Raw genomic sequence first — 111,644 nt, 5'->3', positions numbered from 1 at the left:
TTCAGGGTGCCAACCCCCTGTTTTTTCTTGACTACTTTGCCACCGGCAAGCTTGACGTAGAAACCGCCCAGACCGTCATTGGAGGCGTGGCCGAGGGCTGCCGCCAGTCCGGATGCGCCCTGCTTGGCGGTGAAACCGCTGAAATGCCCGACATGTACGCGCCAGGCGAGTATGACCTTGCCGGTTTTTGCGTGGGCATTGTGGATAATGCCAAGCTCATTGACGGCTCCGGCATTCAGGTGGGCGACAAGATCATCGGCATCGCCTCCTCTGGCCTGCACTCCAACGGCTTTTCCCTGGCCCGCAAGGTGCTTGACCAGAGCGGCCTTTCCCTCACCGATCCCTTCCCCGGCGGGGATGGAGCCAGCGTTGGCGATGTGCTGCTGACGCCCACCACCATCTACGTGGAAGCGGTGCGCTCCCTGCTGCGCGATATGAACGTCAAGGGCATGGCCCACATCACCGGCGGCGGCTTTTACGACAACATTCCCCGCGTGCTGCCCGCACAGGTGGAAGCGCGCATTCATTTTGGCAGCTGGCAGATGGCCCCCGTCTTCAACTGGCTCAAGGAAGCGGGCAACCTCAGCTGGCCGGAAATTCTGCAAATATTCAACGGCGGCATCGGCTATGTGCTGGTGGTGCCCGCCGATCAGGCCGAGGAAGCGATCAACCGCATCCAGGCCTTCAAGCTGCGTGCATGGTGCATCGGCGAGATAGCCCGCCGCTCCAAGGATGACGATCAGGAACAGGTCATCATCAATTTCTAGAGCATGCCATTATTTATCTGCTCTAGCCCAGATTATAAAGGGCCGCCCGGCATCACCGGGCGGCCCTTTCGTTTCAAACTGCTTTTCTTTTTCGCATTGCGTTGACATAATCAGCCGTCAATGGCCGCAAGGATACCGCACGGCCCACTTCAGGAGGATATCATGAACAGCGCCATAAGTTGCCTTGGAAACGCCATCTGGTTTTTGTGCGGCGGTATTCTCATGGGCCTTGTGTGGTGGATATACGGGGTGCTCTGCTTTATTTCCATCGTGGGCATTCCCTGGGGCAGGGCATGCTTTGTCATGGGCAACTTCGCCTTTTTCCCCTTTGGCAAAATGCCCGTTGCGCGCGATGTGCTCACTGGCAGGCAGGATGTGGGCACCGGCCCGTGGGGCACGGTAGGCAACATCATCTGGCTTTTGCTGGCTGGCGTGTGGATTGCCCTGGGGCATCTGGTTTCCGCCGTCATGTGCGCGGTAACCATAATCGGCATTCCTTTTGCGTGGCAGCACGTCAAACTGGCGGCGCTGGCCCTCTGCCCCATCGGCAAGACCATTGTACCCGCACCCCTGGCCGATGCTGCCGAGCGCGCCGCCGCAGAGCGAGGCTTCCGCGACGGGCGTTACTAGGCTTCAAGTTGCCGCATCACTGCCTGACCAAAAGTCGCGGAGCTGGCGCAGCTTAGTCAGAGGATTCGCACGCGAACAGTTCTGCCAGTTGCTTTGCATAAAATTTATTCATGTACTCAATGTCGATCCTGGGCGAATCAGCTCCCCGCAGCAGATTGACTACCATTGAGGCCCCCATGATCTGCGCCAGTATCAGCTCTGCCCGCGTGGCGGCCTGTTCACCGGGCAGCACCTCCATGATCTGCTGACGGATGTTGTCGTACGTTTTTGCCATCACGTCCGAAACATTGGGATCCAGCGCAGAAAGGGCCGTGATGCGAAAATCTGTGGCCCATGCACTCTGCGCTCCGCCAGAGAGAATGCTGCCCATGGCCATACTGGTTTTTTCCATAGGCGGCACATCAGGCAGGGCCTCAATGCCTTCTGAATTCAGAATGGACGCCACTTCAAGAAAAAGATTCCTTTTTGAGCCAAAATAGCGGCTGATGAGTGCCGGGTTTACCCCTGCCGCCGCGCCGATTTCCCGTATCCCGACGTTGCCGTAGTTGGCTTTGGCAAAGAGCCGTCGCGCCGCCTGCAAAAGACGGTTTCTGGTTTCTGCGGCATTGCGTTTACGCTGCGGGCCCGTGGCTGGTTTACGTTCAGGAGCCATTGCTATCCCCTATGGTTGCTGCGACTTGACACAGTTGGTTTCATGAGGCTACTTTTGAGCAATCGATTGATTACAGATTTTCCATGAAAAGTGCAATGGCTTTGTTGCACGGAAGGGTTCATGAAAATACGGGGATTGTCGTATCTGGCGACATTAACCATTCTTCTTTTAACGGCTTTTTCTGCCATTGCGGAAGAAGGCAAAAACGACAGCAGCCGCTGGGGATTCAACCTCGGCATTAGCGGCACTGTTTCCACCTCGGAATACAAGGGCGTGGAAAGGCTGGGCACGGCCCTGCCCTTGCTGGGATATGAAGGCGAGTATCTGTATTTGCGGGGATTGAGCGGCGGCGTGCACCTGTTCAAGAACGAATACCATGAAGTCAACGTGCAGCTTTCGTATCTGCCGCAGCATTTTTATGCCTCATGGAGCGACAACTCGGGCATGAAAAAGCTTGATGACCGCTATGCATCGGCCATGGCCGGCATCAACTACCGCTTGCGCACCGAACTTGGCGTGCTGGCAGCCACCCTTTCCACCGATGCGCTGGGTGTGAACAAGGGCGTGATGGCCGATGCCTCCTATTCCTACCCCATCCGCTTTGCCAACATGTCGCTAATTCCCACAGCGGGTGTGCAGTGGACCGACGTGAACTACAACGACTATTATTACGGCGTGAGCAAAAGCGAGGCGCGGGCCAGCGGACTGAGCCACTACTCGCCGGAATCAGCCCTCTCACCATATGCCGAGCTGACGTTACGGGTCGGCCTTACAGAAAGCTGGAGCGCATTTGTGAGTGGTAAAAGCCAGTTTTTAGGACAGGAAATAACCGACAGCCCCATGGTTGAGCGCAACAACAAGTATTCGATGAGCGGGGGCTTTCTTTACGCGTTTTAGAGCATATTGACGTTGTTCCCGGCGGCTTTCCGCCGGGTTATCACCAAGGGCGCTTTCTGAACGGTCGGGAATTGCGGGCCTTTGCCGCGACCTGCACGGCTCTACCGTTCAGAAGCGCAACCGCCCTGGCAAAGATGCCCAGGGCCGAAAGGAACAAGCCTGCCCGCAGCAAAGGCGTTAAGACAGTCTGCCACTGTGGGCAGATTGGCATTGTAATACACGGCTATACCAGCCTCCTGCAAAGCCCGCAGGGGCCGCATGCCCATGCCGCCCGCAAGCAGAGCGCCAACACCAAGACGCAGCAAGGCCTGTACTGGCCCGGCGCAATCCCCGCCCTGATGCATGGGATTGGGCTGAATGTTGACCTCCCCAATCTTGCCGTCCTCCACCCTGGCAAGGGTATAGAACTGACATCGGCCAAAATGCGCGTTGGGCGCAGCATCCGGCCCGCCGGGGGCAATGCTCGGCACAGCTACCACCAGCCCGCCCGGCATGGCATCCTCGCTTTCCGCCCCCCCGGCAGTTGCATCCACAGCGCACACCCCGCCCTCAATGCGCAGGGCCTGCCCCTGCACAAGAGCCTGAGCCACGCTGCGGCGCGCGCGCCGCAAAAGCCTGCCAAAGGTATGCCGCGAAACACCCATGCGGGCTGCGGCGGCATCCATGTTCAGGTCTTCAAAATCAGCCAGCCGCAGGGCTTCCAGGCCATCCAGCGACAGCACAACCTCTTCAAGTTCGTGCAGGGGAATACCGTTGGGCTTGAAACATCTGTTTTTTGGCAGGGCGCTTACGCGCCTGCAATGGCAAGGTCTTGGCATAATTTCCCAGTAATATGGTTTTATTTGAGAATAAGCCAATGCCACGCCTCGCGCAAGTGGCGCAAGCCGTAGCCATGCACATCTGCCGCTCTGCGCATGGCCGAGCCAAAAACGGGAGGGGTAAACCCGGTTCAGGCCCGGCCATGCTTCCCGTGGGCCGGAGGCTGCTTGCGCGCAGGCAGCGCGCGCCCAAGGCGCCGTGCAAACCAAGGGTACGGACAATGGTTTGCGGGAACAGTAAAGCCTGCCGCGCATGCGGCTATTATTTTATCAGGCTTGAAGCTCCGTCAGCAGGCGCGTCACGCGGCGCGCATCTTCTGCTGCAGGAGAGGTTGGCAGCGAGGCAAGAATGCCCAGACCTTCCATGACGTCATGGAAAACATCTTCCGGCATATCGCTGACAACCGCCGTATGCACCAGTGCGTTCACACGCATGATGTCGATGACATCCTGCTTCGCCTGCTCCTGCGAGGCGGAATCCAGCACCACCAGCGCTGGGGCATGCCCCTGGACGCTTTTTTTGCAGGCTTCTGCATCGGCAACTGTCGTTACGGCGCAGCCCTGACGCTCAAGCTCCTCCACAAAGGCGGCAAAAACTGCGGGCCGCCCTGTCTGCAACAGAATGGAGCGTTTCATAACGGTTTAATGCCCGCCGCCGCAGGTATGCTCGGGGGTGAACTCCGTCAGTTTGCCCTGGCAAAATGCCTGCACGGCCATGCCCACGGTGGGCTGGTTGCCTGCAAAATACACGCTGATGCCCATCTGGTTGAAGCCCATGAGGGGGCGCATGCCCATGCCGCCAGCCAGAAGCGCATTGACGCCGTGGGAGGCCAGATACTGCACAGGAGCCATGCACCCGCCCTGCTGGTGCGGGATGGATTCAAGGGTGGACTGGGCAGCGACCTGACCGTTTTCCAGTTCCACGATGGTGTAAATGTCGCAATGTCCAAAATGCATACCCATGCCGGAATCCATGCCGCCGGGCATTTGAGAAGGAATTGCCAGAATAGTCTTGCTCATGATGCTTTCCTTTTACAGGTGTTTTATGTCGCCCTGCCGCCCCGGTTGCGATGCCAGAGAGCACACGCGCTCCCAGGCTGCTGCCAGAGTTTCGGCCAGGGGTTTGGTAAGGGGTGAAATTTCTTCGGTCAGGGCCTGCCGCCGCACCATGGCCTGCGTGACCAGCGGGCTGAAGGGCAACTCGCCCACCACATGGTGCCCGCCCTCATCGGCCACTGCGTGTATGCGGGCCACCTCATCCGCGTTCAGGTCGGCCTTGTTGGTGAGCACCGCCACGGGAATACGGAAATGCGCGCACAGCTCCGCCACACGGGCAAAGTCATGCCGCCCCGAAGGCGTTGGCTCAACAACCGCCACGGCCAAGGCCGCGCCGGAAAGGGAGCTGATCACAGGGCAGCCAACACCCGGCGATCCATCGCACAGCACAAGGTCTGCGCCCATTTGGGTTGCCTTGTCCCGGGCCTGACGCTTGAGCAGGGCCACAAGCCGTCCCGAATTTTCCTGCCCTGGGTCTAGCTGCGCATGCACAAAGGGGCCAAAACGGGTGTCGCTGACATACCACACGCCACAGCGCCGTTCGGGAAATTCCACAGCGTGCGCAGGGCAAAGCTTGTGGCACACGCCGCAGCCTTCACAGCCCAGTTCGTCTATGGAGTACACGCCATCTTTAAACCGCACCGCGTCAAAGCGGCACAGCTCGGCACAACGCCCGCAGGCTGTGCACAGGTCAGGATTGATGCGGGCCGTATTGCCGGAAATAAAAACTTCCTTCTGCTGCACCTGCGGATTCAGCAGAATGTGCATGTCCGGCACGTCCACATCCAGGTCGCAGAGTACTGCCTTTTGCCCCTGCGCATGGGCCAGTGCGGCAAATGCGGCGCAGACGGTGGTTTTTCCCGTACCGCCCTTGCCGCTGATAACAACTATCTCACGCATTGTTGGCCCCCTTGGCAAACTCCCGCAGTCTGGAGGCAAGTTCTGCAATGCGCTGCCGCCATTCCTGGCCCGTCGCGCCCTGCGCTTCCGTGGGGGGCAAGCCGTGGGCATAGGCGTGGGCGGCCTCGCGCTGGAAGGGCAGTTCTGCCAGTATGGGCAGTTTTGCACCCGCACACCATGCGCGCAGCTCATTCTCGCAATCGGCGTTGCCTTCCATGCCCACGCGGTTCATCACCACGGCAACGGGCCGCCCCAACTGCGCAAAAGCCGCGTGCGCCAGCTTGAAATCATAAAAGCCAAAAGGCGTTGGTTCCGCCACCAGCAACACGGCATCCGCGCCACGCGCCGCTGTCATGGCCGGGCAGCTTACGCCGGGGGGGGCGTCCATGAGCACGTCAGCCGGATGCCCCGCAAGCAGCTCTGCCAGCTTGCGTTCCTGCGCGCGCAGGAGCGGCGGAGTCATGGCCTCTCCCACGCGGGTACGGCCCATGAGGAAGGGCATTGTTTTACCGCCAGCGGATACAGAACCCAGCAACAAGGCGCCAAGCTCCCGCTGCGCCACGCGCAGCGCCTGTTCCGGGCACACCTCAAAACAGCCGCCGCAGCCGTGGCACATATCCTGAAAATACATGGGCTTTGCGCCCATCATGGCAATGGCCCCGTAGGAACACATGGGGCGGCATGCGCCGCAGCCCGTGCATTTTTCCTCCACCAGTTCCGGCACTTCAAGATATACCGGTTCCGGCTCAGCGAGGTTCGGGTGCAGCAAAAGGTGCAGATTGGGCGCTTCCACGTCCGCATCCACAAGCAGCAGATCGCGCTCCCACTGTCCGGCAAGGCAGGCGGTCACGGTGGTCTTTCCTGCGCCGCCCTTGCCGCTGGCAATCACAATACGCATAAGGGCCTACTTGTTGGGAGCCGTGGCCGGGCTGACCGAGCCATCGGCAAGGCAGCGCACGGCTTCGCCCACGCTGCGGTTGTCCATGTCCTGATACACGTCCAGCCCCGCCGCCTTGAGGGCCGTAAAAGCCTTGGGGCCCACATAGCCGCTCATGACGGCCTGCGCGCCAAGACCCGCAAGCCGCTCCGCAGTCTGAATGCCAGCGCCCTGCGCCGCCGCCTGCGATGCGCCGTTGTCCACATAATCTGCCTGCATGGTGTCCATATCCACGATCACAAACCCGCCAGCCCTGCCGAACCGCGGATCAACCTGCGATTCCAGCCCCGGCCCTTCGCTTGAAACGGCTACTTTCATGGCTACTCCCTTGCTCGTTATTTTTGCTCAAATGAGCATAATCCTGTACGCAAAAATGTCAACACCATAAAAAATCCGCCGCACCAACTTTTGCTGACACGGCGGACATGCCGCCACAAGGCGGCCCGGGGGGGAATGTAGAAACTACTTGAGTACGTAATGATCCAGAGGCTTTACCCTGTAGCTGTTGACCGGCATAAGGTCTGTGGTCACATAGCCCGGCGCGGCGTTGATAAGGTCTGGTATGCGGTTGACGATGGTGGCGCAGGTCAGTTCCACCGTGGCGGGGCGGGTAATGACCACCTGCGTATCCGGCTCGCCCATGAGCGTCCAGTCATTGCGGTCAACCTCGCCGGGGGCGTAAACCTTGCCCACGCATTCGCTCTCGATGACGATGCCCTCCGCCGTTTCCGTGGTCACCACGGCAGACATGCCCGTGGCGTGCCCGGCAGGGATGGTCATGCCCAGCGTTTCAGAGCGCAGCTCGGCGCTGTGGGTCTGGGGCACGCACTTCTGCACCTGGCTTTTGACCGTAAGGCCCAGACGCTCCGCCAGCCAGCCGTTGACGTTCCACATATAGGAGGGCAAAAACTCGCCGCGCTCGATCAACTGCTGGCGCTCGGCGGGCGAAATGGCATCCGCCGAGGCAATTTCCTTCTCAAAGGCGGTCAGGTCAAGCCCCGCGCCGTGAACCTTGGCAAGGGCGATGCCGTAGTCTTCCACATTGTAGCTAGAGCTGCCCTTGATCTTGCTGATGGTGTGCATGGCCCCGGCCAGGGTGGCAATCAGGTTGCCCCAGAACACGTCCTGATAGCCGGAACCGCAAACCGTGCAGCCCGTTTTTTTCGCCATTGCGTCCACCTCGCAGGTGATGGCGGGCGAAGAATTCATGGGAAAGATGGCTTCTTCATTGGTGGTGATGGCGTTGACGCCGTTTCTGGCGCAGACCATGAGGGCATCCACAATGTCGCGCATGAGGCTCATGGTAGTGATGATGCAGGCATCGGGCTTAAGTGCGGCCAGCACCTTGTCGGCCTCATCCGCGTGATGCACCACAACGCCCCGCTCCGGCCCGCCAATGATTGCACTGATATCCCGGCCGATCACTGCGGGGTTCACGTCAAAGGCAGCTACGATTTCCGCGCCTTTTTCGTACACGTATCGCATGGAATACTTGGACATTTTTCCGCAACCATACTGGGCAATCCGCAATTTGCTCATGAGTTTCCTCCTGGTTTGGAATGCGCGCAACCTGAAATACGCTTTCAGTTCTACCATACGCGCCGCTTGTGAAAAAACAAGCATGTCACGGATTGAAAAAACTAGCGCTTTGGCAGCCTCACGCCCAAAGCCACTGCAAGGCCTGCCACAATGGCGGCAGCCCCCGCCACATCGGCGGGCAGGGTGGGCACGCCCAGCAACAAAGCTGAAAGGGCCAGTCCGCTCAGGGGATTGAGCATGTTATACGCAGCCGCAGTGGATGCCCCTTGCGTACGGATGAGCAACAGCCACAGGGCCATGCCCAGCAGGCTCACCACAGCAAGCCAGCCCAGCGCCAGCAGGGCCGGAATGGAAACCGCAAGAGGCGTCACGCTGCTCTGTATGGCAGCTGGGGCAAAACAAAACATGGCGCAGACTGACATCCAGAAATTTACGGGCAGCAGCGGCATGTTGCTGTATCTGCCGCGAAAGAGCACCGCACCTAAGGAAAAAGCCACAGTTGCCCCGGCAGCCAGCAGCAGTCCCTGAACGGCCCCGCCCTCAAGCTTGCCCACGCCCACCATGAGCACAATGCCAGCCAGCGACAGGCCAAAGCCCAGCAGCTTTGCCGCGCTAAACGATTCCAGCCCGCGCGCAACGCCAAGCATAAGAGTGACAAAGGGCGAACAGGACACAATGACCACAACCCAGGGCGGCGAGACCAGTTGCAGGGCGGAGAAACTCAGCCCCAGATAGGCCACGTTGTTCAGCAAGCCGAGCACAAGTCCAGCCCGCAGCGCCCTGCCTGCCTGCGGCCCCCACAGGCTTTTGCCGCACAAGAGGCCAAGCACAAAAACGGTGCCCACAAAGCGGTAAAACAGGCTTACGAATGGCCCCATTTCCGTCACCACAATCTTGCCCGCCACAAAAGCTGAACTCCAGATAACGCTAAAGCACACGCCCGCAGCCACGTGCCGCCAGTTCAGACGCTTTTGGACCGTGCTTGCCGCGCTTCCGTTCCCCAATCCTGGCCCGTGCGCTTCCAGCGGCCTTTCCACACTTGCTGTTTTTCCCATTTTTCACCCCTACCCCTTGCAGCAATATAATTGCGTCCACAGTAGGCGGGGGCTTGATAATTTGTAAAATTTATTTTTATCATGAACAAATCATTTCATCTTATTTTAAGGTGGTCAGCAGCTATGGAACTCCCGGCAGACACGCGCAGTATTACCCTTGAGCATATGCGGGCTTTTATTGCCGTGGCCCATTGCCGCAGCTTTCAGAAAGCCGGGGAGCAGCTCTGCCGCAGCCAGTCGGCGGTGACTCAATCTGTCAAAAGGCTGGAGGCGCACCTCAACTGCACTTTGGTGGAGAGAGGCAACGGGCACACCTTTGGCCTTACCACGGCTGGGCAACGCCTGCTGCCGGAACTGGAGGATATTCTGCTGCGCTTTGACGCGGTGCTGCGCGCAGCCCGGCAACCTGAATTGCGGGGGCGCATAACGGTGGGGATTCCGCCAAGTTTCAGCACGGTGGAATTGCAGGCTGCCGTGGCCCGCCTGCTGGCCCTGAACCCTGACCTTCAGATCGGCGTCATCTCGGCCATGTCTGCGGATATTGACCGCATGCTGGCGGACGGAATTCTCGATGTGGCCCTGATCAACCAGTACCGCTTTGACAGCAGCCACGCGGCCGAGGGCATATTCGAGGTGTTGGCGCAGCAGCCCCTGCACTGGGCCAGCGGCGGGCACATTGAGCTTGCGCCGACCATGCCGGTGCCCCTGGCCACCTACAGCGAGGGCAGCCCCTGGCGCGCCGCCACGCTGGAAAGCCTCAACGCAGCCGGACGGCCCTACGATTTTGCCTATGTGAGCGCCTCGTACGAAAGCCTGTGCAGCTCGGTGCTAGCGGGTTTTGGCATAACCGCGCTGCCCGATTGGGATATGGACGGACGCTTTGTCATCCTTGACGGCACGTGCGCTCTGCCGCCCCTGCCGCAGGTGCGAACAGTGCTTAAAACAGCCACGTCCAGCCCGGTGCTGCGGCAGTTTTGCGACTTCATCATGCAATTGCCGTTTTTTAAAAACCTGCGCCCTCGGGCCTGAGCGCCGCACGCAAAAAGCCCCCGAATCCTGAGATCCGGGGGCCTGAATCAGCTATGAACTCCGCCGCAGAGCGGCATGTACAAGGGTTTGTTAACACTATGAGCAATTTTGTTCTCTGCCAAGGAAGGAAGCCTTTTTATGAAGGGAGTGTACTCGCTTTAGCCGTTGCGACGAAGGAAGCTACGGCTAAAGACAGCAGAGCTCCGGTACTCGACCGAAATAAAAAGGTTTCCTGACGCAGACAGAGGGCAAAAGAGCCATAGTGCACAGGCCCTAGCCTCTGTCTTCCAGCGCCGCCACGGAGGGCAACACCTTGCCTTCCAGCAGTTCCAGCGATGCGCCGCCGCCGGTGGAAATATAGCCCATCTTTTCGGACAGGCCGTACTTTTCCACCGCAGCCACGGAGTCACCGCCGCCCACCACCACAAAGGCTTTGGAATCAGCAAGATAGTGCGCCAGTTCCTTGGTGCCTTCGCCAAAGGGATCAGTTTCAAACGCGCCCACAGGGCCGTTCCACACTACCGTGGCAACCTTGGACAGCAGTTTTTTGTACTGTGCAATCGTGTCGCGGCCAACGTCCAGAATCATCTGGTCGGCGGGCACGTCGCCCACGGCGCGGGTGGTAGCCGCCTGACCGGGGGCCAGTTCCTCGGCGGTCACAACATCCACGGGCAGGGGCAGTTCTCTGTTAAGATTCTTGGCCTGCTCCATGATACGCTTGGCGTCCGTTACCAGATCTTCCTCGTACAGCGACTTGCCGACCATGTACCCGGCAGCCGCAAGGAAGGTATTGGCAATGCCGCCGCCCACGATAAGCACGTCCACTTTTTCCAGCAGATTTTCCAGCAGGGCCAGCTTGGTGGACACCTTGGAGCCGCCGATGATGGCAGCAAGCGGGCGGGCAGGATTGTTCAGCACCTTGGCAAAGGCATCCAGCTCCGCCTGAAGCAGCGGCCCGGCGCAGGCAACCTTGGCAACGCGCACCGCACCCTCGGTGGAGGCATGCGCGCGGTGGGCCGCCCCAAAGGCGTCCATCACATATACATCGCCCAGGGCGGCAAGCTGCGCGGCCAGAGCGGGGTCGTTCTTTTTCTCGCCCTTGAGAAAACGCACATTCTCAAGCAGGGTCACCGCACCGGGAGCCGCCTTGGCTTCTTCCAGCGTGGCGGCGAGGGCAACAGGTTTGCCCAGCAGCTCGGAAAGGCGGGCGGCCACGGGCTTGAGGGAGAACTGCTCTTCATACTGCCCTTCCGTGGGGCGGCCCAGATGCGAAAGCAGCACCACGCCCGCGCCTTTTTCAAGGGCCGTGGTAATGGTGGGCAACGAAGCGCGGATGCGCTTGTCGTTGGATACCTGTCCGTCCTTCATGGGCACGTTCAGGTCTTCGCGAATCACAACGGTTTTGCCGGTCAGGTCCAGATCCTGCATTTTCTTGATGGGCATATGCGTTCTCCCTGTAAGAGGATTTGCTTCGTTCTGTCGGCCAGTTACTTCCCAAGCTGCCGGAAAAGGCCTTCCGCCACTTCCAGCACATGCGCCACGGTAAAGCCCAGACGCTCAAAAACGATCTTGGCAGGGGCGGAAGCGCCAAAACGCTCCATACCGACCACCGCGCCGTCCAGGCCCACATACTTGCGCCAGTAATCCGCAGCGGCGGCTTCAATGGCAATGCGGGCGCGCACGCCGCGGGGCAGCACGCTTTCCTTGTAGGCCGCGTCCTGCGCGTCAAAAATCTCTGCGCAGGGCATGGAGACCACGCGGGCCTTGCGGCCGTCGGCGGTCAACTGGTCAGCGGCTTCAAGGGCAAGCGACACTTCTGAGCCTGTGGCGATAAGGATGATCTCGGGTGTGCCTTCGCAGTCACGCAGCACATAGCCGCCGCGCGCGATGGCTTCCACCTGGGCGGCATCGCGCTGGCAGAAAGGCAGATTCTGGCGCGAGAGCGAAAGCCCGGTGGGCGTATGGACGCTTTCAAGGGCGCTACGCCAGGCCACGGCTGTTTCCACCGTGTCGCAGGGACGCCACAGATTGAAATTGGGCATAAGGCGCAGCATGCCGAGCTGTTCCACAGGCTGATGCGTGGGGCCGTCTTCGCCCACGCCGATGGAGTCGTGCGTCAGCACCCACACGGCGCGGATGCCCATGATGGCAGCCAGCCGCAGGGCGTTCTTGGCCTGATCGGCAAAGGACATGAACGTGCCCGCGTAGGGGATGAACCCACCGTGCAGGGCAAAACCGTTCATGATGGCGCTCATGCCGAATTCGCGCACGCCGTAGGAAACATAGTTGCCCTTGTGGGTCTGCACGTCCATGTGCTCGGAAGAGCTGGTCAGCGTGCCCACGGAGCCGGTGAGGTCGGCGGAGCCGCCCACAAGTTCGGGCAGGCGGGGCACAAGGCATTCAAGGGTTTTCTTGGAGGCCACGCGCGTTGCCGTGGTTTCGGCCTTGCTCACGGCTTCTTCAATCATGCCGCGCGCAATGGAGGCCCAGTCTTCGGGCAGTTCACCACGCATACGGCGGGTAAATTCTGCGGCAAGTTCGGGATTGGCCTTGGCATAGGCGGCATAGGTATGCTCCCAGGCGGCCTCGGCAGCCTTGCCCTTTTCACGCGCGTCCCATGCGGAATACAGTTCCTGCGGCACGGTAAAGGGCTCTTCGGTCCAGCCCAGAGCCGCGCGGGTGGCTGCAATGCCATCGTCGCCAAGGGGCGAGCCGTGGCAGGATGCGGAATCGGCCTTGGGCGAACCAAAGCCAATGTGGGTGCGGCAGATGATCAGGCTGGGGCGGCTGTGGTCAGCCTTGGCCTCGGCAATGGCAGCGTCCAGAGCGGCGGCGTCATGCCCGTTGATGGGGCCGATAACCTGCCAGTGGTAGGCGCGGAAACGGCCCGCCACGTCTTCGTTGAACCAGCCGTCAATCTTGCCGTCAATGGAAATACCGTTGGAGTCGTAAAGGGCTATGAGCTTGCCCAGGCCCCAGGTGCCAGCCAGGGAGCAGGCCTCGTGCGAAACGCCTTCCATGAGGCAGCCGTCGCCGGTGAACACATAGGTGTGGTGATCCACAACGTTATGCTCGGGCGTGTTGTAACGGGCGGCCAGCATGCTCTCGGCCAGCGCCATGCCCACGGCGGAAGAAATACCCTGCCCCAGCGGGCCGGTGGTCATTTCAATGCCCAGATCAGGCTCGTATTCGGGGTGCCCTGCGGTTTTGGCTCCCCACTGGCGGAAGTTGCGCAGCTCCTCCATGGGCAGGTCATAGCCCGTGAGGTGCAGCAAGGCATAGAGCAGCATGGAGGCATGGCCGTTGGAAAGCACAAAGCGGTCGCGGTCAAACCAGCGGGGGTTGCTCGGATTGTGCTTGAAACCATGACGCCACAGGGCTTCGGCCATGTCGGCCATGCCCAGAGGTGCGCCGGGGTGACCGGAGCGGGCTTTTTCAATGGCGTCCATGGCAAGGGCGCGGATGGCATTGGCGCACTGTCTGCGGGTGGGCATGACTCTTTCCTCTATTTTTGCGTGATATGGTTGGCGGCGCGGCGTCTCAGGGCATCTTCCGCATGGCGGGGCGTTCTGCCCGCAAGCGGAGCCATAAAGGCGGCAAGCCGTTTGTCGTAAGGTTTGTGGCCAAAAAAGGCCGAGCCGGACACAAGCACTTCCGCCCCGGCGTCCACAAGCTCGGCCGTGTTTTCGGGGCATACGCCGCCGTCGATCTGGATGAGCGCCTCGGCCCCGCCGTTGGCGTCAAGCATCTGCCGGGCCGCGCGGATTTTGTCGAACGTGGCGGGGATGAATGCCTGGCCCGAAAAACCGGGGTTCACGCTCATGAGCAGCAGCATGTCCATATCCGCCGCCAGCCAGCGGGCCGCGTTCACATCCGTGCCGGGGTTGAGGGCAAGCCCCGCCTTGCAGCCCATGGCCCGGATGGCCGTGAGGGTGCGCTGCGGGTGTTTGTCGGCCTCGGCATGGATGACCAGCATGTCTGCCCCTGCCTTGTGGAAGTCGGCAATATAGCGGGCCGGATCATTCACCATGAGGTGCACGTCAAAAAAAAGCCCGCTGACAGACCGTAGAGCCTTTATCAGCGGGGGACCAAAGGTGATGTTGGGCACAAAAGCCCCGTCCATCACGTCCAGATGCAGCCAGGTGACTCCGGCAGCCTCAAGGGCGCCAAGCTCTTCGGCCAGACGGGCAAAATCGGCAGACAGCAATGAGGGCGATAAGATCATGATTATATCGGGGTGAGCGTGTTTGCGGGGGAGGGCCACCAACAGAAAGGGTCGCCTCCCCCGCGTCCCTTCCCTGAAATATTTAGTTGCGCCAGCAGGCCGCAGCCTATTTTTCGCTGAGCAGGCGGCGCAGCGAGATCAGCTCACGCTGGAGCATGCGCATAAAATCCGGGTCCGGCACCGCCGCCACGCGTTCGGGCAGGCTTTCGTCCACCACGGCGCTGCCCGCAAGTACGCGGCGCGCGCCTTCAATGGTCATGCCCTGCTCGTGCAGCAACTGCCGGATACGCCTCAAGAGGGCCACGTTTTCTTCCGTGTACAGGCGCTGCCCCTTACCGGTGCGCAGCGGCGCCAACTGGGGAAACTCAGTTTCCCAGAAGCGCAACACATGGGTTTTGAGGTCGAGCAGTTCTGCGACCTCACCTATGCGGTAGGTATTGTCGGGCGTGTGGTCCGACATGTCATACCCCTCCTGACACTCTCTGAAAATGTGCCGGAATTGCGCAGGCCCGAAAAAGCCGGGCCTGCGCGCACTGTGTTAAATTTTCACGCCCAGAGCGCTTACAAGCGACTGTGCCACCTTCTCCCGCTCCTTGTCCACTTCCGTATCCTTGAGAGTACGCTCCGCATGGCGGAACGTGAGCCGGAAGGTCAGGTTCCGCACGGGCTCCCCGCCCTGCTCCGTCTTGGGTTCAAAGCAGTCCACGAGGGCCACGTCGTCCAGCAGGGCCAGTTTGAGCCCCTGCACGTGAGCAGTGATGTCGGCCACCTTGAGGCTTGGCCCGGCGGTCACGGTAATGTCGCGCCGCACCGGCGGATACACCGGCAGGGGCGCAAAGCGCACAGTAGCGGCATCGTGCAGTTCACGCAGGATGTCGAGGTTCATTTCAGCCAGCCACACATCCTTGCGGGCGTGGTATTCGTCGGCCATGGCGGGCTTGACCCGGCCCATGAAGCCCACGGCGCGGCCATTCACAAAGACGTTCACGCAGGGCAGCAAGAAGGCATGCTCCTGAGCCAGTTCATAGCTGGGCGCTCCAAGATGCAGATAGTGCAGCAGGTTTTCCACCACGCCCTTGAGGTCGGCATAATCCATGTCGCCCTCAGCCTGGGGCCAGGCCGTATCGTAGCGCGCGCCATACAGCAGCACGCCCAGCATGCCCGTTTCGCGGGCGGTGGTTTCAGAAGCGGCGTCAGCTTCAAAAATATTGGCAAGTTCAAACAGTCGCAGGCCCTGAGCCCCCTGGGCGAGGTTGTTGCGCAGATCGTACATGAGGCCGGGGGCCAGGGCGGTGCGCAGGGCATCCTGCTCCGCCGAGAGCGGATTCATGATGGAAATGCGGCCCTCGCGCGGCATGCCAAGGTGATCCATATCCTTGTGGCCCACAAAGCTGTAGTTCACGGCTTCGTTGAGGCCGAGGCCAGCGCCCCAGTGCTTGAGGCGCGACCAGAATCCGTAGCGCGATTCCGGCTCGCCTGCGCGGTCGAGGTTGCGTGCTATGGGGGGCAGCACGGGGGCAATGGTATCCAGCCCGTGCACGCGGCCCACTTCTTCAATCAGATCGGCCTCGCGGGTGAGGTCGGGCCGCCAGGAGGGCTGGCTCACGCGCCACACGGGGCTGCTTTCGCCCTTGTCCACATTGCAGCCCATGCCGGTGAGCACCTTTTCGTCAAAATCCGCGCCAAGCTGCACGCCAAGCAGGGAATCGGCCCGCGCCGGGCGGAATTCAATGCTGGCCGCCTTGAAGGGACGGGGCTCGTTGATGGAAAGGCCGCGCTGCACGCGCCCGCCGCTGACGGCGGCCATCATGGCGCAGGCGCGGTCAAGCGCCCACACGGTGCGCTGCTGGTCGATGCCGCGCTCAAAGCGGTAGGACGCCTCGGACGAGAGGCCAAGGCGGCGCGATGTTTTGCGGATGGTGGCGGGCTTGAAGACCGCGCTTTCCAGAAACACATTGGTGCTGGCATCGGAGATTTCGCTGTTCAGGCCGCCCATAACGCCAGCAAGGGCCACGGCGCGCGCGCCGTCGCGGATGCAGAGGTCGGCTGCGGTAAGCGCGCGTTCCTGCCCGTCAAGGGTGGTGAAGGTGTCGCCTTCCTGCGCGCGGCGCACCACAATGCGGCCGCCTTCCAGCTTGTCCATGTCAAAAGAGTGCAGGGGCTGACCATATTCAAACAGAATGTAGTTGGTCACGTCCACGATATTGGAAATGGGGCGCACACCCACGGCATGCAGGCGGTGGCGCAGGCGCATGGGCGAAGGCCCGATCTTGACGCCTGTGATGACGCGGCCGGAATACAGCCAGCAGTGCTCGGGGTCGTCAATATCAATGGGCACCAGCACTTCCGCGCCGGAGTCCAGTTCCAGCGGCAGACCCGGGATGGAGAGCGGCAGGTTGCAGGCCAGCGCCGTTTCGCGCGCAAGGCCAAGAACCGAAAGGCAGTCGGCGCGGTTGGGCGTGATGGAGATATCCAGCACTTCGCGGTCAAGCTCAAGCTGCTCCACCAGAGGCTTGCCCACCACAAAGCTTTCGGGCAGCACCATGATGCCGGTATGGTCTTCGGTCAGGCCCAGTTCACGCTCGGAGCAGATCATGCCAAAAGAATGCGCGCCGCGCAGTTTGGCCTTTTTGATCATCATGCCGTCGGGCATCTTGGTACCCACCAGAGCCACAGGCACTTTCTGACCCGCAGCCACGTTGGGCGCGCCGCACACGATATCAAGCAGCTCGCCCTGCCCGGCGTCCACCTTGCAGACGTGCAAATGGTCGGATTCCGGATGGTTGTCGCACGAAACCACATGCCCCACCACAATGGAGCTTATGGCATCGTAGGGCCGCCTGATGTCTTCCAGCTCAAGGCCGAGCATGGTCAGGCGGTCGCCCAGCGCCTCAGCCGTTCCTTCATACGGAGTAAATTCACGCAGCCATGAAAGTGAGAGCAGCATAGTTCGTCCTGTTTCCGCGCCTTGGCGTGGTTATTTGAAACTCCAGGCAGGAGTCTGATTTTGCGGATCGGGCAGTGGGCGCTCGTAGCGCTCGCTCTGGCCCGCGCCCACGCCGTAGGCCCCGGGTCTGGGGCGTTTGGGAGCGGGTTTTTCTTCCGGCTGGCGGTCGTCAATGGTGTTGCCGTAAGCGTCCGTATACCCCATGCCGCCCTCTGCCGTGCGCCCTGCGTTCTTGCTGGGCAAGGATTCAATGCGCTTGGGTTCGCCCGGCGCATCCATGCCCGAATGGCGCGGGGTGTAGGCTGAGGCGGCCTGAGCTTCATCCGCCGCCAGCCAGCTCGGGCTACTGGGCAACAGGGAGGCCGCCGCCAAGAGGCCCAGCAATACAAGCCACATGGGCAGGGCCGTGAAGCGGCCTGCGCGCATGCGGGCATTGCTGCAATCTATGGGGCTCATGACGCTGGGCATAGTGTCCTACCGGGCAAACTGGCCAAGGAAGCGCACGTCGTTTTCAAAAAACATCCGCAGATCGCCGATGCCGTACTTGAGCATGGTCACGCGTTCCACGCCCATGCCAAAGGCAAAGCCGCTGACGTCCGCAGGATAGCCCACGGCTTCAAACACGGCAGGATCGACCATGCCGCAACCAAGAATTTCAACCCAGCCCGTGGTTTTGCACACGCGGCAGGGCGCATCGCCAATGTGGCCCTTGCCGCCGCACATGCAGCAGGAGATGTCCACTTCTGCCGAAGGCTCGGTAAAGGGGAAGAAGCTGGGGCGGAAGCGAACCTGGGTTTCCGCGCCAAAGACAGCGCGCACAAAGGCTGTGAGCGTGCCGCGCAGATGGGCCATGCTGATGCCCTCGCCCACCATGAGACCTTCGATCTGATGGAACATGGGGGTGTGGGTGAGGTCGCTGTCGCGCCGGTACACCTTGCCGGGGGCAATGACGGCCAGAGGAGGCTTGCGCGCCAGCATGGTGCGGGCCTGCACGGGCGAGGTGTGCGTGCGCATGAGCACCTTTTCGGTGACATACAGGGTATCCTGCATGTCGCGGGCGGGGTGTTCGGGCGGCATGTTCAGGGCTTCAAAATTGTAGTAGTCGATTTCCACTTCCGGGCCGGAAGCCACGTCAAAGCCCAGACCCTGAAAAATCTGGCAGATTTCTTCCGTCACCAGGGTGGTAGGATGCAGGCTGCCGCGCCAGGGCGCGCGACCGGGAACGGAAGGATCGAAACGGCGCAGGGCTTCGGCCTCGCGCCCGGCCTCAAGAGCGGCCTTGCGGGCTTCAAACAGGGCGTTGCAACGCTCTTTGACGCTGTTGGCGGTCTGGCCCACGGCGGGGCGCTCTGCCGGGGCCAGCGAGGGCAACTGGGCCATGATCTGGGCTATGCGGCCCTTGCGGCCCAGAACATCCACGCGCAAAGCCTCAAGGGCATCCAACGAAGAAGCCTGGCCCAGACCTTTTTCAAGTTCGGGAACCAGGCTTTCCAGTGCAGAAATCAGATCCATAGCGGATATCCCAATGCCGCGCGGCGCGGCTTTTTGTTAAGGGAGACGCAGAAAAACGGAAATGACGGCACCCGCTTGCGGCTTGACCTGACGGCCCTGCCCTGCGGAACATCCTGCCATTTCTGCGATCTGCGCATCCTCACGGCATGAATTCGCCCTGCCCGCCGGGCAATCCCCGGCGATACAAAAAAATCAAGGCGCGGACGGCGCTTGTGCACCGCCCGCGCCTTATACCATGCAAGGCCCCGCTCCCGCAAGCCGCGCTGCGCCCTATAAGGCACAGGCGTCGCTGCCAGGAGGTCTCCCTCCGGCGCGGGGAGCACCGCTCTTAATTCAGAGCGGCCTTGGCCAGATCGACGATCTTGGCGAAGTCGTCCTTGTGATACACGGCAAGGTCAGCCAGAACCTTGCGGTTCAGTTCAATGCCAGCCTGCTTGAGGCCGTGCATGAAGCGGCTGTAGGAAAGACCGCTCAGACGCGCGCCGGCGTTGATGCGGAGAATCCACAGAGTGCGGAAATCGCGTTTCCTCTGCTTGCGGCCCACATAGGAATACTGCATCGAGCGCTCCACAGCCTCGCGCGCAGTGCGGTACAGACGGCTGCGACCACCACGAAAACCCTTGGCTGCGGTCAAATATTTCTTATGACGACGATGACTTGCAAGACCTCTCTTCACACGCATATGCGTTGCCTCCTTCTCCCAACTAGGCGGAGGAATGCCCGTTGGGGAGCGTAAAAAAACTTCATGCTCTCAAATGAGAGACGCGGATTGAACGTCAGTCGCGGCTCCGCATGCGCCACCGATGCCGTAGCATCGCGCTGAATTACCTTTTCCCGTCAGAATCTGCCTTTTGCACTGCAGCTAACGCTGCAATTTGCGCAGAATTTTTACTTGCGGACAAGAAAGCCAAGCGGCGCGCCGAAGCGGAGCATAGCTGTCTATGTGACCGAGGCGCGCCCGCGTAGGCTGCCGCAGTCAGCAAGCAAAAAGACAAGCAAATTAGCCGTTGGGCAGCATCCGGCGCACAGCCTTCTCATTGGTCTGATCCACCAGGGTGGACTGACCCAGGCGCATTTTGCGGCTGGCGGCCTTCTTGGTCAGAATGTGGCGCAGGTTCTGGCGGCGACGCTTGAACTTGCCGCTGCCGGTCTGCGAAAAACGCTTGGCGGCGGAACGCCGGGTTTTGATCTTGGGCATGGCGTACTCCTTAAAAACGTATACACTCGGACGCCGTTTTACGGGCGCACCGAGGGAAGGGCATAATGCCCCAAAGCACCGAACCACGCAAGGGGAAATTCACATCCCCCGCACAGACGGCCTACGACTGCTTTTTGGGCACCAGCATCATCTGCAAGGTGCGGCCTTCGGCGCGGGCTTCCTGATCCACCTTGGCGATATCGGCAAGGTCTTGCACAACCCGTTCAAGAATGGCCATGCCGCGATCTTTATGCACAATTTCGCGGCCCCTGAAAAACACCGTAATCTTACAGCGGTCACCCTCTTCAAGAAAACGGCGAATGTGGCGGACCTTGGTTTCGTAATCATGGTCGTCGGTTTTGGGACGAACCTTGATTTCCTTAATCTGCACCACGGCCTGCCGCTTTTTGGCTTCCTGCTTCTTTTTCTGCTGTTCGTACTTGAACTTGCCGTAGTCCATTATGCGACAAACGGGCGGTTCAGAAGTGGAAGCCACTTCCACAAGATCCATGCCGGCTTCTTTGGCCCGGTCAATAGCATCGTTGCGTTGCAGAATTCCAAGCTGCTCGCCATCGGCGGCGATCACGCGCACTTCACGGGCGCGGATCATCTCGTTGCGACGCACGCCGTCCTGCGGCATGTCGCGACGGAATCTCATATTAGGCGAAGCTATAGCGCATCCCTCCTTGTTTGAAAGGCTCTTCGGCGTCCGTCCGGATCAGCGCGGCGATTTCCGCTACGGATTTGAGCCCCATATTGTCCCCATTGCGCAGGCGCACATTGGCGCCGCCCGCCTGCACTTCTTTTTCCCCCACCACCAGAATATACGGAACCTTGGCCAGCTGCGCCTCGCGCACCTTGAAACCCAGTTTCTCGTTACGGGTATCGGCGGTGGCGCGAATGCCCATCGCCTTGAGTTCTTCGCACATCTTGAGGGTGGCTTCGTCGCCCGCTTCCGTCACGGTAAGCAGACGGGCCTGCTCGGGCGCAAGCCATGTGGGCAGCGCACCGGCAAAGTTCTCAACGAGAATGCCGATGAACCGCTCAAGCGACCCCATGATAGCCCGGTGCACCATGACCGGGCGGTGCTTTTCGCCGTCCTGACCCACATAGGTGAGGTCAAAACGTTCCGGCAGGGTAAAATCAACCTGTATCGTTGAGCATTGCCATTCACGGCCAATGCAGTCAAGCAGTCGCACGTCAATTTTGGGGCCGTAAAACGCGCCGTCTCCCTCATTGATCTCGTAGGGCAGTCCGGCCTTTTCCACAGCCTTGGTGAGCGCGTTGGTGGCAAGCTCCCACGCTTCGTCCGTGCCGATGCTGCTCTCGGGCCGGGTGGAAACGGCAACCTTGTACTGGAAGCCGAAGAGATTCATGAGGTCGCGGATAAGATGGATGACCTCAAGAATTTCACCCTCAAGCTGCTCGGGCGCGCACAGAATATGCGCATCGTCCTGCGTGAACTGGCGCACGCGCAACAGCCCGTGCAGCACGCCGCTCTTTTCGTGGCGGTGCACCACGCCCAGTTCAAAATAACGCTGGGGCAGATCGCGGTAGCTGTGCAGCTCGTTGCCGTAAATGAGCATGTGCGAGATGCAGTTCATGGGCTTGACGCCGTAGGTGTCTTCCTCGATCTGCGTAAAATACATATTTTCGCGGTAGTGGTCGTAGTGGCCGGATTTCTGCCACGTTTCCACGCGCAGCAACTGCGGCCCCTGCACGATTTCGTACCCGCGCTTGAGATGCTCGCGCCGCCAGAAGTCTTCAAGAATGGTACGCACCATCATGCCTCTGGGCAACCAGAAGACCATGCCGGGAGCCACATCTTCCTTGAAGGTAAAGAGGCTCAACTCGCGGCCAAGCTTGCGGTGGTCGCGTCGCTTGGCTTCTTCAAGCTGCTTCAGGTAGGCGTCCAGAGCCTTCTGGTCGGCAAAGGCCGTGCCGTAAATGCGCGAAAGCATACGGTTTTTTTCATCACCGCGCCAATAGGCCCCGGCCACGCTCATGAGCTTTGCCGCCTTGGCAAAACCCGTGTGCGGCACGTGGGGGCCACGGCACAGATCCGTAAAATCACCGCAGGTATAGAGCGACACCGTGTCGGCATCAATGCTCTCAATCAGCTCAACCTTGTAGACTTCGCCCATATTGCGGAATACTTCAACAGCTTCCGCCTTGGGCAGCACCTTGCAGGTGAAAGGCTCGCGCGCATCGGCAATACGCTGCATTTCCGCTTCGATAGCGGGAAAATCTTCACTGGAGAAGGGCTTTTCTACGTCAAAGTCGTAGTAAAAGCCAGTGTCGATGGAAGGGCCAATAGTGACCTTGGCAGTGGGGAAGAGACGCTTGACCGCCGCCGCCATGACGTGGGCGGTAGAATGGCGGATCATCTGCAGCCCCTCGGGCGAGTCGGCGTACACGGGCGCAAGCTCGGCGCAGCCGGCAGGCAGGGGTGCGGAAAGATCCAGCAGAGCGCCGTTATCGGCGCGCGCGGCCACAGCCGCCTTGAACTTTTTGCCGCTCAAGGCTTTTTGCAGGACAGAAGCAACGGAGTCACCGGCTTCCACCATCTGCCCTTCCACACGGACTTCCATGAAAAGCTCCTTACAAAAATACCCGGAGGCACATAAAACAAAGTGGGGAGGTAAACCTCCCCACTGCGCCGAATCCGGTCTTCGGGTCGCATCAAGCGACCTGTGCTATGGGCGGGGCCAAGGCCTTCCGCCGTTTAGGGGAACTATCCCCGAAGAGTCATTTGGTAGGAACGAACAGACTTGAACTGTTGACCCCTTCCGTGTCAAGGAAGTGCTCTAGCCACCTGAGCTACGCTCCTACATGAGGCAAGCGGTTATATAGCTACTCCCCATGCCGCCGTCAACACTTTTTTGACACATTGCCGCAATTTATCTCTGAAACCCTGATAGATGCGCCATGTACCTGCGTGTGTGAGCCGGAAAAACCATTACAACCACGTGTGCCAAATATCATTACAAAAAACGCAGGACGCTGCAAGCATCTTAAATAGCGCCTGCCTCGCGCTGCGCCGCAAGCCATTCGCCGAATGTTTCCTGCGCGCGGGCGGAATACAGGGCTTTGCGGTCTTTTTTACGCGCCCTTTCGCCCAGTTCCGGCACAAGGCCGAAGTGCGCGTTGGAGGGCTGAAAATGCTTTACCGGCGTGCGCAGATGGTTGAGCAGCCCGCCCAGGGCGCTTTCCACCGGCGGATGCGGCAGTTCAAGGCCACGTGCGCGGGCATTGAGCAGCAGGGCCAGCCACAGGCCGCTGGCGGCCGATTCCACATAGCCCTCCACCCCTGTGATCTGCCCCGCCAGATACACGCCGGGCCGCGCCCGCAACGACAAATCCGGGGCCAGCACGTCTGGCGCGTTCACATAGGTATTGCGGTGCATGCTGCCAAAGCGCGCAAACTCCGCATTTTCCATGCCCGGCACCAGCCGGAACACACGCGCCTGCTCGCCCTGGGTCAGCTTGGTCTGGCAGCCCACAAGGTTGCAGGTTTCACTGTTGGCCTTTTCTGCCCGCAGCTGCAGAATGGCCCAGGGCCTGCGCCCTGTGCGCGGGTCCACAAACCCAACGGGTTTGAGGGGGCCAAAGGTCAGTGTGCGGGGGCCGCGCTCGGCAAGCGCCTCCACGGGCATGCAGCCTTCAAAATGCTTTTCCTGCTCAAACTCGTGGGCGGAGACCTTTTGCGCTTCCAGCAGGGCCGCATAAAAAACATCATATTCGTCGCGGCTCATGGGGCAGTTGAGATAGTCCCCCTCGCCGTCGGCTTCGCCGTTTTCCTGCCCATAGCGGGAGGCGCGGAACACCACGTCCATATTAAGGGAGTGCGTCCATACAATGGGCGCGATGGCGTCATAAAAATAGCAGTGCTTTGCACCCACGGCTTCTGCCAGCGAGGCGGAAAGCCCCTCGGAGGCCATGGGCCCGGCAGCCAGCACCACAGCCCTGCCCTCGCCCGTAAAGGGCGCGAGCACCGGGTCGTCCAACGATGCCACCTGGTGTTCCACAAGCGTGATATTGGCCTGCGCCGCCACGCGTTCGGTCATGGCACGGGCAAAAGCTTCGCGGTCAACGGCCAGAGCCTTGCCAGCGGGCACGCGGTGGGCATCGGCCAGTTCCATAAAATCACTGCCAAGGGCGCGCATTTCAGCCTTGAGCAGGCCCACGCCGGATGTGAGTTCATCTGACCGCAGAGAGTTGGAGCATACAAGCTCGGCCAGATGTTCGCTGATATGGGCAGCCGACCTGTGCCCCGGCTTTTGTTCAAACAGGGTTACGGAGTGACCGGCGCGGGCCAGATGCAGGGCGCATTCGCACCCGGCAAGGCCGCCGCCCACCACGGCTATGGACATAGTCTGCATATAGTCTCCTTGCCGCGCAGCTTGAAAGAAATCCCGCCTGATGGCAAGCCCGCCCGCTTCTTGCTCAACAAAAAGCGCCCCGACACGTCAGGGCGCTGAAGGCAAACAAATGCATTCCTGCGAGCATAGCCGCAACAGCCGGAATAATCCGGCCAGCCGCCGCCAGATTCAGTGGGGCTCAGTCAGCCTCAGTTCAAGGCCGCAAGAATTTTGTAAACCGCTTTTTCGGAAAGAAAATACCGTTCCGCCAGTTGCGCAACAGACCAGCCCGCCTTGCGCCGCGCAACTATCTCGCTGTTTCTGGCAACACGGAACGCACGGTTGGGGGCAGCTTCTCCCCAGTGTTTTCTGTTTTCTTCCTTGCGGGGAATGTACAGGTATTCCCCGTCAACATATTCCTGTATGGCCCGCAACAAATGTTGCGGCAGAACTTTAGTCGCTTTTTTATAGCCCATAATGCTTCCTCCCGATGAGATGTCAGGACGGAGCAAGGGCTATTGCCTAAACAATCAAGCTGTTATGCAATAGCCCCTGCTATGCATAACGGGCAGAATCCTGGTAAGTGTACATCCAATAATCCTGTTGAGTGTTAATAATAGAATTTCTGTATACACAGCAAAATGCCAAGTCAACAGGGTTGCGCCCCAATCCGGCTCTTGCCCCCAACGAAAAGCTACGCTAGTAACAACCGATGCACGACGACCACGCACAGCAGCACGCCGCCGAAAAGGCAAACGACCTCCACGAGGGCATGGCCCCCGTGGACATTGCGTTTGTGCGCCCCGGCGCGCGTGAACTCTATGCCCAGGGGCAGGACGATTTTCTTGCTCCCGCCACCAGCCAGTCGGCAGGCATGGATCTGCGGGCCTGCCTTGATACGCCCGAAGCGGTTATTCCCGCCGGGGGCAGGCTCAAGGTAAGCACGGGCATCAGTGTGCAGCCCCGCGCGGCTGGCATTGCCGGTTTTGTTTACTCGCGCAGCGGCCTTGGCGCGCGCGACGGCATCACCGTCGCCCAGGGCGTCGGCATCATCGACCCGGACTATACCGGGGAAATTCTGGTGTTCCTTCTGAACACCTCCGGCCAGGAGCGCCGCATCCAGAACGGCGAGCGCGTGGCCCAGCTCATCTTTCAGCCCTTTGTGCGACCGCGATGGCGTGAAGTAACGGAACTGTCTGCCACAGAGCGCGGTTCCGGCGGTTTCGGTCACACCGGGCGCTGATACTCTGCGCTGGCAACCGCCAGCGACTTTCATCCATTCCACCATTCATACGTTCACCGAGAAGGAGTTTGTCCATGTCACAAGCCTTTGCCGCCGTGAAAGCCGGGGAAGAGAGCCTGCTCTGCCGTTCCTACAGCCGTTACCCGCTGGCTATCGTGCGAGGCAAGGGCGCGCGACTCTGGGACGTGGACGGCAAGGAATATGTCGATCTGCTGGCGGGCATTGCCGTAACTGCCCTTGGGCACTGCAATGATGAAATCTGCGCCGCCCTTGAGGCCCAGTCGCACAAGCTCTGGCACGTGAGCAACCTGTTTTATCAGGAAGAACAGCTTGAACTGGCCCGGCTGCTGCTCTCAACGAGCCACCACAGCAAGGCCTTTTTCTGCAACTCCGGTGCAGAAGCCAACGAGGCCTGCATAAAGCTGGCGCGCCGCTACATGCGCAGCGTGAAAAAGCGTGATGCCTACGAAATCATCACCCTCGAGGGCTGCTTTCATGGCCGCACGCTCGGATCGCTGGCAGCAACGGGCCGCGAAAGCCTGAGCAATGGTTTTACCCCCCTGCCCGAGGGCTTCAAGCAGGTTCCGGCCAACGACCTCGCAGCGATGGAAGCCGCCATCACCCCCGCCACCGCCGCAGTGCTGGTTGAAGTGGTGCAAGGCGAAGGCGGCATTGTGCCCCTGCCCGCAGACTACCTGCACGGTGTTGAGGCCTTGTGCCGCAAACACGACATCCTCTTTATGTGCGATGAAGTGCAGGCGGGCCTGTGCCGTACCGGCAAGTTCTGGGCCTTCCAGACCTGCGGCCTCACGCCCGACATCATCAGCATGGCCAAATCCCTCGCCAACGGCCTGCCCATGGGCGCCATGCTGGCTACGGACGAAGTTGCGCAGGGCTTTGAGGCGGGCAGCCACGCCACCACCTTTGGCGGCGGCGCGCTTGTTTCCGCTGTGGCGGCCAAGACGGTTGAAATCATGCTGCGCGACAAGCTGGCAGACCGCGCCAGCACGTTGGGCGAGCACATGAAGGCCCAGCTGGCCGCGCTCCAAAAGCGCGTTCCCGGCAAGATCCGCGAAGTGCGTGGCATTGGCCTCATGCTGGGCATTGAGCTGACCGTCTCCGGCAAGGATGTGTGGGAAGAACTGCTGCGCCGGGGCTTCATATGCAACCTGAGCCACGGCATCACCCTGCGCCTCCTGCCGCCCCTGAACATTGAGCAGGCGGATCTGGATAGCTTTGTGACCACGCTCGAAGACATTTTGAAGGCTTTTTAAAAAATCGACCTGTCCGGGTCTTTACAGAAGCACGATTGTACACTACATAGGGCTTCCTGAAAATATTCTGCAAAAATTACGGCAACCCCGCTCTGCGGGGTTGCCGCTTGCTTTACACAAGGAGTACTCATGGACGTTTTTGATCAGGCTACCGAGCTGGAGCGCCTTGACCGCGAATCAGCCCTCTTGCGGGCCCGCGCCGCTGTGGATCGCGGCGGCCCGGAATGGATCAACGGCGTAGCCTGCTGCCGTGAATGCGGCGACCCCATCCCCGCCAAGCGCCTTGAAGCCCTGCCCGGTGTTGGCCTGTGCCGCGCCTGCCAGGAAGAACGCGAAGGCAGCCGCGACTAGCCCTCACAGGGTTGCCCTTGCGGCCTGCCGCTGGCGTACCTTGTGCTGTAGGGCTGCGGCCCCGACACCCCCGGCGATATCTGCATTGCAGCGCGCCCGCACACAGGCGAGCGCGTACTGATTGCGCTCGGCTTTTGATCCTGCCAGCGTGACGGCACCATTTGCGCGCAATTTTCTCCCCCTCTGCAAGCCCTTCCATCTCCGCAATCATTGCGACATTCCCCGGACCATTCTTGTTCTGACAAGAACTTGATGCTCACTGGCTGTATCAGGCAGACAAATAAATGCCCGAGGCACTGCATCCCCCTGAAACGAAAAACCCTGTCCCGGCAGATCGCGGGGACAGGGTTTTTGAATGATCTCGCTTGCAAGGCAGGCCGCCAGGCCAGCGCAGTGCGTGCCAAGTCCGGTCAGTTCCAGATAAAATGCAGCAGCCAGTAAGAAACAAACCCCACGCCTGCAGCAGCGGGCAAGGTGAGCACCCATGCCGTCACCAGATTTGCGGCCACATTCCAGCGCACGGCTGAAAGCCTTTTGGTAGACCCCACACCAAAAATGCAGGCGGATATGGTGTGCGTGGTGCTGACCGGGGCACCCATGAGGGATGCGCCGGTGATGACCAGGGCGGCGGAGCTTTCCGCGGCAAAGCCGTGCACCGGCTCCAGCTTGAAAATACGGTGCCCCATGGTCTTAACAATTTTCCAGCCGCCCACGGCGGTGCCAAGAGCCATGGCCCCTGCGCAGGAAAGCTTGACCCACAGGGGCACTTCCACTGTGTCGATCTTGCCAAAAATCATCAGGGCCAGGGTGACGATGCCCATGGTCTTCTGCGCATCGTTGAGGCCGTGGCTGGTAGCCATAAATGCGGCGGAGAGCAGTTGCAAACGCCGGAACGAGGCATTGACCTTGCGCCGGTGTATATGCCCGCAGATCCAATAGATGATCCACATGCAGCAAAAACCCACCGCGTAGCCAGCCAGAGGCGAGGCCACAAGGGGCACCAGCACCTTGTCCCAGATGCCCTTGCCGTTCAGCGCGCTAAAGCCTGCATCGGCCACGGCGGCGCCGATAAGCCCGCCAATCAGGGCATGGGAAGACGATGACGGAATACCGAAATACCAGGTTATGCAGTTCCAGGTGATGGCCCCCACGAGAGCGGCCAGCACAAGTACGTGGCTCCCCTCCACCACGTGCGGCAAAACAATGCCGCTGCCCAGTGTTTTTGCCACTTCAGTACCAAGCAGCGCCCCGCCCAGATTGAGCAAGGCCGCAGCGCCCACCGCAAAACGCGGCGTCACCACCTTGGTGGAAACCACGGTGGCAATGGCGTTGGCGCAGTCGTGCGCGCCATTGGTGAAGTCGAACACCAGGGCCACCAGCACAATGAGCGCCAGCAGCACGGGGATATCAAACATTTTTCAGCACCGCTTCTTCAATGGTTTCCGCCAGCGCATTGACCTGCTCAAGCAGGATGTTCATACGCTCATAGGCCTGACTCCACTTGAGCACCCGCATGAGGGCCTTGCTTGTCAGTTCCTGATGCTCGTCCATCAGTTCCGCCAGGCCCACGGCCAGCACCATGTCGCATTCGCTGCGCAGGCCGCGAAAAGCACGGGTCTTGTGGCAGTCGCGCCGATTGGCGAGGCCGGCAAGCATTTCATAGGTCAGATCAAGCATGGAGCTGATGGTGCGCGCCATCTGCAAGGCGGGAAAGCGGATCGAGGCAAATTCAAAAATATGCAGCCGCGTGCTCAGGCTGTGCAGGCAGTCCATGCACTCTTCCTGTTCCTGGTTGATGCGCAGGATGTCCTCGCGGTCAATGGGCGTGATAAACGTCTGGGAAAGCGCCCGGATGATCTTGCTGTGCAGCAGGTCGGCCTCTTCTTCCAGAAAGGCGATTTCCTTGTGCACGTGATCCATGTTGGAAACGTCTTCCAGCATGTTTACCAGCAGGGCGGACATGCGGCGCAGCAGATCATTCTGCTCGTTGAGCATGGCAAAAAACGGAGCGGATTTAGGCAGTAGAGCAGGAAACATCCTTTCTCCTTGAACTGGTTGCAAGCGCGGAGCGCCACGAATGGTAGCTGTTTGCGCAGGCTTTGCCCTGGCATGCAGCTTGCGGGGGCGAGCAGTGCATCACTTCGCCAGCCCGTTTGACCCATTCCGTTTATACCGGGCAGAACTTTGTGCCAAGAGAAAACAGGGCGTCAAATTAAACTTTTCAATGCGCAAAAAAGAACTCAAATCATGGCGGTATGTTATGAGGTCACTTTTTTGCGCATTCCCGCGTCTGACGCGACTTTCCGCGGGAAAGATTCTCGTTGGATTGAACGCACAATCTATAATCCAGGCGTGTTCTGCACGCAATGCTTTGCTGCGTGGAGGGGACGCCAACTCAACCTGCGTGGGAGTTTAATCAATAGATGTCAGCCATTCCAAAACTTGTCGGCCAACAGCTTTTGGCAAAAAAGACCAGGGCGGCGGCATGATGCAGTTTGCCCCCGGCAGCAGCAGGCCGCCGTGGTGCAGATAGAACGTGCCGTGGGATGTTTGAGCTTCAGCTTCGGGATCTTTGTCTGCGTAGAGGGGATCGTTCCACAGGGGGTGCCCCACAGCGGCGGCATGCGCTCGGATTTGGTGGCGTGCGCCACGTCGGATGCGGCACCCGACCAGCGTCAGCCCAACACGGTGAAATTGGGAGTCTTTTGTGAGGGCGAGTTGCGGCAGGTCGTCCCCATCAAAGTAATGGAGAGGCGTAAAATTTGTCCAGCGCGTGCAGCCGGCATCGCGATCAAGCACGCGGCTTTTGCTGCGCTTGTCCGTGCGCAGGGCAAAAGTCACGGTAAAATCTTCTTCCAGCCGCCCGGCCAAAAGCGCAATATAACGCTTTTCGCAGCGGCCAGCCGCCTCGGCCAGCCGAAAAGCCTTGGCCGCCTGCGGGGAAAGCGCCGCGCACACAATGCCAGAAGTGCCGTAATCAAGACGCTGCATCAACTGAGGGGACAAAGCCTCCGCACTCATACCCGCATCATCTTGGGGATCAGTCTCAGTGGAGCCCTGCCCTGCCATCAACTGCGGCAGCATGCTCTCCAGGCTGTGGCCCCTGCCGCCTGTCAAAGCGGCAGTGTGCAGGCCCACGGGCTTGTAAAAAAAACAGAACTCGCCCTGACGCTCCAAAAGACGCGGCAACGTGTCAACATTTGCATCTGCGGGGCATGCGCTAGTTACGGTTGCCCCAGCAGCGGCACTCTGAACCTGCTGATCTGCGCCCGGCGCATCAGCCAGTGAAACCACATCCCCTTTGCGCAAACGTTGGGCCGCCGTGCAGGAGCGCCCGTTGACGAGTACCTGACCACTTTCAATGCTGCGCTTGCGCCCTCGCAGGCCCATCTGCGGCAGCAGCAAGGTCAGGGCATAGTCCAGCCTCTGACCGACCATGTCTGCACCGGAGGCTTCAAACTGTTTTGCAGTCGCTTCCTGCGGCTCGGCGCAAGATGCGGAGGAAATTTCATTGCTCACAGGGTCACCGAACTGCCGGGAACAAGCTCCAGCAGGGCTTTGGCGGTTAATTCCGGCACATGGCGCTGCGGATCATTTTCGTACACCATATGTTTTTCTACCAGCCGTACACCCAGTTGGGCGAGGGCGTCACGCTCTCCAGCATCCAGCCCGCCCTCATAGCGACCATTGCGGGCATCAACCAGCACGGTCTGCAACAGGGCCTCGGTGGGGGCGTCGGGGGCGTCTTCGCGCAGATGCCGCAAAATCATGGCAGTCTGCCCCGCCACGGTCAGGCCGTGCAGTTCGGCGTCTGTTCCGGTATTGGGAATAAAAATTTTCGGGCACTGAACGGCAGCCACGGCACGCCCTACATTCTGGGGCAACAAGTTGGCAAGCACGCTGGTGTAAAAACTGCCCATGGGGTAGCAGATGGCCGCCGCCGACCGCAGATAGGCCACCGAGGCCGGGGCAAGGGGCGGACGGCAGGGGGTTTGCAACTTTTTTGCCTGCTCGGTTCCCCGGTCAGGCTCGTGCACGGTGAGGAACAACCGCCGCACAGCGCCGCTGAGATTTTTAAAGCGGTGCTGGCCCACTACAAGGGAACCGTCTTCCAGCTCCGCCGCCAGATGCAGGCTTTCGCTCACAATGGGCAGTACCACGCCGCGCGTTTGCAGCAAGCGGCTGAGAAAGGCCATGACCGGGCCAAACACCCGCTTGTGGTGCAGGTAGCCCCCGGCCAGAATCAGATTGCCCAGGCAGGCGCGGAAGGGGTCAAAATCTTCGGGCATGCGTTGCAGAAAAAAATTGAGATGCAGGCGCAAGCCATCTGCAAACAGCGGCGGCATTGCCGCCCAAGCGGGATGCGCCTCGTTGCTCATGGCGCGCAACTGTTGGCGCAGTTCGTGCGGATCGTTGCATTCCGCCGACTGTTCCGGCAGCCTGCTGGCGCAGAATTCCATTACCGAGGCGGGCACAACCGCGCTGTCGGCCAGAGCCAGCAGGCGGTTGCGGATGTCGCCCACGGCAGGCATGGCAAAGCTGCGGCGCAGTGCCGCAGAACTGCCGCCGGAATCAAAGGGCGTGACGAGATGAACGGAATTGTGGGTGTAGTGGATCAGTTCACGGCTCAGATCGCGCAGAGCCGTGCCGCCCGTAAAAAAAACCAGTCTGGGGCCAAGCGGAGGAAAGCAGAACAGCGAAGCACTTTCGCTCACACGGCGCTCCCCGCTGCCAGGGCATCGCTGTCCGGCGCAACCTCACAGGCGCTGCGACAGGAGGGAATGAGTCCCATTTCGCACATGCGCAAAAAAATCAGCCGCCCGATCCAGGCATCTGTGGCGGCGTAGGCAATCTGACGCGGCGTCAGTTCCATGAGGCTCCAGTTTGAACACTGCGAACCCTTGGAAATACGCCAGCCAAAAAAATTGGCCGCAAGGGTGCGCAACCCCTGGCTCGGCATTTTGTGCGCGCGTGCCACACCGCCAAGATCAACCAGCCCCGCTGGCTCAAAGTCATGCAGGCGGCCAAGATCACGCATATCGTCGCGGATGCCCACACCAGCCTTGACCTGATCGGGGTTTGCCAGAATCTCGACCACATGTGGCCCGAACGGCAAAAAAGCCAACTGCACCAGATACACGGCATTGGCCGTGGCAAGCTGGATCAAAGCCGGAAAATTGCGGCGTCCCTTGCGAAAGGAAGGCCGTGTTTCCGTATCAAATCCAAGCAGGTCTGCGGATCGCAGATCCGGCAGCGCGTTCTTCCAGTCCTCCAGGGTGCGAATAACCTGCACCGGCCCCTCGTAATGAAAAAGGGGCATGGCGTTGATTTCTTCGCAACTCAGCCTGCGGCGCAAAACGTCCATATCCATAGGTTACTTACCAATGCAGAATTGGGCAAATATGCTGTTAAGCACTTCAGCCGGGCTGGAAAGCCCGGTCACTTCCCCCAGATGAGCGGCGGCCATATCGAGTCTGACCGCGCAACAATCGTAAGGCTGCCCTGCAACAACATCAGCACGCAGCCCTTCAAGTTCTTTCAAAGCCTTTTCCAGCGCCATGGATTGCCTTGCGTTGGGCGCAAGGCCGTCTTCCGGCGCGGTATCCGAACCGCCCCCAAGCAGCACAGATCGCAACATGGTTGCAAGCTCTTCGACATATGTATCGGAAAGTGCGCTCACTGCGCAACAGGTTCGCGCACCAATCCAGCGGGGAGGGAACACTTTTGGCATGCAAATGTCACATTTGTTCCACACCACGAGCAGGGGCGTGTCGCCCACAGAGTCAAGAACCTCGCGGGCCGCAGGGTCCGGGCAGACCTCTGCCGCCGCACCTTCCTCGCCCAGCAGGCCGCCATCAAGCACAAGAACAACAAGATCAGCCTGAGAAACTTTTTCGCGGCTGCGCGTTACGCCAAGCTGCTCAACGGTTTCTTCAGCCTGTCGCAGGCCTGCAGTGTCTGTCAGGCGTACGGGCAGACCGTCAAGATTGCATGTTTCTTCCAGAAAATCACGTGTTGTGCCGGGGATATCGGTCACAAGCGCGCGCTCGCGCCCTAGCAGCGCATTGAGAAGGCTGGACTTGCCGGCATTCACCGCGCCAGCCAGCACAACTACAGCGCCTTGCTGCACGATCTGGGCCCGTCTGCTCCCGGCCAGCAACCGCCGCACAGCCAGCATGACCCTGTCGAGAACTTCGCAGAGAGCCGCTGGCTCCATGCCTTCAACTTCTTCGTCAGGAAAATCCACGGCAAGGCACATCTGGGCGCGCAGCATTTCCAGTTCTTCACGCAGTTCGGCAGTGCGCCGACCAAGAACGCCTTCAAGGCGGTTGAGCCCGTAGCGCAGTGCCTCGCGCGAGGGGGCGGCTATAAGCTCGGCGACGGCTTCGGCCTGGCTCAGATCCATACGCCCGTTGACAAAGGCGCGGCGCGAAAATTCGCCGCGTTCTGCCTGCCGCGCCCCGTGGCGCAGCGCGCTTTCAAGCACGGCCTGCACCAGAAAAGGGCCGCCATGGCTGTGAATTTCGGCTACATCTTCGCCCGTAAAGGTACGCGGCCCTGGCATGAAAACAGCCAGGGCATCATCGAGCGCCTCGCCGTTCCAGTCCAGCACGCGGCCCCGGTGCAAAAGCCAGGGATGGAAATTTTCCACCTGTGCTGAAAGGGGCAGGAACATGCGGGCAAGAACTTCCTTGGCCCGGGGGCCAGAAAGGCGCACGATGCCAATCCCTCCGGCACCGGGAGGGGTTGCAATGGCGGCGATGGTGTCGCCACGTTCTGTCTGCACTGCTGTATCCATATCCTGCCCTATGTTTGCGCGGCCTCGCCAACGCGCGTTGCCGGAGATCTGCGCCCAGTCGGGCTGTTTCTCCGGCAACGTTACAAGCACCTTCAAGACCCTGCTGGCCCCGCTTGCGGTATGAGCGCGCCAAACGCGCGTCTGCCAGTGAGGCTGAGGCTAGACGCGTTCTCCCTTTCTGCGCATGATGACCACGCGCTTCATGGGGCCATCGCCCGTGCTGCGGGTCTGCACGTCAACAGCCTCTTGCAGGCACACGTGCACAATACGCCGATGGTACGAAGAAAGCGGCCTTGTGGAGTAGGAGCGCCCGCTCTGGCGCACCTTGTCTGCAAGAGCCAGAGCCATTTCGCGCAGTTTTTCATCCTGACGGCGGCGGTATTCACCGGCGTCAAGCTGCACCCGCACGGCTGCGTTCATGCCGCGCGATACAATGCGCGATATCATGTATTGCAGGGCGGCAAGGGTCTGCCCTTCGCGGCCTATCAGAAGACCGGAGTCTTCATCGCAATCAATGCCCACATAAACCCTGCCACCGCCGATCTTGACGGTGATGCCCACGCCGTCCCCAGTGATGGGGCGGATGAGCTTGCGCACGGTTTCATCCACAAGGGCTTCAAGCTTAGCGGCGTCAAGCTGCTCCAGAGGAGTAACCGGCAAACCTTCGCCTGCGGCTTCAAAATCATCTTCCAGTCCATCAACCGGGGCGTCAGGGCGCGGTGCGCGCTCGGGGCGATTGTTCTCGCGCTGTGGGGAACGGACCTCTGCCCTGCCGTTGCCCCTGCTGTCGGGGCGGTTATCTGAACGATTGTCAGGCCGGTTGTCCGACCGGGAATCATTGCGTCGCCCTCTGGCTTCGCGTGCAGGAGTCTCGGCGGGATTAACCGCCTCCACGCCTTCGCCTTCGGCATTTCTGCCTGTGCGCTCGCGGCCCCGGTCGTTTCTGGAATTTCTGCCGGAAGGCTTGGCGCCATTTCTGTCAGGCTTGCCGTTACGCTCGCCCCGGCGGTCAAAAGGCCGATCAGCGGGTTTATCCAGCACATTGCCATTAATGGCGGCGTCCAGCTCTTCTTCACTCTCAAAGGCGTCCAGAGACTGCGGCTTGCGGTTGCGGCCCCGGTTGCGCCTGTCATCCTGCTGGTTACGTCTGTCGTCTTGCTGATTGCGTCTGTCGTCTTGCTGATTGCGCTGAGGCCGGGCCTCCTGCTGGCGGTCGCGCCCATCGCCCCGGCCCTTTTCGGCCTGAACCTCCGGAGCGGTGGGAGCAACGGGAGCCTTGGGGGCTGACGGGGCAGACGGTTCAGGTGCAGCCGTAGGTGCTTGCTCCTGCCGATTGCCGCCGTTTTTGCGCTGCTCCGCAGATCCGGCGTTCTCACTCGCAGATGCGGGCTGCCCGGCAGACGGCGCAGGGGCCGAAGCCCCTTCGCCGTTCTTTCTGCCCAGAATGCTTTCCATAGTTTCGCGCAGCTGCACGCGCCTTGCCCGAACCTTGGCCTTGCGCGCCCCCACGATGCCGAATATGCCGGACTTGGCGTCCTGCACTATTTCAATCTCGAGCTTTTCACGCGCTGTGTTGAAGTAGCCGCAGGCTTCCTCTATGGCGCTGTCGAGATCCTTTCCCTGGAATTCCTTAAATCCTTCCATACGAACCCCTTGCTGTGTCACGCGAACCCGCCGGGGCGGCCTACTTCGCTGCGGATGTAGAGAACTTCTTCGCCATCATCCTCTGCTGCGCAATGGACAGGATGTTGTTGACCAGCCAGTACACCACGAGGCCCGAGGGGAAGCTCAGGAACATGGCGGTGAAGATCAACGGCAGGAACATCATGATCTTCTGCTGGGTGGGATCAGTGGCCGGGGGGCTCATTTTCTGCTGGATAAACATGGTCAGGCCCATGATGACGGGCGTGATGTAGAACGGGTCTTTAGCCGAAAGGTCAGCCAGCCAGATGATGTCAGTGCCGGGCAGATAGGTGATGAAGGGCGCGTGACGCAACTCGATGGACGTGAGCAGGGCCTGATACAGGCCAAAGAACACGGGCATCTGGATGAGAATGGGCACACAGCCGCTGGCCGGGTTAACCCCGTAGGTCTTGTAGAGCGCCATGACTTCCTTGTTCATGAGCTCCTTGTTGTCCTTGTGCTTCTCGCGGATAGCCACCATGTGCGGCTGAAGCTTCTTCATCTTTTCCATGGAGGCGTAGCTCTTGGCCGTAAGGGGCCAGAACAGGGCCTTGATGAGGACCGTCAGCAAAATGATGGCCACGCCCCAGTTGTTCACGTACTTCTGGAAAAATTCAAGCAGCCACAGCAAGCCCTTGGCGATCACATGGAACATGCCGAGGTCAATACTCTTGGCAAGCTGGTCAGAAACAGCGGCAAGCTTGGCGCGTTCCTTGGGGCCAACCCAGTAAGAAACCGTAAGTTCGCGCTCCTGGCCGGGGCCGAGCATCACTTCAGGCTCTTCAACGGCAGCGCGGAACACGTTCTGCTGCATGCGGCCCTTGACGGTCACGTTGCTCGTGTCGCCGGGCAGCACAGCAGCAAGAAAATAGGTGCTCATGGTGCCAGCCCAGTAAATCTTGCCAGCAACCTGCGCACCTGTGGTTTCAAGCGTTTTGGGCGAAGATTCTTCGCCAAGGCTTCCATCGTTGTCCCAGGCAAGGCGCATGGCATCGTAACGGTCGCCTGCGGCATTGCTGGCATCGGCGGCCACAGTGTAGCTGACGCGAACGCTGCGGGCCTGATCCGTGGTGTTCACCACGCGGACTTTTTCGCGGATAAGATAGGTATCAGAGCTGAAGGTCATTTCGCGGATAACGCGCAGGTTGTCCACCTCGCCGTCAAAGCGCAGCACACCCTGCTGACCGGCACCGATATTCAGGCCATTTTCATTGCCTTCCACAGACCACTGGCCAGTGCTCCACGAGGGCTGGCTGTTCACCACCAGGCCCAGCGGGGCAACTGCGGCGGTCTTGGGGTCAACAAGGTTGACCAGCGGGGAATCCACCGCGAGTCCAGTCTGATACTGCTTGAGCTTGAAGGAGCGCAGCGCGCCGCCGCCAGTGTGAAAAACGGCTTCATAAAGGGGGGAGTTGACCGTGAGGTCGCGGCCCGGGGCGGGCGTGAATACGGGCATGGCCTGCTGCGCGGTTGTGGCGGTCTGCTGGGCCTGTTGCTGCTGGGCAGCCTGCTGCTGCGCCTGCTGTTGCTGGGCAACAATGGCCGGATCAGGCTTGCGGACCCAGCCCATGTACTCGGACACGTAACTCCAGCCCACAATAACGACGAGGCACAAAAGGATGGCGATGATCAGATTTTTTCCGTCTTGCATGAGGGCGTTCACTCCTGGGACAGTGGCGGGACGTCACGGGGACGTCTTGGTGGTGGAACAGGATCATAGCCTGAACCGCCCCAGGGGTGGCAGCGGGCAAGACGCTTGAGCGCAAGCCAGCCGCCCCGGAATATGCCGTGGGTCATGATGGCCTCTGCGGCATAGGCGGAACAGGTGGGATAAAACCGACAGGCGGGGGGAAGCACTGGCGAGATGCAAAGCTGGTAAACGCGTATGGGTAATATGCACAGATTACGCAGCAAATGACTCATGGCAGCCCATCCAATGCCGGACGGCCCGGCTCTCGCCGAACCACGCGCCGCATCAGCGGCAAAAGCTCGGCGGCTACGCTGGCCAAATCCAGCGCAGCCTCTCCGGCATGCTTTTTAGCAACGGTAACGATGTCAGCTTCCTTGGGCAAATCGCTGCGATGCAGTCGATAAAATTCCCTCAGCAGCCTTTTGACGCGATTGCGCACAACAGCATTGCCTACCTTGCGGGAAACAGCCATGCCAGTGCGCGCAGCTAGACCGGGACTATTGCCCGACAGCACAAAAACAAGGAAATGCTCGGTATGCAGACGCCTGCCCCGCTCATAGCACGCCACGAATTCCGCCCTTCGACGTATCCGCAGGTGCTGCGGCAAACCATTCTGATTCATGGGAATACCCATGTAGAACGGGACAAGCCCGCCACGCTAGGCGCTCAGAACCTTACGGCCCTTGGCGCGGCGACGACGGATGATGGCGCGCCCGCTGGGGGTGGCCATGCGGGTGCGGAACCCGTGAGTGCGGGCCCTTCTGATTTTGCTCGGCTGATATGTTCTTTTCATGGCAGACTCCTTAAAAAATTTCCGGCAGGGCCTTGGGCCGACCACCGGGGCGATGCGGCACGCCGGGCCTGAGCGGTTTTGGGGCTACCCCCCGGCTTTTAAGCGCAGAAGGGCAGCGTTGCCCTGGCGTTAAAATATATGGAACAAGCTACATACACGCCAGCAAGGTCTCCGTCAAGCGCCAGATTCCACATACAACGCGCGGCTATAATGCCCTTGTTGCAATTATGCCGCAAGAGTAAACGCGCCACGCTCAAAAAAATCTGAGAGCAACGCGTTCGCACATTTTTTAGGCGGAAACTTCAAACCGGCACGAATGGTTCGCACGGCAAGCCAGATTCACACGCGCAGCCATCGCGAACCATGCTACCAGAATCTCAGGGCCTTAAGGCCGGGCATTGGCCCTCGGCAACACATCATCCGCTGAAAAAGCCGATGGTGCCGGCACATCTGGCATAGCCCCGCCACCTGCACCGCCAATACTGCCCACAGACGATGCCGCTGCCGATGAATATGGCATGGGCGCAGAGCTTGGCGCTGGTGCAGCATTGACCGATTTGGCCGGGCCAGTGGCAGAAGCGCCAGACTGGGCCTGCGCTGAAGCAGCGTTATTCATGGGCGGGATGGCGCTGCTGACAGGTGCCGGAAGGGATGTTTTGCCCACCCCCTTGGGTGCCGGGGATGTGGCGGACTGCGGGGCAGCCTTTGAAACCTTGACCTTGCGCTTTGCTTGACGCACCGGCGGTTTTTTGTCCGCCTGAGGAGTCATGGACAACTCCGGCACAGCCGCAGGATCCACAAACCGCGCCCCTTCCAGCGCAATCTGCCGGGGCGTTACAAGAGTATTCCAATACAACCGCCCGCCACCGCTGTGCAGCCACACATCGGTAAGATTGGTGGCCCCGGAGGCCGTGTGAGCAGGAACCTGAGGCGGCAGGGGGACAGCCTCCACGGCAACCGCAACGGGAACGCGGCAAAGGGAAAACGCCCAAAAAGCAAGCAATAGCATACCAACTGACTTGCGCATAAAACTCACCTCTACTGCGCTTATCGGCCTTGAAGCAAAAAAACTTTAGCCTGCAAAAAAAGAAGGCGCGGGCACGGGGGAGAATGCAGAACGCCTGGGCATCATCAGCCACCGGCTGGCAAAGCCCGGCGTTGACAGGCAGCGCTGGCTTGGGCACATTCCCACTAACCGATTAACTTCCAGAAATTCCATATTCACCGCGCATGACAGCATCGCGGTCATACGTTTCCATTCAAGCAATTCAGGAGTCCGCATGTCCAGCAAGCCGGATTTAACAGCAGCCCCCGCGATGCCAGCCCCCTGCATAACACTTATAGGCATGGCCGGAGCGGGTAAATCCACTGTGGGTTCAGCCCTGGCGCAGGAGCTGGGATGGGCTTTTGTTGACAGCGACCACCTGATCGAAGCCGCCTACGGCGCACGCCTGCAAGACATTACCGACAAATTGGGCAAGGCAGCCTTTCTGGATACCGAGGGCAAGGTAATCTGCGCCATCAAGGCCAACCGAACGGTCATAGCCACAGGCGGCAGCGTCATCTACCGCGATGCGGCCATGCGGCATCTGGCTGCGCTTGGGCCTGTTGTCTATATTGATGTGCCCTTTCATCTGATTGAAGAACGCATCGCCCGCAATCCTGAACGTGGCATTGCCATGAATCCCGGCGAGAAGCTTGAGGATATTTTTAATGAACGCAAGGCCCTGTACACATATTACGCAACCCTGCGTTGCCCCGCCGAGGGTAAAAATCCGGCCCAGTGCGCGCGCTGGATTCGCGATCACCTGCCCGAGGGTTTTCTGAAAGGCGATGCAGCCTGATCTGTCCCTTGCCGCACCAACACAGGCAAGAACAACTCGGCCCTTTTTCCCTAATTGCATTGCCAGGGTCTAATCCGACCCATTCTGCATCTCAGGCTCGGCCCACTGGTGCTACCCTGCCGTGCCATGGGCACCGCCTTTCATCCGGGGCCTCACCTGCGCTCACGCATCAAAAAACAAAAGCGGGGCCGAAACCCCGCTGAAATCTCTTCACGAACGGCGACACACCGAACGTGGAACATCCGCTCCGGCAGAACGCAGCGCCAGGCAGCGCGCAACCAGAGCGGCGTTACTACTTTTGCTAATACTGCCAGGTCGAACCGTCAAAACGGATCAGTTCGTTAATGTTGCGAGCCTTGACCTGTTCGCAAGAAGCAGTAGACATAGCTTCCTGACGGGTCTTGCCACGGCAATCCATTACCCTTTCCTGATACCGGATAAAGCCGACGTACTGACCAGTGGGGCTGGGGCGCAATTCAGTGGTCACGTTGGAAGAGTCCACATCAATGTAGGTCCCCACGTAATCCTTGCCGTCCTGGCGCACTTCCCTGGAAGACTTGGAAGGCATCACAGTGCGGGCAGCCTGAGCAGCCAGCTTGTGGCCCACCATGGTGAGTTCGGCGGCGACCTGAGCTTCGGTCTTCGCGCCTTTTTTGGTGGCAACGGGCTTAACTTCAGCCGCTTTTTCGGCCTTGGTTTTACCCTTCTTGCCCTTAGCGTCCTTGGCAGGAGCTACAGGGGCCGGGGTCGGTTCAGGGGCTGCGGTCTGTTCCTGCGGCTGAGCGGGCTTTATTTCTTCATCAGTGGAAGAAGAGCCGCCAAACCAGGCGCAACCGCCAGTGGTCAACCCCAACGTGAGAATGAGTGCCAGAATCTTACGCATGTGCCATGCACCTCATAAAAAGCCGGGCGGCATACACCACCCGGCTTTTGCTTTAATTCGACTGACGCGAAGACGCTCCGAGATTACTCGAAGGACACTTCGGTGCGCCGGTTCATGGCGCGACCTTCGTCGGTCTTGTTGTCATACTTGAAGGACTTGCCGCGGCCAATGGCGGTCATGCGGCTGGAGGGGATGCCCTGCTTCACGAGGTAGTTCTTCACGGAGCTGGCGCGTTCCTGCGAAAGCTTCATGTTGTAAGCATCGGAACCCACAAAGTCGGTCCAGCCGGAGAGAACAACGCGCTTGTTGGGGTTGTTCTTGATCAGGGTGGCGGCTTCGTTCAGGATGCCCATGGCCTTGCCGTCAAGAGCATAGGAATTGAAAGCGAAGTGCACGCCGCGCAGCACGATGACGTCTTCGTCCTTGCAGAACACGGAAAGCACAAAGCGTTCAACAGCGGCATCGCTGGTGGCCAGTTCTTCACCACGCACCACAACGGCGTTGGAGTTCAGGGCGCCGATCTTTTTGATGGTGGCTTCACCGTTGGGGGTGTCGGCCAGGGAGATCACATGCACAACCAGGTTACGCTGGCTGGCGTACATCTGGCTCACAACCTGCACGAGGTCGGTACCACGGTTGTTGTCGCCGTCGGTCACGAGGATCAGGGCGGCGTCGCGCTTCATGCTGGAGATGAAGGGTTCATACGCCTGCAGGCCGTTGCCCATGCTGGTCATGCGGCCAAAAATATCAAAGTTGCTGCGCAGCTTCTTGAGGCCAGCGGCCATGGCGGCGCGATCCCAAGGACCCTGGGCAATGATGGCGCCGTTGGGCGAAAGGGTGTGCAAGCCACCATTGTAGCTCAGAGCGGGGATAGCGGCGTTGATGCGCGTAAGCACATTTTTGGCCACAACAATCTTGTCCTGCTTCAGCTTGTCGTTCTTCATCATCATGGAACCAGAATAGTCCACTACGAAGTCGAAGCTCTCAATTTTCTTGTTACAAGCCGGAGCGGCCGCAGCGGCCACGGCGTAGCTCAGAACAAGAGCGGCCGCAAGAGCAAGAAGACGAAACGATTTCATACTGCCTCCCAAACGTTGTTAGTGTCGTCGATTACCGTCAACAACAGTAAATCGCGGTGTGCCCGCCACGTTACCGGCTCACTCACAGCCATAGGCCTTGGAGACGGCAACTGCCTTTCACATACCCGCGTTTAGGAAAAACCGCAAGTTGTAAATAGGAAACACTCTTTCGCTTTTTCATCACAGTCCAACTGCAACGTACATCCGATTATTTCCCTTTGTCAGCAAAAATCCGGCGGCTGACCCCGCTCTGCCGCCAGCGCTGGACAGCCCGCCGGGGCTGAGGCATACTTTGTCAAGAACCAAGGATTTTCCATGCCTGCACTGACTTTTTCCAAATGGAGCCCCGGGGGCAACACCACCCTGCTTTTTCCCGACGCTGGCCAGCGCCCGGCAGAACAGGCGCGTCTGGCGTCTTTGGCGCTGGATTCTTCCATGCTTGGGGGCGAACAGGCGGGATTTGTGAACCTGTCCCAGCATAAACTGCGTATGGCGGGCGGTGAATTTTGCGTCAATGCCAGCCGCGCCGTGGGGGCCTTGCTGGCATACACTGCCCAATATTCAGGCCCGGAACAGGGAGTGCTGGACGGAATTGCCCCTCGCAGTGAACAAAAAACCGAAGCTGCTGCCCCAGCAGAACACCCTGTCCGCCTTGATGAAATCCAGGTTTCCGGCTGGCAGACTCCTGTACGCCTGCGCACCCGCGGCTCCGCCCCGCTCTGGCAGGTGGAGGCTCTGCTGCGCCTCCCTGAATATTCCATTACTACTATAGAAAAAGGCGCGCATCTGGTGCGCCTGCCGGGCATCTGCCATCTGCTGCTTGGCGGGGCAACGCATCCCCTGCCTGATGACTGCCATGCAGTGGCCGCCCAGTTACGCCAACAGCACGGCCTTGAGGCCGAGCCTGCCGCAGGCGTTATCTGGTGGCGGGAATGTCAGGGCCTGCTGGACATGCTGCCCCTTGTGCATGTGCGCGATGCCGGAACAACATTTCTTGAAAATGCCTGCGGTTCCGGTGCCCTGGCCCTGGCCCTGTGCCTTGCTCGCGCAGGCACGCGCCGCTCTTTTTCCATCATGCAGCCCGGCGGCTCGGCCCTGGACGTGCGGCTGTTTGCTGAAAGCGGCCTTGATATGGCTGGCATAGACGGCCCGGTGTCGCTTGTGGCACGTGGCAAGGTCTGGCTGCCTGATCCAGACTCCCGCCCTAGCTTGACCCAAAAGCTGGCATCCAGTTTGTCACCCAATTTGAGCTGACGCATGGCTGAAAAGCTTCGGGAAGGGTTCACTACCGGCAGCGCAGCAACAGGGGCAGCGCTGGCCGCACTGCAACTGTTGCGCACGGGCACAGCGCCGGATGCAATCCCGGTGCCCCTGCCCCCTTTTAGGGCTCAGGGCGCACACAATCAGTGCAAAAACACCAATGGCCTGCCTGAGCCTCGGGGCTGGCTACGCCTGAACATTGAAAGCTGCGCCACAGGCCCAGCGCCGGAACTGGACGCCGCATGGGCCGCTGCCGAAGCTGACGCCGCAATCGGGCTAGCCGATCCGCCTCCACCGGATATCATTGCCATTGCCCACGCCAGCATAATCAAGGACGGCGGCGATGACCCTGACGCCACGTCTGGCGCGCGCATAACGGCCACGGTGGTGGAGAGCGCGCTGCCCCCCACGCATCTCCCTGCAAACCAGGCCGAGGATGCGGCACGGCAGGCACCCGCCCATAACGCAGAGGGGGGATCACCCGACACGACAGTTGCATACCCCGACCACATCATTATAAAGGGAGGGCCGGGGGTGGGGCGCGTCACCCTGCCGGGCTTGCCTGTGCCCGTTGGCCAGGCTGCCGTCAACCCGGTGCCGCGCCAACAGATAACTTACGCCCTGCAAGCGCAGGAGCAGAAATATGCCGCTGCCCTCCAGGGCCGCACCCGGCTGACGGTATTTGTCAGCGTGCCTGCTGGCGCGCAACTGGCGCACAAGACCTTCAACCCCAGATTGGGCATTGAAGGCGGCATTTCCATATTGGGAACTCAGGGCACGGTGCGTCCGTTCAGCCATGATGCGTGGAAGGCCACTATCGAACAGGGGCTTGCCGTGGCCCGCGCCACAGGCTGCCATTGCGCATGCCTAACCACGGGAAGGCGCTCGGAACGGCTGCTTATGGAGCGCTACCCCGACCTGCCGGAGCGCTGCTTTGTACAGGTGGCGGATTTTGCGCAGTTCTCCCTGCAAGCTGTGGGGAGCATGCAGTTTGAGCGCATTATCTGGGGCTGTTTTTTTGGTAAACTGGTCAAGCTGGCCCAAGGGCATGCGTACACTCATGCAAAGGATTCCACGCTGGACATGCAGGCCCTTGCGCAGCTTGCCAGCGAAGCTGGCGCTGCCTGCGCGGATGCTATCACCCGGTGCGTAACAGCGGCTCACGCACTGGAACTGCTGCTGGCAGACAGCGCAGGAACAGAGACTATCAAGCGGGTGGCGCAACAGGCGGCGCGCACCGCGCAACTTTTTGCAGGCCGCCCCGTGAGCTTGCACCTTTTTCACACTGACGGCAGGGAATTATTGGCGTTATGAAACAACAGGTCTCACTGCCCGGCTTTGCCGTTCCAACCCACACGCCCGACACCCAGACACGGGACGATGACGCAGCCAACGCCGTTCCGGCCGAGGCTCTTGCCGCTGGCCTGCTGGAGACTCCCGGCGAGCATTCTGCTGAAGAGCCCATTACGCATGCCGCTGCCGATGTTGATGAGCAGGCTGCCGACTCGCCGGAATTTCCTGCTGACGACCCGGCGGCTGCCCCAAATATCTGCGCAGTTGCGGAGCCCGCCGCTACATGCAACGCCGCCGACGCAGACACTGCACGCGTTGATGCCCCGATTACCGCTGATGAAGCGCTGCCTTGCGCTGACAATGCGAATACCGAAACGGCAGATGCGGACGCATCAGACAGTGATGAGCCCCTCCTTATGGATTCCGCTCCCGCATCCACGGATGCCGCCCCTGCCACGCCCGCAGAGCTGCCAGCCGAATCCGCTGCAACAGCAGCTACAAACACACTTGCTGCCAACACCGCACAGGCCGCACCTGAGGCCGAAAGCGCGCCTGCCATTACTGCACCCGCCGCCGCTACGCCCGCCAGCCCTGCCGTTGCGGGCACATCCGAGCAGGATGACTGGCCGCCCATGTCGGAAATGTTGCAGTCATTCTTTGTTTTTGAGCCAACGACTGTCGCGCCGGAACCCATCACGGTCATGGGCCTCGACTGCGCACGCCCGCGAGGTCTGGCAGGTCTGGCCGAAGCCCAGCGTCAACTGGCGGAACAAGCCGACGTGATCTGCGCCGGACGCATGCTGCTGGAGGAATTTTCCGGCAGCAGTCTGGAATCCAGCAACGGAGTAACCGGGGGCGCAACCATTGGCACAGACGGGAGTTCGACAGAAAGCCATCCCGCAGGCGATCAGGAGAACCCTCCCGCAGCAGGCCCCGCCCTCAAGGCGCGGCTACTGCCCCTGACCACGCCGCTGGAACCGCTACTCACCAGGCTCAGCCAGTTACGGGCCGCAGGGGAGCGTGTGCTTGTGCTGGCAGACGGCGACCCACTGCTTTTTGGCATCGGCGCAACCCTAGTGCGCCGCATGGGGCCGGATGCCGTGCGTCTGCTGCCCGCTGTCAGTTCCCTGCAGCAGGCTTGCGCGCGCCTTTCCCTACCGTGGCACAAGGTTATCTGCCTCTCCCTGCACGGGCGCGATGATTTGCGCCCTCTCAACGTGGCCTGCGGCAAGAATGCCCCGCTCTGCATCCTGACTGATGCGCGCATGTCGCCCGATGTGCTCGCCCGCCACCTGCTCGACCGCGGGGTGGACTGGTTTGATGCCCATATTTTTGAGCGCATGGGCGCTGCCGATGAATGCGTCAGCCACCTGAGCCTGGCCGATGCCGCCGGGCGCGAATTTGGCCCGGCCTGCACAATGGTGCTGATACCAATGGCTCCGGCCCGCCGCCCGCATCTTGGGCTTGACGCCGACCAGCTTGCGGTTGACCGGGGCCTCATAAGCAAAAAACCTGTGCGCGCCGCCGCTCTGGCGCTGCTGCGCATTGAAGCCGGGCACGTGGTGTGGGATCTCGGTTCCGGCTCGGGCGCTGTGGCTCTTGAAGCTTCCGTGCTGGCGCACGAGGGCCGCGTGATCGCGGTGGAACGCTCCGCCGGGCGCGCCATGGGCATTCAGGAAAACCGCCGCCGCTTTGGCGCGGCCAATGTGGAAGTGCGCCTCGGGCAAGCCCCCGAATGCCTGCCCGGTCTGCCTGATCCGCAACGGGTATTCATCGGCGGCGGCCTTTCTGGCGATGACGGGGATGACATCTTGGGGCATGTATGCCTGCGCCTGCCCGTTGGGGGGCGCGTGGTGGTCAGTTGTGTGCTTCTGGACAGTTTCAGCCTGTGCCGCCGCTTTTTTGAAGACATGGGCTGGCCTGTGGAAATTCTGCAAATCAGCGCGTCTGAAGGCAAAAGCCTTGGCGGCGATGTTCATCTGGCGGCCATGAACCCCGTATTTTTGCTCGCCGCCCAAAAACCCGCGCCTGCTCCCATTCAGTCCGGCGCACAGCCCGAAGGCAGGTAGCCGCATGGACAGCGCGCAGCAGACCGGGATCACGCCCGGCATCGTTACATTTGTGGGCGCAGGGCCGGGTGATCCAGACCTCATGACCATCAAGGGGCGCAAGGCCATTGAACAGGCCGCCCTCGTGCTCTATGCAGGTTCGCTGGTGCCGCGCGAGGTGGTGGCCTGTGCCGCGCCCAACGCCATGGTTGTGGATTCCGCCCCGCTGAATCTTGAGCAGTGCCATGCGCTGGTGCGGGCAACCGCGCTGGCGGGCCGCTCCGTGGCCCGTGTGCATACGGGCGACCCATCCCTGTACGGTGCGTTGCGCGAGCAGGCCGCCCTGCTGGATGCGGACGGCATCCCCTGGCGTGTGGTGCCGGGCGTTACCGCCGCCTGTGCGGCTGCGGCTGCGGCGGGCATTACCTTTACCGTGCCGGAAGTAACCCAGAGCCTCATTATCAGCCGCCTTGAGGGCCGTACCCCCGTCCCGGCGCGTGAGCATCTGCACCTGCTGGCGCAGCATGGGGCCTCCATGGCCGTATACCTCTCCGCAGCGTCGGCTCAGGCTCTTCAGGACGAACTCTCGCGCAGCCTGCCGCCCGAAACACACATTTTTTGCGCCCACATGGTCAGCTGGCCCGAGGAACAACTGCACTGGACCACGCTGGGCGAACTGGCCCAGTGCATAACCAGCCACAACCTCACCCGTCAGACCGTTTTTCTTGTGCTGCCCGCAGAAAGCTGCGAGGGCGCGCCCTCCCGCCTGTACGCCGCCGATTTTTCGCACGGCTACCGCGCAGCCAAAAGCTGATTTCATTCCGACATACCACCATTAATATGGGATTCAGGCAGTGTGCTTTTACGCATCCCGCTTGAATCCCATATCTTTTTTGAACAAGCCATCCTGTTACGCAATAATAGCGTGACACGTTTGCAAAATACGCTTGTATTGTTTTAGTTATCACACAACAAGCAGATTTTGTAATGTTGCATGGTTTAAAATATACAATATTTAATTGTATTTTTTTTCACAATATGTATCAGATCATGTCAGCATAAACAAAAATCTACTACTTTATATGGATTTGCAATCCATATATCTCCCTTATTGTCTTTTTAGACAATCATTGTTTTAAAAAAAGGAGTGATTCATGAACAAACCGGACATTCAGGATTCGTACTCCCTATTCATCGACGGCCAGTGGAAGCAGGCCTCTGACGGCGGCACGTTTGAAACGTTCTGCCCCGCCAATGGCGAACGCCTGGCAACCTGCGCCGAAGCCACCAAGGAAGACGTGGACGCAGCAGTGGCGGCTGCCAACAAGGCCTGGGGCGGCTGGAAAAAGATCGACCCCATTGAACGGGCCAATATGCTGCTGAAAATTGCAGACATCATTGATGCCAACAAAGAACACCTCGCCATGGTGGAAACGCTGGACAACGGCAAGCCCATACGGGAAACCATGAATGTGGACGTTCCCTTTGCCGCCGACCACTTCCGCTACTTTGCCGGGGTGGTGCGCGCTGATGAAGGCACTGCCGTCATGCTGGACGAAAACACCATGTCGCTGGTGTTCCGCGAACCCATAGGCGTTGTGGGCCAGATTGTGCCGTGGAACTTCCCCTTCCTCATGGCTGCCTGGAAGCTGGCCCCCGTGCTTGCCGCCGGGTGCTGCACCGTGTTCAAGCCTTCCAACCATACTTCGCTTTCCGTGCTGGAGCTGGCGCGGCTTATTGCAGACGTGCTGCCCAAGGGGGTGTTCAACGTCATCACAGGGCGCGGCTCCCGCTCCGGCCAGTTCATGCTTGAACATCCAGGCTTCCGCAAGCTGGCCTTCACCGGGTCTACAGAAGTTGGCCGTCAGGTTGGCCTTGCAGCGGCAAAACGCCTCATTCCCTCCACCCTTGAGCTGGGCGGAAAATCGGCCAACATCTATTTTCCCGATTGTCAGTGGGATCTGGCCATGGACGGCCTGCAAATGGGCATTCTGTTCAACCAGGGGCAGGTATGCTGCGCCGGGTCGCGCGTGTTTGTGCATGAGGACATTTACGACCAGTTTGTGGCAGAAGCCGTGGAGCGTTTCAACCGCGTCAAGGTCGGCCTGCCGTGGGATCCTGCAACCCAGATGGGTTCGCAGATTTATGAATCGCACCTCAAGGCCATTCAGCTTTGCATTGAGCAGGCCAAGGCGGAGGGCGCCACCGTACTCTGCGGCGGCGAGCGCATCACGGATGGAGAACTTGCCAAGGGCTGCTTCATGCGTCCGACCCTGCTCGGCAACGTCACCAACAACATGCGTGTGGCTCAGGACGAAATCTTCGGCCCCGTGGCGGTCATCATCAAGTTCAGGACGGAAGAAGAAGTTGTGGGCATGGCCAACGACAGCCCCTACGGCCTGGGCGGCGCGGTCTGGACACGCGACATCAACAGGGCCATGCGCATAAGCCGCGCCATTGAAACAGGCCGCATGTGGGTGAATACCTACAACAGCATTCCGGCTGGCGCGCCCTTTGGCGGGCACAAGGAGTCAGGCATCGGGCGTGAAACGCACAAGATCATTCTTGAGCACTACACCCAACAAAAAAACATCCTCATCAACCTGTCGGAAAAGCCCACGGGATTCTATCCCTAGCATCCGCACACATGCGGCGAACGCTCTGGGCGGTTGCCGACGTATCAGAACGGCCCCGGAAGGGGCCGTTTTCTCTGGCGGGTGGGGCAAACCTGAGCACCCCGCATTAAACGCGAGAAGCGGAGGCCCCACGCCCCCGCTACAAGCTCACAGCGCCGAGGCTGTGCTCGGCTAAAGGCACGAAAAGCTTTCGCTGTCGGCGCGGCAAAGCCGCGACCGGCTCAATCTTTTCGGTGCTGCCGCTGCCCGACAGCACGAGAGGCGGGCCATCGCTGACTGAAGATAGCTGCGGCGCATAAAACGCGAGAGGCAGAGGCCCCACGCCCCCGCCTCTCTATGAGTGGAGAATTCGTCATGGATTGCGGACTGCCATGCCCCCTATCATGTCACGGAAAAGTGATGCTAGTGGTTTGTGTTCTGCAATGCACTGTTAATATTGCATTGAGAACGCATGGTCGTTCTGCATCCGGGCCGGAATTCAACGTAGAAGTCCGTCCGGTTTATTGTTCGGGCGCGTCAGGGACGCGCCGCACAAGAGCCAGGGCCAGCAAGGCCGGAGACATCCTGGGCATCTGGGCAGGTCTGCGCAACTGCCGCCGCACAAAACCCGCCATGTCCAAAGCCATATCCGCATCAGTCAAAGCCGAGCGGCATGCCTTTTTGTTTTCTTCCAGAACTGCAAGATACCGCTCAACCAGCCTCAGATCACGATTGTGTGATGGATCATCGGCCAATTCAGGCGGCGAGGCTCCCAACTGGAAAACGTCACCGATGTGTTGCGACATGACCATTCCTCCATGAATGGATCACTTGCTTCCTTGCAAAGGGGTTGGCCCTGTCCGCCTCCTTGTTTGGTTTCGTACCGTCTCCCCTTCCCCACTCGTCAAGATTTTTATCGGAACATTAGGCCAGATCTTTAGGCTACGTCTAAAAAAAAGGCCCATTGCATGCCCACAAACGCAAAGTAAAAACGGAGAACAAATTATATCAGTCATGTAAAAGAGATACGATAAAACTGTTACTTGCAAGTAATTTCGATCGCAGCTACCATGCAGCAACTCAGATGCCTGACGAGGAGAACCTATGCCAACACCTATATTGCACAAGGAAAGCCTGATCCCGGGCAAAACCAGCAAACTGGTGCTCCACGCGCCGCAAATCGCGCAAAAAGCGCGCCCCGGCCACTTCGTCATGCTGCGCATGAGCGAACAGGGCGAGCGCATTCCGCTGACCATTGCAGATACTGACCGGGAAAACGGCACCATTACCATAGTGTATCTGGTTATGGGCAAGAGTACCGCCATGCTTGAAGCACTCGGCGTTGGAGATGCCATTCTTGACGTCTGCGGCCCCCTGGGCCACCCCACCCATATTGAAAAACGCGGCACGGTCGTATGCGTGGGCGGCGGCACCGGTATTGCCGCCATGCACCACATTGCCAAGGGCCATGCACGCATCGGCAACAAGGTCGTGGGCGTTATCGGCGCTCGCAGCAAAGACCTGCTGCTCTTTGAAAACGAGCTCAAATCCTTTGTGGATGAACTGCTTGTTTCCACGGACGATGGCAGTTACGGCCACAAGGGCCTTGTTACCGAGCTTCTGCGCGACCGGCTTGAAAAAGACAAGGACGTGTTTGAAGTCGTTGCGGTCGGCCCCGTGCCCATGATGGCCGCCGTGGCGGAAACCACGCGCCCATTTGGCGTCAAGACCACGGTCAGCCTCAACCCCATCATGGTTGACGGCATCGGCATGTGCGGCGCCTGCCGCGTCACCGTAGGCGGCAAAACCAAGTTCGCCTGTGTGGACGGCCCCGAATTTGACGGTCACGAAGTGGATTTTCCCGAACTGCGCCGCCGTCTGGCCGCCTACCGGGAGCAGGAAACCATTTCCATTGAAGAATACCGGAGAGTCAGCCATGGAGAATAGCAAGCCCAAAAAGACCGTGGCTCCCCGTGTGGACATGCCCTGCCAGCCCGCAAAAGTGCGCCGGGCCAACTTTGAAGAAGTCGCCCTTGGCTACACCAGGGAAATGGCTCAGGCCGAGGCCAGCCGCTGCCTTCAGTGCAAAAAGCCCCTGTGCGTCTCGGGCTGCCCTGTTGAAGTGCCCATCCGCGACTTTATCCATCAGGTTGCCGAGGGCAACATGGATGCCGCCTACCGCATCATCAAGACCACCAACAGCCTCCCCGCCGTGTGCGGCCGCGTGTGCCCCCAGGAGCACCAGTGTGAAGGCAAGTGCGTACTCAAGGCCAAGGGCCAGCCCGTGGCCATTGGTCGCCTTGAGCGCTTCGTGGCAGATACGTACATCGCCACCACAGCCTGTGAGCAGGTGACCGGCACCAATGCCTGCGCCCTGCCCCTGGGAGCCAAAAAGGTGGCCTGCATCGGCTCCGGCCCTTCATCCCTGACCTGTGCTGGTGTGTGCGCCACCGCAGGCATCAAGGTTGACGTGTTTGAAGCCCTGCACGAACCCGGCGGCGTGCTTATTTACGGCATCCCCGCCTTCCGCCTGCCCAAGACCGTGGTAGCCACGGAAATCAACGGCCTGCGTCAGGCCGGTGTGGACTTCCACCTCAATTCCGTGGGTGGCCGCACCATTGATATTGACGACCTGCGCAAGGAGTACGACGCCATTTTCATCGGCGTTGGCGCTGGCCTGCCCGTCTTTTTGGGCGTTCCCGGCGAAAATCTGGTGGGCGTGTTCTCCGCTAACGAATACCTCACCCGCGTCAACCTTGGTCGCGCCTACAACTTCCCCTCGCAGGACACTCCGGCCTACCCCGGCAAGCACGTTACCGTGTTCGGCGCGGGCAACGTGGCTATGGACGCGGCGCGCACTGCCCTGCGCATGGGCGCGGAAAGCGTGCATGTGGTCTATCGCCGCACAAGGGCTGAAATGCCCGCCCGTCTGGAAGAGCTGGAACATGCGGAGGAAGAAGGCGTGCAGTTTGCCATGCTTTCAGCCCCTCTGCGCTTCAACGGCGATGCGGAAATGCGCCTTCAGTCCGTAACCCTGCAGCGTATGGAACTGGGTGAGCCCGATGCTTCTGGTCGACGCAGGCCTGTGCCTGTGGAAGGCTCGGAATACGATCTGCCCACCGACCTTGCCATTGTGGCTCTGGGCACCCGCTCCAACCCCATCCTCCTCGAGGCTACCCCTGAGCTCAAACTGAACAAGTGGGGCTACATCGAGGCCGATGAGGCCACTGGCGAAACCTCCATTCCCAACGTCTTTGCGGGCGGCGACATCGTCACCGGCGCGGCCACGGTCATTCTGGCCATGGGCGCAGGGCGCAAGGCCGGACAGGAAATAGTCAAAAGAATCGCAGGCTGATTGCAGCCCGGCATCTGATAAAAGGGGGGCCTCCGCTGGAGGCTCCCTTTTTTCATAGCCCATACATAAAAAGACAACAATTCAGCCTGCCCATTGACCTCGGCTTGCCAGACCTGCAGTTCGCGGTCATACTCACGTCAGAGTTCACACCAGCATCAGACCTGCCACCCCCTGCGCCGCCATGGCAGGCCCTTTTATATCGGCAACATCCCCTTTCAGGGGCCGGAATGGCATCTCCGGCGGGCCAAGGGCGCGGCCCAGGCATACTCAGGAAGATCAGCATGATTCTCGCAGACCTGCACACGCACACCAAGTATTCGCACGGCGGCAATACTCCGGCAGAAATGTACGCTGCCGCCCAGGCCAAGGGGCTAGAATACATGGGCTTTACCGAGCATTCTCCCCGGCCCGTTGGCTTTGACTACACACACGAATACCGCGAGCAACTGACCCGCCACCTGCCGGACTACGTGCGCGAGGTTTGCGCCCTCAAAGCCGCCAACCCCAATGGCCCCTGCCGCGTTTTGTTCGGCATGGAAATGGACTGGCTTGAAGGGCAGGAGGACTACACCCACGCCTCCTGCGCCGCCTTTGACTTTGATTACCTGCTTGGGAGCGTGCACTTTATCGGCCACTGGGGCTTTGACGACGGCGCTGAGCCGTGGAAAGCCTTTTCGCAGGAAGAATGCGACAAGCAGTACCATGCCTATTTTGAAGCATGGGAGCGCATGATCCTATCCGGCCTGTTCAACATTGCCGCGCACCCTGACCTCATCAAGATTTTCTCTGTGGAGCAGTTCCACATCTGGCTGGCAAAGCCGGAAAGCATGGCGCTGGTGCAACGCGGCCTTGCGGCCCTGCAACGCATGGGAATGAGCATGGAAATATCCTCCGCGGGCCTGCGCAAGGCCTGCCGCGAGATATACCCCGCGCCGCCCATCATGCTCATGGCCGCGCAGATGGGCCTGCCCGTGAGTTTCGCTTCAGATGCGCACGGCACCGATGACGTGGGCTACGGTTTTGCCCGGCTGGCCTCCTACGCGCGCGCCTTTGGCTTTGCCGAGTACACCATTTTTAATCGGGGCCAGCGGATTGTGCTGCCTCTGTAAAAACGGCACATGCCTTTGACACCACGGATCATGTATGTCCGAAATTATCGTATCCATTGATGACGTAAGTCTTTTCCTGCCCGGCGACGCCAGCCAGAAGCATGTGCTGCACAACATCAACTGGCAGGTGCGGCGCGGCGCGCACTGCGCGCTCATTGGCCCCAACGGCTCGGGCAAGTCCACCCTGCTGCGGCTCATGCGCGGCGAGCTGTGGCCCGCCCACGGGCGCATCCAGTGGCACGGGCCTGACGGCCCGGAAGATTCCCCGCTGGCGGGCAGGGGCATGACAAGCCTTGTCTCTCCTGCGCAGCAGGAAAACTATCAGCGGCAGGCATGGGATCTCACGGGCCGCGACCTGCTGCTCACAGGCTTTGAAGATACCCCACTGGTCTATGCCGACAGCACTGCCTACAGGCGGCAGGCAGTGGAAGACATGGCCGCTCGGCTTGACGCCGAGGGCCTGCTTGAGCGCACTGTGCCCACATTTTCGCAGGGGCAGCTGCGTTTGCTGCTGCTTGGCCGCGCCCTCCTGCGCGCGCCTACCCTGCTGCTGCTTGACGAGTGCGATGAAGGCCTTGACGAACGCTATCGCCAGATTTTTTTTGAGACCCTCGGTGAATACGCCAGCCGCTGTACGGTCGTGATGACGGCGCACCGCGCCGCAAATATTCCCGACTGGTGCGCTGGCCGCCGTTATGTGCGTAATGGCCGCCTGCTCACTGCGCCGCCTGCGTCCGAGGGCAGTGAAAAAACGCCAAAGACGGCGCAGAGCAACAATGCCTCCGGCGTCGCAGAGCACGTCCTCAACGGCGGGCACGCCATGCTTGATCTGGATAACGTCACCGTATTCATTGATCGGCAGGAAGTGCTGCACGACATCAGCTGGTGCATGCATCAGGGCGAAAACTGGCGCATCACCGGGGCCAACGGCTCGGGCAAATCCACCTTGCTGCGTTTGCTGGCAGGTGACGAATTTGTTGCCGCCGGGGGAAGATTTGACCGCTGGCTGCCCGGTCAGGGCGGGCAGGTAGACACCCTCGAAGCCCTGCGCAAGGGCGTGCGCCTTGTATCAGATCTTTCGCAGGCTCTGTATGGTTATTCCCTCAATGCGCTTGATATGGTCTGCACAGGCTTTGACAACAGCATAGGCGTATACCGCCGTTTTTCTGATGCCGAGCGGGCCGAGGCCACAAGCCGCATGGCCCAGATGTTTCCCGATGAAAACCCCGAAAGCCTGAAACAGCTTGGGCGGCAATCCATCCGCCATCTGTCCACGGGGCAGTTGCGCCGCCTGTTCCTGGCGCGCGCCCTGGTGGGCGGGCCGGATATCCTGCTGCTGGACGAACCCTGCTCCGGCCTGGATGCGTCAAGCCGCGCCCAGTACCTGCATCTGCTGGATCAGCTTGCCTTACAGGGCATCCAGATGGTTTTTGTGTCCCACCATGATGAAGACGCCCCCCTGTGCATCAACAGGGAGGCGCATATGGAAGGCGGACGCCTGCGTGTGGTGCTGTAGGGCCTAATTCTTGCCCTTCCCTAACTTGGAACGCGCGATTTCAATAACAACGGGCAGCACGGAAATAATAATGATGCCGTAAACAATCAGGCTGAAGTTCTGCCGCGCCCATTCCAGGTTGCCGAGAAAGTACCCGGCGGAAACCAGCCCCCCCACCCAGAGCACGCAGCCCGTGATGTTGAACAGAAAAAACGTGGGCGGATGCATCAGGGCAATGCCCGCCACAAAGGGTGCAAAGGTGCGCACTATGGGCACAAAGCGGGCCAGCACAATAGCCTTGCCGCCGTGCCGCTCGTAAAAATTGTGCGCCTTGATCAGGTGGGACTTTTTGATAAGACGATTCTCGCGCGAAAAAATGGCTGGCCCCACATGCCGCCCGATAAAGTAATTCACCGCATCGCCCAGTATGCCTGCCGCCAGCAGTACGCCCATCACTTCGCCATAGCCCAAAAGCCCGGCCCCGGCCACCACGCCGGAGGCAAACAGCAGGGAATCGCCCGGCAGGAAGGGGGTTACCACAAGGCCTGTTTCGCAAAAAACAATGACGAACAGTATGGCGTAAAGCCATAGCCCGTACTGATCGGCAAGCTCAAACAAATGCACGTCTATGTGCAGAATAAAACTGACAAAGCTGCTCAGTAGTTCCATAAAGGCTGATCTCCCTCATCGGGCGCGTAGGCGCGCCTTCGGTCTGCTCTTGTACCCCAAGGCCGCTTGTGGCACAACACAGCCATGCGCGTACTCACCACCATAGCTGTCCTTGCCCTGATTCTGTTCGCTCCTGTTGCCAATGCTGCCGACACTTATATGGTTGGTTTCAGAACGCTTGGCCAGTGGTCGCCGGAAACAGGTCTGCGCCTGGATGTGAATGTGTGGTATCCATCATCCCGCCCGCCGCGTGATCTCAACTATGCCCCATGGGAGATTTCCGCCTCCCGCGCTGGCAAGGCGGTGGACGGGCGTTTCCCCCTGCTTCTGCTCTCGCACGATACCGCAGGAACGCGTTTTTCGTACCATGATACCGCCGCCTGGCTGGCATCGCTGGGCTTTGTAGTGGCTGCCCCCAACCACCCTGGCGACAACATGGACAACATGGACAACCTGCTGACCTGGCAGCAGCTTGAAAATCGCGCACATGAACTTTCTGGCAGCATTGACCTGCTCCTGCATGATCCGGAAGTGGAGCCCAGCATTGACGCCTCGCGCATCGGAGTAATCGGCTTTGGCGTTGGCGGCGCGGCGGCTCTGCTGCTGGGTGGTGCGCTGCCCGACTGCGAGGGATGGGCCAGCTACTGCTCGCGTACTGCGCCAAACGACATGTATTGCAATACATGGGCTCGCGAACGCATGGAATCGCTGTGCAAGAACCTGCCGCTCACACGCAGCCTCGCCGACACGCGCATCCGCGCCATAGCGGCAGTTGCGCCCGGCTTTGGCATGCTGTTTTCGCGCCAGTCGTTCCACTGGTTCTACCCGCCTCTGCTGATCATGGCTGCTCCCAATGACAGCCTGAACAACCCCGCCCTGCATGCGAGGCGCATATTTGAGCTTATGGATAAAAAGCCTCGCTGGCTGAGCCTGCCGCAGGCAGACACGGGTGCGCTCATGGCGCCCTGCCCGGAATCTCTGGCCATGGAATTGCCGGAGCTGTGCCGTTCGGTCACAGAAGAAACGCGGGGTGCAATCCACAGGCGCATGACCGAATCCTTGGGCGATTTTTTTCTACACTACCTTGGCAATGCGCAGAATCTGCCCCAGATTCCGCCGCCGCCCGACCTGACGCCCCAGCAGCAAAAGGCAGCGCCAGAGCCAGCCACGCAGCCTGCGCCAAAATCCAAAAAACGACGCCCCGGCTAGGCTTGTAAAGGCATAGGGCATGCGCCTTTTCAGCCGCCTTGACAATTGCCGCTCGGCTCACTAAAGGGTGTGGCATGGCGGTAGAATCATACCGTAACATGCAAATTTCCCTATCCGGAACAGGATAATATGCGGAACACAATTTATTTGTTCTGTTTTTTACTGGCGGCCCTAGTCCCCGCAACCGCCTTGAGCACAGACAGCCAGGGATTGCCAGAACAGCAAGGCTGGGTGGTCATGCCAGCTGGCGCGCGCCCTGCCTACTTTGGCATACACGGCGGCACCATGCCCGTCAGCCTGCTTGTATATGGCGACGGTTCTTCGCTCGTGACCTTTGTTGGCCGCACCGGCAACGACTTTATTGATGTGTTGCGCCGGGCCGAAGTCTCCATGCCAAGCCTGCTTAACGCCACCTCGCAGCGCTCCGCGGCTGGAAAAAACGTCTCGCCTTCGGCCAATGCTACCGCAGTGCTCATGGCGGGCTCTTCTTCCAGCAGCCTTCCGGTGTTCAATGTCAGCGGCGAAAGACTCTCACACATGGATGTTCCGCCCGGACAGCTCCAACCCTTTGGTCTTTCCGACAAGGCGCTGTCTATCGAAGGTGAAGTAACAGCCCCCCAGCGGCTGTCCACTGTGAAGCAGTATCGCCTGCTTTTTCAGCCGCAGTATCTGCAACCACGGCGCAACCAGCGTTAACCTAATTGCAAAAAGCAACTTTTACTTTTAACAAAAAATCAAAAAAACTTTTTTACTGTTCAAACAGCCCATTGGGCAAACAAGTTAAATAATTTTAGCTTCAAACGCTGCCTTTTAAAATTGTTTTTGCGACTGCCCGCCCGGTACAAGAGCGGGCTTTTTTTTCGTCTGCTTGATTTGAATGTTTATATAAGATAAGCTATCTTTAAGCAGAACATTTTGTCTCAGGAGACAAGCTATGCCGCTTTCAGATCATTTGGAACTTATGCAGCGCCTCTGTGCCAAAGCAGGACAGGATCATGAGTGCCCCTTTGAAAAACACTTTCGTTCAGGCATTATGTCACTCAAGGAATTCAGCACGGACTATGATGCCATAGTTGACGAGCACAACCCCTTTTATCAGGAATTTACAAAATACCTGAAGCAGGATGCCCTGGAGACTGACGATCTGTTTTCGCTCTTTGAATGTCTGGTGATCTTTATCCGCATGCGCCAGATGGCACGTTCCGGCCTTGAGCTCAGCCTCAGGGAACAGAGCGTGCTGGACTATTTTGAATCATGCGGTGAATGGGCGTCACGTGACGATACGCTCGTGAGCAACTGGTACTGGAAGCAACTTCCAGATAAACAGCGCAGCCATTAGTGAAACAGAATTCCACAAAGGATTATCCAGACATATCCATCAGCCCGCCAGCCCGCTCTATGCGCAAAGGCCGCCCAGCATTGCTGAGCGGCCTTTTCAACATATGTGCTACGGCTATGCCGCCAGCATTCTAGAACACGCCAGGATTAAGCATCACCAGCACGGTGCAGATAATGCCCACGATGGTGCCGTAGAGCATGAAGGGCCAGAACGTGCGGCGCAGGACCTCGCCTTCTCGGCCCGACAGGCCCACAACCGCGCAGGCAGCCACGATATTGTGCACGCAGACCATGTTGCCCATGGCGCCGCCAACGGCCTGAGCCGCAACGATGATCTGACGGGGCAGGTGCAGGGCCTGAGCCATGTTCCACTGGAATTCAGCAAACATAAGGTCAGAAACCGTGTTGGAGCCAGTGATAAAGGCACCAAGACCACCCACAAAGGCAGCCAGAACAGGCCACACAGAACCAGCCACCGCGGCCACTGCCTGAGCCAGAGCCAAAGGCATGGAGGGCACATCAATGGGGTTTGTCGCAGAACCACGGAAGATGGACACCAGCGCCACGGCAAAGATCAGGGCAATGGTGGGGGACTTCATCTTGCGCAGGCTTTCGCCCCAGGCTCGGGAAACCGCGGCCTTGGGCATCTTGTGCAAGGTGATCGTCATGAGCGACACCACGATAAAGAACGTGCCGGGCAGATACAGATAATCAATGGAAGCGTTTACGCCCTTGAATCCCAGGATATCAACAAAGTTCAGCTTGAAACTCAGCAGCCAAGCCTTGAGCCCCAGCGAAGGAATGCGCGAAAGCACCAGCAGGATGCAGATCAGCACATAGGGCAACCATGCCTGGAGCTGGGTCATGTGCGCACGGAATTCTGTCTTGGTGCTGGGGGGCACGGAGCCAGTCCAGCTTTTGTCCCATTCTGTATGCGGGGCAAATTCCCACACCGTCTTGGGAACGCAAAATCCCTTTTTGGTACCCCACACCACAACGCCGAGACCAAGCAGGCCAGCAAGCAGAGCGGGGAATTCAGGGCCAAGCAACCACGCGCAGGCAAGGTACGGCACAAGGAAGCAAACACCCGCAAAAACGCAGTACTTCCAGGCGGCAAAGCCAACAGACCAGGACTTTTCCTTGCCAAAAAAGCGGGTCATGAAGCCCAGCATGAAAATGGTCAGGATAATTGCCATGGGGGCATGCATAAAGGTCGCCCACTGGCCTACAGCCGCACCAAACCCGTCATAATTCTGGAAGGGCAAATTGGGGTTGGCGGCAACGGATTCCGCCACAAGATTTTTAAGAAAGCTGAAACCAACGATAACAGGCGTGCCCACTGCGCCAAAGGTAACTGGCACGGAGTTGAACACCAGGCAGACCACGGCTGCGGCCATGGCCGGAAAGCCCAGAGCAAGCAGCAGGGGCGCGGCAAGAGCGGCAGGAGTGCCAAAGCCGGCAGCGCCTTCAATAAAGGCTCCAAACATGAAGCCAATAATGATGGCTTGCAGACGGCGGTCACGGCTGACGCCCTGCATGCCGCACTGGATGGTTTCCATGCCGCCGCTTTCTTCAAGAGTATAAAGAATAAGAATTGCGCCAAAAACAATAATCAGAACGCCAATGGCAACGACAACGCCCTGGAGCGACAGAGCAAGCAGATAGGAGGGAGATAGCTTCCAACCCACAAGTCCGCAGATGACGCAGACCAGCCAGGCCAGAGGCATGGCTCGGGTCGCTGGCCACCGCAGGCCAACCATAAAAATGAGTGCAACAAGGATGGGGATAATAGCTAAAAGGGCCAACATTCCAATAGACATAATGCCTCCGCATTTGTGAAGCAGTGAGATGCTCCCATTCTCAGCACACACTGCCCAGTTTTACACCTCGCCGCCTGGCAGGATGATGTTAACGCAATGCTGCCGCATTGCTTTACGGGGTTTCAGCCAGAGTTTTTCCGTCCCCAAGCGCAAGGGGACAGACCAGGTTTCGGCCCTCCCCACAGTGGAGAGCCGAAACCATCCCTCAACTTTCCTGCGGATGAAGAGCCTCAGCTCTCCACCCGCAGGAAGATGTTTCGTTGGATTATTTTTTCAGATTTTCAGCCAGAAGTTCGGCAATATGATCGACCTTTATCTTGAGGCCCTGCTTTTCAGCACCGCCACGGATCTGCATGACGCAGCCGGGGCAGTCCACCACCAGGCGGTCAGCGCCGGTGGCCTTCATATTGGCGATCTTCTTGTCCAGCAGCTGGGCCGAGATTTCGGGGAACTTCACAGAGTAGCTGCCGCCAAAGCCGCAGCACACTTCTTCTTCCTCGCAAGGCACGTATTCAGCCGCATCGCCAATGAGATCGCGGGGGGCCTTTTTGACGCCCAGGCCGCGGCACAGGTGGCACGAGGCATGGTAGGTGACCTTCTGCGCGGACTTGTTGAAGTCCTCGGCCTTGAGGCCCAGCACGTCATGTACGAAGGAGCTGAAGTCGATGATCTTGGCCGCAAAGGCCTGAGCTTCCACCGTGGAGAAATCCTGATCCAGGATTTCAGGGTAGTGGTGCTTGAGATGACCGGCGCAGCTGGCGCACAGCGTGATGATGTAGTCGTAGTTGCCGCCACGGAAGGCCGCAATATTCTGCTTGGCCACGTCCATGGAGGTTTTGCGCTGGCCCATCATTTCGAGGGGCAGGCCGCAGCAGGACTGTTCCATGGGAAAGTCCACGGCCACGTTTTTGGCGGCCAGAATCTTCACGCAGGCTTCCAGTTCTTCGGGGTAGATGAAGTCCTGGGCGCAACCGCTGAAGATGGCCACGCGGAAGGTGGGGTTCTGCACCTTGGGGGCCAGTTCGGGCCAACGGTCGCGGAAGGACTTGTTGGCAATGGCGGGCAGAGCCTTGAAGTTGTGCTTGCCAAGGAAGACGGCAGGCAGATGGCGCTGGAACTGCGCCCCGCGTGTGAAGGGCTTCTGGGCGAAGCTGGCGAACTTGAGCAGCTTGTGGAACAGCTTGCGGTTCTTCATCACAGCGGAAAGCAGGTTGGCTTCAATGGGCGCGCCCTGTTCCACGTTGAGGCGCGAGCGCACTTCGCGGATAAGACGCGGCAGGTCGATGCCGCCAGCGCACACATTGGCGCACGATTCGCAGCCCATGCAGTTCTGGCTGAGAATACGGGCGCGATCCTTGCCGTGGAAGAAGTAGGTAAGGATCAGGCCGATGGCGCCAATGTAGATGTAGCCCATCTTGTGGCCGCCCACGAGGCGGTACACGGGGCAGACGTTGGCGCAAGCGCCGCAGCGCACGCAGCGGAACACCTGCGAGAAGAGGGGATCCTTGGCGATTTCGGTACGGCCGTTATCAAGAAAGATAACGTGCAGAATCTTTTTGTCGTCGGCATTGGCTGCGCAGGGGCCTGCGCCGCACATCCAGGTAACATAGGAGGTAAGGCGCTGGGCGGTGGCGTTGCGGGGCAGCACCTGAAGGGCCACCAGAGCATCGTCCAGCTTGGCAACGAGCTTGTCCAGACCGGCAATGGCAACATGCACACGCGGCAGGGTCGTAACCATGCGGGCGTTGCCTTCGTTGGTCACGGTAGAGATCGCGCCGTTTTCGGCCACGGCAAAGTTACAGCCGCTCACGCCCATATCGGCGGCGATGAACTTGCGGCGCAACTGCACGCGGGCCACCTTGACCAGACGCTGCACGTCAGAATCCTGCTTGACGCCGGTGGCCTTGGTGAAGTCGTCCGCCACCTGATAACGCGAAAGGTGGATGGCGGGCATAACCATGTGCGAAGGACCTTCGTGGCGCAGCTGGATGATCCATTCGCCAAGGTCGGTTTCGTCCACGATCAGGCCGTTGCCTTCCAGCGCGGTGTTCAGGCCGATTTCTTCGGCGGTCATGGACTTGGACTTGACCACCTTCTTCACTTTGTTTTCTTTGGCGATGCGAACGATCATGTCGTTGGCTTCGGCAGCGGTGGCGGCACGGTGCACGTGCACGCCGCGCTTTTCAGCTTCGGCCTTGAACTGAGCGTACAGTTCGTCCATGTGCTGACAGGCGTAGTCCTTGGCGTCGGCGATCTGCTTGATCAGCGCTTTCTCGTCCACTTCCTTGAACACGGCTTCGCGGTTGGCGCGGTAGGCCACGGCAAAGGTATCAAGGGTGCGACGCAGAAATTCGTCGTTCAGGGCTTCGTCCAGTTCCTTATGATATCCCGATGAGCTCTTGAGGGCGTCATGCATGGGTTAGTCCTCCAGCAGAATGATATGCAGTTCCAGCGGCCCATGCACGCCCACGGCAGCCACGCGCTCAATGTCGGCGGTACGGCTGGGGCCAGTCACCAGTGTGGTGTACGTGGCAGTACCTTCGTTCATGCGCTCGCGCAGCAACTGGGCTATGGAGGGCAGATCGGGGTAGATGGTGGACTTGCGCAGCATCAGCACGGAAACTTCCGAGATCATGCCCGTAAGGCGCACGTCTTCGTTGTCGGTATTGAGCAGGCAGGTGCCGCTGGCGGCAACGCCAAGTTCGGCAGTGGAGACGCCCACGTCAATACCGGCAAGATAGTTGCGCAGCCCTTCGCGGATGCACAAAAAACCTTTTTCTTCACAGGCAGCTGCCAGCGCGGCAAAATCGGCGTCGCCAAGCTGCGGCGCTGCCACCACACGCTGTACGCGCGTGGGAACCTTATTGGGGCCAAGGGGGCCTTGTTCCGTGCCGGGTTCGTCAGCCAAAAGCTCTGCGGGAGCCTTGTTGGCGCAAACGTCCACAACATACTGCAAGGCGGCTGCCATGTTGGGCACTTCCTGCACTACGGCGTTAACAGCCGCAGCCTTGGCGGAAAAGGCTTCTACCAATTCCTGATGTGTCATAAACAACTCCTTTTTCAAAACACGCCGGGTTCTTGAACCATGCAGCTTCGCCGCGAAAAATAGTGTGCAGAGGGCCGGATTCACCCGCTGCCATTGTTTGCGCTCATATTCCTGCGAACGGCGTAACACGCCCATAGCTTCCGAAACAAACCCCCACGGCTCTTCTTCAGATGGGCATTCTGGCAGAATAACCGCCGGGTTGATAAACGCGGCGGAGGAACCACAGTCCCCCGCCGCGCTCGCATGTTACTTCAGGCTTTCAGCGTACAACTCCACTGTGTGCTTGACGCGCACGGAGTCATGGTTGTGCGAAAGCACGTCCTCAAGCTGCATCATGCAGGCAGGGCAACCGGCGGCCACAATCTTGGCTCCGGAAGCTACCACATTGTTGCGCTTGCGCTGGCCGATCTTGCGCGAATAATCGTAGTGGAAGAGGTTGAACGATCCGCCGCAGCCGCAGCAGCGGTCAGCTTCGGCCATTTCCGTGATCTTGTAGGCCGGGTTGGCCGCAACAACGGAACGGGGCTGGCTGACAACGCCAAGCGACTTCTTGAGGTGGCAAGAATCGTGGTAGGTCACGCTGACGGCGTTTTCCTGAGCCTGCTCGGCGGGCTGCACCTTGAGCACATCCACCAGGAAGGCATTGATGTCCATGGCCTTGGCGGCCAGTTCTTCAATCTTGCGTTTTTCGGCAGAACCCAGACGATGCGCGTAGCGGGGCCACAGTTCCTTGACCGTGGAGGTGCAGGAACCGCAGGGGCTGAGAATATAGTCGAAGTCGCCGTTTTTGAGGGCTTCCACGTTCACGCGCATCTGCTCCACCATGCCCTTGGCATCACCGGACGAAAGCGCCGGAATGCCACAGCAGGTGAGATTTTTGGGCATGAACACGGCCACGTTGTGATAACGCAGCACCTTCAGGCAGGCTTCTGCCATATCGGTGTACATTTTGTCACCCACGCAGCCGGGGAAGAACGCCACCTTGAGCCCGCCAGCGCGGCGGGGTTCGTCAAGCGCGCCGTAACGGGCGTGCAGAGGCGTTTTTGCCAGGGGGTGGATGTGGCGGTCGCCCAGCATGAAGTTGAGCAGAGGCGCGCACACGGTACCCTGCGCGTCGTTGCTCGAGCCAAAGATAAGGCCCTGCATGGGCGCGCCAACGCGCATGGCGAAGTTGAAGAGGCCAGGCTTGGTCAGAAGCGAACGGAAGATCATCTTCTTGACCGGGTGCAGGCCGATGAACTCGTTTACGATTTCACGGGCTTCCATGAAGACGTCCATAATCTGGACGCCGGGCGGGCAGGACGCCTGGCAGGAACCGCACAAAAGGCAGCGGCCCAGTTTTTCGGCCACAGCCGCAGGGTCCTGAATCATCTCATGGGCCAGGTTGTCAATAAGGGCCAGCTTGCCGCGAGCCACGTCGGCTTCCATACCGGTGGCGCCGAACATGGGGCACACGGCCTGGCACATGCCGCATTTCATGCAGGCAGTGATCCTGTCGTCCAGGGCCATAAGGCGCTGGGCCAGTTCGTGCATAGTACTCATGAAACGCTCCTGGAGCGGTTGAATTTTTGCTCTTGCCCGGTAGCGCCCGCACTGGGCGGGCAGCCCCCGGAAAAGACGGGGGCCAAAAGACCCCGCCTCTGCAATGCCGGAGCGAACTGCCTAGATGCCCACCAGCTTGGTGGAGTTAAGCAGTCCCTTGGGGTCAAGAGCCCGGCGCAGCCGCTGCGAGAACAGAATGGTGCCGCGTGAGGTTTCCTTTTCCATCCACTTGGACTTGGCGGTGCCTATGCCGTGTTCGCCGGAGAGCGTACCCTTCAGCTTGATAGCCGTATCGAACATTTCGTCGATGGCTTCTTCCACGCGCTTGAATTCGTCGGCGTCGCGCTTGTCGCACAGGAAGGTGGGATGCAGGTTGCCGTCGCCAGCGTGACCAAAGGTGCCCACTTCAAGGCGGTACTTGGCCGCGATGTCGTTGACGGCCTTGACCATGGCGGGGATCTGGGAACGCGGCACGGTGGCGTCTTCAAGCACGGTGGTGGGCCGGGCGCGGGCCAGCACGGGCAGGGCCATGCGGCGGGCTTCCCACAGCTTGAACTTTTCGGCGGCGTCCTTGGGCACGTGCACGGCAGTGGCGTGGTTGGCCTTCAGCACCTTTTCAACGGCTTCGGCATCGTCAGCAACCTGGGCAGGGTGGCCGTCCACTTCGATGAGCAGGATGGCGCCAGCCTCGCGCGGCAGACCAGCCTTGGTGAAGTCGTCCACGCGCACGATGGTGTTGTTGTCGAGGAATTCGAGAGTACAGGGCACAACGTGGGCGGCGATGATGCCCGCCACAGCGTCAGCGGCGTCCTGCACGTCAGAGAACACGGCCATCAGGGCCTTGGAGGCCTTGGGCGGCGGCACGAGCTTGAGGATGGCTTCAGAAATAACGCCCAGCGTGCCTTCAGACTGCACCATCATGCCGGCAAGGTTGTAACCGGTAACGCACTTGACCGTGCGCGAACCGGACTTGACCACTTCGCCCGTGGCGTCGAAAAATTCGATGCCCATGAGGTAATCCTTGGTAACGCCGTACTTGAGGCCGCGCAGGCCGCCAGCGTTTTCAGCAATGTTGCCCGCGAGGGTGGACACAGCCTGGGAACCCGGATCGGGGGGGTAAAAAAGATTTTTCTTGGCAACCGTAGCCGCAAATTCAGCAGTAATGACGCCCGGTTCCACCACAGCGTAGAGGTCGTCAGAATTGATTTCAATGATGCGGTTAAGGCCGGTGGTCAGAATGACCACAGTTTCGGACTTGTCCGGGATGGTGCCGCCGGAAAGGTTGGTTCCCGCGCCGCGCACGGTCATGGGGATACCATTGTCATACAATTTTTTCACACACTGGCCGAGCTGTTCCTTGGTAGTGGGGCGCACCACCAAAGAAGGCATGACCGGCGGCAACACCGCAGAATCATACGAATAGCTCATGCGGTCGGCTTCGGAACTGAACACGTTTTCCTTGCCGATCATGTCTTCAAAATCCTTAATCAACGCCTGGCTTGCCATAAGGCCTCCTTAAAAGTCCGTCATGAACGTCTTTATGGTAAGGCACAGACCTCGCGCCCCTTGCGCGGGCCTGACAGATTTGGATTCCCATACGGTTGTTTGAACAGCCGGTCAACTTTTTTACGAGAATGAAGACGTATAGCGTTGTTTGACAAGTTTGCAAAGGGCACAAGCCAAAAAACTTTGGTATCACAGTCTGACATTATCGCCAAAAGTTTCCCCACTGTCGTTGCACCGATACCTGGGCAATGCGATATGCATCATTGCAATTCAAATCGTTTTAAACAGTTAAGCATTATGCGCGGTATTGTGAAGACGCAGTGCCCACAATGTTCCCAACACTCTGGCTGGAAGGAACACATAAAAAAAATTCTGCGGCTGCCATGAAAAAATATTCCATGTTCAGCAACGGCATCGCAAAACGCGACCAGTGAGAAAATGTGAAAAAGATGGCCCAGACAGGCGGGAATGCCGGAATCAGGAGCTTGTGAGGATGTGGCGGCGCAGCGCGCGCCGCCACAAAAAAATTAACGCTGCCAACAGCTGCCGTCAACGGCAGATACCAGCGGATATGCCCGGATGGGCCAATTGGGTTAGCTTGCCCGGGGCTTCTTTGCAGCGGCTTGCTTCCAGAAGAAAAAATGCCCCAGAGCCATGCCGCCATGTCCAACGGCATAGGCCATCAAAAGCCATACAAATACGCTGTGCAGGCTAGCTGCTGTGTGCGACGCATCACCCATCTGCCACGAGCGGAACCACCACAGGCCAGTGAGCAGGGTCATACTCAAGGCTCCCATGCCGAGGCCCTGCACAACACAGGCAAGCCCCTTGGGGCGCGGCGCGATAATAAGCTTGCCGCTGCGTATGGCCGCAACGTCACTGGCAAGTTGCGCCATGTCGCCCCACAGATAGGGAAAATAGTGACGCGGCCCACGCATGCCAAGCCCGCATGCCACAAGGCCAAATCCCAGCACGCACAGCACAAGGCCCAGAATCATGTGGACGGCGCCAAGGCCAAAAAGTTGCGTCAGCACCTGCACCAGTATCAGGCAGACCACCAGGGCGTGCAAAAAACACAACACCGGAGGCTGAAAAAATCCGAGAAACTTCCACAGCAAACCCAACTGGGTTTTCAGCATTTCACCCAAGCCCATAGCGTCGCTCCCTGTTTTGCAACTTTTCAAGAACGGCGGCGCAACGGCGCGCCTGTGGCTTCAATCCCCGCAAAAAAACAAGCGCCGCCCCAAGGGGCGGCGCAACAGGTCTAATGGAGGCACGAGCATGAAAGCATGTGCGCCATCTTTTCTTTCTTGGTACGCAAATAGTTTTCATTCTCCGGGCAGGCTTCCATTTCAATGGGCACCCGCTCCACAATCTCTATGCCGTAACCGGAAAGTCCCACAATCTTCTTGGGGTTATTGGTCAGCAAGCGGATCTTGTGGATTCCCAGGTCAACCAGCATCTGCGCGCCGGTGCCGTAGTCGCGCAAATCCGGGGGGAAGCCCAGCTTGCGGTTGGCTTCGACCGTATCGTAGCCCTCATCCTGCAAGGCATACGCCTTGATCTTGTTGGCAAGGCCGATACCACGCCCTTCCTGACGCATATAGAGCAGCGCGCCGCGCCCTTCTTTTTCGATCTGGCGCAGGGCAGCGCCCAGCTGGCCGCCGCAGTCGCAGCGCAGTGATCCAAGGGCATCACCCGTGAGGCATTCGCTGTGAATACGGGTCAGCACCGGTTCCGGCGTGGAAAGGTCACCCTTTACAAGTGCCAGATGCGTGCCGGGTTCGTTTTCGCTTTCATAGGCAATGACAGAGAAGTCGCCAAAGCGCGTGGGCAAATGGGCCTGCGCCACCCGGCGCACCGAAACCTGACCCCGGTCAAGGCGGTAGCGGATGAGATCCTTGACCGCGGCAATCTTCAGGCCGTGCTCTTCGGCAAAAATTTCAAGGTCGGGCATGCGCGCCATGGTGCCGTCGTCGCGCATGATCTCGCAGATGACGGACGCAGGCTTGAGACCGGCCAGACGGGAAAGGTCAACGCCGCCTTCGGTCTGCCCGGCGCGCGAAAGCACACCGCCAACCTTGGCCCGCAGGGGGAAGATATGCCCGGGGGTGACGATATCGTCAGGCCGCACATTGTCTGCCACGGCAGCCAGGATGGTCGTGGCGCGGTCGGCGGCGGAAATGCCCGTGGTCACGCCGTCGCGGGCTTCAATGGAGATGGTGAAGTTGGTGCCAAAGCGCGAACCGTTGCGCTGGGTCATCAGGGGCAGTTGCAAGCGATCAATGATCTCGGGAGCCATAGGCAGGCAGATGAGCCCCCTGCCGAACTTGGCCATGAAATTGATAGCTTCCGGAGTCACATGCTCGGCTGCCATGGTGAGGTCGCCTTCGTTTTCGCGGCCTTCGTCATCTACCAGAATAATCATTTTGCCCTGCCGGATGTCGGCAATGGCCTCTTCAATGCTGCACAATGGCATGTTGCTTCCTTCATTGCCCGCCGGGGGGCGTGATTTTTTTTACTTTCATCAAAGGTTAGGTACGGAGGCCTGTTCTGTCAACCGCAGGAGGGTCAAACACACAGCGCCTTTCTGCCCGCAAAAGGTTCAGTGCCGCCCCCGCAGAGACAAATCGCCCGCGCCTTGGGCTAACTGCCCGAAACAGGCTTGAGGCCAACCTCTGCCAGCAGATCCTTGACCGACCTGCCGAACAAAAAGGGTAGCATGGCGCGGGGTACGCCAGCGCGCTCCACGCAAAGCTCGCGAAAAGCAGCATCCGTGCGGGCGGCTTCGCCCAGTTCCGCCACGGCGGCTTCCCGCTCGCTGCCCTCCAGCGGGCCTTGCTCCGCATAACGCTCCACCGTCAGGCCTTGCCCCTGCTGCGGAAAAAATCCCAGTCTGTCGGCCAGTTCAAGCACCGCCCGCACAGAAACCTGCTCTTCATGCGCGCTCACAAGGTCAGGCAGCAAGGCCCTGCTGGCAGCACTCAGAGTTGAAAATCCGGGGATCCCGTCGGCCAGCGCGTTCAGAGCCGCATACCGCCCAAGGTGCGACCCCTTGGCAAGCAGGGCCTCCAGCGGCCCGGTGTCCATGCAGAACAGGGCCGTGCACTGGGCCGGGCGCTGTTCATAGATGCCGCAGCCCGCGCCTTCGCGGTAATAACGGCAGCGCCAGGGGTGCACCCTGCCGCCGGGCCCGGCAATCTTGAGACGTTCCCCTTCCAGCGGCCGCAATGCCTTGCGCGAGTCATCCCGCGCCCACTCCCCGGCACGCAGGCACACCAGGGCTTCGAGGGTCAACGTGCCGGAAACCAGCAATGCGGCGTCGCTCAGCATCAGGGTCGGCCCGCCCAGCAGGCAACAGGTGCCGCAGCGCCTGCACACAGGCTCCCCGCCGGAATCCGCGGGCATGGATGAAAAAGGGGAATTCTGCATACTCATAGGTTCTCCAGGGCCGGATCAGTGCGAAGGAGGAAAGGCTTGCCCTTTCTCCGCATGTTCCTGCCGGTTCTGCTTGAAACGTCCGCCCCAGAGGCGTCCCAGCCTGCGGGAGAGTTTTTCCATATAATAGTAGTACACTGGCGTGATGTAGAGCGTGACCAACTGCGAAAAGCACAGCCCGCCCACCACAGCCAGACCCAGCGCACGGCGGGCATCGGCCCCCGCGCCGATGCCCACGGCAATGGGCAGCGCGCCCATGAGCGCGGCCACGGTGGTCATCATGATAGGCCGAAAGCGCACATGACAGCCCTGGGTAATGGCTGCCAGCGGATCAAGGGACGGATCATTCTTCTGCGCTTCCAGTGCGAAATCGAGCATCATGATGGCATTTTTCTTTACGATGCCAAGCAGCATGATGATGCCCACAAAGCCGTACAGATCAAGCTCCATGCCGAACAGCCACAGGGTCGCCAGCGCGCCAAAGCCCGCCGACGGCAAGCCGGAAAGAATGGTGAACGGGTGGATAAAGCTTTCATACAAAATGCCCAGCACAAGATAAATGACCACAATGGCCAGCACAAGCAGCCAGCCCATACCTTTGAGCGAACTCTGAAAGGCCTGCGCAGTGCCCTGCGATTCGGCGGTCACCGTATCGGGCAGCAGCGGGCGCGCCGCCGCCTCCACCGCGCCTACGCCCTGACTGAGCGAAATACCGGGGCGCAGGTTGTACGAGATGGTCACGGACGGGAACTGCCCGTTGTGGTTGACCGCGATGGGGCCAACACCGGTGGAAAGTTTGGCAAGAGTATCCAGCGGTACAAGATCGCCGCTCTTGGAGCGCACATAAAGCCGCGAAAGGGCCGAGCGGTCTTTCTGGAAGGGCTTTTGCAATTCCACAAAGACCGAATAGTCATCCGTAGGCGCGTAAATTGTCGAAACCTCGCGCGAACCGTAGGCCGACTGCAGGGCCAGCTCTATCTGCTGCGGGGTCACGCCCAGAGCTGCGGCGCGGTTGCGGTCAATGGTCACGCGCAGTTCAGGATTCTTGAGTTGCAGGTCGCTGTTGACGTCCTGCAATTCCGGCAACTTGCGCAGGGCATCCTCGATGCGTTGGGCGCTTTCAAAAAGCGAACCCATATCCGGCCCAAACAGCGTGTATTGATACAGGGCCTTGGAGGCGCGGCCGCCAATGCTGATGGTGGGCGGCACACGCACAAATACGCGCATGGAAGGCGAGGTGTTGAGATCCTTGCGCAGCTTCTGGGCCACGGCCTCAATGCCGGGGCGTTTGTCGTGCTCCGCCAGCCGCATGAGCAGGATGCCGTTGTTCATGCTCTGGCTGCCGCCCACAATGCCCACAATGGAGTTGTAGGCCGCCACATGGGTGGATGATTCCAGCATTGGGTCAAGGCTGTGCTGCGCCCGCACCATGCCCTCAAAGGACACGCCCTGCTCCGCCTCGGTACTGGCCTGCAACAGGCCCATGTCTTCCGTAGGCAAAAAACCCTTGGGAATGACCATGCCCAGCCATACTGTCAGGGCCAACAGGCCAAACGAGGCCAACAGGGTAATGCGCCGATGGCGCAACGCCACATCCAGCGAGCGGGCGTACAGGTCGGCCAAGCGGTCAAAACATCGTTCGAGCGCGCCGTACAGCCCGCTCACGGCAGGCTTGTGCCCGGCCATGTTCCGCCCCTGAGCCTTCAAAAAATAAGCGCAGAGCATGGGAGTGAGCGTGAGTGAAACCACGCCGGAGCTCAGAATCGCGGCAATGATCACCACCGCGAATTCGCGGAACAGCCGCCCCACAATGCCGCCCATGAACAGCACGGGAATGAACACCGCCGCCAGCGAGAGCGTCATGGAAACAATGGTGAAGCCGATCTCCGCCGAGCCGTCAAAGGCCGCTGTCTGCGGATCCTTGCCCATCTCCTGATGGCGCACGATGTTTTCAAGCATGACGATGGCATCGTCCACCACAAAGCCCACGGCAAGAGTCAGAGCCATGAGCGAGAGGTTGTCCAGGCTGTAGCCCAGCACAGACATGACGGCAAAGGTCGAAATAACCGACATGGGCAGGGCAAGGCTGGGAATGATGGTGGCGGGCAGGTTGCGCAAAAAGATAAATATGACCAGCACCACCAGAAATACCGTGAGCACCAGAGTGAATTTTACGTCTGCCACAGATTCGCGAATGGACTCGGAGCGGTCGTAAAAAACCTCCACCTTGGCGGAGGGCGGCAATTGTTTTTCCAGCGCGGGCAGCAGGGCGCGGATGGAATCCACCACCTGCACTGTATTGGTGCTGGGCTGGCGCTCCACGGCCAGCATGATGCTGGGCGCGCCGCCGTTGCTCCAGGTAAGCTGTTTGTCCTGCTTGAAGCTGTCCACCACTTCGCCCAGATCGCGCAGGCGCACGGGCGCGCCGTTGCGGTAGGCCACCACCGCGTCGCTGAAGGCGCGGGCGTTCATAAGCTGGCCCGAAGATTTGATGGAATCAGCCCGATGCGACCCTTCCAGCGAGCCTGTGGGCAGCATGCTGTTGGCTGCGGCAACAGCCTCGGCCACCTCGTCAATGCCAAGGCCTCGCGTGGCCAGCTCGTCCGGATTCAGCTGCACGCGCACTGCGTACTGCTTCTGCCCGTAAATGACCACCTGAGCCACGCCGTCCACCATGGAAAGGCGCTGGCCTATGAGCGTATCCGCGTATTCATTGAGCACATAGAGCGGCAAGGTGGCAGATGATACGCGCAGTTGCAGGATGGGCAGATCCGCGGGGTTCACCTTGCGGAAGCTCGGCGGCACGGTCATGTTGGAGGGCAAACGACGCTGGGCAAGGCCGATGGCCGACTGCACGTCCAGAGCCGCCGCATCGATATTGCGGTCAAGGGCAAACTGGATGGTGATGCGTGTGCGGCCCGTAGAATTGACAGATGAAATGGAGTCGATGCCCGCAATGGTGAAAAATTCTTTTTCCAGCGGCGTAGCCACGGATGAGGCCATGGTTTCCGGATCGGCCCCGGCAAGTTCGGCCTGCACCTGAATGGTGGGAAAATCCACGGTGGGCAACTGGTTTACGGGCAGGTTGCGATACCCCGACACGCCAAAAAACAGCATGCCCAGCATTATCAGCACAGTGGCCACAGGGCGGCGGATAAAAAGCGCGGCGATATTCATGCGGCCCCCTCGGGGAATGCAATGGACGGCACACTTGCCTTGCGGCAAGAGGGGCTGCCCGGATCAAGTCTGCCCATGTAAAATAATCAACGTCCGGGGCACTCGCCTTGTGGCGGTCAAAGCCCGCCCAAGCCTGCTTTGGACAAATCCATTCCATCAATTCAAAAAATACTGCTCCAGCTCCCGCACCAGCAGGAACAGGCCCAGCAAACAGCACACGCCGCCAATGAGGGTGCGCAGCATGCCTGTGGGCGTGCGTTTTGCCAGAACCACGCCGCCAGCAAACCCTGCGACTTCAAGAATGCATATTATCGGCAGCAGGGCAAAATCCACATGCCCGTCAGCTATATTGCCCACCGTGCCAAACAGGGCTGTAACCACCTGATACGGCATGGCAAGGCCCACAGCCGTCATGGGGGCAACCCCAGCGGCTATCATCCACGGGATGGTCAGCACCGGGCCGCCAGCGCCAGTCATGCCCGCCAGAAAGCCCGTGCTCGCCCCGATGAAGAAAAACCCCGCCCTGCTCTGCCAAAAAACGCTGCCGCCAGCCTTGGGGGGGCGCAATACGCAAAAGCCTGCAAACAGGATGATGCCCGCCAGCAAAATCACCAGCGGCTTTGCGTTGATGCTGGCGTTGAGCACGGCCCCAGGCAGAGCCGCGAGGCCGCCGATCATAAAGGGCGTGGCCCGCGACCAGTCCACATGGCCCAAACGGCGATACATGACGGTTCCCACCAGCCCAATGGGCAAAAAGGACGCCAGCGCCGTCCCCATGGCCTCGTGCGGCTCAAGCCCGCTCAGCAGGATCAACCCCGGAGGGACAAGAATACCGCCCACGCCCGTAAGCCCAACCAGAATACCCACCAGCAGGCATACAGCACCCAGCACTATTAACAACATATCTTCCTCAAAAATTAGGCAGACTGACCACCATGAAGCACAGCCAGAGCGTCAGACCCCCACACAAGGCGCTATAGCGCAAGAGTTCACAAAGCGCCAGCAAGCGCTTGCGATCCCAGGGCGCGGCCTCGTCCTGTTCCGGCCCGAGCCAGGGTTTTGGCGTCAGCGTGCCGAAGTACACGGACGGCCCGCCCATGCGCGCGCCGCACAGCCATGCGCAGACTGTCATGGACCAGCCGGAATTGGGGCTTGGCATACCTACGGCCTGTCGGGCCACAACCCGAAAACCGGGCCAGCGGCCTTGCCACACGCGCACGGGCCGCAGCCGACCGGGCAAAAACCGCAGATGACGTTCACAGATGGCTACGCATCTGTCCGCAAGGCAGGCCGCACAGGCCGATAAACGGGCAGGAAGGTAGGCCAGCGCATCATCGCCGCGCGCCCCGGCCCAGCCCAGCCAGCGCCACTTTTCGGTCAGGTAGCCCCACATGGAATCAGTGGTGCTCACGGCCTTGTAGCACCACATGGCCACGGGCCCGCCCACGAGCAGCCAGAAAAAAGGAGCCATAAAGGCGTCCGTGAGATTTTCAGAAAGCGTATCGGCCAGGGTTTTGCGCATGAGGGGGCGATCCATGCTGGATGTATCCCGGCTGACCAGCCACGAAAGCGCTTCGCGCGCTTGCGGCTCGTCATAGTGTTCGACCCGGCGCAGCACTTCCTGCCCGGTGCGCAGCAAGCTGCCCAGAGCAAGCCCGGCCCAGGCCAGATACAGGGCCAGCAGTGGCCCAAGCACCGGCAAGGAAACCAGCCCCCATGCCGCAACACCTGTCAGCCCCACAAGCACTGCCAGCGCAACACCCCCGGCAAAACGCCCGCGCTGACGTTCGGCATCCGGCCCGTTCTTGCGCATAACGCGCCGCGCCGGGGCTTCCAGCCAGTCCAGCAGCTTGCCCACCACGCAGACAGGGTGCCTCCACGGCAGGTCAGGATCGCCCAGCCAGAGATCAAAAATCAGGGCCAGAGGGGCAAGCCACCAGCATTCCCACACGGAATAGGGGAATAGCTGCGCCAGACTCACGCCCAATTCTCCATAAGGCCGGTGCGGGCCAGGGCCATATACAGCACAATTCCCGCCGAGGTGGAAAGGTTGAGGCTGCGCACGCGACCCTCCAGCATGGGAATGCGGATACGGTGGGGCGAAAGCGCCAGAATTTCCTGCGGCAGGCCGCGCGTTTCCGGCCCGAATACAAGGCAATCCTCCGGCTCAAAGGCAAACTGGTGGGCCGGGGCGCTGACCTGCCCTTTCTTGGCCGAGGTCAGCACAAGGCGCGCACCCTGCTGCCCCTGCGCCGCAAAGGCGGCCCAGTCGGGCCAGACGCGCAGCCGCACGTTGGGCCAGTAATCCAGCCCTGCGCGCTTGAGGTAGCGGTCTTCAAGCTTGAAGCCCAGAGGCTCAATGAGGTTCAGGGTGGTATCCGTGGCGGCGCACAGCCGGGCGATATTGCCTGTATTGGGGGGGATTTCCGGCTCAAAAAGAACTATCTGCATGGTGTAGCTGACTGGTGGTAATAATGTGAATGGCACAGACTGGAAGTGCCAGCCATATTGCCGAGGCAAACATATCTAGTTGGCCTCCCCCGCGAGGGGCAGGCGCATGCCGATGCGGTTGGTCAGGCCGCAGCGCTTTTCTTCTTCAAGAATATCCTTGAGAAACCGGGGCATGTCCGCATCTTCCAGAGCAGTGAAGCCCAAGCGGGCGTAAAATGGCGCGTTCCAGGGCACGTGGGTAAATGTTGTCAAATAGAGTGCGGGCATTCTGCGCTGCCGCAAGCCCTCTGCAACCCGGCCAATGAGCGCCGCGCCTATGCCTTTGCGCATGTGGTCAGGGTGCACGTCAATCTGGGCCAGCAGAGCGGCATGGTCAATCAGCCGCACATAGGCGTAGCCCACAGGATTGCCCGCATGGTCAAGGGCCGCCCAGAGAAGGCCGTTTTGAACAGCTTCATGAAGTTTGTCCACAGGCGTGAAATCGGAACGGATGTGATCCGGTATGGAGCCTGGAGGAAAAATCCCCGCAGCGGCTACTTCAATAGCCGCCAGCAGGGGCACATGACATGCCGTTGCCTGTGCTATGGTGTATCCCTGAGGACTTTTCATATCAATCCGCCGCGCAAAGCAACGTGTTTTCCTGCAACAAGTGGTTGCTGATTCTTGTTTTCCAGCGAAATTTCACTACCCCATACTTTCGTGAGCGGGTGCGCCATGCGATGGATTTTGTTCTCCGGCAAGGAAAAATATTGCCCGTGGAGGGAGTGTACATAACGGTACTCGACCGACACCGGGCAATATTTTGACGCAGATGGAGGGTAAAAGACACGCACGGCGCACCCGCTCACATAATTTTCATGGAAGCGGAGAGACCGGGAACAACCTGACAAACAACACGAATATCCTTGCTGCCAAAACCCGCGTCATCCAGCGTGGCGAAGATGTCCGCCTCGGTCACTTCCACCCGCGCGCCGCTGACGCCAGCCGCCTCCAGCCTTTCGCGCAGCAGGGCGCTGGCCCGCTGGCGGGCTTCGCTCAGGCTGTAGCCCTTGCCAATGCGCTCGGTCAATTCCAGCGCCGGGATTGTCAGCACGCAGCGCCCGGTATCGGCATAGAGTTCCAGCGCGTCTGTTGGCAGGGTCAGGGCCGCGCCCACGGCATTGGCGACATCTGCGTATGGCGGTGTTTCCACGGGCATGTTCAGGGCTTTGGACATGCGCCGGGCAACGCAGGCCGCAGGGCCGCCCACCAGCCACACGTGCTGCGGGCGCGCCTCGCACACTGCCTTGAGGGCCGCCAGGGTGTAAATGGGGCGGGCATTGATGCCATCAGTCAGGGCACGGGCGGCGGCGGCCACCTGTGCAAGGGCATCGTCTGCGGCCATTTGGGCCAGAGATTCCGGGGACAGGCCGTGCTCTGCGGCCAGTGCGGCAATGCCCGCCGTGGATGCGTTCACATCGCCCGCCACGGCATCCCCGCCATTGATGCCCAGCACGCCAGCCGGGCCAGCGACAAAATTCAATACGTTCAGGGCATCCAGCAGGGTGGGACGGGAACCGCCAAAGGCCATGGCCGGGCCTTCGCGCAAGGGGCCGACATGAACCGGGCGCGCAGCGCCGGGCGCGGTATCCACCGCAAGCAGCGAATCGCCGCCCACACCGATGGAAACCGAAGCCAGAGCGCGCACAAGGGTGCGCCGCCCCTTGAGCAGCATGCCGTCCCTGTCCACCACCGGGGAGCCGTCCACAAAGAGCGCCATATCTGTTGTTGTGCCGCCCATATCGAGCAACAGGGAGCAGCCCTGCCGCATGGCCTTGCTGCCGCCGCACAGGGCGAGCACGCCCATGACGCTGGCCGCAGGGCCGGAAAGTATGGACTGCACAGGCTCCCGCCGCGAAAGCGTCAGCGGCACCGCGCCGCCGTCCGCCTTGAGCAGACGCACCGAGGCTGTAATGCCAGCCTCGGCAAGGGCAGCCTCCACGGCATCCAGAAATTCATTGTGCAGGCGCTGCACGGCGGCATTGAAATAGGCGGTTGCCATGCGCCGGGGAAAGTTGAGCCGCCCCGAGAGCCTGTGCCCCACGGTTATGGACATCTGCGGCACAGCCGACCGCACGGCTTCGCTCATGGCCAGTTCGTGCACGGCATTGCGCGGCGAAAATTTGCCCACGCAGGCCACGGCGGCAACCCCCGCCGCCTCCCATTCCCTGACAGCGGCAGGCAAGGAGGCAGTGCGCAGGGGGCTGACCTCCACGCCCCGGTGATCCAGCCCGCCGGGAACAACGCAGACATGCGCGCCCATTGCAAAACGATGCGGATCAAGCCCCGGCCCGGCGGAAAGGGCCAGCCCCACAGGGTCGGCGCGATCCTGCACCAGGGCGTTGACGGCCAGGGTCGCCCCAAGGGTCACGCGTGAAATAGCGCCAAAATCGCAGCCAGGGGCAGCCGTTGCCAGGGCGGCGAGCACCTCGCGCACAGACGCGGGCAGATTGTCGTGACGGGTGCGCGCCTTGGCGCTGGCCACCAACCGGGCGGAGGGCAAAGCTTCGGCACCAAGTCCCTCTGCGCCAATTTCGCCCGGAGCCAGTTCTTCTGCGGCGGCATCGCAGGCAAGCAGCACGGCATCGGTGTGCGTGCCCCCGGCGTCAATGCCCAGCACATATGTTTCGCTCATAATTCCGGCCTCATAATACTTGTTTGCTGGCCCTGAACATACGGCATCGCCATCCGCAGGGCCAGCCCTTATTATTGGGCAGTTTTCAGGCGGCCTTACCGGCCCTGCCCCGCCGCGCATCCCCTTTGCCTGCTCCATGCACCCGCAATTGTGGATATTCTTTCTCCCACTGGCGCAATTGCTTGCCATATGCGGTCATTTTCAGTAGATTTTTGCTCTTGCGGCAACCGCCGGGACTGCCCCGGCGCGCCCGCGTCTTATACAGCAGGCTACTGCGGAGGAAAGCCATGCAGAACGCAAAGTTTATCTGGTTTGACGGAAAAATGCTCCCTTCTGAACAAGCACAGGTTCATGTGCTGACCCACGCCTTGCATTACGGCAGCGCCGTATTTGAAGGCATTCGCGCATACGCCTGCGCCGACGGCACTTCTGCCGTATTCCGTCTGGAAGACCACTGCAAGCGCCTAATTAACTCCGCTAAGATTATGCGCCTGGAAGTACCCTTCACGGCTGAACAGCTCGTAGCCGCCTGTATTGAGACCCTCAAGGCCAATAAACTGCCCGAAGGTTACGTGCGCCCCCTTTCTTTCGTGGGCCATGGCGAAATGGGCGTCTACCCCGGCAACAACCCGGTGCAGACCATCATCGCCGCCTGGGCCTGGGGCGCGTATCTTGGCGCAGAAGCTCTTGAAAAGGGCATCCGCGTCAAGACCAGCAGCTTTGCCCGCAGCCATGTGAATACCAGCATGTCCAAGGCCAAGGCCGCCGGCAACTACATCAACTCCATCCTTGCCAAGGTGGAAGCCAAGGAAGACGGCTATGACGAAGCCGTGATGCTCGACACCAACGGCTATGTTTCCGAAGCCACGGGCGAGAACATCTTTATCGTGCGCGACGGCGTGATCAAAACCACGCCCTGGACGTCCATTCTGGGCGGCCTCACGCGCGACTCCGTCATGAAGCTTGCCAGAGACCTCGGCTACACCGTGGAAGAACAGCAGTTCACCCGCGATGAATTCTACATCGCTGATGAAGCGTTCTTTACCGGCACCGCGGCTGAAATCACCCCCATCCGCGAGCTTGACCACCGCCAGATCGGCGTTGGGCACGCTGGCCCGGTGACCAAGCACCTGCAGAAAGAATACTTTGCCATCGTCAAGGGCGAAAATCCCAAATACGAAGGCTGGCTGCACCGCTTTACCATTTAGTGCAGACAAACGGCGGGCCGCAATGCCGCCGCTTAGAGAGATATGCATCCGGCAGCTCCGCCCTCGCGGGGCTGCCGGATACCAAAGAGTAAACAAGTCCGCCCTGCGTCGTAATCCGGCGCAACACGGACACAACAGGTAACAGCCTTTCCTGCGGGTTCGCGCATAGCGCAATCCGGGACTGCCCGACAGCCCGTTGGTCATCTTTCAAAGGCAACGAGCGCCATGAAACATCTTTCCCTCGCCGCACGATACAGGCCGCAAAACTTCGCCCAGGTAGCAGGACAGGACATGGTCAAGGCCGTCCTTTCCCGTGCTGCGGCAGAAGACAGGCCCGCAGCCGCCTACCTTTTGAGCGGCACTCGCGGCGTGGGCAAAACCACCATTGCCCGTATTTTTGCCAAGGCGCTCAACTGCCAGCACGCTCCGGGGCCGGAACCCTGCAACCAGTGCGAGCAGTGCCGCAAGATCACCCAGGGCGTTCACGTTGACGTGACCGAAATCGACGGCGCTTCCAACAACAGTGTGGAAGACGCCCGCTCCCTGCGTGAAACCATCGGCTACGCGCCCATGGAAGGCCGCTACAAGATTTTCATCATTGACGAAGCTCATATGCTCACCCGCAACGCCTTCAACGCGTTGCTGAAAACGCTGGAAGAACCGCCGGAACGCGTGGTCTTTATCTTTGCCACCACCGAGGCGCACAAATTCCCCATCACCATTGTGAGCCGCTGCCAGCATTTTGTGTTTCGCCACCTGAGCGAAGACGCGCTCTTTGCCCACCTCACCGCCGTGCTACGCAAGGAAAACGCGGCCTTTGAAGAAGGGGCCGTGCGGCTTATTGCTCGCAGGGCGGCGGGCAGCGTGCGCGACAGCATGTCGCTGCTCGATCAGACCCTCGCCCTTGGCGGCGAGGAACTCACCGTTGCAGCCACCCGGCAGGTGCTCGGCCTCGCAGGGCAGGAACTGTTTGCAGAGCTGTTTACCGCCCTGCAAGGGCAGGATTGCGCCGCCGTGGCAAACCTCTGCGGGCAGATATTGCAGCAGGGTGTGGATATTGGCTTTTTCATGCGTGAGCTTGCGGGCAATCTGCGCAACCTCTTTTTACTGCGCCAGAGCGGTCAGGCCATTGTGCCGAGCCTGCGCCTCCCTGCAGACGAAGCCGCCCTCTGGCAGGGCATTGCCCCGCAATTTTCTGCCGCTCACCTGCACGCGGCATGGCAGATGGCCCTTGACGCGCAACGCGGCATAGTGCAAAGCCCGGAACCAGCAGCAGCGCTTGAACTGCTTTTGCTCAACCTTGCCCTGCTGCCGCAGTTGCTGCCCGTTGGGCAGGCCACGCCCGGCCCCGGCGGCCAGGCTGGCGGAGCTGGTCAGTCATCAGTGCAGGCCCCAAGTCAGGCAGCCGCACAGGGAAGCCAACAGCAGGCTCAGGCAGTGCCCCCCTCTGCGCAGCGTATGGAAAGCAGTGCGGGAATGCCCGCCGGAAGCGTGCAGGTGGCTCAATCCCGCCCCAGGGATGCCGCCACCGGGCAGCACGCCGCCAATGATGCGGACGATGCGGAATCTGACGAGCCTGACGCGGCCCAGAGTTTTGCTGCCCCCACGCACCGCCCCTGGCGGCCCGGTGCGCAAACAGGAGCAGCGCAACCTGATCTGGGCAGCACAGATCTGGCCATCTCAGATATGGGTAGGCCAAATCAGGGTAGCCCCGGCCAGAAGGCCCTCCGTCAGGAAGATTCTGGCTCACGAAATTTCGGGCAAGATGATTCTGGACAAAATGGAGCTGGCTCCAGTAATTCTGACCAGCCGGACTCCGGCGCAAGCGTTGCTGACGGGCAAGGCTTCAACCGGGGCGGCGCAGGCACACCAGGCCAGGGCAAGCAGGAAGGTCAGGCTGCCTGCAACTGGACGGCATTTTGTGATTTTTGCTCTTCATGGCAAGGTGCCGGGCGCGACATGCCGCGCCAGCATTTGCTGCGCAGCGTGAGCGCCACATGGGCTGACGGAATTTTACGCCTCGCCCCCAAGGCTGAAACCCAGTTGTTCCAGCTTGAACGCGGACGTGAGGAGCTGACAGCAGCTCTGGCCGCCTACGGCGCAGGGCAGACGCAACTTGAACTCGTGGCGCCCCGGCCCTATCGCCCCGAGGCGGAACTGATTGAAGAATTCAGCCAGAGACCCGAGTTGCAACCCTGCCTTGAAGTGCTGAACGCACGGGTCAAAGGGTGCCGCCCGGTGGATCAGGATAACCGCTGAGTCCGCTGGCAACTGAAAAAAACTTTCCGCGTCCGCCCGGCCCAAGCCGCCGGAACCGGAAGCATGCAACAGACGCAAGGAGAAACACATGCGGAACATGAACGACATTCTGCGCCAGGCGCAGGTTATGCAGAACAAGATCGCCAAACTCCAGCAGGAAATGGGCGAACACAGCTACGAAGCCAGCAGCGGCGGCGGCATGGTCAAGGCCGAAGTCTCCGGCAAGCAGGAACTGCGCAAACTTATCATTGACCCCAAGGCCCTTGAAGGCAACGATGTTGAAATGCTCCAGGATCTTATTCTGGCTGCTGTTAATGAAGCCGGCCGCATCGCCCGTGAAACCATGGAGCGCGAAATGAGCTCCATCTCCGGCGGCATCAAGCTGCCCGGCCTTTTCTAGAGCCATGCACGATCGGATTCCCGAACCGCTCAAGGCCCTGGTAGAGCAGCTTTCGCGTCTGCCGGGCCTTGGCCCCAAATCCGCCATGCGGGCCGCCATGGCCCTGCTCAAATGGCCGGAAGCCGAAACACGGCGTCTTGGGCGCGGCATCCACGACCTGCGCGACAATCTGCACCTCTGCTCGCGCTGCGGCGGGCTTTCTTCCACTGACCCCTGCGCGGTCTGTTCCGATACCGAGCGCGCCCGCGATACGCTTTGCCTTGTCACGGAATGGGACAGCATGCTCACGCTGGACGAAGGCGGCTTTTATCACGGCCAGTATTTGATACTGGGCGGCCTGCTCGCCCCTCTTGAGCGCATGGATTCCGACAGCCTCGACATGGACAGGCTGGTGAAGCGCCTGGGCGAAGGCGAGGTGCATGAGCTTATTCTTGCCCTGGGTGCGACGCTTGAGGCAGAAAATACAGCTTCCTTCATTCGGCAGATGGTGCGCAGGCAGTTCCCTGCCGTGCGCGTTTCGCGTCTTGCACAGGGTATCCCCCTTGGGGCCGAAGTAAAATTCATGGACAAAGAAACCTTGCGACAATCCCTGCAATTCCGGCAAGATCTCTCCTGACATTCCGCATACCCAACTCAGCGACTCGTCTTTTTTTTCACTCCGCTATAAATCTTTCGATGATTATGCCGTAAGAAGGGCAACACGGAGATTGTCTGCCTTGCCCTGCAATGCGCTTGTGATTTGTGCACATTTGCACAATCTCCTTGTTTTTCTGCCTCCCGGCATATACTATTAGATACATAATATATGCTATGTGTTTTGCCAAAGACATATGCATCGTAAGAACTTTCAGGAATCTCAGTGGGATGGTTTCTGTTTGCGCGTTGCATTGCTTTGCACTGGCCAACTGACAGCGCCCAGGCCAAATGGCGTTTGCCAGCAAATCAAAGGCGCAGGATGAGGTTCTATTCCATGAACATGACTTTGGCTTATCGCATCATTTTTGTTTTTGTTGCGGGTCTTGTACTGGCCTGTATGGCCATGCTCATCGGGTTTGCCATGGTTCTGGGCGATGCCCTGTCCGGCGCTGCCACACTGAAAGCCCTGCTGATTGGCGGTGGCTTTACACTCCTGCTAGCCGTTGCCGGCTCCTTCTTTATCTGCAACAGGCTCTGCCCCATCCGCAAAATTGTACTCTACGCCAAGGCTATTGCCGCAGGTGATGAAAAAGCAAAGCTGGACATAGACCGTTCCGACTGTCTGGGCCACATGGCCACGGCTCTGCAAGAAATGGTAGCCAAGCTCGAAGGCCAGGCTCACTGGTACGAGAGCATACTCAATACCCTGCCCCTCTCCATTTCGGTAACAGATAACGACATGGTCTGGACCTTCTGCAACAAGGTCGCGCTTGAAAGCATGAATAAATCCTGTCAGGGCGATGTGGTGGGTAAACATTGCTCGGAAAAGCAGGGCAACATCTGCAACACGCCGCAGTGCGGCATTGAACAACTGCGCCTGGGCAACAAGCGGGTCATCAATGAGATGCCCAATGGCAAAACCATGCAGATCATGCTCGACTTTTTGCAGGACCGGCGCGGCAACGTGGTGGGCCATGTGGAAATCGGCGAGGACATCACCGCCCGCATTGCCCTTGAGAAGAAGGCCGAGCAAGCCGCGCACAAGGCCCGCATGGAGACTGTGAACCAGCTTGAGGGCGTTGTGGAAACATTGCAGCATGCCGCCAACACTCTCGACAAATCACTCAACGATGTACGCGACAAGTCCGGCACGGTGGCCGACCGCATGGCCGAAACCGCCACTGCCATGGACGAAATGAACTCCACCGTGCTTGAAGTGGCCCACAATGCAGATGGCGCTGCCGATGCGGCCAATTCCGTGCAGGGACACGCTCAGGAAGGCGCGGACATTGTGCTGCGCACCATCAAGAATATGCAGGAAGTGCAAGGCAAGGCCTCTGGCCTCAAGGGTGAAATGAGCACGCTGGACAAACAGGCAAGGGACATTGGCGCCGTGCTGACGCTTATCCGCGACATTGCCGACCAGACGAACCTGCTTGCCCTTAACGCCGCCATTGAAGCCGCCCGCGCTGGCGATGCTGGCCGCGGCTTTGCCGTGGTGGCCGATGAGGTGCGCAAACTGGCCGAAAAAACCATGAGCGCCACCAGCGAGGTGGAAAAAGCCATTGCCGCCATTCAGGAAGGCACCAGCAAAAGCGCCACCACGGTGGATACCACGGTCAATTCCATTGAAGAGGTGAGCCACATGGCGCAGGAATCGGGGCACTCGCTTGACCTTATCTCAAATCTTGCAGGCGATTCCAGCAGCCGGGTTTCCGCCATTGCCGCGGCAGCCACCCAGCAGTCGGCAGCTTCGGAAGAAATCAACCGCAATATTGCCGAGGTCAACACGCTGAGCGCCCGCATAGCAGAGGCCACCAATGCCGCCGCCGGTCAGGTGCGCGACCTTGCCGCTCAGGTCAATATTGTAACGGGCATCCTTGACGACATCCGCAAAAGCGACGCCAGCCAGAGTAAACCCAATATATAAGGATGTGCTGCCTCGTGGCGGCACAAGCAACAAACAGCGCCGAAACCCAGGTTTCGGCGCTGTTTGTTTTATGTTCGATGCCTGCACTGCAAAGCTAACAGGCACAGATGCCAAGCGTTAGACAAAAAGGCTAGGGATGATCCTTGAACTTGTTCATTGTACCCTTTGCGCCGCTATGGCAGGGGGTGCAGTCCATGGTTCCCTTGGCCCAGTTGGCTTCATTTCCCTTGGTTTGGTGGCATTCGCCGCAATATGACACGGACTTCTGCACAGGGAATACCCCTTTGTAATCTTTGCCTGCATCAATCTTGGTGTTGAGAATTTCCGCCGTTTTTGCTGCCACGTCAGCCGTCAGCCTGCCGCAACGCTCGCTGCGTTGTTTGCTTTCGGCTTCAATTTTATTGACGTAACACCACTTGGAAACAGAGATGTGACACAGAACCGAATCCGATTCACTCTGCGGCAGGCTCCCCTTGAAACCCAGTGCCTTTTCACCGGGATCAAACACGGGGAGCTTTGCGGTTTCGTACCAGCGGAACAGATCATTGGCCATCGGCCGCACTTCCTTTCTGCCCCAGAACAGGGAAAAGGTTGATACGCCGCCATAAAGAGCCCCGCAAATTGTGCCCCAATCCGAAATGCCGCCCTTGTTGGCCTCGAGCATGGCAAAGGGAAACTGGTTGTACGGCGCGCCGTATTTTTCTGCCATTAGGCCAATGATGGCATAAAACGCGCCATAACCACAGCCGTAGTCGTTGTGCCAGTAGCCAAGGTAGGCCACTTCTGCGCACTCCTTGGGATCAAGCTTGTGCGGTTTCCAGCCATGATCTCCACCGACCTGCTCAAAACGGCCACCCGGCTGCGTCTGCCCCGCAGCAAGGCTGTTGCCGACGACAGATGTCATACCGCCCGCAAGTACAAGCCCGCCAAGCCCTGTCAATAGTGTTCTTCTGCCAAATTCCATAGGTCTCCTCCTGATGTTATTTGACATACCAGAGAAAGGGTATGTGAAAAAAAAAGCTACAGCTCTTTTAACCCGACAGTCAATGAGGGCGCAGGGCACAAAAGGAATTTTTTGTTTTTTTTCCACAACAAGACTAGACGATAACGGAGAAGGACTTACATATTGTTCGCGCCCAACCAATGGCGCTGATTTTCCCGCGCTCGCCGCCGTTTGCGCACTCCCTGAGGCCCCTCGGAGGTGGTAGCGCGAAGCGCACAGAGAAGTTTTCCTGAGGAGGATTCAGATATGTCCAAGATTATAGGCATCGACCTGGGTACCACGAACTCCTGCGTCTACGTCATGGAGGGCAAGGACCCCAAGTGCATCACCAATCCCGAAGGTGGCCGTACCACTCCTTCCGTGGTCGCCTTTACAGATAAGGAACGTCTGGTTGGCGATATCGCCAAGCGCCAGGCTGTTACCAACCCCAAGCGCACGGTTTTCGCCATCAAGCGCCTTATGGGCCGTAAATTTGAAAGCCCTGAAGTTGGCCGCTGGAAAGAGCATTCGCCCTACGCCATCGTCAAGGCCGCCAATGACGACGCAGGCGTGGAAGTTGATGGTCGCACCTACAGCGCGCCTGAAGTTTCGGCCATGATTCTGGCCAAGCTGAAGGCCGATGCGGAAGCCTACCTTGGCGAAACCGTTACCGAAGCGGTTATCACCGTGCCCGCCTACTTTAACGATGCCCAGCGCCAGGCCACCAAGGACGCAGGCCGCATCGCCGGTCTTGACGTCAAGCGTATCATCAACGAGCCCACTGCGGCTTCGCTGGCGTACGGCGCTGACAAAAAGGCCAACGAAAAGATCGCCGTGTTCGACCTCGGCGGCGGCACCTTTGATATTTCCATCCTTGAAGTTGGCGACAACGTTGTGGAAGTGCGCGCCACCAATGGCGACACCTTCCTCGGCGGCGAAGACTTTGACCAGCGCGTCATCAACTTCCTGGTGGAAGAGTTCAAGCGCGAAAACGGCATTGACCTTGCCAAGGACAGCATGGCCCTCCAGCGCCTGAAAGAAGCCGCTGAAAAGGCCAAGAAAGACCTTTCCACCTCCATGGAGGCCGAGGTCAACCTGCCCTTTATCACTGCCGACCAGAACGGCCCCAAGCACATGCTCATCAAGATTGGCCGCGCCAAGCTTGAATCGCTGGTCAGCGACCTTGTTGACCGCACCATTGAGCCCTGCAAAAAGGCCCTGGCCGATGCGGGCATGAGCGCCTCGCAGATTGACGAAGTCATTCTTGTGGGCGGCATGACCCGTATGCCTCTGGTGCAGAGCGTGGTGGGCAAGTTCTTTGGCAAGGAGCCCAACCGCTCCGTGAACCCGGACGAAGTTGTGGCCATGGGCGCTGCCATTCAGGGCGGCATCCTCACCGGCGACGTCAAGGACGTGCTGCTGCTCGACGTGACCCCGCTTTCCCTTGGTATCGAAACCATGGGCGGCGTGTTCACCAAGCTGATCGACCGGAACACCACCATCCCGACGCGTAAAAGTCAGGTGTTCACTACGGCGTCCGACAACCAGCCCTCGGTGTCCATCCACGTGCTTCAGGGCGAGCGCCCCATGGCGCCCGACAACATGACCCTGGCCCGTTTTGACCTGGCTGGCATTCCCCCGGCGCCCCGTGGCGTGCCGCAGATCGAGGTGTCTTTTGACATCGACGCCAACGGCATCGTGAACGTGTCCGCCAAGGATATGGGCACCGGCAAGGAACAGTCCATCAAGATCACGGCTTCTTCCGGCCTGTCGGAAGACGACATCCAGCGTCTGGTGCGCGAGGCTGAAACCCACGCCACGGACGACAAGAAGAAGCAGGAACTGATTGAAGCGCGCAACCACGCCGACAGCCTGATCTATGGCACGGAGAAATCCCTGACCGATCTTGGCGACAAGGCCGATGCCGCGCTCAAGAGCGACATTGACGGCAAAATCGCCGCCCTGCGCAAGCTTATGGAAGGCGAAGACGCCGCAGCCATCAAGGCTGCCACCGACGACCTCGCCAAGACCTCGCACAAGCTTGCCGAACAGCTCTATCAGCAGCAGGCCCAGCAGACTGGCGGCCAGCCCGGCGCAGAGGCCGGAGCCGCAGGCGCAGGCCAGCAGCACGGCAATGCGGGTGATGATGTTGTGGACGCAGACTACACTGAAGTGAAGAAATAAGGGCAAGGGCAGCTCGGCGGCATACGCCCCGAACTTGCAACCACGCCTACCCTGTACTAAAAAGGTCTGGTTCCCTGAACCAGACCTTTTTTTGCGGCCCGCGTACGACGGGCCTGCCGGTACTACAACCAGGATACCGTCATGAATTTTTGCCGCTCTTTCGCCGCGCTGGCCCGCAATGTTTCGCTGCTGGCGCTTCTTGGCTGTCTTGCCGCGTGTCAGATGCCCTTTGGCCTTGGTCAAAGAGCGCCCGAACCCAAACCCCAACCGGTTGCCCCCGCGGCCGTTACCGGCCCCTGCGTGGTGCTGGCCCTGCCGTCTTCCGGCACGTATGCCCCCATTGCGAGCAAGGTGCGCCACGGCGCGCAGATGGCCCAGAGCGAGCTTGCCGCCAGCGGCGTCAAGATGCGCCTTGAAACGGTCAATACCGAAGCCGCCGACTGGTTGCAGCGTCTGGACGCTCTGCCCCCGGCCTGCGCTGTTGTGGGCGGCCCCCTGCAGGCGCGCAACTACGCTCAGGCCCGCGAGCACGGTCAGCTCGAAAAAAGAGCCTTCTTCACCTTTGTGCCTTCGCTTGAGCAGGGCGATGAAGGAGCGCGCGCATGGCGCTTTTTCCCCAGCCCGCAAGACCAGATCGACACGCTCATCAACTTTGCCAGCACTGGCCTGAACATCCGCACCTACGGAGCCTTCTATCCCACCGATGCGTACGGTGTGCGTATGACCGGCCTCATGGAACAGAGCCTTGCCAGCCACAACATGCTGCTGCAAAAGGCCTCGTATAACCCTGCCGACTCCACCTCGTGGAGCAATGCAGTGGCTCCGCTCATCAATGCCCAGACGCCGCAGGGCAGCAAAACCCCTGTGCCGCAGACATCCTTTGAAGCCCTGTTCCTGCCAGATTCGTGGAAGAGCATGGAAATGCTGACCACAAGCCTGCTCTATAACGGCGAGGACCGGCTGGTGCTTCTGGGAACCACGCTTTGGGAGCAAAGCCTCTCCGGCAAAACGGTTGCCAATGCCGACAAGTTCGCTCTGGCGGTCTTTCCCGGCGCATGGAACCAGCCGCAGGCCCCCCGCGCCCTTCAGGCGCCCGGCACGGACTTCTGGAACGCCCTGGGCTACGACTTTGTGCGCTTTGCCGTGTCCATGGGGCTTGATTCACGCCTGACCACGCCGCAGGTTACGGCCCGCGCGCAGCGCGCCTCCAAGATGATCTGGGGCATGGCCCCCATTTCGTGGGACAACGCGGGCGTTGCCCACCAAAAGCTCTTCTTGTTCGGCGTTTCGCCCACCGGTATGACGCCCGTGGATGTGGAAACCTTCCAGCAAACCCGCGCTCGTGTATTGCAACAGGCGGCTCTGCGTATGCAGGGCCTGCCGCCCGTGGACGCCACCGGCGCGCCCCTTGCAGCCCCTGCCGCAGGCGCGGAAGCCGCCCCGGCAGTGCAGACTGGTCAGACTCCGCCGTCTGCGCCCATCATGAGCAACACGCCGCGCCCCTCGTATAAACTCAGCCTGCCCGCAGCGCGCTGATCGCGCCCGCAGGCATTGCCTTTAAAGGACTACACATGGCAGACAACAAAACCATCAGTCTGGAAGAAGTGGCCCACATGGCTACACTTTCCCGGTTGAGCGTCAGCGAGGAAGAACAGACCCTGTTTGCCCGCCAGATGGGCGATATTCTGGCCTATATGGACGTGCTCGCGCGCGTGGACACCAAGGATGTGGAGCCTTTGTACAGCCCGGCCCAGCATCCAGGCCCCCTGAGGGACGATGTGTCGGCCCGGCGGCGTGAGCGTAGCGAAGTGCTCGCCAACGCGCCCGAGGCCGATGGCGAATATTTCATCGTGCCCCGCATCGTATAGAGCAGTTTCAGAGTAATATTGCTCTGGCCCGGCCAGTGCAGCAGCCCGGCGCAGTCACCCGCGCCGGCGTATACCGCACCCAAACGCACAGCATTGCGCAAACCGCAGTGCAGAACATATTTGAGAACGCCATGACCGAAATTTGTTCCCTCTCGCTCACACAAGCGGCTCAGGCCCTGCAAAAAAAGGAACTGAGCGCAGTTGACGCCGTTACGGCCTGCCTTGCGCGCATGGACGCCACTGAACCGCGCATAGCGGCCATGCTGACCGTGGACAGGGAAGGGGCACTTGCCGCTGCCGCCGCCCTGGACAAGGAAGGCCCCAATCCGGCCAAGCCCCTGTGGGGTGTGCCGGTAACGGTCAAGGACGCCCTCTCCACCAAGGGGCTGCGCACAACTGCTGGTTCGCGCATTCTCGAAAATTACACTCCCTTTTATGACGCCTTTGCCGTGCAGCAACTGCGCGAGGCCGGGGCCGTTATTCTGGGCAAGAACAACATGGACGAGTTCGCCATGGGTTCCACCACGGAAAACTCCTCCTACCAGACCACCCGCAACCCGCGCGATGTCAACCGGGTCCCCGGCGGTTCCAGCGGCGGCTCCGCCGCTTCCGTCACTGCCGGGCAATGCTTTGCTTCGCTGGGTACGGACACCGGCGGCTCCATCCGTCAGCCCGCCTCCCTGTGCGGTTGCGTGGGCCTCAAGCCCACCTACGGCCGCGTGTCGCGCTACGGCGTCATCGCCTACGGCTCGTCACTGGATCAGGTGGGCCCGCTGACCCGCAGCGTGGAAGACTGCGCCCGCGTGCTCGGCGTTATCGCAGGGCATGACCAGCGTGACGGCACATGCGCCCCGCGCCCTGTGGACGACTATGTGACCGCCCTGAACAGCAAGCCCCTCAAGGGCGCGCGGCTGGGCATACCCAAGGAATTTTTTGGTGAAGGTCTGGCCCCTGAAGTGCGCGCCGTATGCCAGAACGCCATGAGCATTGCTCAGGCTCAGGGTGCGGAATTGGTGGAAGTGAGCCTGCCGCACACAGATGCGGCCATCGCAACCTACTATATTATCGCCATGGCCGAGGCCAGTTCCAACCTCGCCCGCTTTGACGGCGTTCGCTATGGCCGCCGCGCTGCGGATATCAAGAATCTTGAAGACCTGTACGTGCGCTCGCGCACCGAGGGCTTCGGACAGGAAGTCAAGCGCCGCATCATGCTGGGAGCCTATGTGCTTTCCTCCGGCTATTACGATGCGTATTACCGCAAGGCCGCACAGGTGCGCCGCCTCATCCGCGATGAATACCTCGCCGCCCTTGATAAATGCGATGCCCTGTGGGCCCCGGTTTCGCCCGTTCCTGCGTGGAATGTGGGCAGCCTGACCGCCGATCCGCTCCAGATGTACCTCATGGATGCCTACACGCTTTCGCTGAACCTTGCCGGTCTGCCCGGGCTTTCCATGCCTGTGGGTGTTGGTGCCGAGAGCGGTTTGCCCGTGGGTATGCAGCTTTTTGGCAAGGCCTTTGCCGAGGGCGAGTTGCTTTCTCTTGGGCATGCCTTGGAGCAGGTTTTGCCGGGGGTTGGAGCGCCAGCGCTGTAGATTCGTTTTTTGCAAGGATTTGCTGGGGAGCAGGCCTAAGGGTTTGCTCCCTTTTTTGTTAGCCTGACAGGCTCACATACTCCATCAGTACTCTTTCTCTTTTCTGCCCTTCGGGCACGGTATTCCGCCCTCCGGCGGCGTTTGGGACGCCTCCCCGGCGTGGGGCAGAGGGGACCTGTTAGGGGCTGCGCCCCTCCTAGGCCCCCTCTGCACTCCCCCCGGAACACCCCCTAAGAAGGGCTTTCAGCATTCTTCATGCGGCGAGGGCAACGCGACTATAGCTGCGGGAGCTTCCTTCCCTCGCTACGCTCGCTCAGGTGATCTCCCTCCGCGCCGCGTAAATGCCAGAGTTCGCTTTCGCTCTGGATGTGAATCTGTTTCAGCCAAATACCGCCGATACGTTGCCTGAAAAGGGCATGGCTTTGCACCGTTTTCAGGGCATCTCTAAAATTTCAATCATCACCAACTTGACCGATCCAGGTCGCAATGCATGAGACTTCGGGGCCACTCTCTCCTGCGAGCATTCCGCTCTTAATTCAACCGCAAGCAGGCAGAGAAATTACGAGTCAGAATAGTCCACTCGCCATCAAAAGCTGGTTGTGGCGTTGCCTTCCTTAAACTCGCCGGAGCGAACGCGGAGGCGATGGCTGGTGTTGAGTGAATTTGCAAAATACGCGTTTTGCGGCCTGAAAAGGAAGCGCCGGGATTTTGAGCGCAACGTACTCATGTACGTGAGCATCAAAATCCCGGCGCTGACGCATTCAGGGTACAAAAGTCGGGTTTGCGTAAATGCGCTCGACAGGCTCTACCCCGCTACTCAATTTCCCCTGCTTTTGCCTTAATTGCCCTTGCCACCGTACCGCTTCACCCCAAACCGGATGCAATCCGTGGGGCAACTCCCCGCGCAATCGCCGCAATTGGTGCAATTCTCCTCGCCCGGCCTCGTCCGCATAACGCAAACCCGCCTGCATTTGTCGCAATCATTGCACTGCTCCGTTCTGTAAAAACGGAACGGAGCAAACTTACGCGCAACCTCCAGCGCCGCGCCAAAAGGACAAACAAACCGGCACCAGCACATCAGCACAACCAGCCCCAACGCCAGCCCGCCCAAGGTGATAAGCAGACGCAAGTCCCACATGGGAAAGGCATGCTTCCACGTAAGCCATGCAGAAGGCCAAAATTCTCCCACACGAATAGGCACGTCCACGCGCGGCTGCCCCAGAACAAACCAGGCTGTCAGCCCCGCCGCCAACACCAGATACCGGGCCCAGCGAAAGTTCGCCACGCCGTCAGGGTTGGACCCAAAACGGAAAGGATTGAGCGCAAGTGCCCGGTTCACAAGCTGGCCAGGGCACAACCAGCCGCAAAAAGCCTTGCCAAACAGGGCCGCCACAGCCAGCCATACGCCCCAGAATCCCCAAAACATGCGCGCGGCCTGACCGGGACAGATAATGACCGGGCAGTTCTGGCAACTCACAAAGGGCACAACAAAGGGGCAGCGGAACACGCCAAACAAGGCCCACTCGCCCAAAAACAGCGTGGAGGCAAACAGTACCGCGCGGTTACACCACTGAAGAGCCCTCAACCGCAGGCTGGGACGGGCGACAATTTCATGCAACATCCTTTACCCCCAGCTTTTCCACAAGTTCCATGCCCTTGGACGAAATGGCAGGGATGAAGCCCGCCGTTTCAAAAAAAGCCTGCCCCAGCGCACTGGTAATCCAGTCCATATAGGCTGAGGCCTTTGCCGGATCAGTCGCGTTTGCCATCATGCCCACGGTAAAGGTCAACGGCCCGGCGGGGAAAAACCGCTCGGGAATTTCCACCAGATCCAGCCGATCAGCAAACCGCGTCATGCGGGTGATGCGCCGCTCCACAATCATGGCGTCAGCCTTGCCCTCGGCAACGCTTTCCACAGAACGCTGCACGCAGCTGCCCTGCTCGGGCACGTTGGCAAGCACCTTGGGCGTGATGTCCGCAGCTTTGAGGATGCCCATAACGGCCTGTCCGCCGGGAGCGGAAGCGTCCCGCGCCATGGAAACCCGCACGCCGGGGCGGGTCAGGTCTTCAATATCGCTGATTTTTGCGGGATTCCCCTTGGGAACCGCAATGACGTAACTGGTAAAGCACAAGGGCCTGAAATTGAGCATCTTGCCAGCCTTGCGCAGGTTTTGGGCCAGAGCCAAGACGCGCCCGGCAAAGACCTCCGTCTGCCCGCCGCCAGTCAGCAGGGATTTGCCCAAGGCTGCGGCAAAGGCTCCGGTGTAGACAACCTTGACGCCCGACTGCTGCTGATAGGCCTCATGCGCTGGCATCATGGCCTCGGCAAGCCCGCCGCACGACCATACCTGCAAGGTGCCGCCTTCCGCCGCATTGGCGGCTTGCGGCGTCAGCATGGCAGTGCCTGCTGCCCCCAGCGCCAACGATTTGAGAAAATCGCGCCGTCCTTTTTCGGTAGTTTCCATATGCCTCTCCACAAAGAATAGTGATCTCGCAAAAGCGCAAAGCGCGCCATCAAACGCTCAAAAATAAAAAACGGTTCCGCATTCTGGATGCGAAACCTGGATTGTGAGGGGGAGCGCCTGAGCTTAATTGATCGGGAGAGGGGGAATCAGCGGAAAGCCCGACCAGCGGCACGTAGCGAGACAACCTGCCCCACAGAACCCGCACGTCAGGTCATGCCCGCGCCCATGACTGCAAACATGCCAGCAGTCAGCATCGGCAGCCGCGAAAATGCCGCGAAAATATCAGACAGATTACGGCAGAAACCGCCACGCACCGCATGCCCCGGCGTGCTGGCGTGCGCGGCACTAAAAGGCCTGCCAGAAATTTTGTGATGCTTGCGCATGGTGCCGCATTTTCCCCATTGCTTGCGCCCGCCGCCGCAAACCGTTTATGGATGCGCGCCGGGGCATGATGCAAAAACGAACAATCGGAAATGGCCGGGCTACTCCAGAATATAGCGCATGGGGTCAACCGGCACACCGTTAAGGCGCACTTCGTAGTGCAGGTGCGGCCCTGTGGTGCGGCCACTCATGCCCACATAGCCCACAATTTCGCCGCGCTTGACCCACTGGCCTTCCTGCACGGCGCAACGTTGCATGTGCCCGTATTTGGTCACGATACCGCTGCCGTGGTTGATTTCAACACTGAAACCATACGCGCCATCACGCCCAGAGAGGGTCACCATACCCTGAGCTGGAGCCATAATGGGCGTGCCGATGCGGTTGGTGATGTCCAGGCCCTTGTGGAACTGCCCCCGCCCGCCAAAGGGTGCCGAGCGCCATCCAAAACTGGAAGAAACAAAACCCACCACAGGCCAGATGGTCGGCATGGAAGAAAGGGCATCGCGGTTTTCGCGCAGGGCCAGCAGCAAGTCCTGCTGGCGCACTTCTTCAAGTCGCACGGATTCAGAGAGACGGGTAAGGAATTCAAGCATCTTGCGGGCGGCAAGTTCCTGCCGGTGCAAGGGCAGATAGGTACGCGAAAAATCCCCCGGCCTGTCGCCGATGGAACCGGCCTCCGTGGGATCTTTCTCCATGTTCATCATGATGCGCAGCTTGGAGTCGAAGCTCTGCACCCGCTCCAGATCACGTCCCACAACAGAGATGCGCTCAACCAGATTCACAAGCTGGCGGCGCTGTTCTTCAATGGTTTTGTCTGCATTGCGCAGGTCGTCGCCCAGATGCCGGGTTTCAAGCCAACTGCGCAGCAGCCAGACATTGCAGGCCACAAGGGCCAGCACCAGCACGCAGGCAATAAAGCCAAACCAGCCGCGCATACGCAGGTTGCGGCTGCCGCTACGACCTTCAGTGAAGATGACTATGTGATATTTGCCGAACAGCATTGGGCTAACACTCTAGAGCCGGGATACGGCCCGTGTCAATCCGCAACGCCGTCACGCGCTTCTGCGTCCGGCAGGGGCTGCTCATCGCCCACGGCCGCAGCCACGCTGTTCTTTTCAAGCTGCCAGCGAGTCAAACCATTAAAAACGCACCGGCGCGAATCCTTGGATACCTTATACAGGTGTTCCAGCGTTTCCCCCATTGAACTGCGGGCGGTGTTACCCGCCGAGGGGCAGGCATTGGCCCAGATGGGCAGTTCCCACTGTTTGGCAGCCTTGAGGATAAACTTTTTCTCCACAAGCAGCAGCGGGCGTATCAATTGCAGCCCGCCGCCAAAAAAGGACTCATTCATGCTCATGCCGTCCACGCGGCCATTGCGGCTCAGATTCATGAAAAACGTCTGCACCAGATCGTCCGCATTGTGCCCAAGGGCGAGGTGGGTCACGCCATACTGTGCGCACAGCTCAAACAGGCGCTTGCGGCGCAGCCAGGAGCAGCGGAAACAGGCCGACCTGCGAAGATTTTTTTCTGAATGCGCGTCTGGGCCATAAGTTGTCATTTCAATATGGCCGGGTATGCCCCGCTTGGCCAGCCAGGGCAAAAGGGCCGCATGGCTCTGCTCGTCAAAACCAGGGTTGAGGTGAATCGCCATGATTTCAAAGTGAAAAGGTACGATTCCCTGGCGAATTTTAAGGCTTTGCAGCAGCACAAAGCTGTCCACGCCGCCAGAAACGGCAACAGCAACCCTGCAGCCAGGCCACAACATGCCTGTTTTCTGCATGGCCTTGCCCGCGCTTTTAACACAGGTTTCCTGTGCGAATGATCTTTTTTCTCTGCTCATAATTTTCCTGTACACCCGTTGACGGCAAACCCGTAAAATTTCGGGATGCCTGTTGTTCCGCGCTGGCTGCCGCTTCAGCAGGACTATTGACAGCACAGCGGACGACATATATCAATTCTTATTTCAGCAGGAGAATCCTGCGCCAAGGCGTATGCACACGCCCGGCCTTTACAAATGGTCGGGCGGTATTATTTATCAACCGGGTTGCCCGTGGCGGCCCGGAATGCGGCGTTTAAGCCGCGTACTTACGGAGGCAGCATGGCCCGTATTACCGTGGAAGATTGTCAGCAGCGCGTGGACAACCGTTTTCTGCTGGTGCAGATGGCTATCAAGCGTGTGCATCAGTACCGCGAAGGCTATGAACCGCTGGTAGAATCTCGCAACAAAGAGGCCGTGACCGCCCTGCGCGAAATTGCCGCCGGAAAGGTTCTGCCTGATGACGACAGTCTTTACAACCCCCTGCCCGGCCATAACGCGGCCGCCGCAGAGGAGTAGCCTTTTGGGGACAAATTGTCCGCGCGGCGGCTTCCCCAGGGGAGCCGCCGCGCTTATGTACAACCTTTAGCACAGGCGCACAAGCCGCACAGTGACCGGAACTACGATGGAGCTCGATTACTACGAAGTGCTGGGCGTAAGCCGCAGCGCCGAAGATGACGAAATTAAACGGGCCTACCGTAAGCTGGCCTTGAAGTATCACCCCGACCATAACCCCGACAATGCCGAGGCTGAACAGAAGTTCAAGGAAGCCGCCGAAGCGTATGACGTGCTGCGCGACCCTGAAAAACGCGCTCGCTATGATCGTTTTGGGCGCGCTGGCGTCCAGGGCGGCACGGGTGGTTTTGGCAGCAACGATGATATTTTTGCGCATTTCAGCGATATCTTCGGCGATCTTTTTGGCTTTTCTACCGCTACGCGCGGCCCCAGGCCCATGGCCGGGGCTGATCTGCGCTACAACCTGACCATCACCTTTGCCCAGGCAGCCAAGGGCGACGAGATCAGCATCTCCCTGCCCAAGCACGTTACCTGCTCCGAATGCAACGGCAGCGGCGCGGCCCCCGGCAGCAAGGCGGAAACATGCCGCCAGTGCGGCGGCAGCGGTCAGGTGCGCCGCTCGCAAGGATTTTTCCAGATATCCATGCCCTGCCCCTCCTGTCAGGGCACGGGGCGCGTTATCACCAAGCCCTGTCCCAAGTGCAAGGGCGAGGGCATCACCACAGATACCCGCGAACTTGTGGTGCGCGTGCCTGCCGGCGTTGACAGCGGCACCCGCCTGCGCGTGCGCGGCGAGGGTGAACCCGGCGTCCACGGCGGCCCGGCAGGCGATCTCTATGTTGTGCTCACCGTTGAGCAGGACAAGCGCTGGCAGCGTCAGGGACAAGACCTTATTTACTCCCTCGAGATCAGCTTTGTGCAGGCAGCCCTGGGGCACCGGGCGGAAGTTCCCGGCCTTGACGGCAATCTGCCGCTGGAAATCCCCAAGGGTATTCAGAGCGGCACCCTGCTGCGCGTTTCTGGAGAGGGCATGCCCTACCCCGGGCGTCGTTCGCGCGGCGATCTGCTGGTAGAGGTGAAAGTGCTCACGCCTACCCGCCTTTCTGCCAAGCAGGAAGAACTGCTGCGCGAATTTGAGGCCGCGGCGGAAAAAAGCCCGCTGGAAAAGGTCAAAAAGGCCGCAAAAAAAATCAGCAAGGCCATGGGCATCGACTAAACATTCCACTCAGTAGCATGAGCGTAGAAAAGCCGGGTTTACACCCGGCTTTTTGCGTTTTCAGCCATGAAGGCACCAATGAGGCTTCCAGTTGCTTTTTTTACTGGCGGGAGCCTGTCAGGCATCTATGAGTACCAATCAAACACACAAACATTGATACATATTTAACCTGAAAACTTCCGCACGATACGTTTTTGTATCAATAAAGTTTTCAATAAAAAAACAACTAACTGAAATTAAACATATTTTTATTAAAATCCCCTGGCACGCTCCCTGCAATCTCCTTATGCAAACAAGCCATACCTATTTCTTCGGGAGGATTGCTATGAAGGGTTCGCGCGACATTGGGCGGCTATTGGCGCTTTGCAGCATGGCCGGACTGTGCTTCATGCTGCCGGAATCGGCGCATGCAGCAGAGGAAGCAGCGGTCGAGTACATGCCTCAGGCGTATGGAAATACGCTGTGGACACTGCTGGGGGGCATTCTGGTCATGTTCATGCAGGCTGGCTTTGCGCTGGTCGAATGCGGACTCACCAGAGCCAAGAATGCTGGCAACATCATTATGAAGAATGTGCTGGACTTTGCCATGGGGGCGCCGCTGTTTTTTGCGGTGGGTTTTGGGCTCATGTTTGGCAGCTCCAGCGGCGGCCTGATCGGCAGTTCTCTGTTTTTTCTTGGCAGTGGCGATGCATCAACCCCTGAAGGCATGTGGAATCTGACATTCTGGTTCTTTCAGGCCATGTTTTGCGCCACTTCTGCCACAATTGTATCCGGTTCCATTGCGGAACGCACAAAATTCAGCTCATATCTGTTGTGCAGCGCCCTTGTCTCGGCGGTTATCTATCCCATCAGCGGGCACTGGGCCTGGAATTCCCTGTTGAGCGGCAATGCCGGCGGGGGCTGGCTGGGCAATATGGGTTTTATTGATTTTGCAGGATCTTCTGTTGTTCACTCTGTGGGCGGCTGGATCGCCCTTGCCGGAGCCATCGTGGTTGGCCCGCGCCTTGGTAAGTACGACAAAAATGGAGTGGCCCGCGCCATACCCGGCCACAACCTGCCGATGGCAGCTACGGGCGTGTTCATTTTGTGGTTCGCTTGGTTTGGTTTCAACTGCGGCTCCACCACTATTGCTGACGGCACCATTGGCTATATCGCGGTAAATACCTGCCTTGCGGCCTGCACCGGCACACTGGGTGCCATGTTCACCATCTGGGCCAAAACAGGCAAGCCTGATCCTTCCATGACGCTTAACGGCTGCCTTGGCGGACTTGTGGCCATCACCGCCGGTTGTTTTGAAGTGTCCCCCGTTGGCTCGCTAGTCATCGGCTTTCTGGCTGGTATCCTTGTGGTCTGCTCTGTGCTGTTTATCGACCAAAAGCTCAAGGTTGACGATCCTGTCGGCGCTGTGTCCGTGCACGGTGTGTGCGGTGCGTTCGGCACGCTCATGGTTGGCTTGTTTGCCGCGCCCGGCTACGGCACAACAACGGGTCTGCTTTATGGCGGCGACGTGAGCGTGCTCCTGGTGCAGGCCCTTGGCGTCGCGGTATTCTTCGCCTGGGCTTTTGGCATGGGATTCATCATGTTCAAGCTCATTTCGGTTGTCTTCGGCATGCGCGTCAGCCCCGAAGAAGAGATGAAAGGTCTTGATATCACAGAGCATAAGGCCGACGCCTATAGCGGCTTCCAGATTTTTTCCAACGAATAGCTCTAGCAAGCCCGCAAGCGGAGGATACCTATTATGAAGCTGATTATCGCATATACCCGCCCTGAAAGCCTCCAGCAGGTAAAACAGGAGCTGTATCAACGTAATATCTACGCCATGTCCATCACCAACATTCTTGGTGCAGGGCGGCAGAAAGGTTATGTAGAGATGTACCGAGGCATTGCTACCGAGGTAAATTTGCTCAAAAAAATTCGACTGGAGCTTGCTGTTCCTGATGAAACAGTAAAAACGGCAATTGAAGCCATTATGACAGGAGCCCGCACTGGCAAAGAAGGTGATGGCGTGGTTTTTGTTCTTGATGTTGCTGAAAATTACCGCATCAGGACAGGAGAAAGCATGTAGGCGTGCATGCGGACACATGGAGGCATCTCCCTGGTTGGAAGGTGCCTCCATGCTTCCAAAACAACACTGCCGCCACCAATGCAAAAGCCGGGTTTTACACCCGGCTTTTGCATTGGTGGCGGATAGCCCGAGCCTTTATGCAGCGGTTCCCCAGCCTGAGACAATAATGCCCATACCCACCAGAGCCACAGCACCGCCCAAGATATCTGTGCTGGCCAGCGGTACACCATCTACAAGGCGCAGCCACAAGAGGGCTGTAACCACGTATACGCAGCCATAGGCGGCGTATACTCTGCCACTGGCTGCGGGGTGCAGGGTCAGCAACCATGCAAACACCGCAAGGCTCAGGCAGGCGGGTACCAGCAGCCCGACAGAACCGCCTTTGCGCAACCACAACCAGGGAAGGTAGCACCCCGTTATCTCCGCCAGAGCCGTTGCCACAAAAAGCGCGAACGTCTTGATCATCATGTACTATTCCTGTGGTGGTCGCGCGGTGGAATGCACCGCAATGCGATTTTGAGTACTTCGCTTAATGCCAATATTCCGGTAATCACTGTAAATCTGGGAAGTATCTTCTGCGAAGCAAAATAGCAAATACCCGCACCAATGTTTGCACAACAACACAACGGGCAGTGCTGCCCCACACGCTCACGCAAGGCTGGGCTTTTGGGGAGAAAGGGATAACTTTGGCTTTTGCGGAAAAAACATTTTGGCCCGGCGGCATCTGTGGTATGCCGCCGGGCCAACATTGTCCTGTTTACCGCTCCGCCAGGCGAGGAGAGAGCGGCACGGACGCAGAGGCAGGCAAAACAGTTCCGTTAAGGGGTACGGATTCGCAGAAGGGGTCTGCGGATTTTGCCGAGGGTTGCCATCTGTAATTTTTACGGCCAGTTATGAGGCAGATCAATTAACGTTTTCAAAACAGACTAGTTCTTTGCTTGACTGTTTGTGCGCTCAATCTAGCACCATGTTAAACCGCATGCAAGTTATTTATTTCACCACCACTGCTTTTTTCCACTAACAATTTCATCGCGATAGCGCAACACCAAATTCTTTAAATACACAATGTTACAAAATTATTTCGCATGGCAGAAGGCAAAGCCTGTGAACAAAGCACCAGCGCGCGCAAACCGAGTTCCACACGAAAAAACCCGGCTGTTTCACAACAGCCGGGTCAACGTGGCATAAAAAAGCAGCGCGTTATTCCGTGGGGGTGGCCTTGGCGCAGCAACATTCCTGCGGGTTGGCACCATCAGCAGGCGTAGTTCCTGCATCCTGTGTTTCTTCCACAGGTTTGAGCGAGTGCAGGTTCACCTGCTGCAATCCTTCGCCGCACTGCGGCACCTGCAAACCCACGCGGGCCTCATAGTTGATGACAATGGGGCCGGTGAGATTAAGCGCGGCCTGCTCGGGCGCGCCCGCAGGAATGGAAACCGTCACCAGCACGGCTGCCTGCTCAAGGCTCTCGATATGGAGCAACTGCCTTTCGGCATCTCCCACCTGGGGTGCGTAGGATTTGTCAAAAAAGCTGTATGGATCGGCCACCAGCAGGCCCACTACCGGGGTATTCACGCTTTGCAAAATAAGCAAGGGCGCTTCAGGTCGGATCTGAAGCAGGATAAAATCCCGTTCGTTTTCAAACCCGGCCAGCCCACGGGGAAAGTGCACAACCTTATCCGTATCGATACAACGGCGTCCAAGACGGGTGTCGATTTCTATTTCTTTGTTTCGTGCCATAGTTCAGCAGCCACCATGAGGTCGTTATTACTGGTTTCAAGGGCGCGCCGGTTTTCCTCAACAACCCGCTTGTACACTTCTTCGCGGTATATCGTGGTGTCATCGGGTACTTCCAGGCCCAGTTTGACCTGTTTACCCTGCATGCCCAGGATAGTTATGCGTATATTCTCGCCCAGATATAGGCTTTCTCCTGGGCGTCGCGTCAATATGAGCATAGGTGCTTCCGTTAATTATATCGTTGCATGAACCGCTCCCGGGCAGCGCTTATTTCTGCCCGGCATCAGGCGGCAAAATCCGCCGCTACTCGGCATCAGAGATAACTGGCCAGGCTCATCTGCATTATCTTTGAAGAAGACTGAAGCACGGTCTGATACGTCAACTGTTGCCGGGTCAGCTTTGTCAGCAACTCGGTCAGGTCTACGTCTTCAGTATAGCTCAATCGTTCCTGCTGGTCTAGCTTTTGAAAGCTGAGCACATCGCTGGCAGTTGACACCCGGTTTTCAAGCCCGCCAATGCGGGCTGTCTGGGTGAGCACATTCTGCTGTACAGTGGCAATTTTTGCGAGTGTCTGCTGGCAGCCTTCCTGATTGTTATTTTCGCAATAACTGATGAATTCGCCCACCATATCAAACAGGTTTGTCGAACCCGGCAGGGCTGGCTTGCCTTCGTAGTATCCGCCAAAGATATCCTTGCCCACGTTGTTTACCGAAATATACGAACCCTTCATTATTTCAAGATTCAGATCGGCGCGGTCAGGGTGCACAAGAATCTGCGTGCCAGCGTTTACTGTGTTGCCAGCTACCGTTGTGGCATCCATATCCACATATCCGCTTGGCACGAGCAGGCGAAGCTTGTTTGAACCATCCGTGGTGGCAGTTGCCGCTACCCAGGTTGATCCGCTGTCCGTGCTGTACGAATAGTTGACCGTGCTGCCCGTCAGGGAAAGGTTGGCGTTGTTGTCCATACGCAACAGCACGTTGCCGCCAAAAGATCCGGCGGCGGATGTCGTCAGATTGGCGGGGCCGCCCATAACAGTCATTGTCGGCGGCGGATCATTGTCGTCACCCTGATAGACGGCCGTAGGACGGATGTACACCAGCGTACCGTTTTTTGATCCTGGCCCGGCGCTGATATCAGCTGCGGTAACTGCCATATCGTTCTTCATGGTGACGGTTACACCGTTGGCAGTCAGTGTTCTGCCAGCCGTGGTGCCCGTGCTCCAGGTGGTGCCGCCATCGTTGGACCAGCGAAAAGTCTGCGGCCCGCCATCAAGCGTCCCGGTGCTGGTAAACTGAATCATCATGGATTTGCTGGACGCGCCCTGAATCGTGTAGTCCCCGGCCTGAATGGCCGTATCCCAGTTGGTGTCGGCACTGGTCAGGGCCAACCCCTCCTCAAAGGCGTTGCGGTCATAGCGCTGACCGGCAAAAATGCTGTTGCCCTCATACTGGGTGTTGGAAAGGTTGAGCATCTGGCCAAATATCTGCCGGGCCTGATCCGCAATCTGTCTGCGGTTCTCTGCCGAATAGGTACCAGTCGAGGCTTGTTCAGCCAGAGCCTTGAGGCTTGTCAGAGAGTTGCTCAGTTGCGTACCGAGCACGTTGTCGGCCAGCGACAACCAGCCCTTGGCCGTATCCACATTGCTCTGATACTGGGTAGTGGCGCTGATGTCGTTGCGGGTCACCAGCACGCGGTATGTGCCAGCAGGATCATCCGATGGCCTGTTGATCTTTTTTTGCGAAGAGCCTTGCTCGTTGCTTTCCATGTAGGCAGCCAGACTTTTCTGCATCTGGCTCGTCATTTTGTCATACATGGTGTTTTGCGTAACGCGTATAGCCATGTCAGGCTCCTATTGCTTAAGCCCAAGGAGGGTTTGCAGCATCTGGTCGGCGGTGGTTATCAATTTTGCCGCTGCCGTGTAGGAGTGCTGGTATTTGATCAGGTTGGCCATTTCTTCGTCAAGGTTGACGCCAGAGGCAGAGCTTACCTGCTCGGAAAGGTCGCTGGTGAGTGCCTTGTGGTATTCCGAATTTGTTTTGGCAAAGCGGGTATCCGCACCCACTGTCGTAACCAGGCTAGCGTAGTACTGACCGATGGTCTGGTTGCTGGTGGTCTTCCACGCGGTTGAAATGGTCACGTTGGTGCTGGCCAGTTTGCCAATAGCTGTGGCCGTGGCGTTGTCGCCCTTATTTATCTGCTGCTGGCCGTTGACCTGCCCGGCGGCAATGTAGTTCTCATTGTCGTGCAACTGTCTGCTTGTGGCTATGTCGCTGGCAGTGGTGCCGGTAAAAAACGTATTCACGCCAAGGGCGGCCATCATGCCCGTGCTGTCAGTGCCCAGCGCAAACTGCAGATTACTGCCCGCTGCAGTGTTGAGTACAAGCTTGCCGTCCTGGATGGTGGCTGTAAGCTCGCCGGGGAACGAAGAATTAATGGCGGAAACAACATCATCCAGCGAGTGCTTGCTGGGATCAAAGTTCGGCGTTCCGGGGGTAATGGCGCTGAAGTCAAGCTGACCCGACGAAACATAGTCGCCCGAAGTTTTGTTGTAAAAATAAAAATTGACGTTGCCGGCCTGGAGCCTGCTGGACTCCGGCAGCACGGCCTGGGCTGAGCCCAGAGGCACCGTTGTGTTGGAAACGCCCTGTTGCCCCTGTGCAAAATCGAACAGAGAGGTACCAGCACCCTGGCTGTGGATGCGGTTCACTTCCCAGATAAGCGACTTGGCGGTGGCATCCAGTTCATCCATATACCGGCCGCAGTTGTCGTCTCGAATATTGAAATAGGTGGTCAGCTTGCCGCCAGACACACGACCGGCGGTGTCCGTTCCGTCAAAGCCCACCTGAGGCGTCACGTTTTGCGGGCCGCGCGTGGGTTCAATCCAGTAAAGCCCGGTCTTGGGTATTATGTCGAACTTGTCGCCAACGGTAAAATTACTGGTAGAATCGAAGGATATCTTCAGATTCTTCACCTGCACGGGATCGGTGGATGTGCCTGTGGAGCTTATTTCGTAGTGCTGTTCATTGCCGTTCTCGTCACGCAGCCAGGTTTTGCCGCCGTCCAGAGAAACGCGGAACGTGGGGTTGCCAGCAGTGCCAGCAGGGCCAGCATTTCCCCCGGAAACGATATCTATCGTATATTCGTGGCTGTCGGAGCCGTCATACTGGATACTGCCAGTATAAGGCGAGCCTACAGAAAGCCGATTTTCCGCGCGCGGTTCACGAATCTCTAAATCATTGGTGTTGACACCCTGCACCAGAGGCTGACCGGTGGTGAGCGCCACCGTAAAATTGCCGCCCCCAGAGTCCATGGTCTTCACATCGACATAGGTTGCCATTTCACGCACCAGCTGGTCGCGCTGGTCAAGCAGATCATTGGGATTGCTTACCCCATCAATGGTCGTGGCATTGATCTGCTTGTTAAGAGAAGCAATGCTCTTGGCAAGCTCATTGACGCGGCTGACGCTCTGATTGATGGAAACATCCATCTGGCTTTGCAGCGCCTTGACCGATGTGGCTGTATTGCCCAACATGTCGCAAAGGTTGTCGGCATATGAAAGCAGATCTTCGCGCGAGGCGGTGTCGCCAGGGCGCTGCGCAAGCTTCTGCCATGCCGTAAAAAACGCGTTCATGGAAGAGCTTATGCCCGCCCGATTGGATTCGTTGAAAAGGCTTTCCAACGTCCCCATGATGTTTTCCTGCTCTTCCCAGCGGGCAGAATTGGTGGACTGGCGCACATAGGAGCTTTCAAGAAAAGAGTTGAAATATCGCAATACCTGCTGCGCATTAACCCCCAGACCTTCGCCGCCAGGTTTGGCGACAAGGGTGCCCGCGTCGCGCTGATCCACATAGCGTCGGGTGTAGCCTTCGGTATCGGCATTGGCGATATTGCTGCCAGTGACCGATATCCAGGCTTGGGCGGCGTTGAGGGCAGTTTTGCCCACATTCATAAGACCGCTGAGCATGACTACAGCCTCCCGGAGATCAACGCGGCCTGCGTCTGCCGCTGGGCACTCATGCCCCCACGGCGACCATAGGTTTCCGCCTTTGGCGGCATGGCCTGACTTGTGAGCGCCTGAAGTGCGCGGCTGCTCTGATCAAGCAGAGCCAGGGAAAGGTTGGTGTTGCGCGAGGCCTGGCGAGCAACAGACTGCTCCGTCGTATCTATCCGCTGCAGGATTTCCCGCAGGGCCGCGCCCATGTCGTCTGGCAGCGCCGTGGCGTATTCCATGGCCCGCATGCCGCCCAGACCTCTGATGACAGAAGTTTTTTCCACGGCCAGCTGACGGATCAGCTCCTGTATGGAGAACTCAAGAGACACCACGGCATCAGTATCGCGATCAAGAAGGCAGGTATATTCTTCCTCAAGAAGGTCGCGCAGCAGGCAAAGAGCCTTGTCCTGACGCGAAAGCGATTCGTAAATGGCGTTGTGCATGTGAACCTCCCGAGGGCCATTGATTTCAGCCGTAGTCAGGATATTGCCCGACAGAAAAAGGCAGAAACTGCCGCCCCGGCACAATTAAAGCAAAATCCGTGCCTGAAAATACTTCCGGCGCAGGCATACAGAGCGGTTGAACGAGAGATTGATCATGAGAAGCTGCCAAGCGCCGTAGAAGCGTACGGCATCGTCAGTTCAGCCCCCGCCGGAGCAATCCCACAATAAATTTTAGTTAGGGTTTGCCGTACACGTCCGTAGCTGTCAGCGGCGGAATACCCGAGGCTGCCGCCCCCTTGGCTGCTCCGCCCTGACCGCCCTGGCGCACGAATATCTGCCCGCCCGTCAGCGGCACGGGACTGGTCACGCCTTGAGCAGATGCGGGCGAAGCCACTGGGGCAACACCGGGGCTTACAGGCTGATTGGGAGCCTGAACGCCGGGGCTTGCGGGCTGGCTTGCTGCCAGAACTGCGGGCTGACCCGCCGGGCCCATGGGCAGGGTGCTTACCTGGGCTGCGGGCTGTGCTCCCTGGGCAGGAGCCTGTTGCTGCATGCCTGCGCCCTGCGCCTGCTGGGCATGGTAGGCGGCAATACCGGCGCCTGCGTTGCTGTTGGGGCCTGCGCCGTCAACATTGAGCGTACGGATCAATCCCTGCTTGCCGCCTCGCCCTGACGGCGGGATATTGGTGGTATAGCGAACTTTTTGCGGCTGCGGAGGCTGCACCTGACCAGCTTGAGCGTTTGAGCCGGGCTGCATATTCTGCCCCTGCATGGCCTGCCCCTGCATAGCCTGCTGATGCATGGCCGCCTGCATGGCTGACTGCATGCCTCCAGCGGAATTCAGGGACTGGGCATCCAGCACATTCCCCGTAAGCGGCGGAATACTCATGCCAGACATATCCATCTGCGCACCGCCCTGACCCCAATTCTGCCCGTCCGCCTGGCTGCCCACGGGGCCGCCAGCCTGCGCGGCGCGGCTCTGCGGCTGGGCAAGGCCCAGCATCTGCTGCATGGGCGGGCGCACCGCATTGGGCCCCAGCTTGCTGCCCGCTTCAAACTGCGCCTTGCGGGCAAGGTTGAGGCCGGAATTCATGTTGCCGACAACATTGGTGGTATGCACTACCCTGTGCCGCTCCGGCTGGGCCGAGGCCTGCATGGCCTGCTGGGCGAGACGCGCAGCTTCTTCTGGGTCCTGCCCTTCGGCCACGGCCTGTGCTCCGGTCAGCGTACGGGCCGCGGCGGAACCATTTTCCGCATGTCCGGCGTCCTGCATGGGGGCAACACCGCCGTACACGGATGCAGCAGCGCCTGATGTTCTGGACTTGTCCTTTGCAGCGTCCCTGCCGCTATCGTTGTGCGGGCTATCCGCATCCGGCGCAGGTGGAAGCATGGGAGCCGCCGCAGGCGTAAAAGGCCGCTGAATGGCGGAAGCATCCGTTGCCGTGGCGCGGCTTGCAGATGTCAGGCTGCGCGAAAGCTGGGCGTACATCATGTCGGCCAGACCAATGCCGCCAGCCGATGTCATTTTTTTGGCCAGTTCCTGATCGTACATGCCCTGCCAGAACTGTTCTTCCTTGCCGTGCAGCAAGGTGGACTTGGGCAGGGTTTTGCGCATCTCTTCCCACATTTTCTGGATAAAGATGGACTCGAAGCCCTCGCAGGATTCGCGCAGCTTCTTTTCCTTTTGCGCAGGGTCAATATTTTTCCCGCCCAGGTTGCCAATGCCCGCCAGGCGCGACTGAACTTCCTTGCGGGCAACTTCGCCCGCTCCGGCTTCAGGAGGAATGAGAGCGGTTGACATGGGCGTGGTCATTTAAATTACCTCCAGATCCGCATGCAAGGAGCCCGAGGCCTGCATTGTCCGTAAAATGGATATGAGGTCGCGGGGGGTTGCGCCAATGGCGTTGAGGCCGTCCACCAGTTCCTGAAGGGTCGCGCCTTCCACCATCATAAGATGGCGGTTTTCTTCGCGCACGTTGGTTTCCGTCTGCGGCGTCACCACTGTCTGGCCTTGCGAGAACGGGCCGGGCTGCGAAACCTGTTCGCTTTCCTGCACAGTGATTTGCAGGTTGCCGTGGGCTACGGCAGCGCGAGAGATGCGCACATCGCGCCCAAGCACAACGGTGCCTGTCTTTTCGTCCACCACCACCTTGGCGGAGGTGTCGGGGCTGACATCCAGATTTTCCACCGAGGCCATGAGCGGCACAAGGTTGTTGCGGTACTGGGGCGGCACGTCCATGGTCACGCTGGTGGCGTCCACAGCGCGGGCATAGCGCCCACCCATGGCCCCATTGAGGCGTTCTGCAATCTGCTGCGCTGTAGAGAAATCGCCCACGCGCAGATTGAGCGTGAGTTTGTCCTGCTGGTTGAACTCAAAGGGAATGCCCCGCTCCACAATGCCGCCGCCGGGGATGATGCCCACGGTGGCGATATTCTTTGTGGTGCTGGCAGCTTTGCCCGAGGCTGAAAAACCGCCCACGGTCAACGCGCCCTGAGCCAGGGTGTATATCTTGCCGTCCACGCCCTTGAGGGCCGTTTGCAGCAGCACCCCGCCCATGAGGGAGGTTGCGTCGCCCACGGAGGACACCGTCACGTCCAGCCTGGTGCCGGGCTTGGCCGACACCGGCATGCGCGCCGTTACCATGACCGAGGCCACGTTTTTGATTTTAAGTGCGGAGGCGTCCACGCCCACGCCCATTCTGTCCATCATGTTTTTCATGGAACTGAGCGTAAAGACGGAGTCCTTCTTGTCGCCGGTCCCGGCCAGGCCAACCACCAGCCCGTAACCAATGAGCTGGTTGTCGCGCACGCCCGAAAACGTGGCTATGTCCTTGATGCGCACGGCATGCGCTGGCAAGGCCCAGCACACAAGCAGGGCGGCGGTGGTTATCCAGAAGGCCGGATGGCGCAGTATTGTCAATTTCATGGCGCAGACTCCTTGCCGGAATACCGGCACACAGGGAATTGCAGAAACCATGCCGAACATGCTGACGCACTGCTGACCGCACCGGGCGGCCTGACCCTGACCGCCAGTCCACACCTTTCCCGCCCCATACCCTGCCGCGAAACAGTTTTCCGCCTGCCCCATTCGCCCAATAAAAAAGAGCGGCCAGGGATTCGGCTCCCTTACCGCTCTTTTCGAGTATTTATTGGGCGATTACTTGCGACTGCTGCCCAAGCAGGTCAACATTGAAAATGGTTGTCTACTCTGCGCGGATTCAAAAAAACCGCGTCATGGGCATGCCTACCTGAACAGACCCGGCTCCTCACGCACAAGATTGGCGGCAATAAGCTTGCTGTCAGGCTTGTAGGTGCCGTTGGAGACCTGAGTACGCAATGCTTCCACCTTTTCGGCGCGCACATCGGGCGTATTCTGGGCTGTACGCCGGGCTTCCGTCAGCAACTGGGCTTCCTGCGATACGCTGACAGTATCCCCCTGCGAACCTTCAGAAGGCGTGCCGCTGGCTCTGCCCTTCAGTCTGGCCTCGCCGCTCTTTTCAAGGTTGGCCGTGTTGCTGTAGGGATCGAGAAACGTATTGATCTTTCCCTGAATTTCCATAGTTCTCTCCGCTTGCTTAACCTGCTGCCGACCTAAATGGCAGGCGGTTCGTCAAGCATGCTTTCGTCAACTTTTTTTCGTGTGACGCGCCACAGGGCGTTACGGGTCGCACGCAGTTTTTCATCCGATAAAGGTTCCAGGCCTTCCGGCCCCTGCCCCACTATACGCAGTCTGCCGCCTGGCGGATAGGTAAACTGCACTTCCTGCCCCACTTCACGTCCAAGTTCCTGGCGGATTTCTTCCACCACGGGGTTGTCGCTTCCGGTATAGAGCAGGGTTTCGTAGAGTTCGCGGGCGACCTTCTCAACCATCATGCGACGGCTGGCAGAAGGATCAGGGTCGCTGGGGTCATCGCCTTCGGCAACTCTGCGCCGCATTCTGAGCCTTGCAAGACGCCGGGCTGCCAGCAGCTGCTGTTCATACCCCTGTAGCATCATGCGCAGTTGCGCGGAGGTTGCGTCGGCCATGGCGTTATCCGTCCTTCAACCCTTTTCGGCAGAAGCGATAAAAACTTTAGACTTGCCATGAGGCATTTTTCTCTGCGGCCTGCCGCTTTTTTTGCCCAAAGGCTCGTCATGGCAGCCCGCGAGGGCACAGGCGGTCAGCGGATGTTCCCCGGGGGATATAAAAGGCGGTCAACGGCGGTTGCGGGCCAGTGCGCAGCCCACAGCCAACAGGTTGAGCACGCCAAAGATTATCAGGTCAACGCGCATGGCTCCCATGAAGGCATCAATATTATGCGTTCCGGCTGGCTCGCTGCCAAGAAAAAGCCCAAGGGTCAGCGTTATGAGCGTCATATTGAAGAGTTGGCCGCCAGTGCGCACAGCGCCCGTGAGCCCTGCGGCCTGCCCCACACGATCGCGCCCCGCGCTCTCAAGAATAATGGTGGTATTGGGCAGCGCAAACAGACTGATGCCAACGCCGAGCAGGCATTGGGCCAGAACCAGCACGTACATGGGCGAATCCACCCGCAAAAGCCCGCACACAAGAAGGCCCAGCCCGCACAGGGCAATGCCCGCCGCGCTGACCTTGCCCGGTTCAAACCTGCCGCACAACCGCGCGGCAACAGGGGTGGTCATGACCTGCATTACAGACTGGAGCGCAAGAAAAAGCCCGGCCTGCTGCACGGTCATACCGCGTCCGAACTGGAGATACAGGCTGAAAAAAAACACGATGCCAAAAAATGAACTGTAGTTGATGAAGGCAGCCAATGACGACAGGGCAAAAACCCTGTTGCGGGCAAGCAACCGCAGATCAAGCAAGGGATAGTCGCTCCTGAGTTCCTTGATGCAGAAAGCAGCCATCAGCCCCACAAAGGCCACCAGCAGGCCGCCAGCCAGGGCCGGAGCATCGGCCAGCTCGGACGAGCCAAATGTCAGGGCCGTCATGGCTCCCGCATAAATGCAGCACCCCTTCCAGTCAAAGGGCTTGCCCTTGGCCATGCGCCATTCAAGCTTGACGCGGTATTTCATCAGCAGCAGCACGCCCACGGACGCCAGAGCGCTGCCCCAGAACAGCCATTGCCAGCCAAGCCACCCGGCCACAAAGCCCGCAACAGGCGGCCCGCAGGCAATGCCCGCGTATACTGACGATCCGCTGTAACCAAGATAGGAGGCGCGCCGCCCCTCAGGAGCAGCCGAGGCCAGCAGGGCCAGACCGCAGGCGTTGAACATGGCCCCGCCCACCCCCTGCACAAAACGCAGCAGCAGAAACAGCGGCACAGAATTGACAAAACCCAGCAAGGCGCCGGCAAGGGCAAACAGGGCGATACCCCACAAAAATATGCGGCGGTAACCCCAGATGTCGCCCATGCTGCCGCTGGCCAGCTGAAACACAGCCAGTCCCATGGAATAAAAGGCCCCCATGAGGCCCAGCTCGCGCGCGCTGGCATGGAGGCTTTGCCCCAGCGGCGGCAGCACGGCGTTCACTCCGGCCATCATGAACGGCATAAAAAACAAGGAGGTACACACGGCCACAAGCAGCCAGCCGTGTCCTTTTTCAATGGATGAACTCATGGCGGCAGAGTAGCCTCGAGCATGCGGGGTGGTCAATACGCCCCGCATGCCGGTCAATTGCGCGGCTCAGAACCAGCGCGAACGCCCTGAACCTTTGAAAACGCACATCCTCAAAGGCAACAGGTCTAAAGCGTACCTACGGCTTCGGCCAGCCGCAGGCACATATCAGCCTTG

General features: G+C 59.5%; 102 protein-coding genes, 1 tRNA gene and 1 pseudogene (2 of these 104 only partly in view). 33 read left to right on the top strand and 71 right to left on the bottom strand.

What is annotated here, in order from left to right:
- Nucleotides 1-767, top strand: the 3' portion of a protein-coding gene (gene purM / locus ACUZ9Q_RS02130; protein ID WP_192112339.1) for a phosphoribosylformylglycinamidine cyclo-ligase. Its footprint begins 292 nt before the window's first position; 767 of the gene's 1,059 nt are visible here — the last part of the coding sequence; the start codon falls outside the window, past its left edge; it ends in the stop codon at nt 765-767.
- A gap of 162 nt (nt 768-929) precedes the next feature.
- Nucleotides 930-1,397 carry a YccF domain-containing protein gene (locus ACUZ9Q_RS02125; protein ID WP_192112338.1) on the top strand — a complete coding sequence of 156 codons (468 nt, stop codon included), beginning with the start codon at nt 930-932 and terminating at the stop codon, nt 1,395-1,397.
- 52 nt (nt 1,398-1,449) lie between these two features.
- Here the strand turns inward: ACUZ9Q_RS02125 and ACUZ9Q_RS02120 are convergent, their stop codons facing one another.
- Nucleotides 1,450-2,049 carry a TetR/AcrR family transcriptional regulator gene (locus tag ACUZ9Q_RS02120; protein ID WP_192112337.1) on the bottom strand — a complete coding sequence of 200 codons (600 nt, stop codon included), beginning with the start codon at nt 2,047-2,049 and terminating at the stop codon, nt 1,450-1,452.
- A 120-nt stretch (nt 2,050-2,169) separates the two neighbouring features.
- Between ACUZ9Q_RS02120 and ACUZ9Q_RS02115 the strand changes: the two genes are divergently transcribed.
- On the top strand, nt 2,170-2,946 hold the full coding sequence (locus ACUZ9Q_RS02115) for a MipA/OmpV family protein (RefSeq protein WP_449247231.1): 777 nt from the start codon (nt 2,170-2,172) through the stop codon (nt 2,944-2,946).
- Nucleotides 2,947-3,047: 101 nt separating this feature from the next.
- Here ACUZ9Q_RS02115 and ACUZ9Q_RS02110 read toward each other — a convergent pair whose 3' ends face one another.
- The 8 genes from ACUZ9Q_RS02110 to ACUZ9Q_RS02075 form a co-directional block, all read right to left on the bottom strand.
- The gene (locus ACUZ9Q_RS02110; protein WP_192112335.1) at nt 3,048-3,764 is read right to left on the bottom strand and encodes a DUF134 domain-containing protein; all 717 of its coding nucleotides are present in this window, start codon (nt 3,762-3,764) and stop codon (nt 3,048-3,050) included.
- Nucleotides 3,765-4,034: 270 nt separating this feature from the next.
- Entirely contained in the window at nt 4,035-4,400 is a 366-nt protein-coding gene (locus tag ACUZ9Q_RS02105; protein ID WP_215647981.1) for a response regulator receiver protein, read from the bottom strand.
- A gap of 6 nt (nt 4,401-4,406) precedes the next feature.
- Nucleotides 4,407-4,784, bottom strand: a complete 378-nt coding sequence (locus ACUZ9Q_RS02100) for a NifB/NifX family molybdenum-iron cluster-binding protein (protein ID WP_192112333.1) — start codon at nt 4,782-4,784, stop codon at nt 4,407-4,409.
- A gap of 12 nt (nt 4,785-4,796) precedes the next feature.
- A complete protein-coding gene (locus ACUZ9Q_RS02095) occupies nt 4,797-5,720 on the bottom strand; it encodes an ATP-binding protein (protein ID WP_227118253.1) in 924 nt (307 codons plus the stop codon).
- Complete coding sequence (locus tag ACUZ9Q_RS02090) at nt 5,713-6,618, bottom strand: nucleotide-binding protein (RefSeq protein WP_449247230.1); 906 nt, start codon at nt 6,616-6,618, stop codon at nt 5,713-5,715. The genes ACUZ9Q_RS02095 and ACUZ9Q_RS02090 overlap by 8 nt, the downstream gene beginning before the upstream one ends.
- Before the next feature lie 6 nt (nt 6,619-6,624).
- On the bottom strand, nt 6,625-6,975 hold the full coding sequence (locus ACUZ9Q_RS02085; RefSeq protein ID WP_227118255.1) for a NifB/NifX family molybdenum-iron cluster-binding protein: 351 nt from the start codon (nt 6,973-6,975) through the stop codon (nt 6,625-6,627).
- Between the two features lie 144 nt (nt 6,976-7,119).
- Complete coding sequence (locus tag ACUZ9Q_RS02080; RefSeq protein WP_227118256.1) at nt 7,120-8,196, bottom strand: NAD(P)H-dependent amine dehydrogenase family protein; 1,077 nt, start codon at nt 8,194-8,196, stop codon at nt 7,120-7,122.
- Nucleotides 8,197-8,297: 101 nt separating this feature from the next.
- On the bottom strand, nt 8,298-9,251 hold the full coding sequence (locus ACUZ9Q_RS02075) for a DMT family transporter (RefSeq protein WP_215647977.1): 954 nt from the start codon (nt 9,249-9,251) through the stop codon (nt 8,298-8,300).
- A 123-nt stretch (nt 9,252-9,374) separates the two neighbouring features.
- On the opposite strand from ACUZ9Q_RS02075, the gene ACUZ9Q_RS02070 reads away from it, so the two are divergent.
- Nucleotides 9,375-10,280 (top strand): LysR family transcriptional regulator, encoded by a 906-nt coding sequence (locus ACUZ9Q_RS02070; protein WP_449247229.1) that lies wholly within the window; start codon nt 9,375-9,377, stop codon nt 10,278-10,280.
- A gap of 273 nt (nt 10,281-10,553) precedes the next feature.
- Here the strand turns inward: ACUZ9Q_RS02070 and ACUZ9Q_RS02065 are convergent, their stop codons facing one another.
- From ACUZ9Q_RS02065 to ACUZ9Q_RS02000, 14 genes are all read right to left on the bottom strand, one after another.
- On the bottom strand, nt 10,554-11,723 hold the full coding sequence (locus tag ACUZ9Q_RS02065; protein ID WP_192112326.1) for a phosphoglycerate kinase: 1,170 nt from the start codon (nt 11,721-11,723) through the stop codon (nt 10,554-10,556).
- Nucleotides 11,724-11,767: 44 nt separating this feature from the next.
- Entirely contained in the window at nt 11,768-13,774 is a 2,007-nt protein-coding gene (gene tkt, locus ACUZ9Q_RS02060) for a transketolase (RefSeq protein WP_449247228.1), read from the bottom strand.
- Nucleotides 13,775-13,785: 11 nt separating this feature from the next.
- Nucleotides 13,786-14,505, bottom strand: a complete 720-nt coding sequence (gene rpe, locus ACUZ9Q_RS02055; RefSeq protein WP_192112324.1) for a ribulose-phosphate 3-epimerase — start codon at nt 14,503-14,505, stop codon at nt 13,786-13,788.
- 106 nt (nt 14,506-14,611) lie between these two features.
- Nucleotides 14,612-14,965 (bottom strand): MerR family transcriptional regulator, encoded by a 354-nt coding sequence (locus ACUZ9Q_RS02050; protein WP_192112323.1) that lies wholly within the window; start codon nt 14,963-14,965, stop codon nt 14,612-14,614.
- A 78-nt stretch (nt 14,966-15,043) separates the two neighbouring features.
- Entirely contained in the window at nt 15,044-17,452 is a 2,409-nt protein-coding gene (gene pheT, locus ACUZ9Q_RS02045) for a phenylalanine--tRNA ligase subunit beta (RefSeq protein ID WP_323390316.1), read from the bottom strand.
- Between the two features lie 30 nt (nt 17,453-17,482).
- Complete coding sequence (locus tag ACUZ9Q_RS02040; RefSeq protein ID WP_256267750.1) at nt 17,483-17,908, bottom strand: translation initiation factor IF-2; 426 nt, start codon at nt 17,906-17,908, stop codon at nt 17,483-17,485.
- 18 nt (nt 17,909-17,926) lie between these two features.
- The gene (pheS, locus tag ACUZ9Q_RS02035; RefSeq protein WP_192112320.1) at nt 17,927-18,964 is read right to left on the bottom strand and encodes a phenylalanine--tRNA ligase subunit alpha; all 1,038 of its coding nucleotides are present in this window, start codon (nt 18,962-18,964) and stop codon (nt 17,927-17,929) included.
- Nucleotides 18,965-19,292: 328 nt separating this feature from the next.
- A complete protein-coding gene (rplT, locus tag ACUZ9Q_RS02030) occupies nt 19,293-19,646 on the bottom strand; it encodes a 50S ribosomal protein L20 (protein ID WP_192112319.1) in 354 nt (117 codons plus the stop codon).
- A 318-nt stretch (nt 19,647-19,964) separates the two neighbouring features.
- The gene (gene rpmI, locus ACUZ9Q_RS02025) at nt 19,965-20,162 is read right to left on the bottom strand and encodes a 50S ribosomal protein L35 (RefSeq protein WP_022657789.1); all 198 of its coding nucleotides are present in this window, start codon (nt 20,160-20,162) and stop codon (nt 19,965-19,967) included.
- Between the two features lie 121 nt (nt 20,163-20,283).
- On the bottom strand, nt 20,284-20,820 hold the full coding sequence (gene infC, locus ACUZ9Q_RS02020; protein WP_022657788.1) for a translation initiation factor IF-3: 537 nt from the start codon (nt 20,818-20,820) through the stop codon (nt 20,284-20,286).
- A gap of 1 nt (nt 20,821) precedes the next feature.
- Entirely contained in the window at nt 20,822-22,753 is a 1,932-nt protein-coding gene (thrS, locus tag ACUZ9Q_RS02015) for a threonine--tRNA ligase (RefSeq protein ID WP_192112318.1), read from the bottom strand.
- A 162-nt stretch (nt 22,754-22,915) separates the two neighbouring features.
- A tRNA-Val gene (locus ACUZ9Q_RS02010) sits at nt 22,916-22,992 on the bottom strand.
- A gap of 184 nt (nt 22,993-23,176) precedes the next feature.
- Nucleotides 23,177-24,544, bottom strand: coding sequence for a methylenetetrahydrofolate--tRNA-(uracil(54)-C(5))-methyltransferase (FADH(2)-oxidizing) TrmFO (trmFO, locus tag ACUZ9Q_RS02005; protein ID WP_192112317.1), 1,368 nt, complete (start codon nt 24,542-24,544; stop codon nt 23,177-23,179).
- 188 nt (nt 24,545-24,732) lie between these two features.
- Complete coding sequence (locus ACUZ9Q_RS02000; protein ID WP_192112316.1) at nt 24,733-24,999, bottom strand: CD3324 family protein; 267 nt, start codon at nt 24,997-24,999, stop codon at nt 24,733-24,735.
- A gap of 296 nt (nt 25,000-25,295) precedes the next feature.
- On the opposite strand from ACUZ9Q_RS02000, the gene dut reads away from it, so the two are divergent.
- The 3 genes from dut (at nt 25,296) to ACUZ9Q_RS01985 (ending at nt 27,391) form a co-directional block, all read left to right on the top strand.
- Nucleotides 25,296-25,766 carry a dUTP diphosphatase gene (dut, locus tag ACUZ9Q_RS01995; protein ID WP_227118316.1) on the top strand — a complete coding sequence of 157 codons (471 nt, stop codon included), beginning with the start codon at nt 25,296-25,298 and terminating at the stop codon, nt 25,764-25,766.
- 74 nt (nt 25,767-25,840) lie between these two features.
- Entirely contained in the window at nt 25,841-27,040 is a 1,200-nt protein-coding gene (locus ACUZ9Q_RS01990) for an aspartate aminotransferase family protein (protein ID WP_215647969.1), read from the top strand.
- Between the two features lie 129 nt (nt 27,041-27,169).
- Nucleotides 27,170-27,391, top strand: coding sequence for a TraR/DksA family transcriptional regulator (locus ACUZ9Q_RS01985; protein ID WP_022657782.1), 222 nt, complete (start codon nt 27,170-27,172; stop codon nt 27,389-27,391).
- 410 nt (nt 27,392-27,801) lie between these two features.
- Here the strand turns inward: ACUZ9Q_RS01985 and ACUZ9Q_RS01980 are convergent, their stop codons facing one another.
- From ACUZ9Q_RS01980 to ACUZ9Q_RS01925, 12 genes are all read right to left on the bottom strand, one after another.
- Nucleotides 27,802-28,806 (bottom strand): inorganic phosphate transporter, encoded by a 1,005-nt coding sequence (locus ACUZ9Q_RS01980; RefSeq protein WP_215647968.1) that lies wholly within the window; start codon nt 28,804-28,806, stop codon nt 27,802-27,804.
- Entirely contained in the window at nt 28,799-29,428 is a 630-nt protein-coding gene (locus tag ACUZ9Q_RS01975) for a DUF47 domain-containing protein (protein WP_192112313.1), read from the bottom strand. Before ACUZ9Q_RS01975 ends, ACUZ9Q_RS01980 begins: the two co-directional genes overlap by 8 nt.
- A 375-nt stretch (nt 29,429-29,803) precedes the next feature.
- Nucleotides 29,804-30,910, bottom strand: a complete 1,107-nt coding sequence (locus ACUZ9Q_RS01970; RefSeq protein ID WP_449247227.1) for a pseudouridine synthase — start codon at nt 30,908-30,910, stop codon at nt 29,804-29,806.
- Entirely contained in the window at nt 30,907-32,106 is a 1,200-nt protein-coding gene (locus ACUZ9Q_RS01965) for a GAK system CofD-like protein (RefSeq protein ID WP_449247226.1), read from the bottom strand. Before ACUZ9Q_RS01965 ends, ACUZ9Q_RS01970 begins: the two co-directional genes overlap by 4 nt.
- Nucleotides 32,103-32,762 carry a 3'-5' exonuclease gene (locus ACUZ9Q_RS01960; RefSeq protein WP_215647965.1) on the bottom strand — a complete coding sequence of 220 codons (660 nt, stop codon included), beginning with the start codon at nt 32,760-32,762 and terminating at the stop codon, nt 32,103-32,105. The genes ACUZ9Q_RS01965 and ACUZ9Q_RS01960 overlap by 4 nt, the downstream gene beginning before the upstream one ends.
- A 3-nt stretch (nt 32,763-32,765) precedes the next feature.
- Nucleotides 32,766-34,190, bottom strand: coding sequence for a tRNA uridine-5-carboxymethylaminomethyl(34) synthesis GTPase MnmE (gene mnmE, locus ACUZ9Q_RS01955; protein WP_027180648.1), 1,425 nt, complete (start codon nt 34,188-34,190; stop codon nt 32,766-32,768).
- A gap of 159 nt (nt 34,191-34,349) precedes the next feature.
- Nucleotides 34,350-35,834, bottom strand: coding sequence for a Jag N-terminal domain-containing protein (locus ACUZ9Q_RS01950; protein WP_449247225.1), 1,485 nt, complete (start codon nt 35,832-35,834; stop codon nt 34,350-34,352).
- Between the two features lie 40 nt (nt 35,835-35,874).
- Entirely contained in the window at nt 35,875-37,524 is a 1,650-nt protein-coding gene (gene yidC / locus ACUZ9Q_RS01945; RefSeq protein ID WP_449247224.1) for a membrane protein insertase YidC, read from the bottom strand.
- 8 nt (nt 37,525-37,532) lie between these two features.
- Nucleotides 37,533-37,796, bottom strand: coding sequence for a membrane protein insertion efficiency factor YidD (yidD, locus tag ACUZ9Q_RS01940; protein ID WP_136400527.1), 264 nt, complete (start codon nt 37,794-37,796; stop codon nt 37,533-37,535).
- On the bottom strand, nt 37,793-38,185 hold the full coding sequence (rnpA, locus tag ACUZ9Q_RS01935; RefSeq protein ID WP_022657772.1) for a ribonuclease P protein component: 393 nt from the start codon (nt 38,183-38,185) through the stop codon (nt 37,793-37,795). Before rnpA ends, yidD begins: the two co-directional genes overlap by 4 nt.
- 36 nt (nt 38,186-38,221) lie before the next feature.
- Nucleotides 38,222-38,356, bottom strand: a complete 135-nt coding sequence (gene rpmH, locus ACUZ9Q_RS01930) for a 50S ribosomal protein L34 (RefSeq protein WP_022657771.1) — start codon at nt 38,354-38,356, stop codon at nt 38,222-38,224.
- Between the two features lie 385 nt (nt 38,357-38,741).
- Nucleotides 38,742-39,383, bottom strand: coding sequence for a hypothetical protein (locus ACUZ9Q_RS01925; protein ID WP_449247223.1), 642 nt, complete (start codon nt 39,381-39,383; stop codon nt 38,742-38,744).
- 253 nt (nt 39,384-39,636) lie between these two features.
- On the opposite strand from ACUZ9Q_RS01925, the gene thrB reads away from it, so the two are divergent.
- On the top strand, nt 39,637-40,200 hold the full coding sequence (gene thrB, locus ACUZ9Q_RS01920) for a homoserine kinase (RefSeq protein WP_227118268.1): 564 nt from the start codon (nt 39,637-39,639) through the stop codon (nt 40,198-40,200).
- 301 nt (nt 40,201-40,501) lie between these two features.
- Here the strand turns inward: thrB and ACUZ9Q_RS01915 are convergent, their stop codons facing one another.
- Nucleotides 40,502-41,083 carry a translation initiation factor 2 gene (locus ACUZ9Q_RS01915; protein WP_192112306.1) on the bottom strand — a complete coding sequence of 194 codons (582 nt, stop codon included), beginning with the start codon at nt 41,081-41,083 and terminating at the stop codon, nt 40,502-40,504.
- Between the two features lie 83 nt (nt 41,084-41,166).
- Complete coding sequence (locus ACUZ9Q_RS01910) at nt 41,167-42,162, bottom strand: OmpA family protein (RefSeq protein ID WP_022657767.1); 996 nt, start codon at nt 42,160-42,162, stop codon at nt 41,167-41,169.
- A gap of 315 nt (nt 42,163-42,477) precedes the next feature.
- Here ACUZ9Q_RS01910 and ACUZ9Q_RS01905 point away from each other — a divergent pair, with 315 nt between their 5' ends.
- The 5 genes from ACUZ9Q_RS01905 to ACUZ9Q_RS01885 all read left to right on the top strand — a co-directional run bounded on the left by ACUZ9Q_RS01905 (nt 42,478) and on the right by ACUZ9Q_RS01885 (nt 49,399).
- Nucleotides 42,478-43,416, top strand: a complete 939-nt coding sequence (locus ACUZ9Q_RS01905) for a hypothetical protein (protein WP_449247222.1) — start codon at nt 42,478-42,480, stop codon at nt 43,414-43,416.
- Nucleotides 43,417-43,419: 3 nt separating this feature from the next.
- A complete protein-coding gene (gene cbiD / locus ACUZ9Q_RS01900) occupies nt 43,420-44,736 on the top strand; it encodes a cobalt-precorrin-5B (C(1))-methyltransferase CbiD (RefSeq protein WP_323390327.1) in 1,317 nt (438 codons plus the stop codon).
- Nucleotides 44,733-46,784 (top strand): precorrin-6y C5,15-methyltransferase (decarboxylating) subunit CbiE, encoded by a 2,052-nt coding sequence (cbiE, locus tag ACUZ9Q_RS01895; protein ID WP_449247221.1) that lies wholly within the window; start codon nt 44,733-44,735, stop codon nt 46,782-46,784. The genes cbiD and cbiE overlap by 4 nt, the downstream gene beginning before the upstream one ends.
- 4 nt (nt 46,785-46,788) lie before the next feature.
- The gene (gene cobM, locus ACUZ9Q_RS01890) at nt 46,789-47,577 is read left to right on the top strand and encodes a precorrin-4 C(11)-methyltransferase (protein WP_192112302.1); all 789 of its coding nucleotides are present in this window, start codon (nt 46,789-46,791) and stop codon (nt 47,575-47,577) included.
- A 340-nt stretch (nt 47,578-47,917) separates the two neighbouring features.
- Entirely contained in the window at nt 47,918-49,399 is a 1,482-nt protein-coding gene (locus tag ACUZ9Q_RS01885; protein WP_192112301.1) for an aldehyde dehydrogenase family protein, read from the top strand.
- Between the two features lie 500 nt (nt 49,400-49,899).
- Here the strand turns inward: ACUZ9Q_RS01885 and ACUZ9Q_RS01880 are convergent, their stop codons facing one another.
- Nucleotides 49,900-50,184: a hypothetical protein gene (locus ACUZ9Q_RS01880; protein ID WP_192112300.1), complete on the bottom strand. Its 285-nt coding sequence runs from the start codon at nt 50,182-50,184 to the stop codon at nt 49,900-49,902.
- Nucleotides 50,185-50,482: 298 nt separating this feature from the next.
- On the opposite strand from ACUZ9Q_RS01880, the gene ACUZ9Q_RS01875 reads away from it, so the two are divergent.
- From ACUZ9Q_RS01875 to ACUZ9Q_RS01860, 4 genes are all read left to right on the top strand, one after another.
- Entirely contained in the window at nt 50,483-51,325 is an 843-nt protein-coding gene (locus tag ACUZ9Q_RS01875) for a sulfide/dihydroorotate dehydrogenase-like FAD/NAD-binding protein (protein WP_022657761.1), read from the top strand.
- Complete coding sequence (gene gltA, locus ACUZ9Q_RS01870; protein WP_192112299.1) at nt 51,315-52,733, top strand: NADPH-dependent glutamate synthase; 1,419 nt, start codon at nt 51,315-51,317, stop codon at nt 52,731-52,733. The genes ACUZ9Q_RS01875 and gltA overlap by 11 nt, the downstream gene beginning before the upstream one ends.
- 281 nt (nt 52,734-53,014) lie before the next feature.
- Nucleotides 53,015-53,842 (top strand): histidinol-phosphatase, encoded by an 828-nt coding sequence (locus ACUZ9Q_RS01865; RefSeq protein WP_227118273.1) that lies wholly within the window; start codon nt 53,015-53,017, stop codon nt 53,840-53,842.
- 34 nt (nt 53,843-53,876) lie between these two features.
- The gene (locus tag ACUZ9Q_RS01860) at nt 53,877-55,358 is read left to right on the top strand and encodes an ATP-binding cassette domain-containing protein (RefSeq protein ID WP_449247220.1); all 1,482 of its coding nucleotides are present in this window, start codon (nt 53,877-53,879) and stop codon (nt 55,356-55,358) included.
- A gap of 3 nt (nt 55,359-55,361) precedes the next feature.
- On the opposite strand, the gene ACUZ9Q_RS01855 is transcribed toward ACUZ9Q_RS01860, so the two are convergent.
- Nucleotides 55,362-56,006, bottom strand: a complete 645-nt coding sequence (locus tag ACUZ9Q_RS01855) for a DedA family protein (protein ID WP_449247219.1) — start codon at nt 56,004-56,006, stop codon at nt 55,362-55,364.
- 84 nt (nt 56,007-56,090) lie between these two features.
- On the opposite strand from ACUZ9Q_RS01855, the gene ACUZ9Q_RS01850 reads away from it, so the two are divergent.
- From ACUZ9Q_RS01850 to ACUZ9Q_RS01840, 3 genes are all read left to right on the top strand, one after another.
- Nucleotides 56,091-57,215, top strand: coding sequence for an alpha/beta hydrolase family protein (locus ACUZ9Q_RS01850; RefSeq protein ID WP_215647955.1), 1,125 nt, complete (start codon nt 56,091-56,093; stop codon nt 57,213-57,215).
- A 189-nt stretch (nt 57,216-57,404) separates the two neighbouring features.
- The gene (locus ACUZ9Q_RS01845; protein ID WP_227118276.1) at nt 57,405-57,911 is read left to right on the top strand and encodes a hypothetical protein; all 507 of its coding nucleotides are present in this window, start codon (nt 57,405-57,407) and stop codon (nt 57,909-57,911) included.
- 238 nt (nt 57,912-58,149) lie between these two features.
- Nucleotides 58,150-58,554, top strand: coding sequence for a hypothetical protein (locus tag ACUZ9Q_RS01840; protein WP_449247218.1), 405 nt, complete (start codon nt 58,150-58,152; stop codon nt 58,552-58,554).
- Nucleotides 58,555-58,684: 130 nt separating this feature from the next.
- Here the strand turns inward: ACUZ9Q_RS01840 and ACUZ9Q_RS01835 are convergent, their stop codons facing one another.
- From ACUZ9Q_RS01835 to ACUZ9Q_RS01770, 14 genes are all read right to left on the bottom strand, one after another.
- Nucleotides 58,685-60,373, bottom strand: coding sequence for an L-lactate permease (locus ACUZ9Q_RS01835; protein ID WP_192112292.1), 1,689 nt, complete (start codon nt 60,371-60,373; stop codon nt 58,685-58,687).
- Nucleotides 60,374-60,638: 265 nt separating this feature from the next.
- Nucleotides 60,639-62,789, bottom strand: coding sequence for an L-lactate dehydrogenase (quinone) large subunit LdhH (gene ldhH, locus ACUZ9Q_RS01830; RefSeq protein WP_192112291.1), 2,151 nt, complete (start codon nt 62,787-62,789; stop codon nt 60,639-60,641).
- A 3-nt stretch (nt 62,790-62,792) separates the two neighbouring features.
- The gene (locus tag ACUZ9Q_RS01825; protein ID WP_192112290.1) at nt 62,793-63,419 is read right to left on the bottom strand and encodes a LutC/YkgG family protein; all 627 of its coding nucleotides are present in this window, start codon (nt 63,417-63,419) and stop codon (nt 62,793-62,795) included.
- A 246-nt stretch (nt 63,420-63,665) separates the two neighbouring features.
- Nucleotides 63,666-64,961 (bottom strand): (Fe-S)-binding protein, encoded by a 1,296-nt coding sequence (locus ACUZ9Q_RS01820; RefSeq protein WP_215647952.1) that lies wholly within the window; start codon nt 64,959-64,961, stop codon nt 63,666-63,668.
- Between the two features lie 120 nt (nt 64,962-65,081).
- Nucleotides 65,082-66,467: an FAD-binding oxidoreductase gene (locus ACUZ9Q_RS01815; protein ID WP_215647951.1), complete on the bottom strand. Its 1,386-nt coding sequence runs from the start codon at nt 66,465-66,467 to the stop codon at nt 65,082-65,084.
- A gap of 593 nt (nt 66,468-67,060) precedes the next feature.
- Nucleotides 67,061-67,621 carry a cytochrome b/b6 domain-containing protein gene (locus tag ACUZ9Q_RS01810; protein ID WP_449247217.1) on the bottom strand — a complete coding sequence of 187 codons (561 nt, stop codon included), beginning with the start codon at nt 67,619-67,621 and terminating at the stop codon, nt 67,061-67,063.
- Nucleotides 67,622-67,731: 110 nt separating this feature from the next.
- A complete protein-coding gene (locus ACUZ9Q_RS01805; RefSeq protein WP_192112286.1) occupies nt 67,732-68,946 on the bottom strand; it encodes a bifunctional 3,4-dihydroxy-2-butanone-4-phosphate synthase/GTP cyclohydrolase II in 1,215 nt (404 codons plus the stop codon).
- Between the two features lie 167 nt (nt 68,947-69,113).
- Nucleotides 69,114-69,905 (bottom strand): YkgJ family cysteine cluster protein, encoded by a 792-nt coding sequence (locus ACUZ9Q_RS01800; RefSeq protein ID WP_449247216.1) that lies wholly within the window; start codon nt 69,903-69,905, stop codon nt 69,114-69,116.
- A gap of 18 nt (nt 69,906-69,923) precedes the next feature.
- Nucleotides 69,924-73,082, bottom strand: a complete 3,159-nt coding sequence (locus ACUZ9Q_RS01795; protein WP_449247215.1) for an efflux RND transporter permease subunit — start codon at nt 73,080-73,082, stop codon at nt 69,924-69,926.
- 156 nt (nt 73,083-73,238) lie between these two features.
- Entirely contained in the window at nt 73,239-73,985 is a 747-nt protein-coding gene (locus ACUZ9Q_RS01790) for a sulfite exporter TauE/SafE family protein (RefSeq protein ID WP_192112283.1), read from the bottom strand.
- A gap of 7 nt (nt 73,986-73,992) precedes the next feature.
- Nucleotides 73,993-75,063, bottom strand: coding sequence for a CobD/CbiB family cobalamin biosynthesis protein (locus ACUZ9Q_RS01785; RefSeq protein WP_233483685.1), 1,071 nt, complete (start codon nt 75,061-75,063; stop codon nt 73,993-73,995).
- Nucleotides 75,060-75,533 (bottom strand): tRNA (cytidine(34)-2'-O)-methyltransferase, encoded by a 474-nt coding sequence (locus tag ACUZ9Q_RS01780; RefSeq protein ID WP_192112281.1) that lies wholly within the window; start codon nt 75,531-75,533, stop codon nt 75,060-75,062. The genes ACUZ9Q_RS01785 and ACUZ9Q_RS01780 overlap by 4 nt, the downstream gene beginning before the upstream one ends.
- Before the next feature lie 75 nt (nt 75,534-75,608).
- Nucleotides 75,609-76,142, bottom strand: a complete 534-nt coding sequence (locus ACUZ9Q_RS01775) for a GNAT family N-acetyltransferase (protein WP_449247214.1) — start codon at nt 76,140-76,142, stop codon at nt 75,609-75,611.
- A gap of 235 nt (nt 76,143-76,377) precedes the next feature.
- Nucleotides 76,378-78,207, bottom strand: coding sequence for a hydantoinase/oxoprolinase family protein (locus ACUZ9Q_RS01770; protein ID WP_449247213.1), 1,830 nt, complete (start codon nt 78,205-78,207; stop codon nt 76,378-76,380).
- Between the two features lie 287 nt (nt 78,208-78,494).
- Here ACUZ9Q_RS01770 and ACUZ9Q_RS01765 point away from each other — a divergent pair, with 287 nt between their 5' ends.
- The 5 genes from ACUZ9Q_RS01765 to ACUZ9Q_RS01745 all read left to right on the top strand — a co-directional run bounded on the left by ACUZ9Q_RS01765 (nt 78,495) and on the right by ACUZ9Q_RS01745 (nt 84,640).
- On the top strand, nt 78,495-79,415 hold the full coding sequence (locus tag ACUZ9Q_RS01765; protein ID WP_022657737.1) for a branched-chain amino acid transaminase: 921 nt from the start codon (nt 78,495-78,497) through the stop codon (nt 79,413-79,415).
- A gap of 225 nt (nt 79,416-79,640) precedes the next feature.
- A complete protein-coding gene (gene dnaX, locus ACUZ9Q_RS01760; RefSeq protein ID WP_449247212.1) occupies nt 79,641-81,674 on the top strand; it encodes a DNA polymerase III subunit gamma/tau in 2,034 nt (677 codons plus the stop codon).
- Between the two features lie 88 nt (nt 81,675-81,762).
- The gene (locus ACUZ9Q_RS01755) at nt 81,763-82,074 is read left to right on the top strand and encodes a YbaB/EbfC family nucleoid-associated protein (protein WP_192112277.1); all 312 of its coding nucleotides are present in this window, start codon (nt 81,763-81,765) and stop codon (nt 82,072-82,074) included.
- Between the two features lie 4 nt (nt 82,075-82,078).
- Nucleotides 82,079-82,690, top strand: a complete 612-nt coding sequence (gene recR, locus ACUZ9Q_RS01750) for a recombination mediator RecR (protein WP_022657734.1) — start codon at nt 82,079-82,081, stop codon at nt 82,688-82,690.
- 354 nt (nt 82,691-83,044) lie between these two features.
- A complete protein-coding gene (locus ACUZ9Q_RS01745) occupies nt 83,045-84,640 on the top strand; it encodes a methyl-accepting chemotaxis protein (protein ID WP_449247211.1) in 1,596 nt (531 codons plus the stop codon).
- Between the two features lie 130 nt (nt 84,641-84,770).
- Here the strand turns inward: ACUZ9Q_RS01745 and ACUZ9Q_RS01740 are convergent, their stop codons facing one another.
- The gene (locus ACUZ9Q_RS01740) at nt 84,771-85,604 is read right to left on the bottom strand and encodes a split-Soret cytochrome c (protein ID WP_449247210.1); all 834 of its coding nucleotides are present in this window, start codon (nt 85,602-85,604) and stop codon (nt 84,771-84,773) included.
- Between the two features lie 285 nt (nt 85,605-85,889).
- Between ACUZ9Q_RS01740 and dnaK the strand changes: the two genes are divergently transcribed.
- The 4 genes from dnaK (at nt 85,890) to gatA (ending at nt 91,266) form a co-directional block, all read left to right on the top strand.
- Entirely contained in the window at nt 85,890-87,806 is a 1,917-nt protein-coding gene (gene dnaK, locus ACUZ9Q_RS01735) for a molecular chaperone DnaK (protein WP_192112274.1), read from the top strand.
- Between the two features lie 141 nt (nt 87,807-87,947).
- Nucleotides 87,948-89,342, top strand: coding sequence for a hypothetical protein (locus tag ACUZ9Q_RS01730; RefSeq protein WP_449247209.1), 1,395 nt, complete (start codon nt 87,948-87,950; stop codon nt 89,340-89,342).
- 35 nt (nt 89,343-89,377) lie between these two features.
- Nucleotides 89,378-89,674 carry an Asp-tRNA(Asn)/Glu-tRNA(Gln) amidotransferase subunit GatC gene (gatC, locus tag ACUZ9Q_RS01725; RefSeq protein ID WP_298995414.1) on the top strand — a complete coding sequence of 99 codons (297 nt, stop codon included), beginning with the start codon at nt 89,378-89,380 and terminating at the stop codon, nt 89,672-89,674.
- A 131-nt stretch (nt 89,675-89,805) separates the two neighbouring features.
- Complete coding sequence (gatA, locus tag ACUZ9Q_RS01720; protein ID WP_297892724.1) at nt 89,806-91,266, top strand: Asp-tRNA(Asn)/Glu-tRNA(Gln) amidotransferase subunit GatA; 1,461 nt, start codon at nt 89,806-89,808, stop codon at nt 91,264-91,266.
- Between the two features lie 838 nt (nt 91,267-92,104).
- Here gatA and ACUZ9Q_RS01715 read toward each other — a convergent pair.
- The 5 genes from ACUZ9Q_RS01715 to ACUZ9Q_RS01695 form a co-directional block, all read right to left on the bottom strand.
- Nucleotides 92,105-92,887, bottom strand: a complete 783-nt coding sequence (locus tag ACUZ9Q_RS01715; RefSeq protein WP_449247208.1) for a 4Fe-4S binding protein — start codon at nt 92,885-92,887, stop codon at nt 92,105-92,107.
- Nucleotides 92,877-93,731: a substrate-binding domain-containing protein gene (locus tag ACUZ9Q_RS01710; protein ID WP_449247207.1), complete on the bottom strand. Its 855-nt coding sequence runs from the start codon at nt 93,729-93,731 to the stop codon at nt 92,877-92,879. Before ACUZ9Q_RS01710 ends, ACUZ9Q_RS01715 begins: the two co-directional genes overlap by 11 nt.
- Nucleotides 93,732-93,937: 206 nt before the next feature.
- Nucleotides 93,938-94,114 carry a hypothetical protein gene (locus ACUZ9Q_RS01705; RefSeq protein WP_308583786.1) on the bottom strand — a complete coding sequence of 59 codons (177 nt, stop codon included), beginning with the start codon at nt 94,112-94,114 and terminating at the stop codon, nt 93,938-93,940.
- 99 nt (nt 94,115-94,213) lie between these two features.
- Nucleotides 94,214-95,113, bottom strand: coding sequence for a M23 family metallopeptidase (locus ACUZ9Q_RS01700; protein WP_022657723.1), 900 nt, complete (start codon nt 95,111-95,113; stop codon nt 94,214-94,216).
- Between the two features lie 35 nt (nt 95,114-95,148).
- Nucleotides 95,149-95,952, bottom strand: coding sequence for a tRNA lysidine(34) synthetase (locus ACUZ9Q_RS01695; protein WP_449247206.1), 804 nt, complete (start codon nt 95,950-95,952; stop codon nt 95,149-95,151).
- A 258-nt stretch (nt 95,953-96,210) separates the two neighbouring features.
- Here ACUZ9Q_RS01695 and rpoZ point away from each other — a divergent pair, with 258 nt between their 5' ends.
- The 4 genes from rpoZ to ACUZ9Q_RS01675 all read left to right on the top strand — a co-directional run bounded on the left by rpoZ (nt 96,211) and on the right by ACUZ9Q_RS01675 (nt 99,725).
- Complete coding sequence (gene rpoZ, locus ACUZ9Q_RS01690) at nt 96,211-96,447, top strand: DNA-directed RNA polymerase subunit omega (protein ID WP_022657721.1); 237 nt, start codon at nt 96,211-96,213, stop codon at nt 96,445-96,447.
- Between the two features lie 106 nt (nt 96,448-96,553).
- A complete protein-coding gene (gene dnaJ / locus ACUZ9Q_RS01685; protein WP_192112266.1) occupies nt 96,554-97,660 on the top strand; it encodes a molecular chaperone DnaJ in 1,107 nt (368 codons plus the stop codon).
- Nucleotides 97,661-97,985: 325 nt separating this feature from the next.
- A complete protein-coding gene (locus tag ACUZ9Q_RS01680; protein ID WP_449247205.1) occupies nt 97,986-99,365 on the top strand; it encodes an ammonium transporter in 1,380 nt (459 codons plus the stop codon).
- 33 nt (nt 99,366-99,398) lie between these two features.
- Nucleotides 99,399-99,725, top strand: a complete 327-nt coding sequence (locus ACUZ9Q_RS01675; RefSeq protein ID WP_022657718.1) for a P-II family nitrogen regulator — start codon at nt 99,399-99,401, stop codon at nt 99,723-99,725.
- Nucleotides 99,726-99,860: 135 nt separating this feature from the next.
- On the opposite strand, the gene ACUZ9Q_RS01670 is transcribed toward ACUZ9Q_RS01675, so the two are convergent.
- The 12 genes and pseudogenes from ACUZ9Q_RS01670 to ACUZ9Q_RS01615 form a co-directional block, all read right to left on the bottom strand.
- Entirely contained in the window at nt 99,861-100,193 is a 333-nt protein-coding gene (locus ACUZ9Q_RS01670) for a YnfA family protein (protein WP_449247204.1), read from the bottom strand.
- A 732-nt stretch (nt 100,194-100,925) separates the two neighbouring features.
- Entirely contained in the window at nt 100,926-101,462 is a 537-nt protein-coding gene (gene fliW, locus ACUZ9Q_RS01665) for a flagellar assembly protein FliW (RefSeq protein ID WP_192112264.1), read from the bottom strand.
- Nucleotides 101,441-101,677: a carbon storage regulator CsrA gene (gene csrA, locus ACUZ9Q_RS01660; RefSeq protein WP_022657715.1), complete on the bottom strand. Its 237-nt coding sequence runs from the start codon at nt 101,675-101,677 to the stop codon at nt 101,441-101,443. Before csrA ends, fliW begins: the two co-directional genes overlap by 22 nt.
- A 95-nt stretch (nt 101,678-101,772) precedes the next feature.
- Nucleotides 101,773-103,302 carry a flagellar hook-associated protein FlgL gene (gene flgL, locus ACUZ9Q_RS01655; RefSeq protein ID WP_215646643.1) on the bottom strand — a complete coding sequence of 510 codons (1,530 nt, stop codon included), beginning with the start codon at nt 103,300-103,302 and terminating at the stop codon, nt 101,773-101,775.
- Between the two features lie 9 nt (nt 103,303-103,311).
- The gene (gene flgK / locus ACUZ9Q_RS01650) at nt 103,312-105,426 is read right to left on the bottom strand and encodes a flagellar hook-associated protein FlgK (protein WP_215646645.1); all 2,115 of its coding nucleotides are present in this window, start codon (nt 105,424-105,426) and stop codon (nt 103,312-103,314) included.
- A 2-nt stretch (nt 105,427-105,428) separates the two neighbouring features.
- Nucleotides 105,429-105,896, bottom strand: a complete 468-nt coding sequence (locus tag ACUZ9Q_RS01645) for a flagellar protein FlgN (RefSeq protein WP_192112261.1) — start codon at nt 105,894-105,896, stop codon at nt 105,429-105,431.
- A gap of 235 nt (nt 105,897-106,131) precedes the next feature.
- Nucleotides 106,132-107,709: a rod-binding protein gene (locus tag ACUZ9Q_RS01640; RefSeq protein ID WP_192112260.1), complete on the bottom strand. Its 1,578-nt coding sequence runs from the start codon at nt 107,707-107,709 to the stop codon at nt 106,132-106,134.
- Nucleotides 107,710-108,822, bottom strand: a complete 1,113-nt coding sequence (locus ACUZ9Q_RS01635; RefSeq protein ID WP_192112259.1) for a flagellar basal body P-ring protein FlgI — start codon at nt 108,820-108,822, stop codon at nt 107,710-107,712. It abuts the gene before it with no gap.
- Nucleotides 108,823-109,140: 318 nt separating this feature from the next.
- The gene (flgM, locus tag ACUZ9Q_RS01630; RefSeq protein ID WP_022657709.1) at nt 109,141-109,455 is read right to left on the bottom strand and encodes a flagellar biosynthesis anti-sigma factor FlgM; all 315 of its coding nucleotides are present in this window, start codon (nt 109,453-109,455) and stop codon (nt 109,141-109,143) included.
- Nucleotides 109,456-109,487: 32 nt separating this feature from the next.
- Nucleotides 109,488-109,922: a DVU0524 family FlgM-associated protein gene (locus tag ACUZ9Q_RS01625; protein ID WP_192112258.1), complete on the bottom strand. Its 435-nt coding sequence runs from the start codon at nt 109,920-109,922 to the stop codon at nt 109,488-109,490.
- A gap of 168 nt (nt 109,923-110,090) precedes the next feature.
- Nucleotides 110,091-111,470 carry an MFS transporter gene (locus ACUZ9Q_RS01620; protein WP_449247203.1) on the bottom strand — a complete coding sequence of 460 codons (1,380 nt, stop codon included), beginning with the start codon at nt 111,468-111,470 and terminating at the stop codon, nt 110,091-110,093.
- A gap of 125 nt (nt 111,471-111,595) precedes the next feature.
- Nucleotides 111,596-111,644 (bottom strand): annotated as a pseudogene (locus ACUZ9Q_RS01615) (methylenetetrahydrofolate reductase) (it continues 823 nt past the right edge of the window).

The organism is Desulfovibrio desulfopostgatei, from assembly GCF_053570645.1.
Note: the sequence above shows the minus strand (reverse complement) of the source record. Positions and strands in the feature narration are given on the sequence as shown.

What these genes read in the sequence shown, in the direction of transcription:
- ACUZ9Q_RS02125 (WP_192112338.1), top strand. Translation starts at nt 930, where the DNA reads ATGAACAGCGCCATAAGTTGCCTTGGAAACGCCATCTGGTTTTTGTGC.
- ACUZ9Q_RS02120 (WP_192112337.1), bottom strand. Translation starts at nt 2,049, where the DNA reads ATGGCTCCTGAACGTAAACCAGCCACGGGCCCGCAGCGTAAACGCAAT.
- ACUZ9Q_RS02115 (WP_449247231.1), top strand. Translation starts at nt 2,170, where the DNA reads ATGAAAATACGGGGATTGTCGTATCTGGCGACATTAACCATTCTTCTT.
- ACUZ9Q_RS02110 (WP_192112335.1), bottom strand. Translation starts at nt 3,764, where the DNA reads ATGCCAAGACCTTGCCATTGCAGGCGCGTAAGCGCCCTGCCAAAAAAC.
- ACUZ9Q_RS02105 (WP_215647981.1), bottom strand. Translation starts at nt 4,400, where the DNA reads ATGAAACGCTCCATTCTGTTGCAGACAGGGCGGCCCGCAGTTTTTGCC.
- ACUZ9Q_RS02100 (WP_192112333.1), bottom strand. Translation starts at nt 4,784, where the DNA reads ATGAGCAAGACTATTCTGGCAATTCCTTCTCAAATGCCCGGCGGCATG.
- ACUZ9Q_RS02095 (WP_227118253.1), bottom strand. Translation starts at nt 5,720, where the DNA reads ATGCGTGAGATAGTTGTTATCAGCGGCAAGGGCGGTACGGGAAAAACC.
- ACUZ9Q_RS02090 (WP_449247230.1), bottom strand. Translation starts at nt 6,618, where the DNA reads ATGCGTATTGTGATTGCCAGCGGCAAGGGCGGCGCAGGAAAGACCACC.
- ACUZ9Q_RS02085 (WP_227118255.1), bottom strand. Translation starts at nt 6,975, where the DNA reads ATGAAAGTAGCCGTTTCAAGCGAAGGGCCGGGGCTGGAATCGCAGGTT.
- ACUZ9Q_RS02080 (WP_227118256.1), bottom strand. Translation starts at nt 8,196, where the DNA reads ATGAGCAAATTGCGGATTGCCCAGTATGGTTGCGGAAAAATGTCCAAG.
- ACUZ9Q_RS02075 (WP_215647977.1), bottom strand. Translation starts at nt 9,251, where the DNA reads ATGGGAAAAACAGCAAGTGTGGAAAGGCCGCTGGAAGCGCACGGGCCA.
- ACUZ9Q_RS02070 (WP_449247229.1), top strand. Translation starts at nt 9,375, where the DNA reads ATGGAACTCCCGGCAGACACGCGCAGTATTACCCTTGAGCATATGCGG.
- ACUZ9Q_RS02065 (WP_192112326.1), bottom strand. Translation starts at nt 11,723, where the DNA reads ATGCCCATCAAGAAAATGCAGGATCTGGACCTGACCGGCAAAACCGTT.
- tkt (WP_449247228.1), bottom strand. Translation starts at nt 13,774, where the DNA reads ATGCCCACCCGCAGACAGTGCGCCAATGCCATCCGCGCCCTTGCCATG.
- rpe (WP_192112324.1), bottom strand. Translation starts at nt 14,505, where the DNA reads ATGATCTTATCGCCCTCATTGCTGTCTGCCGATTTTGCCCGTCTGGCC.
- ACUZ9Q_RS02050 (WP_192112323.1), bottom strand. Translation starts at nt 14,965, where the DNA reads ATGTCGGACCACACGCCCGACAATACCTACCGCATAGGTGAGGTCGCA.
- pheT (WP_323390316.1), bottom strand. Translation starts at nt 17,452, where the DNA reads ATGCTGCTCTCACTTTCATGGCTGCGTGAATTTACTCCGTATGAAGGA.
- ACUZ9Q_RS02040 (WP_256267750.1), bottom strand. Translation starts at nt 17,908, where the DNA reads ATGAGCCCCATAGATTGCAGCAATGCCCGCATGCGCGCAGGCCGCTTC.
- pheS (WP_192112320.1), bottom strand. Translation starts at nt 18,964, where the DNA reads ATGGATCTGATTTCTGCACTGGAAAGCCTGGTTCCCGAACTTGAAAAA.
- rplT (WP_192112319.1), bottom strand. Translation starts at nt 19,646, where the DNA reads ATGCGTGTGAAGAGAGGTCTTGCAAGTCATCGTCGTCATAAGAAATAT.
- rpmI (WP_022657789.1), bottom strand. Translation starts at nt 20,162, where the DNA reads ATGCCCAAGATCAAAACCCGGCGTTCCGCCGCCAAGCGTTTTTCGCAG.
- infC (WP_022657788.1), bottom strand. Translation starts at nt 20,820, where the DNA reads ATGAGATTCCGTCGCGACATGCCGCAGGACGGCGTGCGTCGCAACGAG.
- thrS (WP_192112318.1), bottom strand. Translation starts at nt 22,753, where the DNA reads ATGGAAGTCCGTGTGGAAGGGCAGATGGTGGAAGCCGGTGACTCCGTT.
- trmFO (WP_192112317.1), bottom strand. Translation starts at nt 24,544, where the DNA reads ATGCAGACTATGTCCATAGCCGTGGTGGGCGGCGGCCTTGCCGGGTGC.
- ACUZ9Q_RS02000 (WP_192112316.1), bottom strand. Translation starts at nt 24,999, where the DNA reads ATGGGCTATAAAAAAGCGACTAAAGTTCTGCCGCAACATTTGTTGCGG.
- dut (WP_227118316.1), top strand. Translation starts at nt 25,296, where the DNA reads ATGGCCCCCGTGGACATTGCGTTTGTGCGCCCCGGCGCGCGTGAACTC.
- ACUZ9Q_RS01990 (WP_215647969.1), top strand. Translation starts at nt 25,841, where the DNA reads ATGTCACAAGCCTTTGCCGCCGTGAAAGCCGGGGAAGAGAGCCTGCTC.
- ACUZ9Q_RS01985 (WP_022657782.1), top strand. Translation starts at nt 27,170, where the DNA reads ATGGACGTTTTTGATCAGGCTACCGAGCTGGAGCGCCTTGACCGCGAA.
- ACUZ9Q_RS01980 (WP_215647968.1), bottom strand. Translation starts at nt 28,806, where the DNA reads ATGTTTGATATCCCCGTGCTGCTGGCGCTCATTGTGCTGGTGGCCCTG.
- ACUZ9Q_RS01975 (WP_192112313.1), bottom strand. Translation starts at nt 29,428, where the DNA reads ATGTTTCCTGCTCTACTGCCTAAATCCGCTCCGTTTTTTGCCATGCTC.
- ACUZ9Q_RS01960 (WP_215647965.1), bottom strand. Translation starts at nt 32,762, where the DNA reads ATGGATATGGACGTTTTGCGCCGCAGGCTGAGTTGCGAAGAAATCAAC.
- mnmE (WP_027180648.1), bottom strand. Translation starts at nt 34,190, where the DNA reads ATGGATACAGCAGTGCAGACAGAACGTGGCGACACCATCGCCGCCATT.
- ACUZ9Q_RS01950 (WP_449247225.1), bottom strand. Translation starts at nt 35,834, where the DNA reads ATGGAAGGATTTAAGGAATTCCAGGGAAAGGATCTCGACAGCGCCATA.
- yidC (WP_449247224.1), bottom strand. Translation starts at nt 37,524, where the DNA reads ATGCAAGACGGAAAAAATCTGATCATCGCCATCCTTTTGTGCCTCGTC.
- yidD (WP_136400527.1), bottom strand. Translation starts at nt 37,796, where the DNA reads ATGAGTCATTTGCTGCGTAATCTGTGCATATTACCCATACGCGTTTAC.
- rnpA (WP_022657772.1), bottom strand. Translation starts at nt 38,185, where the DNA reads ATGAATCAGAATGGTTTGCCGCAGCACCTGCGGATACGTCGAAGGGCG.
- rpmH (WP_022657771.1), bottom strand. Translation starts at nt 38,356, where the DNA reads ATGAAAAGAACATATCAGCCGAGCAAAATCAGAAGGGCCCGCACTCAC.
- ACUZ9Q_RS01925 (WP_449247223.1), bottom strand. Translation starts at nt 39,383, where the DNA reads ATGCGCAAGTCAGTTGGTATGCTATTGCTTGCTTTTTGGGCGTTTTCC.
- thrB (WP_227118268.1), top strand. Translation starts at nt 39,637, where the DNA reads ATGTCCAGCAAGCCGGATTTAACAGCAGCCCCCGCGATGCCAGCCCCC.
- ACUZ9Q_RS01915 (WP_192112306.1), bottom strand. Translation starts at nt 41,083, where the DNA reads ATGCGTAAGATTCTGGCACTCATTCTCACGTTGGGGTTGACCACTGGC.
- ACUZ9Q_RS01910 (WP_022657767.1), bottom strand. Translation starts at nt 42,162, where the DNA reads ATGAAATCGTTTCGTCTTCTTGCTCTTGCGGCCGCTCTTGTTCTGAGC.
- ACUZ9Q_RS01905 (WP_449247222.1), top strand. Translation starts at nt 42,478, where the DNA reads ATGCCTGCACTGACTTTTTCCAAATGGAGCCCCGGGGGCAACACCACC.
- cbiD (WP_323390327.1), top strand. Translation starts at nt 43,420, where the DNA reads ATGGCTGAAAAGCTTCGGGAAGGGTTCACTACCGGCAGCGCAGCAACA.
- cbiE (WP_449247221.1), top strand. Translation starts at nt 44,733, where the DNA reads ATGAAACAACAGGTCTCACTGCCCGGCTTTGCCGTTCCAACCCACACG.
- cobM (WP_192112302.1), top strand. Translation starts at nt 46,789, where the DNA reads ATGGACAGCGCGCAGCAGACCGGGATCACGCCCGGCATCGTTACATTT.
- ACUZ9Q_RS01885 (WP_192112301.1), top strand. Translation starts at nt 47,918, where the DNA reads ATGAACAAACCGGACATTCAGGATTCGTACTCCCTATTCATCGACGGC.
- ACUZ9Q_RS01880 (WP_192112300.1), bottom strand. Translation starts at nt 50,184, where the DNA reads ATGTCGCAACACATCGGTGACGTTTTCCAGTTGGGAGCCTCGCCGCCT.
- ACUZ9Q_RS01875 (WP_022657761.1), top strand. Translation starts at nt 50,483, where the DNA reads ATGCCAACACCTATATTGCACAAGGAAAGCCTGATCCCGGGCAAAACC.
- gltA (WP_192112299.1), top strand. Translation starts at nt 51,315, where the DNA reads ATGGAGAATAGCAAGCCCAAAAAGACCGTGGCTCCCCGTGTGGACATG.
- ACUZ9Q_RS01865 (WP_227118273.1), top strand. Translation starts at nt 53,015, where the DNA reads ATGATTCTCGCAGACCTGCACACGCACACCAAGTATTCGCACGGCGGC.
- ACUZ9Q_RS01860 (WP_449247220.1), top strand. Translation starts at nt 53,877, where the DNA reads ATGTCCGAAATTATCGTATCCATTGATGACGTAAGTCTTTTCCTGCCC.
- ACUZ9Q_RS01855 (WP_449247219.1), bottom strand. Translation starts at nt 56,006, where the DNA reads ATGGAACTACTGAGCAGCTTTGTCAGTTTTATTCTGCACATAGACGTG.
- ACUZ9Q_RS01850 (WP_215647955.1), top strand. Translation starts at nt 56,091, where the DNA reads ATGCGCGTACTCACCACCATAGCTGTCCTTGCCCTGATTCTGTTCGCT.
- ACUZ9Q_RS01840 (WP_449247218.1), top strand. Translation starts at nt 58,150, where the DNA reads ATGCCGCTTTCAGATCATTTGGAACTTATGCAGCGCCTCTGTGCCAAA.
- ACUZ9Q_RS01835 (WP_192112292.1), bottom strand. Translation starts at nt 60,373, where the DNA reads ATGTCTATTGGAATGTTGGCCCTTTTAGCTATTATCCCCATCCTTGTT.
- ldhH (WP_192112291.1), bottom strand. Translation starts at nt 62,789, where the DNA reads ATGCATGACGCCCTCAAGAGCTCATCGGGATATCATAAGGAACTGGAC.
- ACUZ9Q_RS01825 (WP_192112290.1), bottom strand. Translation starts at nt 63,419, where the DNA reads ATGACACATCAGGAATTGGTAGAAGCCTTTTCCGCCAAGGCTGCGGCT.
- ACUZ9Q_RS01820 (WP_215647952.1), bottom strand. Translation starts at nt 64,961, where the DNA reads ATGAGTACTATGCACGAACTGGCCCAGCGCCTTATGGCCCTGGACGAC.
- ACUZ9Q_RS01815 (WP_215647951.1), bottom strand. Translation starts at nt 66,467, where the DNA reads ATGGCAAGCCAGGCGTTGATTAAGGATTTTGAAGACATGATCGGCAAG.
- ACUZ9Q_RS01810 (WP_449247217.1), bottom strand. Translation starts at nt 67,621, where the DNA reads ATGGGCTTGGGTGAAATGCTGAAAACCCAGTTGGGTTTGCTGTGGAAG.
- ACUZ9Q_RS01805 (WP_192112286.1), bottom strand. Translation starts at nt 68,946, where the DNA reads ATGCCATTGTGCAGCATTGAAGAGGCCATTGCCGACATCCGGCAGGGC.
- ACUZ9Q_RS01800 (WP_449247216.1), bottom strand. Translation starts at nt 69,905, where the DNA reads ATGAGTATGCAGAATTCCCCTTTTTCATCCATGCCCGCGGATTCCGGC.
- ACUZ9Q_RS01795 (WP_449247215.1), bottom strand. Translation starts at nt 73,082, where the DNA reads ATGAATATCGCCGCGCTTTTTATCCGCCGCCCTGTGGCCACTGTGCTG.
- ACUZ9Q_RS01790 (WP_192112283.1), bottom strand. Translation starts at nt 73,985, where the DNA reads ATGTTGTTAATAGTGCTGGGTGCTGTATGCCTGCTGGTGGGTATTCTG.
- ACUZ9Q_RS01780 (WP_192112281.1), bottom strand. Translation starts at nt 75,533, where the DNA reads ATGCAGATAGTTCTTTTTGAGCCGGAAATCCCCCCCAATACAGGCAAT.
- ACUZ9Q_RS01775 (WP_449247214.1), bottom strand. Translation starts at nt 76,142, where the DNA reads ATGAAAAGTCCTCAGGGATACACCATAGCACAGGCAACGGCATGTCAT.
- ACUZ9Q_RS01770 (WP_449247213.1), bottom strand. Translation starts at nt 78,207, where the DNA reads ATGAGCGAAACATATGTGCTGGGCATTGACGCCGGGGGCACGCACACC.
- ACUZ9Q_RS01765 (WP_022657737.1), top strand. Translation starts at nt 78,495, where the DNA reads ATGCAGAACGCAAAGTTTATCTGGTTTGACGGAAAAATGCTCCCTTCT.
- dnaX (WP_449247212.1), top strand. Translation starts at nt 79,641, where the DNA reads ATGAAACATCTTTCCCTCGCCGCACGATACAGGCCGCAAAACTTCGCC.
- ACUZ9Q_RS01755 (WP_192112277.1), top strand. Translation starts at nt 81,763, where the DNA reads ATGCGGAACATGAACGACATTCTGCGCCAGGCGCAGGTTATGCAGAAC.
- recR (WP_022657734.1), top strand. Translation starts at nt 82,079, where the DNA reads ATGCACGATCGGATTCCCGAACCGCTCAAGGCCCTGGTAGAGCAGCTT.
- ACUZ9Q_RS01745 (WP_449247211.1), top strand. Translation starts at nt 83,045, where the DNA reads ATGAACATGACTTTGGCTTATCGCATCATTTTTGTTTTTGTTGCGGGT.
- ACUZ9Q_RS01740 (WP_449247210.1), bottom strand. Translation starts at nt 85,604, where the DNA reads ATGGAATTTGGCAGAAGAACACTATTGACAGGGCTTGGCGGGCTTGTA.
- dnaK (WP_192112274.1), top strand. Translation starts at nt 85,890, where the DNA reads ATGTCCAAGATTATAGGCATCGACCTGGGTACCACGAACTCCTGCGTC.
- ACUZ9Q_RS01730 (WP_449247209.1), top strand. Translation starts at nt 87,948, where the DNA reads ATGAATTTTTGCCGCTCTTTCGCCGCGCTGGCCCGCAATGTTTCGCTG.
- gatC (WP_298995414.1), top strand. Translation starts at nt 89,378, where the DNA reads ATGGCAGACAACAAAACCATCAGTCTGGAAGAAGTGGCCCACATGGCT.
- gatA (WP_297892724.1), top strand. Translation starts at nt 89,806, where the DNA reads ATGACCGAAATTTGTTCCCTCTCGCTCACACAAGCGGCTCAGGCCCTG.
- ACUZ9Q_RS01715 (WP_449247208.1), bottom strand. Translation starts at nt 92,887, where the DNA reads ATGTTGCATGAAATTGTCGCCCGTCCCAGCCTGCGGTTGAGGGCTCTT.
- ACUZ9Q_RS01710 (WP_449247207.1), bottom strand. Translation starts at nt 93,731, where the DNA reads ATGGAAACTACCGAAAAAGGACGGCGCGATTTTCTCAAATCGTTGGCG.
- ACUZ9Q_RS01705 (WP_308583786.1), bottom strand. Translation starts at nt 94,114, where the DNA reads ATGCGCAAGCATCACAAAATTTCTGGCAGGCCTTTTAGTGCCGCGCAC.
- ACUZ9Q_RS01700 (WP_022657723.1), bottom strand. Translation starts at nt 95,113, where the DNA reads ATGCTGTTCGGCAAATATCACATAGTCATCTTCACTGAAGGTCGTAGC.
- ACUZ9Q_RS01695 (WP_449247206.1), bottom strand. Translation starts at nt 95,952, where the DNA reads ATGAGCAGAGAAAAAAGATCATTCGCACAGGAAACCTGTGTTAAAAGC.
- rpoZ (WP_022657721.1), top strand. Translation starts at nt 96,211, where the DNA reads ATGGCCCGTATTACCGTGGAAGATTGTCAGCAGCGCGTGGACAACCGT.
- dnaJ (WP_192112266.1), top strand. Translation starts at nt 96,554, where the DNA reads ATGGAGCTCGATTACTACGAAGTGCTGGGCGTAAGCCGCAGCGCCGAA.
- ACUZ9Q_RS01680 (WP_449247205.1), top strand. Translation starts at nt 97,986, where the DNA reads ATGAAGGGTTCGCGCGACATTGGGCGGCTATTGGCGCTTTGCAGCATG.
- ACUZ9Q_RS01675 (WP_022657718.1), top strand. Translation starts at nt 99,399, where the DNA reads ATGAAGCTGATTATCGCATATACCCGCCCTGAAAGCCTCCAGCAGGTA.
- ACUZ9Q_RS01670 (WP_449247204.1), bottom strand. Translation starts at nt 100,193, where the DNA reads ATGATGATCAAGACGTTCGCGCTTTTTGTGGCAACGGCTCTGGCGGAG.
- fliW (WP_192112264.1), bottom strand. Translation starts at nt 101,462, where the DNA reads ATGGCACGAAACAAAGAAATAGAAATCGACACCCGTCTTGGACGCCGT.
- csrA (WP_022657715.1), bottom strand. Translation starts at nt 101,677, where the DNA reads ATGCTCATATTGACGCGACGCCCAGGAGAAAGCCTATATCTGGGCGAG.
- flgL (WP_215646643.1), bottom strand. Translation starts at nt 103,302, where the DNA reads ATGGCTATACGCGTTACGCAAAACACCATGTATGACAAAATGACGAGC.
- flgK (WP_215646645.1), bottom strand. Translation starts at nt 105,426, where the DNA reads ATGCTCAGCGGTCTTATGAATGTGGGCAAAACTGCCCTCAACGCCGCC.
- ACUZ9Q_RS01645 (WP_192112261.1), bottom strand. Translation starts at nt 105,896, where the DNA reads ATGCACAACGCCATTTACGAATCGCTTTCGCGTCAGGACAAGGCTCTT.
- ACUZ9Q_RS01640 (WP_192112260.1), bottom strand. Translation starts at nt 107,709, where the DNA reads ATGACCACGCCCATGTCAACCGCTCTCATTCCTCCTGAAGCCGGAGCG.
- ACUZ9Q_RS01635 (WP_192112259.1), bottom strand. Translation starts at nt 108,822, where the DNA reads ATGAAATTGACAATACTGCGCCATCCGGCCTTCTGGATAACCACCGCC.
- flgM (WP_022657709.1), bottom strand. Translation starts at nt 109,455, where the DNA reads ATGGAAATTCAGGGAAAGATCAATACGTTTCTCGATCCCTACAGCAAC.
- ACUZ9Q_RS01625 (WP_192112258.1), bottom strand. Translation starts at nt 109,922, where the DNA reads ATGGCCGACGCAACCTCCGCGCAACTGCGCATGATGCTACAGGGGTAT.
- ACUZ9Q_RS01620 (WP_449247203.1), bottom strand. Translation starts at nt 111,470, where the DNA reads ATGAGTTCATCCATTGAAAAAGGACACGGCTGGCTGCTTGTGGCCGTG.